The 112,072-nt window shown below is 67.3% G+C and carries 108 protein-coding genes, 9 pseudogenes and 2 other annotated features (2 of these 119 only partly in view); of the genes and pseudogenes, 64 read left to right on the forward strand and 53 right to left on the reverse strand.

From position 1 onward, the window contains the following. Positions 1–158: the beginning of an MFS transporter gene (locus LG388_RS11510; RefSeq protein WP_225782961.1), read on the reverse strand. 1,129 nt of this gene lie to the left of the window's left edge; 158 of the gene's 1,287 nt are visible here — the first part of the coding sequence; its start codon is at positions 156–158; its stop codon lies off the left edge, out of view. 44 nt (positions 159–202) lie between these two features. Beyond that, the gene (locus LG388_RS11515; protein WP_225782962.1) at positions 203–1,219 is read right to left on the reverse strand and encodes a porin; all 1,017 of its coding nucleotides are present in this window, start codon (positions 1,217–1,219) and stop codon (positions 203–205) included. A gap of 150 nt (positions 1,220–1,369) precedes the next feature. Between LG388_RS11515 and LG388_RS11520 the strand changes: the two genes are divergently transcribed. After that, a complete protein-coding gene (locus LG388_RS11520; protein ID WP_225782963.1) occupies positions 1,370–2,404 on the forward strand; it encodes an IS630 family transposase in 1,035 nt (344 codons plus the stop codon). 21 nt (positions 2,405–2,425) lie between these two features. On the opposite strand, the gene LG388_RS11525 is transcribed toward LG388_RS11520, so the two are convergent. The 15 genes from LG388_RS11525 to LG388_RS11595 all read right to left on the reverse strand — a co-directional run bounded on the left by LG388_RS11525 (position 2,426) and on the right by LG388_RS11595 (position 17,361). Then, positions 2,426–3,397, reverse strand: a complete 972-nt coding sequence (locus LG388_RS11525; protein WP_225782964.1) for a PDR/VanB family oxidoreductase — start codon at positions 3,395–3,397, stop codon at positions 2,426–2,428. A gap of 126 nt (positions 3,398–3,523) precedes the next feature. Next, entirely contained in the window at positions 3,524–4,552 is a 1,029-nt protein-coding gene (locus tag LG388_RS11530) for an aromatic ring-hydroxylating dioxygenase subunit alpha (protein WP_225782965.1), read from the reverse strand. Between the two features lie 25 nt (positions 4,553–4,577). Continuing rightward, positions 4,578–4,859, reverse strand: a complete 282-nt coding sequence (locus tag LG388_RS11535) for a recombinase-like helix-turn-helix domain-containing protein (RefSeq protein WP_370630146.1) — start codon at positions 4,857–4,859, stop codon at positions 4,578–4,580. Between the two features lie 39 nt (positions 4,860–4,898). Continuing rightward, entirely contained in the window at positions 4,899–5,894 is a 996-nt protein-coding gene (locus LG388_RS11540) for a Bug family tripartite tricarboxylate transporter substrate binding protein (RefSeq protein ID WP_370630173.1), read from the reverse strand. Between the two features lie 5 nt (positions 5,895–5,899). Next, entirely contained in the window at positions 5,900–6,874 is a 975-nt protein-coding gene (locus tag LG388_RS11545; protein ID WP_225782967.1) for a VOC family protein, read from the reverse strand. Between the two features lie 23 nt (positions 6,875–6,897). Beyond that, positions 6,898–8,379, reverse strand: a complete 1,482-nt coding sequence (locus LG388_RS11550) for an aldehyde dehydrogenase (RefSeq protein WP_225782968.1) — start codon at positions 8,377–8,379, stop codon at positions 6,898–6,900. Between the two features lie 21 nt (positions 8,380–8,400). Then, the gene (locus tag LG388_RS11555) at positions 8,401–9,198 is read right to left on the reverse strand and encodes an aspartate dehydrogenase (protein WP_225782969.1); all 798 of its coding nucleotides are present in this window, start codon (positions 9,196–9,198) and stop codon (positions 8,401–8,403) included. A gap of 13 nt (positions 9,199–9,211) precedes the next feature. After that, positions 9,212–10,906, reverse strand: a complete 1,695-nt coding sequence (locus LG388_RS11560; RefSeq protein WP_225782970.1) for a thiamine pyrophosphate-binding protein — start codon at positions 10,904–10,906, stop codon at positions 9,212–9,214. A gap of 37 nt (positions 10,907–10,943) precedes the next feature. Then, a complete protein-coding gene (locus LG388_RS11565; RefSeq protein WP_225783583.1) occupies positions 10,944–11,771 on the reverse strand; it encodes an SDR family oxidoreductase in 828 nt (275 codons plus the stop codon). Positions 11,772–11,782: 11 nt separating this feature from the next. Next, entirely contained in the window at positions 11,783–12,649 is an 867-nt protein-coding gene (locus LG388_RS11570; protein ID WP_370630174.1) for an IclR family transcriptional regulator, read from the reverse strand. Between the two features lie 63 nt (positions 12,650–12,712). Beyond that, the gene (locus tag LG388_RS11575) at positions 12,713–13,615 is read right to left on the reverse strand and encodes an alpha/beta fold hydrolase (protein ID WP_225782972.1); all 903 of its coding nucleotides are present in this window, start codon (positions 13,613–13,615) and stop codon (positions 12,713–12,715) included. Positions 13,616–13,643: 28 nt separating this feature from the next. Next, on the reverse strand, positions 13,644–14,201 hold the full coding sequence (locus LG388_RS11580) for a cupin domain-containing protein (protein ID WP_225782973.1): 558 nt from the start codon (positions 14,199–14,201) through the stop codon (positions 13,644–13,646). Positions 14,202–14,245: 44 nt separating this feature from the next. Next, positions 14,246–14,992, reverse strand: coding sequence for an SDR family oxidoreductase (locus LG388_RS11585; protein ID WP_225783584.1), 747 nt, complete (start codon positions 14,990–14,992; stop codon positions 14,246–14,248). 103 nt (positions 14,993–15,095) lie between these two features. Next, a complete protein-coding gene (locus LG388_RS11590; RefSeq protein ID WP_225782974.1) occupies positions 15,096–16,085 on the reverse strand; it encodes a tripartite tricarboxylate transporter substrate binding protein in 990 nt (329 codons plus the stop codon). A 352-nt stretch (positions 16,086–16,437) separates the two neighbouring features. Beyond that, the gene (locus LG388_RS11595; RefSeq protein WP_225782975.1) at positions 16,438–17,361 is read right to left on the reverse strand and encodes a LysR family transcriptional regulator; all 924 of its coding nucleotides are present in this window, start codon (positions 17,359–17,361) and stop codon (positions 16,438–16,440) included. A gap of 156 nt (positions 17,362–17,517) precedes the next feature. Between LG388_RS11595 and LG388_RS11600 the strand changes: the two genes are divergently transcribed. Beyond that, positions 17,518–17,928, forward strand: a complete 411-nt coding sequence (locus LG388_RS11600) for a RidA family protein (protein ID WP_225782976.1) — start codon at positions 17,518–17,520, stop codon at positions 17,926–17,928. A 12-nt stretch (positions 17,929–17,940) separates the two neighbouring features. Here LG388_RS11600 and LG388_RS11605 read toward each other — a convergent pair whose 3' ends face one another. The 10 genes from LG388_RS11605 to alaS all read right to left on the reverse strand — a co-directional run bounded on the left by LG388_RS11605 (position 17,941) and on the right by alaS (position 29,067). Beyond that, complete coding sequence (locus tag LG388_RS11605) at positions 17,941–18,519, reverse strand: trans-aconitate 2-methyltransferase (protein WP_225782977.1); 579 nt, start codon at positions 18,517–18,519, stop codon at positions 17,941–17,943. A gap of 137 nt (positions 18,520–18,656) precedes the next feature. Beyond that, positions 18,657–19,100, reverse strand: coding sequence for a cyanase (gene cynS / locus LG388_RS11610; RefSeq protein WP_225782978.1), 444 nt, complete (start codon positions 19,098–19,100; stop codon positions 18,657–18,659). Between the two features lie 74 nt (positions 19,101–19,174). Further along, entirely contained in the window at positions 19,175–20,023 is an 849-nt protein-coding gene (locus tag LG388_RS11615; RefSeq protein ID WP_225782979.1) for an ABC transporter ATP-binding protein, read from the reverse strand. Between the two features lie 7 nt (positions 20,024–20,030). Beyond that, the gene (gene ntrB / locus LG388_RS11620; protein ID WP_225783585.1) at positions 20,031–20,903 is read right to left on the reverse strand and encodes a nitrate ABC transporter permease; all 873 of its coding nucleotides are present in this window, start codon (positions 20,901–20,903) and stop codon (positions 20,031–20,033) included. A gap of 13 nt (positions 20,904–20,916) precedes the next feature. Further along, positions 20,917–22,290, reverse strand: coding sequence for a CmpA/NrtA family ABC transporter substrate-binding protein (locus LG388_RS11625; protein WP_225782980.1), 1,374 nt, complete (start codon positions 22,288–22,290; stop codon positions 20,917–20,919). Positions 22,291–22,438: 148 nt separating this feature from the next. Then, positions 22,439–23,107, reverse strand: a complete 669-nt coding sequence (locus tag LG388_RS11630) for a response regulator transcription factor (protein WP_225782981.1) — start codon at positions 23,105–23,107, stop codon at positions 22,439–22,441. Between the two features lies 1 nt (position 23,108). Continuing rightward, the gene (locus tag LG388_RS11635; protein WP_225782982.1) at positions 23,109–24,338 is read right to left on the reverse strand and encodes a PAS domain-containing sensor histidine kinase; all 1,230 of its coding nucleotides are present in this window, start codon (positions 24,336–24,338) and stop codon (positions 23,109–23,111) included. Between the two features lie 129 nt (positions 24,339–24,467). Continuing rightward, on the reverse strand, positions 24,468–25,502 hold the full coding sequence (locus LG388_RS11640) for a 2-dehydropantoate 2-reductase (protein WP_370630149.1): 1,035 nt from the start codon (positions 25,500–25,502) through the stop codon (positions 24,468–24,470). Next, positions 25,489–26,193, reverse strand: coding sequence for a histidine phosphatase family protein (locus LG388_RS11645; RefSeq protein ID WP_225782983.1), 705 nt, complete (start codon positions 26,191–26,193; stop codon positions 25,489–25,491). The genes LG388_RS11640 and LG388_RS11645 overlap by 14 nt, the downstream gene beginning before the upstream one ends. A 249-nt stretch (positions 26,194–26,442) precedes the next feature. Next, positions 26,443–29,067 carry an alanine--tRNA ligase gene (alaS, locus tag LG388_RS11650; protein WP_225782984.1) on the reverse strand — a complete coding sequence of 875 codons (2,625 nt, stop codon included), beginning with the start codon at positions 29,065–29,067 and terminating at the stop codon, positions 26,443–26,445. A 214-nt stretch (positions 29,068–29,281) separates the two neighbouring features. Between alaS and LG388_RS11655 the strand changes: the two genes are divergently transcribed. Then, entirely contained in the window at positions 29,282–30,601 is a 1,320-nt protein-coding gene (locus LG388_RS11655; RefSeq protein WP_225782985.1) for an Hsp70 family protein, read from the forward strand. 93 nt (positions 30,602–30,694) lie between these two features. Here the strand turns inward: LG388_RS11655 and LG388_RS11660 are convergent, their stop codons facing one another. Further along, positions 30,695–31,552 carry a dienelactone hydrolase family protein gene (locus tag LG388_RS11660; RefSeq protein ID WP_225782986.1) on the reverse strand — a complete coding sequence of 286 codons (858 nt, stop codon included), beginning with the start codon at positions 31,550–31,552 and terminating at the stop codon, positions 30,695–30,697. Between the two features lie 117 nt (positions 31,553–31,669). Between LG388_RS11660 and LG388_RS11665 the strand changes: the two genes are divergently transcribed. From LG388_RS11665 to LG388_RS11675, 3 genes are all read left to right on the forward strand, one after another. Continuing rightward, positions 31,670–32,596: a GlxA family transcriptional regulator gene (locus LG388_RS11665; RefSeq protein WP_225782987.1), complete on the forward strand. Its 927-nt coding sequence runs from the start codon at positions 31,670–31,672 to the stop codon at positions 32,594–32,596. Between the two features lie 178 nt (positions 32,597–32,774). Next, complete coding sequence (locus LG388_RS11670; protein ID WP_225782988.1) at positions 32,775–33,383, forward strand: ATP-dependent Clp protease proteolytic subunit; 609 nt, start codon at positions 32,775–32,777, stop codon at positions 33,381–33,383. A 223-nt stretch (positions 33,384–33,606) separates the two neighbouring features. Next, positions 33,607–34,215 (forward strand): LysE family translocator, encoded by a 609-nt coding sequence (locus LG388_RS11675; RefSeq protein ID WP_225782989.1) that lies wholly within the window; start codon positions 33,607–33,609, stop codon positions 34,213–34,215. A 184-nt stretch (positions 34,216–34,399) separates the two neighbouring features. Here the strand turns inward: LG388_RS11675 and LG388_RS11680 are convergent, their stop codons facing one another. The 4 genes from LG388_RS11680 to LG388_RS11695 are packed head-to-tail and all read right to left on the reverse strand — an operon-like array spanning position 34,400 to position 40,447. Further along, entirely contained in the window at positions 34,400–35,836 is a 1,437-nt protein-coding gene (locus LG388_RS11680; protein WP_304956845.1) for an efflux transporter outer membrane subunit, read from the reverse strand. After that, positions 35,833–38,928, reverse strand: a complete 3,096-nt coding sequence (locus LG388_RS11685; RefSeq protein WP_225782990.1) for a MexW/MexI family multidrug efflux RND transporter permease subunit — start codon at positions 38,926–38,928, stop codon at positions 35,833–35,835. Before LG388_RS11685 ends, LG388_RS11680 begins: the two co-directional genes overlap by 4 nt. After that, positions 38,925–40,031, reverse strand: coding sequence for an efflux RND transporter periplasmic adaptor subunit (locus tag LG388_RS11690; RefSeq protein ID WP_304956846.1), 1,107 nt, complete (start codon positions 40,029–40,031; stop codon positions 38,925–38,927). Before LG388_RS11690 ends, LG388_RS11685 begins: the two co-directional genes overlap by 4 nt. Further along, complete coding sequence (locus tag LG388_RS11695; protein WP_225782991.1) at positions 40,028–40,447, reverse strand: DoxX family protein; 420 nt, start codon at positions 40,445–40,447, stop codon at positions 40,028–40,030. Before LG388_RS11695 ends, LG388_RS11690 begins: the two co-directional genes overlap by 4 nt. Positions 40,448–40,713: 266 nt before the next feature. Between LG388_RS11695 and LG388_RS11700 the strand changes: the two genes are divergently transcribed. The 4 genes from LG388_RS11700 to LG388_RS11715 all read left to right on the forward strand — a co-directional run bounded on the left by LG388_RS11700 (position 40,714) and on the right by LG388_RS11715 (position 43,568). Further along, the gene (locus LG388_RS11700; RefSeq protein ID WP_225782992.1) at positions 40,714–42,090 is read left to right on the forward strand and encodes a CoA transferase; all 1,377 of its coding nucleotides are present in this window, start codon (positions 40,714–40,716) and stop codon (positions 42,088–42,090) included. Next, positions 42,087–42,629: an AAA family ATPase gene (locus LG388_RS11705; RefSeq protein ID WP_225782993.1), complete on the forward strand. Its 543-nt coding sequence runs from the start codon at positions 42,087–42,089 to the stop codon at positions 42,627–42,629. Before LG388_RS11700 ends, LG388_RS11705 begins: the two co-directional genes overlap by 4 nt. Before the next feature lie 112 nt (positions 42,630–42,741). Beyond that, positions 42,742–43,038 (forward strand): hypothetical protein, encoded by a 297-nt coding sequence (locus tag LG388_RS11710; RefSeq protein WP_225783616.1) that lies wholly within the window; start codon positions 42,742–42,744, stop codon positions 43,036–43,038. Then, complete coding sequence (locus tag LG388_RS11715; RefSeq protein WP_255632176.1) at positions 43,035–43,568, forward strand: DUF4377 domain-containing protein; 534 nt, start codon at positions 43,035–43,037, stop codon at positions 43,566–43,568. The genes LG388_RS11710 and LG388_RS11715 overlap by 4 nt, the downstream gene beginning before the upstream one ends. An 83-nt stretch (positions 43,569–43,651) precedes the next feature. On the opposite strand, the gene LG388_RS11720 is transcribed toward LG388_RS11715, so the two are convergent. Then, positions 43,652–43,990: a diacylglycerol kinase gene (locus LG388_RS11720; RefSeq protein WP_370630175.1), complete on the reverse strand. Its 339-nt coding sequence runs from the start codon at positions 43,988–43,990 to the stop codon at positions 43,652–43,654. Next, positions 43,971–44,444, reverse strand: a pseudogene (locus tag LG388_RS11725) (IS5 family transposase); the annotation flags it as partial. The gene LG388_RS11720 and the pseudogene LG388_RS11725, both read right to left, overlap by 20 nt. Here LG388_RS11725 and LG388_RS11730 point away from each other — a divergent pair. The 5 genes from LG388_RS11730 to LG388_RS11750 all read left to right on the forward strand — a co-directional run bounded on the left by LG388_RS11730 (position 44,430) and on the right by LG388_RS11750 (position 51,837). Then, entirely contained in the window at positions 44,430–44,984 is a 555-nt protein-coding gene (locus LG388_RS11730) for a type IV toxin-antitoxin system AbiEi family antitoxin domain-containing protein (protein ID WP_370630150.1), read from the forward strand. The pseudogene LG388_RS11725 and the gene LG388_RS11730 overlap by 15 nt on opposite strands. Positions 44,985–45,079: 95 nt before the next feature. After that, positions 45,080–46,555 (forward strand): DUF3375 domain-containing protein, encoded by a 1,476-nt coding sequence (locus tag LG388_RS11735; protein WP_225782996.1) that lies wholly within the window; start codon positions 45,080–45,082, stop codon positions 46,553–46,555. Positions 46,556–46,586: 31 nt separating this feature from the next. Next, positions 46,587–47,261: a DUF4194 domain-containing protein gene (locus tag LG388_RS11740; RefSeq protein WP_225782997.1), complete on the forward strand. Its 675-nt coding sequence runs from the start codon at positions 46,587–46,589 to the stop codon at positions 47,259–47,261. After that, a complete protein-coding gene (locus tag LG388_RS11745) occupies positions 47,258–50,635 on the forward strand; it encodes an ATP-binding protein (protein WP_225782998.1) in 3,378 nt (1,125 codons plus the stop codon). The genes LG388_RS11740 and LG388_RS11745 overlap by 4 nt, the downstream gene beginning before the upstream one ends. After that, the gene (locus LG388_RS11750; protein ID WP_048939784.1) at positions 50,632–51,837 is read left to right on the forward strand and encodes a DUF3322 domain-containing protein; all 1,206 of its coding nucleotides are present in this window, start codon (positions 50,632–50,634) and stop codon (positions 51,835–51,837) included. Before LG388_RS11745 ends, LG388_RS11750 begins: the two co-directional genes overlap by 4 nt. Before the next feature lie 21 nt (positions 51,838–51,858). Here the strand turns inward: LG388_RS11750 and LG388_RS11755 are convergent, their stop codons facing one another. Together LG388_RS11755 and LG388_RS11760 are read right to left on the reverse strand one after the other, a co-directional pair. Further along, a complete protein-coding gene (locus LG388_RS11755; protein ID WP_225782999.1) occupies positions 51,859–53,103 on the reverse strand; it encodes a type II toxin-antitoxin system HipA family toxin in 1,245 nt (414 codons plus the stop codon). After that, entirely contained in the window at positions 53,103–53,510 is a 408-nt protein-coding gene (locus LG388_RS11760; protein WP_225783000.1) for a helix-turn-helix transcriptional regulator, read from the reverse strand. The genes LG388_RS11755 and LG388_RS11760 overlap by 1 nt, the downstream gene beginning before the upstream one ends. A gap of 705 nt (positions 53,511–54,215) precedes the next feature. Here LG388_RS11760 and LG388_RS11765 point away from each other — a divergent pair. The 13 genes and pseudogenes from LG388_RS11765 to LG388_RS11825 form a co-directional block, all read left to right on the forward strand. Continuing rightward, positions 54,216–54,977 carry a hypothetical protein gene (locus tag LG388_RS11765; protein ID WP_225783001.1) on the forward strand — a complete coding sequence of 254 codons (762 nt, stop codon included), beginning with the start codon at positions 54,216–54,218 and terminating at the stop codon, positions 54,975–54,977. Between the two features lie 110 nt (positions 54,978–55,087). Further along, entirely contained in the window at positions 55,088–55,306 is a 219-nt protein-coding gene (locus tag LG388_RS11770; RefSeq protein WP_225783002.1) for an AlpA family transcriptional regulator, read from the forward strand. 40 nt (positions 55,307–55,346) lie between these two features. Further along, positions 55,347–56,213 (forward strand): ParA family protein, encoded by an 867-nt coding sequence (locus LG388_RS11775; protein ID WP_225783003.1) that lies wholly within the window; start codon positions 55,347–55,349, stop codon positions 56,211–56,213. Next, a complete protein-coding gene (locus tag LG388_RS11780) occupies positions 56,197–56,445 on the forward strand; it encodes a hypothetical protein (RefSeq protein ID WP_009618214.1) in 249 nt (82 codons plus the stop codon). The genes LG388_RS11775 and LG388_RS11780 overlap by 17 nt, the downstream gene beginning before the upstream one ends. Beyond that, positions 56,438–58,096, forward strand: coding sequence for a ParB family protein (locus tag LG388_RS11785; RefSeq protein WP_225783004.1), 1,659 nt, complete (start codon positions 56,438–56,440; stop codon positions 58,094–58,096). Before LG388_RS11780 ends, LG388_RS11785 begins: the two co-directional genes overlap by 8 nt. 17 nt (positions 58,097–58,113) lie before the next feature. Beyond that, a complete protein-coding gene (locus LG388_RS11790) occupies positions 58,114–58,674 on the forward strand; it encodes a DUF2857 domain-containing protein (protein ID WP_225783005.1) in 561 nt (186 codons plus the stop codon). Positions 58,675–58,676: 2 nt separating this feature from the next. Further along, complete coding sequence (locus LG388_RS11795) at positions 58,677–59,870, forward strand: STY4528 family pathogenicity island replication protein (RefSeq protein ID WP_225783006.1); 1,194 nt, start codon at positions 58,677–58,679, stop codon at positions 59,868–59,870. A 127-nt stretch (positions 59,871–59,997) separates the two neighbouring features. Then, positions 59,998–60,297 carry a type II toxin-antitoxin system RelB/DinJ family antitoxin gene (locus LG388_RS11800; RefSeq protein WP_009618210.1) on the forward strand — a complete coding sequence of 100 codons (300 nt, stop codon included), beginning with the start codon at positions 59,998–60,000 and terminating at the stop codon, positions 60,295–60,297. Further along, positions 60,284–60,571 (forward strand): type II toxin-antitoxin system RelE/ParE family toxin, encoded by a 288-nt coding sequence (locus LG388_RS11805; protein WP_009618209.1) that lies wholly within the window; start codon positions 60,284–60,286, stop codon positions 60,569–60,571. Before LG388_RS11800 ends, LG388_RS11805 begins: the two co-directional genes overlap by 14 nt. Before the next feature lie 28 nt (positions 60,572–60,599). Beyond that, entirely contained in the window at positions 60,600–60,791 is a 192-nt protein-coding gene (locus LG388_RS11810) for a hypothetical protein (RefSeq protein WP_009618207.1), read from the forward strand. Positions 60,792–60,914: 123 nt separating this feature from the next. Beyond that, positions 60,915–61,292: pseudogene (locus LG388_RS11815) on the forward strand (PFL_4669 family integrating conjugative element protein); the annotation flags it as partial. A gap of 62 nt (positions 61,293–61,354) precedes the next feature. After that, positions 61,355–62,538, forward strand: a protein-coding gene (locus LG388_RS11820; RefSeq protein ID WP_225783007.1) for an IS3 family transposase whose coding sequence is annotated in 2 segments (ribosomal slippage) — positions 61,355–61,646 and positions 61,646–62,538 — 1,185 coding nt in all. Because the reading frame shifts where the segments join, the coding sequence is not laid out codon by codon here. Positions 62,539–62,566: 28 nt separating this feature from the next. Further along, positions 62,567–62,928: pseudogene (locus LG388_RS11825) on the forward strand (IS3 family transposase); the annotation flags it as partial. Between the two features lie 84 nt (positions 62,929–63,012). Here the strand turns inward: LG388_RS11825 and LG388_RS11830 are convergent. The 4 genes and pseudogenes from LG388_RS11830 to LG388_RS11845 form a co-directional block, all read right to left on the reverse strand. Next, positions 63,013–64,238 (reverse strand): IS3 family transposase gene (locus tag LG388_RS11830; RefSeq protein WP_225781283.1). Its coding sequence is split into 2 segments (ribosomal slippage): positions 63,013–63,950 and positions 63,950–64,238, totalling 1,227 coding nucleotides; the frame shifts between segments, so codons are not numbered across the junction. After that, positions 63,844–63,960 (reverse strand) — a sequence feature (AL1L pseudoknot). (Overlaps the previous gene by 117 nt.) Positions 64,239–64,805: 567 nt before the next feature. After that, positions 64,806–65,714 (reverse strand): LysR family transcriptional regulator, encoded by a 909-nt coding sequence (locus tag LG388_RS11835; RefSeq protein ID WP_003141085.1) that lies wholly within the window; start codon positions 65,712–65,714, stop codon positions 64,806–64,808. A 232-nt stretch (positions 65,715–65,946) separates the two neighbouring features. Then, on the reverse strand, positions 65,947–67,101 hold the full coding sequence (locus LG388_RS11840; protein ID WP_094868207.1) for a S1C family serine protease: 1,155 nt from the start codon (positions 67,099–67,101) through the stop codon (positions 65,947–65,949). Between the two features lie 23 nt (positions 67,102–67,124). Beyond that, positions 67,125–67,502: pseudogene (locus tag LG388_RS11845) on the reverse strand (M48 family metalloprotease); the annotation flags it as partial. Between the two features lie 55 nt (positions 67,503–67,557). Between LG388_RS11845 and LG388_RS11850 the strand changes: the two are divergent. Then, positions 67,558–68,592, forward strand: coding sequence for an IS630 family transposase (locus tag LG388_RS11850; protein ID WP_225783008.1), 1,035 nt, complete (start codon positions 67,558–67,560; stop codon positions 68,590–68,592). A 2-nt stretch (positions 68,593–68,594) separates the two neighbouring features. On the opposite strand, the pseudogene LG388_RS11855 reads toward LG388_RS11850, so the two are convergent. From LG388_RS11855 to LG388_RS11890, 8 genes and pseudogenes are all read right to left on the reverse strand, one after another. Further along, a pseudogene (locus LG388_RS11855) lies at positions 68,595–69,206 on the reverse strand (M48 family metalloprotease); the annotation flags it as partial. A gap of 7 nt (positions 69,207–69,213) precedes the next feature. Further along, positions 69,214–69,684, reverse strand: coding sequence for a phosphate-starvation-inducible PsiE family protein (locus LG388_RS11860; RefSeq protein ID WP_225783009.1), 471 nt, complete (start codon positions 69,682–69,684; stop codon positions 69,214–69,216). Positions 69,685–69,759: 75 nt separating this feature from the next. After that, positions 69,760–70,200 carry a thioredoxin TrxC gene (trxC, locus tag LG388_RS11865; protein WP_009238721.1) on the reverse strand — a complete coding sequence of 147 codons (441 nt, stop codon included), beginning with the start codon at positions 70,198–70,200 and terminating at the stop codon, positions 69,760–69,762. Next, positions 70,197–72,080 carry an ATP-dependent zinc metalloprotease FtsH gene (gene ftsH, locus LG388_RS11870; protein WP_225783010.1) on the reverse strand — a complete coding sequence of 628 codons (1,884 nt, stop codon included), beginning with the start codon at positions 72,078–72,080 and terminating at the stop codon, positions 70,197–70,199. Before ftsH ends, trxC begins: the two co-directional genes overlap by 4 nt. A gap of 27 nt (positions 72,081–72,107) precedes the next feature. Further along, on the reverse strand, positions 72,108–73,538 hold the full coding sequence (cls, locus tag LG388_RS11875; RefSeq protein ID WP_225783011.1) for a cardiolipin synthase: 1,431 nt from the start codon (positions 73,536–73,538) through the stop codon (positions 72,108–72,110). 17 nt (positions 73,539–73,555) lie between these two features. Continuing rightward, positions 73,556–76,405: a heat shock survival AAA family ATPase ClpK gene (gene clpK / locus LG388_RS11880; RefSeq protein ID WP_225783012.1), complete on the reverse strand. Its 2,850-nt coding sequence runs from the start codon at positions 76,403–76,405 to the stop codon at positions 73,556–73,558. 93 nt (positions 76,406–76,498) lie between these two features. After that, a complete protein-coding gene (locus LG388_RS11885; protein WP_024973321.1) occupies positions 76,499–77,068 on the reverse strand; it encodes an Hsp20/alpha crystallin family protein in 570 nt (189 codons plus the stop codon). 35 nt (positions 77,069–77,103) lie between these two features. Continuing rightward, on the reverse strand, positions 77,104–77,385 hold the full coding sequence (locus tag LG388_RS11890; RefSeq protein WP_012761384.1) for a helix-turn-helix domain-containing protein: 282 nt from the start codon (positions 77,383–77,385) through the stop codon (positions 77,104–77,106). Between the two features lie 284 nt (positions 77,386–77,669). Between LG388_RS11890 and LG388_RS11895 the strand changes: the two are divergent. Further along, positions 77,670–77,963: pseudogene (locus tag LG388_RS11895) on the forward strand (IS110 family transposase); the annotation flags it as partial. A gap of 121 nt (positions 77,964–78,084) precedes the next feature. Here LG388_RS11895 and LG388_RS11900 read toward each other — a convergent pair. Continuing rightward, positions 78,085–78,514 (reverse strand): annotated as a pseudogene (locus LG388_RS11900) (IS66 family transposase); the annotation flags it as partial. Positions 78,515–78,653: 139 nt separating this feature from the next. Between LG388_RS11900 and LG388_RS11905 the strand changes: the two are divergent. Continuing rightward, positions 78,654–78,941 (forward strand): annotated as a pseudogene (locus LG388_RS11905) (LysR family transcriptional regulator); the annotation flags it as partial. 25 nt (positions 78,942–78,966) lie between these two features. Here the strand turns inward: LG388_RS11905 and LG388_RS11910 are convergent. Continuing rightward, positions 78,967–80,001: an IS630 family transposase gene (locus LG388_RS11910; RefSeq protein ID WP_225783013.1), complete on the reverse strand. Its 1,035-nt coding sequence runs from the start codon at positions 79,999–80,001 to the stop codon at positions 78,967–78,969. Positions 80,002–80,069: 68 nt separating this feature from the next. On the opposite strand from LG388_RS11910, the pseudogene LG388_RS11915 reads away from it, so the two are divergent. The 32 genes and pseudogenes from LG388_RS11915 to LG388_RS12070 all read left to right on the forward strand — a co-directional run. Beyond that, positions 80,070–80,678, forward strand: a pseudogene (locus tag LG388_RS11915) (LysR family substrate-binding domain-containing protein); the annotation flags it as partial. Between the two features lie 539 nt (positions 80,679–81,217). Beyond that, positions 81,218–81,976, forward strand: a complete 759-nt coding sequence (locus LG388_RS11920) for a hypothetical protein (protein WP_023123931.1) — start codon at positions 81,218–81,220, stop codon at positions 81,974–81,976. Between the two features lie 141 nt (positions 81,977–82,117). Then, complete coding sequence (locus tag LG388_RS11925; RefSeq protein WP_003141069.1) at positions 82,118–82,336, forward strand: AlpA family transcriptional regulator; 219 nt, start codon at positions 82,118–82,120, stop codon at positions 82,334–82,336. Between the two features lie 40 nt (positions 82,337–82,376). Further along, complete coding sequence (locus tag LG388_RS11930; protein ID WP_033980500.1) at positions 82,377–83,243, forward strand: ParA family protein; 867 nt, start codon at positions 82,377–82,379, stop codon at positions 83,241–83,243. After that, the gene (locus tag LG388_RS11935; RefSeq protein ID WP_033980481.1) at positions 83,227–83,463 is read left to right on the forward strand and encodes a hypothetical protein; all 237 of its coding nucleotides are present in this window, start codon (positions 83,227–83,229) and stop codon (positions 83,461–83,463) included. The genes LG388_RS11930 and LG388_RS11935 overlap by 17 nt, the downstream gene beginning before the upstream one ends. Next, entirely contained in the window at positions 83,456–85,114 is a 1,659-nt protein-coding gene (locus LG388_RS11940; RefSeq protein ID WP_003141065.1) for a ParB family protein, read from the forward strand. Before LG388_RS11935 ends, LG388_RS11940 begins: the two co-directional genes overlap by 8 nt. A gap of 17 nt (positions 85,115–85,131) precedes the next feature. Continuing rightward, entirely contained in the window at positions 85,132–85,692 is a 561-nt protein-coding gene (locus tag LG388_RS11945) for a DUF2857 domain-containing protein (RefSeq protein ID WP_003141063.1), read from the forward strand. Positions 85,693–85,695: 3 nt separating this feature from the next. Beyond that, positions 85,696–86,880: an STY4528 family pathogenicity island replication protein gene (locus LG388_RS11950; RefSeq protein WP_003141061.1), complete on the forward strand. Its 1,185-nt coding sequence runs from the start codon at positions 85,696–85,698 to the stop codon at positions 86,878–86,880. A 238-nt stretch (positions 86,881–87,118) separates the two neighbouring features. Next, positions 87,119–87,871, forward strand: a complete 753-nt coding sequence (locus tag LG388_RS11955) for an OST-HTH/LOTUS domain-containing protein (protein WP_033980480.1) — start codon at positions 87,119–87,121, stop codon at positions 87,869–87,871. Between the two features lie 188 nt (positions 87,872–88,059). Then, complete coding sequence (locus LG388_RS11960) at positions 88,060–88,848, forward strand: PFL_4669 family integrating conjugative element protein (protein WP_033980479.1); 789 nt, start codon at positions 88,060–88,062, stop codon at positions 88,846–88,848. Further along, positions 88,845–89,393: a DUF3158 family protein gene (locus LG388_RS11965; RefSeq protein ID WP_009521552.1), complete on the forward strand. Its 549-nt coding sequence runs from the start codon at positions 88,845–88,847 to the stop codon at positions 89,391–89,393. The genes LG388_RS11960 and LG388_RS11965 overlap by 4 nt, the downstream gene beginning before the upstream one ends. Then, a complete protein-coding gene (locus LG388_RS11970) occupies positions 89,390–89,773 on the forward strand; it encodes a single-stranded DNA-binding protein (protein ID WP_003141056.1) in 384 nt (127 codons plus the stop codon). Before LG388_RS11965 ends, LG388_RS11970 begins: the two co-directional genes overlap by 4 nt. 294 nt (positions 89,774–90,067) lie before the next feature. Then, a complete protein-coding gene (locus LG388_RS11975; protein WP_126649751.1) occupies positions 90,068–92,083 on the forward strand; it encodes a DNA topoisomerase III in 2,016 nt (671 codons plus the stop codon). A 778-nt stretch (positions 92,084–92,861) separates the two neighbouring features. Further along, positions 92,862–93,098 (forward strand): hypothetical protein, encoded by a 237-nt coding sequence (locus LG388_RS11980; protein ID WP_013982118.1) that lies wholly within the window; start codon positions 92,862–92,864, stop codon positions 93,096–93,098. Between the two features lie 25 nt (positions 93,099–93,123). Then, positions 93,124–93,516, forward strand: a complete 393-nt coding sequence (locus tag LG388_RS11985) for a hypothetical protein (RefSeq protein ID WP_003141051.1) — start codon at positions 93,124–93,126, stop codon at positions 93,514–93,516. 250 nt (positions 93,517–93,766) lie between these two features. Then, the gene (locus tag LG388_RS11990) at positions 93,767–94,483 is read left to right on the forward strand and encodes an ABC transporter substrate-binding protein (protein ID WP_225783015.1); all 717 of its coding nucleotides are present in this window, start codon (positions 93,767–93,769) and stop codon (positions 94,481–94,483) included. A gap of 290 nt (positions 94,484–94,773) precedes the next feature. Next, a complete protein-coding gene (locus LG388_RS11995; RefSeq protein ID WP_013982120.1) occupies positions 94,774–95,571 on the forward strand; it encodes a hypothetical protein in 798 nt (265 codons plus the stop codon). Positions 95,572–95,636: 65 nt separating this feature from the next. Beyond that, positions 95,637–96,002: a DUF3085 domain-containing protein gene (locus LG388_RS12000; RefSeq protein ID WP_029578154.1), complete on the forward strand. Its 366-nt coding sequence runs from the start codon at positions 95,637–95,639 to the stop codon at positions 96,000–96,002. Between the two features lie 343 nt (positions 96,003–96,345). Further along, positions 96,346–96,897 (forward strand): STY4534 family ICE replication protein, encoded by a 552-nt coding sequence (locus tag LG388_RS12005; RefSeq protein ID WP_225783016.1) that lies wholly within the window; start codon positions 96,346–96,348, stop codon positions 96,895–96,897. 55 nt (positions 96,898–96,952) lie between these two features. After that, complete coding sequence (locus LG388_RS12010) at positions 96,953–97,564, forward strand: DUF3275 family protein (protein ID WP_225783017.1); 612 nt, start codon at positions 96,953–96,955, stop codon at positions 97,562–97,564. Positions 97,565–97,653: 89 nt separating this feature from the next. Continuing rightward, positions 97,654–98,019, forward strand: a complete 366-nt coding sequence (locus tag LG388_RS12015) for a hypothetical protein (protein ID WP_029133595.1) — start codon at positions 97,654–97,656, stop codon at positions 98,017–98,019. 84 nt (positions 98,020–98,103) lie between these two features. Continuing rightward, complete coding sequence (locus LG388_RS12020; protein ID WP_225783018.1) at positions 98,104–98,754, forward strand: hypothetical protein; 651 nt, start codon at positions 98,104–98,106, stop codon at positions 98,752–98,754. A 65-nt stretch (positions 98,755–98,819) separates the two neighbouring features. After that, the gene (locus LG388_RS12025) at positions 98,820–99,929 is read left to right on the forward strand and encodes a DUF6094 domain-containing protein (protein ID WP_023123933.1); all 1,110 of its coding nucleotides are present in this window, start codon (positions 98,820–98,822) and stop codon (positions 99,927–99,929) included. Between the two features lie 115 nt (positions 99,930–100,044). After that, positions 100,045–100,347, forward strand: coding sequence for a hypothetical protein (locus tag LG388_RS12030; protein ID WP_023123934.1), 303 nt, complete (start codon positions 100,045–100,047; stop codon positions 100,345–100,347). 89 nt (positions 100,348–100,436) lie between these two features. Continuing rightward, on the forward strand, positions 100,437–102,710 hold the full coding sequence (locus tag LG388_RS12035; protein ID WP_023123935.1) for a helicase-related protein: 2,274 nt from the start codon (positions 100,437–100,439) through the stop codon (positions 102,708–102,710). Positions 102,711–102,907: 197 nt separating this feature from the next. After that, positions 102,908–103,486 (forward strand): PilL N-terminal domain-containing protein, encoded by a 579-nt coding sequence (locus LG388_RS12040; protein WP_023123936.1) that lies wholly within the window; start codon positions 102,908–102,910, stop codon positions 103,484–103,486. Continuing rightward, positions 103,483–104,130, forward strand: coding sequence for a hypothetical protein (locus LG388_RS12045; RefSeq protein WP_029133599.1), 648 nt, complete (start codon positions 103,483–103,485; stop codon positions 104,128–104,130). The genes LG388_RS12040 and LG388_RS12045 overlap by 4 nt, the downstream gene beginning before the upstream one ends. A 9-nt stretch (positions 104,131–104,139) precedes the next feature. After that, positions 104,140–104,859, forward strand: coding sequence for a TIGR03759 family integrating conjugative element protein (locus tag LG388_RS12050; RefSeq protein ID WP_003141019.1), 720 nt, complete (start codon positions 104,140–104,142; stop codon positions 104,857–104,859). Continuing rightward, entirely contained in the window at positions 104,844–105,464 is a 621-nt protein-coding gene (locus LG388_RS12055) for a lytic transglycosylase (RefSeq protein WP_029133601.1), read from the forward strand. The genes LG388_RS12050 and LG388_RS12055 overlap by 16 nt, the downstream gene beginning before the upstream one ends. Further along, positions 105,461–105,982 carry an integrating conjugative element protein gene (locus tag LG388_RS12060; protein WP_029133602.1) on the forward strand — a complete coding sequence of 174 codons (522 nt, stop codon included), beginning with the start codon at positions 105,461–105,463 and terminating at the stop codon, positions 105,980–105,982. The genes LG388_RS12055 and LG388_RS12060 overlap by 4 nt, the downstream gene beginning before the upstream one ends. Before the next feature lie 8 nt (positions 105,983–105,990). Continuing rightward, positions 105,991–108,147, forward strand: coding sequence for a type IV conjugative transfer system coupling protein TraD (traD, locus tag LG388_RS12065; RefSeq protein ID WP_225783019.1), 2,157 nt, complete (start codon positions 105,991–105,993; stop codon positions 108,145–108,147). After that, the gene (locus LG388_RS12070) at positions 108,144–108,893 is read left to right on the forward strand and encodes a TIGR03747 family integrating conjugative element membrane protein (RefSeq protein WP_065086183.1); all 750 of its coding nucleotides are present in this window, start codon (positions 108,144–108,146) and stop codon (positions 108,891–108,893) included. The genes traD and LG388_RS12070 overlap by 4 nt, the downstream gene beginning before the upstream one ends. 91 nt (positions 108,894–108,984) lie before the next feature. Here LG388_RS12070 and LG388_RS12075 read toward each other — a convergent pair whose 3' ends face one another. Beyond that, the gene (locus LG388_RS12075; protein ID WP_225783020.1) at positions 108,985–109,887 is read right to left on the reverse strand and encodes an AAA family ATPase; all 903 of its coding nucleotides are present in this window, start codon (positions 109,885–109,887) and stop codon (positions 108,985–108,987) included. 140 nt (positions 109,888–110,027) lie between these two features. Between LG388_RS12075 and LG388_RS12080 the strand changes: the two genes are divergently transcribed. Next, entirely contained in the window at positions 110,028–110,354 is a 327-nt protein-coding gene (locus tag LG388_RS12080) for a hypothetical protein (protein ID WP_225783021.1), read from the forward strand. Position 110,355: 1 nt separating this feature from the next. Here LG388_RS12080 and LG388_RS12085 read toward each other — a convergent pair. Together LG388_RS12085 and LG388_RS12090 are read right to left on the reverse strand one after the other, a co-directional pair. Continuing rightward, a protein-coding gene (locus LG388_RS12085) for an IS3 family transposase (RefSeq protein WP_225783022.1) occupies positions 110,356–111,581 on the reverse strand; the annotation gives its coding sequence in 2 pieces (ribosomal slippage) (positions 110,356–111,293 and positions 111,293–111,581; 1,227 coding nt in all). After that, positions 111,187–111,303: a sequence feature (AL1L pseudoknot), on the reverse strand. Its footprint overlaps the gene before it by 117 nt. Before the next feature lie 114 nt (positions 111,582–111,695). Continuing rightward, positions 111,696–112,072, reverse strand: partial view of an MOSC domain-containing protein gene (locus LG388_RS12090; RefSeq protein WP_054257786.1) — the 3' portion only. Its footprint extends 160 nt past the window's final position; only the last 377 of its 537 coding nucleotides appear in the window; the start codon falls outside the window, past its right edge; it ends in the stop codon at positions 111,696–111,698.

The following is a 112,072-nucleotide window of genomic DNA, read 5'->3' on the forward strand; positions in this document are numbered from 1 at the left end:
CCCTGGCGCGTGCGGTCCTCGGGCGTCAGGCCGATGTGCGCCAGGAAGCCCGGGTCCGTGATCAGGATCGAGATGTTGATCCGGTCCACATAGGAGATGGCCACGATCACGAACAAGGTGATCACGCCCATCCAGCGCATCGTCCGCGCGTCCTTCATGCCTGCCCTTTCTTCGCTTGCTTCCCTGTGATCGCCTGGCCGGTTCAGAAGAAGTGGCGCATGCCCACTTCATAGCCGGTGGACTTGCCGCCGGGCACGTTGCTCGGCGCCGCCAGGCCCTGCACGCCGATGGCCTTGAGCGCGCCGTCGGAATTGCTGATGCGCGCCACGGTGGCATACAGCTGGGTGCGGCGCGACAGGTTGTGGCCGTAGCCCAGCGAGACCTTGCGCCAGTCGGCATCGCTGCCGCGCGTGTCGTAACGCGCCACCGAGGCGCGGATCTCGCCCGCGCCCACCGGCACCTTCACGCCCAGCTGCAGGCCACGCACGTCGACGTCGCCGCGCTTGTGGCTGGCCCACAGCAGCATGGGCTGCGCCACGCCGAAGTCGTAGGACAGGCCGATGTTGCGAAAGCGCTGGTCCTGCTCCTGCGTGAGGCCCTGCAGCTTGGCCGCCGAGGCCGAGGCGTGGAAGGCGCCGCCGCGCCAGCCGAAGCGCACGCCGTTGTATTCGCCGCCCACCGTGGGCTCGAAGTTGGCCCGCTCGCTGAAGGCGTGCTGCACCTGGCCGTAGAAGCCGCCCAGGTTGGGCGGCAGGAAGTAGCTCACCGCGTTGCTGATCTGGATGGTCGGCGCGCCGTTCATCACGAAGGTGTTCGTGCCGCCCACGCCGTTGGTCAGGAAGGGGTCGAAGATCAGCGTGTTCAGGAAGGTGGCCGAGTCGTCGCGGCCCAGGCGCAGCTCGCCCCAGCGGCCCGACAGGCTCACGGTGGCGCGGCGGTTGAAGCCGGTGCTGGTCTCGCCCGTGTCGGGCGAGAAGCCGGCCTCCAGCCAGAAGCTGGCGTTGAGGCCGCCGCCCAGGTCTTCCACGCCGCGAAAGCCGAAGCGGCTGATGTTGGCGCCGCTGTGCGACAGGCCGGTGCGCGAGCCGGTGTCGGTGCGCACGTGGCTCAGGCCCACGTCGACGGTGCCGAACACGGTGACGGAGGATTGGGCCTGCGCGGCGCAGGCGCCCAGGCCGAGTGCGGCCGCGGCGAGGGAAGACAGGGCGACGGATTTCATGGGGAGGAGGAAGGAAGGAGCCATGCAGCGGCCCGGCCTGCCGTGGCGGCAGGCCCACAGGCCAGGTTTCTTGGGAGGGAGGGGCCGGGCTTCCTATTGATTCGGCCCTTGTGCACTTGAATTTATCTGCACCGCCCCCAACTCGGATTCATGCAAGCAACTGACATGAGATCGTTGAGCCACGAAGCGCGGCATGAGCGCCGGGTTCAGGTCATCCGGCTACGCAAGGCCGGCAACACCTACGACAAGATCGCCGCGCTCACCGGCCTGAGTCGCACAGGCGTCTTCAACATCTGCAAACGCCATGAGGCGCTCGGTGCCAAGGCGCTGCACGACGCCATTGGCGGGCGCAAGCTCGGCGAAAACCGCTTGCTCGACCCCGCCCAGGAGGCCCTGGTGCGCAAGCTCATCGCCGACAAGACGCCCGATCAGCTCAAGATGCCCTACGCGCTGTGGACCCGCGCCGCTGTGGCCCAACTCATCGAACAGCGCTTTGGGCTGCGACTGCAAGTGCGCACCATGGGCAAGTACCGGGCGCGCTGGGGCTTCACGCCGCAAAAGCCGATGAAGAAGGCCTACGAGCAGTCACCGGCGGCGGTCAAGAAGTGGCTCGACGGGGACTACCCCGCCATTGCCGCGCGGGCCAAGGCCGAGGGAGCCGAAATTCACTGGGGCGACGAGAGTGGACTGCGCAGCGACGATGTACGCGGCCGTGGTTTTGCGCCCAAGGGCCAGACGCCGGTGGTGCGGGTCAACAACAAGCGCCACAACCTGTCGGTCATCTCCACCGTGACCAACAAAGGGCAGATGCGCTGGCGCATCTTTGACGGGGCGCTCAACACCACAATCCTGATCGACTTCCTGCGCCGGCTGATCAAGGGACAGACCAAGAAGGTGTTCCTGATCCTGGACAACCTGCGGGTGCATCATGCCAAACCGGTCAAGGCCTGGCTGGCCGAGCATGCCGATGCCATCGAGGTGTTCTACCTACCGAGCTATAGCCCGGAGTTGAACCCGGATGAGATGGCCAATGCGGATATCAAGCAGGCGGTCACGAAGCTGGCACCGGCGCGAACGAAGCTGCAACTGGCCAAAGCCACAGCCAAGCACCTTCGCAGCGTGCAACGCCAGCCCGAGCGCATCCGCAAGTACTTCGAGCACGCCACGGTACGCTATGCGGCTTGAGTCAAGTTCATTGAGGCCGGATCAATAGATGTCGAGCACCAGCCGCTTGCCGGTGCAGCGCGAGACGCAGATCATCATGGTCTTGCCCGACTGGCGTTCGATCTTGGTCAGGATGCCGTCCTGGTGGTCCAGCTCGCCGTCGAAGTCCAGCACCGCGGTCTCGCACGCGCCGCACACGCCTTCCTTGCAGCTGTGGTCGGGATTGAGGCCCGCGTCGATCAGCGAATCCAGCACCGACTTGCCCGCCGGCACTTCGACGGTCTTGCCGCTCTTCTCGCACACCACTTCGAAGCCGTGGCCGTTGGCGGCCGACTCCACCACCACGGCGGCAAAGCGTTCGATGTGCGCATTCGGGTAGCCCAGCTGCTCGCAGCTCTTCTCGAAAGCGTCGAGCATGGGCGTGGGGCCGCAGCAGTAGTAATGGCTGTCGGCGCCGCGGCCGCCCAGCAGCTTCACCAGGTCGGGCGGCCCGCCGGCTTCGTCGTCGAAATGCCAGGTGATGCCGGCCTTGTCGGCCAGGCCTTCGATGGCCTCGACGAAGGCCGCTTCCCGGCGGTTGCGCGCGCAGTACACCACCTCCACCGGCCGGCCCAGGGCCGCCAGGCGCTGCAGCATGCAGAAGATGGGCGTGACGCCGATGCCGCCCGAGACCAGCACCGACTTGGGCGCGTCCTCGTGCAGCTCGAAGTTGTTGCGCGGCGCCGAGATGTCGATCACCTGCCCCACGCGCAGTTGCTGGTGCACGTAGCGCGAGCCGCCGCGGCTTTTCCGGTCGTTGAGCACGCCCACCACGTAGCGGCCGCGGTCGCTGGCCGGGTTGCACAGCGAATAGCTGCGCACCAGGCCGTTGGGCAGGTGCAGGTCGATGTGCGAGCCGGCCGCAAAGGGAGGGAACTCCACCGCGGCGCTGGCCGGGCGGAACTCGACGCTGACGATGCCATCGGCCTCGTAGCGCAGGGTGTGCACCAGGGCCTTGAGCGTGGAAGCGGACATGGGGGTCTTTCGGGTCGGGGGGTCAAGGGCGCGCCGCGGGGCGCGGGCCGAAGTGCGGCGCTGGACGCAGCGCCGGGCGCGGGCCCGGCATGCCGCTGCACGCGCCGCGGTCGGCGCCGCGTCTCCTCAGGCGGTTTCGGCCTGCTTCTCGAGCTGGGCCTGCGCCTGGGCACGCAGGTAGCGGCGCAGGCGCACGATGCCCAGATCGTGCTGGTACAGATTCTCGTGCTGGTTGGCGTCGGCGGGCATCTGCTCGAGCACCACGCGGTCCTGCTCCAGCACGTGCCAGTGGCGCGCCTCCAGCCGGTTGCGGTACAGGAAGCGCCAGGTGTCGCGCTGCCAGCCGGCGGGCAGCTTGCGCACGCGCCAGAAGAACACGGCCGACAGCTGCGGCGTGATGGGCGTGCACATGCCCACGATGATGAAGTTGCCGCCCGGGCCGCCGGTCTTCGGGTACGGGATCTCCAGGCGCATCCAGTGCGCGCCCGTGTCGCCGAACTCGGTCCAGTCGAAGTTGACGTTGCGCTGGCCTTCCTTCTCGAACACGAAGCCCGTGTCGGTGGGGCGCACGGCGAACTTGGCCGTGTTGTCGCCCTCCGACATGGAGTGCGACTGCTTGTGCAGGAAGGTGCCGTGCATGGGATCCATGACGTTGTCCAGCGCATAGCGGTAGTCGCACTTCCATTCCGTGTAGCACAGGAAGTTCGAGTAGTCGTCGTCCTGCGTCAGCTCGTCGGGCAGCACCAGCGGCGGCGGCTCGTCCACCGGCTCGCTGGCGTTGTAGACGAAGACGGCGCCGGCCACCTCGCGCACATGGAAGCTGCGCGTGGCCTTCTGGCCCTCGAGCTTGCAGCCGGGGCTGCCCGGCACGCTGATGACCACGCCGTCATGGCGCACTTCCACGCCGTGGTAGGGGCAGGACAGGCGGTCGCCCAGCGTCACGCCCTGCGACAGCGGCGCGCCGCGGTGCGGGCAGCGGTCTTCCAGCGCGCGCACCTGGCCCTGGGCGTCACGCCAGAGGGCGAGCTTGTGGCCGAAGCGCTGCAGCGAAACCGGGCGCTCCTTGATGAAGTGCGAGGGGCACACCGCGTACCAGAGGTCCTTCAGGCCGACTTCGAGGCGCTGGTCCACCGGATCGATTCGTGGGTTGCTCATGATCTTTCTCCTTCAGGCGTGCGGTTCAGCGGCTCAGGGCGGCGATCTCGGGCCCGTAGTTCTCTTCGGTCCAGCGCTCGCCGGCGCGCGTGGTCATGCCCTGGCGGTTGAGGCTTTCGACCAGGCCGGCCAGGTCGTGCACGCCGGCGGCGAAGGTGCGCTCGATGGCATCGCCCAGCAGGTCTTCGTAATTCGTGGGCGGGCGGTACTGCGCCTGCCGGGGCTGCAGGTAGCGGTCGGGTTCCTGGCTGGGGGCGGGCAGCTGGCTGCCGATCACCTGGACGAGTTGCATGATTCGTTCGGCCATTGAAATCTCCTGGTTGCCGGGGTCAACGGATGCGGGGCTTCATTCCGCCTTGATCTGGCGGGCCTGGATGACGCCGGCCCAGGTGGCCGTCTCATCCTTGATGTACTTCGCGAAGGCGGCGGGCGCCATCGTGTTCTGGGTCATGCCCTGGGCCTTGAGGCGCTCCTTCACGTCGGGCTTCGACAGGAAGTCGGCTGCGTCGCGCGCGAGCTGCTCCACCACCACGGCCGGCGTGCCGGCCGGGGCCAGCAGGCCGTACCACGAGGTGACATTCACGCCCTGGATGCCCTGCTCCGCCAGCGTGGGGATGTCGGGCGCCACGGGCGTGCGCTGCGCTTCGGTGATGCCCAGCGCCACCAGCTTGCCGGCCGCCAGGTGCGGCAGCGCGGCCGGCAAGTTGGTGAACATCAGCGGCACCGTGCCGCCCAGCACGTCGTTCATGGCCGGGCCCGTGCCCTTGTAGGCCACGTGCAGCAGGTCGGTGCCCGTGTGCTGCTTGAACAGCTCGCCGGCCAGGTGCAGGCCGCTGCCGATGCCCGGCGAAGCGTACGACAGCGTGCCCGGCTTGGCCTTGGCCTGCGCGACCAGGTCCCTGGCGTTCTTGATGCCGCTGGACGGCGCCGCCACCAGCACGTTGGGTGCCTTGGCCAGCATCGTGACGGCCGCGAAGTCCTTCTCCACCTTGAAGGGGAAGTTGGGCATCAAGGTCGGGTTGATGGTCAGGTTGCCCGCCGGAATCAGCAGCAGCGTGTGGCCATCCGGCTTGGCGCGCTTGACCTTGTCCATGCCGATGTTGCCGGCCGCGCCGGGCGCGTTGTCGACCACGGCGGGCTGGCCGTAGCGCTTGGACAGGCCCTCGGCCATCACGCGCGCCAGCGTGTCCACCGGCCCGCCCGGCGGGAAGGGCGAGATGATCGTGAACTTGTCGTCCGACAGTTGCTTGAACGCCTCGGCGTTCACACCGGCCGGTGCCTGCGCCAGCGCGGGCAGCACCAGGGCGCCCAGCGCGGCGGCGATGAAAGTCTTGCGCAGCATCATCGTCATCCCTTCTTCTCCGTGAGGAACTTGCCGCCGGCCTCGACGCCCTTCTGGCGCCGCGTGTGGCCGTCCAGGCCGCCGTCGACCGCCCATTCGGCGAAAACCGTGGGGCCGGGTTCGAACTCGCGCGGCTGCCATTCGCCGGTCAACTGGTCCTCGTCGGCGTAGTACTCGATCAGGCCGCCGGCCGGATTCTTGAAATACCAGAAATAGGCCGAGGACACCGGGTGCCGGCCCGGGCCGAGCTGGGTTTCCCAGCCGCAGCGCGAGAAATGCAGGCCGCCGCCGAACACCTCGTGGATGTCGCGCACGGTGAAGGCCACGTGGTTGATGCCGCGCTTGCCCGTGGGCAGCTGCAGCAGGAACAGGTCGTGGTGGCCGCCCTCCTGCGCACAGCGCATGAAGGCGCCGCGGCCCGGGTAGCGGTCGGACGACACGAAGCCGAAGCGGCTTTCGTAGAAGGCTTCCACGGCCTTCACGTCGGCCACGAAGAAGACCACGTGGCCCACTTCGATGGGCGTGGCGCGCTCGTAGATGGGCGCCGGCTGGTTCACGCGGGCCTTGCTGCTCCAGGTGTTCATCACGGCCGAGCTGACATCGGTCAGCTCGTTCTTGCGCGTGACCTGCAGGCGCACGGCCAGGCCGTTGGGGTCGGTGCAGCCGATGCGGCGCGCACCTTGAACCTCGCCGTCGACGAAGCCGGGGTCGTTGCGGATCGCGTCGGCGTAGCGGGCCAGGTCGGCCTCGCTTTCCACACCCCACACCACTTCACGCAGCGTCGGGCCGTCCTCGATGCCAGGCGGCAGCCCGGCCTTGTCCATGTGGGCCACCACCACGCGGCAGCCGTTGAGGCATTCGAAGACCAGCTCGTCGGCGCTCTCATTCGCCAGGGTCAGGCCCCAGTCCTGGAAGAAGCGGCGCGCGAGCAGCAGGTCGTCGGTGCCGTAGGTGATCTGATCGATGCCCAGAACGCTCATGTGTTTCTCCTTGTTCCCGGGCCTCAGAGGGCGTTGGCCCAGGGAATGGGCTGTTCGTTGGTGCCCCAGTACATGCTCTTTTGCTCCATGTACTGGAAGATGCCTTCGCGGCCCTTCTCGCGGCCCAGGCCCGAGTCGCGCCAGCCGCCGAAGGGCGTGGACACCGAGAACTGCTTGTAGGTGTTGACCCAGACGGTGCCCGCCTGCACGGCGCGGCCCAGCTTCCAGGCGCGCTTGAAGTCGCGGCTCCAGACGCCGGCCGCCAGGGCGTAGATGGAGTCGTTGGCCTTGGCAATCAACTCCTCTTCCGTGTCGAAAGGCATCGCCACCAGCACCGGGCCGAAGATCTCTTCCTGCGCGATGCGGGCTTCGTTCGTCAGGCCTTCGAGGATGGTGGGCGTGTAGAAGTAGCCCTTGTCGTAGGCCTCGCCCTGCGGGCGCACGCCGCCGGTGCGGATGCGGCCGCCTTCGTCCACGCCGAGTTGAACGTAGCGCTCGATGCCCTCGCGGTGCCGGGCCGTGATCAGCGGCCCCATCTGGGTGCGCTCGCTGGCCGGGTCGCCCACGCGCAGGCTCTTGGCGCCTTCGGCCACGCGGGTCACGAACTCGTCGTAGATGCCGCGCGCCACGAACAGGCGCGAACCGGCGATGCACGATTCGCCCGAGCTGCTGAAGATGCCGTAGAGCACGCCGTTGACGGCATGGTCCAGGTCGGCGTCTTCCAGCACCATGGTCGGCGACTTGCCGCCCAGCTCCAGCGAGACCGGCATCATCTTGTCGGCCGCGATGTGGGCGATGTGCTTGCCGGTGGTGGTGCCGCCCGTGAAGGACACGCGCTTGACCAGCGGATGCTGGGTGATGGCGTCGCCGATCACCGAGCCCTTGCCCGGCAGCACGCTGATCATGCCCTTGGGCACGCCGGCCTCCTCGCAGAGCTTGGCCAGCTCTAGCGCCATCAGCGGCGTGACTTCGGCGGGCTTCACGACCACCGCGCAGCCGGCGGCCAGCGCGGGGGCCAGCTTCTGCGCCTCGCTGGCGATGGGCGAATTCCACGGCGTGATGGCGGCGACCACGCCCATGGGCTCGTGCACGCTCAGCGTCACGTAGGGACCGCGCGAGGGCGTGATCGCCTCTTCCAGCGTCTCGCAGGCGGCGGCGAAGAACTGAAAGGTGCCGGCCGCGCTGGCGACCAGCGCGCGCGTTTCGTTGATCGGCTTGCCGTTGTCCAGCCGCTGCTTGTGCGCCAGTTCTTCAGCATTGGCGCGGATCAGCTGCGCCACGCGGTACAGCACGGCCGCGCGCTCGTGCGGCAGCTTCTGGGCCCAGCCGCTGGTGCGGAAGGCGCGGTCGGCGCCGGCGATGGCCTCTTGCACGTCGGCCAGGCTGGCCGCCCTCAGGCGCGCGATCACCTCGCCGGTGGCGGGGTACAGGCTCTCATACACATCGCCGCCGCCCAGGCGCCATTCGCCGGCCACGTTGATGGGGAGCAGTTCGAGATTCGACATCGTGGGCTCTCTCGGTTTCGATCAGATGACCAATGGCGCCACGCGGCCGCGCAGCGCGCGCACCGCGCTGTACACGGTCAGCGCCGAGGTCTTGGGATTGGCGGCCAGCGCCTGGTTGCGCATGGTCAGCTCGAAGCGGCCGAAGGCGCCGGCGGCCTCCACCTGGTGCACGTTCTCGCTCACGCCGGGGTCGGCGATCAGGCGCACGGTGGTGCGGTCCAGGCCCAGGCCGGCCAGCGAGACGGTGGCCGCCACGTTGGCGTTCTTGGGGAACAGGCGCGCCGCTTCGCGGGCGCTGCCTTCGAAGATCACCGTCTCGGCCGCCAGCGCGGCCAAGTCGCGGCCCTCCTCGGCCGGCGTGCCGGTCCAGGCGTGCGGCGGCTTGCGGCCGGTGTAGCGCACGGTGTCCAGCCCGCCGATGCGGGCGGCGGCCAGCGCGTCGATGGCGCCGATGGCGCCGGCGATCAGCTGCGCCTGCGTGCCGCCTGCGCGGGCCGCAGCTTCCAGCTGCTCGGGCAGGCCGGGCGCGGACAAGGCGCCCACCGAGGCCACGATGGCCGGCACGCCGCGCTGCAGCGCCGGCAGCACATGCTGCTCGATGGCAGCATGGCCCGCGGCCTCGACCACCAGCTCGATGCCCGAAGCCGGCACCGCTCCGAGCACCTGCGCCTGCGGCGCCAGGCGCGCGGCCGTCTGCCGGGCAGCGTCGGCGGCAAAGGCCGGCACCACGATGGCGGCGATCTCGAGGCCGGCGTCGTCCTTCACCAGTTCCAGCAGCGCCGTGCCGATGGCGCCGCAGCCGATCAATGCGATCTTCATGGCGTCGGCGTCCTCAGGCGTTCTTCGGCGCGGCGGGCACCTGGTCCATCTTGTTGACCGGCGGCCCGGCGAACTGGGCCTTGAAGCCGCCGATGGCCTGCATGTCGATTTCGAGCAGGAAGGGGCCCTTCTTCGCCAGCGCCGTGTCGAGCACGCCCGGCAGGTCCTTCAGGTCCTGCACGCGGGCATGCGGCAGCCGGATCGAGGCGCACAGCTGCGCGTAGTCCGGCGTGTGCAGGTCCACGTAGCAGCGGCGGCCGCCGTAGGAGGCGTCCTGGATGTTGCGGATCACGCCGTAGCGCTGGTCGTTCATCAGCACGATCACGGTGTCGCATTCCTCCTGCACCAGCGTGGCCAGCTCGCCCAGGTTCAGGATGAAGCCGCCGTCGCCGGCCAGGCCGATGGTCTTGCGGCCCGAGCCGGTCTCGGCCGCGCCCACGGCGGCGCCGATGGCCATGGGCATGCCCATGCCGATGCCGCCGCCCGTGGCATGCACGCCGGCGTTGGCTTCGAAGAAGCGCAGTTCGCGGTTGCCCCAGATGCTGTTGGACAGCGTGACATCGCGCACCCAGTTGAAGTTGCGGCCCGCCGCCTTCTGCAGCGCCTGCACCAGCGCGGTGTACGGGCCCAGGCCGTCATGCAGCGTGGCCACCACCTCGTCGTGCGTCTTGCGCAGGTCGGCCAGCAGTTCCGGGTCGGCCTTCCAGCCGCGCGCTTCCAGGCGGTCGGCCAGGCCGGCCAGCACCAGAGCCGAATCGCCGCAGATGAAGCCGTCGTCGGCATAGCAGCGGCCGGACTGGGCGGCGTCCACGTCCACGCGGTACAGCGGGCGCGGCAGTTTCAGTTCGTACTTCAGCGTCTCGTTGCTGCGCAGGCGCGTGCCCACGGCCAGCATGGCGTCGCAGCGCTGGTAGAAGGCCTCCACCGGCTTCTGGATGTTGTAGGCGCCCAGCGAGGCCGGATCGTCCTCGGCCACGATGCCGCGGCCCTGCACGGTGCTCACGATGCCGAAGCCCAGGGCCTTCAGGCGCTGCACGGCGGCGCCGGCGTGGCGCGCGCCGCCACCCAGCCACAGCAGCGGGCGGCGGGCCTTGGCCAGGTTGTCGGCCAGCGCGTCCAGCGCGGCTTCGCTCGGCGCGGCGACGGTGATGGGCAGCGGCGACAGGTCGGCCGGCAGGTCGATCACGGCCTGCTGGATGTCGATCGGGATCTCGACGCTGACCGGGCCCGTGGGCGCCGTCAGCGCGCACTGCACGGCGGCCTTGAGCGTGGACAGGCAGGTCTCGGCCGTGCGCACGCGGAAGGCCGCCTTCGAGACCGCCAGCAGCATGTTGAGCTGGTCGGGCGCCTCGTGGATGTAGGCCAGGTTCTGGTCCAGGTACTGCGTCTCGATCTGGCCCGTGATGTGCAAGAGGGGCGTGCCGGCGTTGCGCGCCTCCACCAGGCTGCCCGCGATGTTGCCGGCGGCCGGGCCGGTGCTGGTGATCGCCACGCCCAGGCTGGAGGTGGAACGCGCGTAGGCGTCGGCCATGTTGCCCGCGCCGGCCTCGCCGCGCGCCATCACGAAGCGCGTCTTGCCGCGCTGCGCGAAGGCATCCAGGATCGGCATGTTGTGGATCGAGATCACGCCGAAGGCGGCCTTCACGCCGCACTGTTCGAGGAAGGCGGCGACGACGGTGCCGACGGTCACTTGTTGCTTGGAGGTCATGGGATTCCTGAGGAAGTCTGGTGTTCGGTGGGCGTCGTCAGATGCCTCTTGAATGGCCGCCCGAGATGTCGATGTGGCTGCCGCTGGTGTACGAGGCGAAGGGCGAGACGAGGAAGGCGAGCGCGCGGGCCGCTTCCACGGGCCGCCCCAGGCGGCCCAGCGGGATGTGCTTGTGTTTCGCCAGCTCGCCGCTCCAGGCGGCCCAGTCCTGCGACTTGTCCTCGCGCGCGTCGAAGCGGCGGCGCCACTGGCCGGATTCGACCAGGCCGATCAGGATGCCGTTGACGCGCACGCCCTGCGGCGCGAATTCGGTGGCCAGCGAACGCACCAGGTTCAGGATGCCGGCGCGCGCGGCCGAGGTGGCGACCATGTGCGGTTCGGGCTGGCGCGCGAGCAGCGAATTGGCGCAGGCGATGGCGGCGTCGCCCAGGCGCTGGCGCTCGGCCACCAGCTGCGGCAGGAAGGCGCGCGTGGGATGGATGATGGAGAAGAACTTGAGCTGCAGCTCGTCCATCCAGGCCTGGTCGGTGGTGTCGGCGAAGGTGGAGACGCGGCCCTGGCCGGCGTTGTTGACCAGCATGGCGGCCGGGCCCAGCGCGGCCTGCGAGGCCGCGGCGAAGGCCTTCACCGATTCGGCGTTCAGCACGTCGCAGCTTTGCGCGAACAGCTTCGCTTGCGGAAACTGCGCGCGCAGTTCGCTCACGGCGCCGTCCAGGCGCTCGGCATTGCGGCCGCACAGCGCCACGGCGGCGCCGGCCGACAGCAGCACCTGCACGGTGGCCAGGCCGATGCCGGAAGAACCGCCCGTTACCACGGCCGTGCGGCCGGCCAGGGCGTCGGGGGCCAGGAATGGCGCTTCGCTCATCGTCGTCATGATCAGAAATTCCGGCCGCGCAGCGGCACCACGTTGCGGCCCGCGGCGGGCGCGTAGTTGAGCAGGCCCGACAGTTCGTCGGCCGCGGCGCGCACGCGCTGCACCAGCGCTTCCACGCGCTCGTCGTCCACGTGGGCCGAGGTCACGGTGGCGCCCAGCGCCGCCACCACGCCGCCGCTGTGGTCGCGCACCGGCGCCGCGATGGTGGAGATGTTGCTTTCGAAGAAGCCCTCGCCCAGCACGTAGCCGCGCTGGCGGTCGGCCTGCACCATGTCGAAGAGCTGGTTCACGGTGGTGGGCGTGCTGGCCGAGAAGGACTCCAGGTGGTCTTCCGGGTACAGCACGCGCAGCTGCGGCAGGCTCAGGTCTTCGAGCAGGATGCGGCCCAGCACGGTGGCATGGGCCGGCAGGCGCGTGCCCACGTTCACGGCGCTGACGAAGGGCGACGGCGGCGCGACCTTGGCCACGTAGACGATGGAACGGCCGTCGCGCACCACCAGGTTGCAGGGCAGGCGCAGTTCGTCCGACAGGCGCTGCAGCAGCGGCAGGCCGAGTTCGTTGAGCGGCAGCGAGGCCAGGTACTCGAAGCCCAGGCGCAGCACGGCCAGGCCCAGGCGGTAGCCGCGGCCGCCCTCGTCGCGCTCGATGAAGCCCATGGTTTCCAGCGTGCTGAGCAGGCGGAACACGGTGGAGCGCGGCAGCTTGAAGCGGCGTGCCAGCTCGGGCGCGGTGAGGGTGCGGTTCTCGCGGCTGAATTCGCACAGCACGCGCAGGCCGCGCTCCAGCGCCGGCACGTTGTAGCGGTCGGCGCCCTCTTCCACGGCTTCCACCGCCTCCACCGCTTCCACGGAATCGTTCACGTCCTGCATGGCTTCGTCCTTCATGGCGATCCGGTCGTTGTCGTCGGCTGGAAGTTGTCGCGGGCCGGGCGTTCAGGCGCCCGGCTCGTTCAGGCCATCGAGCACGCGGCCCAGCAGGGCCGCGACGGCGGCCGGCTGTTCCACGTACGAGGCATGGCCCGCCCGCGCGATGGGCGTGAGCGGCACGCCACCGCGCTGCGCCACCAGGGCGCAACCGGCGGGGGGCGTGATCACGTCGAGTTCGCCGCAGGCCACCGTCAGGGGCAGGCCGGCCCGCGATGCGCGCAGCGCGCCCACGGCATCGAGCAACTGGCCGCCGCACAGCAGTTCGATGGCCTGGCGATAGCCGGCGTCGTTCAGGCGCGCCATGTTCCAGCGCACCCAGGCGCGCGCCACCGGCGAGGCGTGCTCCGACACCAGGCGGCCCGAGCGCTTGGCCGCCATGCCGGCGATGCCCAGCTCATCCAGCGTGCCCATGCGCTCGGCATGCACGCGCGCCCGTTCGGCTTCGCGGCCCGGTGCGCCATAGCCCTGGGCGGGGCTGATCAGCACCAGCGCAGCGACGCGCGCGGCGTCCAGGGCCGCGGGCGCCGCCATCAGCGCGCCCAGCGAATGGCCCACCAGCACGCAGCGCTCGATCTGGAGGGCGTCCAGCAGCGCCTGCAGGCGCTGCGCATAGTGCGCGCCCGTGGGCACGGCCTGCGGCAGCGGCGTCGATTCGCCGTAGCCCGGCGCGTCCCAGGCGATGAGGCGCGCGCGCGGCGCGAGCAACTGCGCCGTCTCCAGCCACGAAGCCGCGCCCGAGCCGATGCCGTGCAGGCACACCAGCGGCAGGCCGAAGGGCTCGCCGCATTCGCGCACCGACACCCAGGCGCCCTCGCCCACCGCCACGGCACGCGAGGGGAACAGCGCCTCGAGGCGCTGAACCTCGGCGGCAGGCAGTTCAGGCAAGGTCGGGTCGGACACAGCAGTCATGGGGAGGGTCGGGCCAAGCGAAGGAGGCTTACTTCTTCTCGCGCTTGATCTTGGCGAGCGGGTGGTCTTCTGGATAGGTCGGCGTGATCGGCTTCTTGGCGCCCAGCATCACGCACATCAGCGCATCTTCGTCGCCGATGTTGATCTCTTCGCGGTACACGCCGGGCGGCACCGAAATCAGGTCGCGGTCGGTCATGATGGTCTCGTAGCGCTCGCCTTCGGGCGTGGTGATGACCACCTTCAGCTTGCCGCGCATAAGGAAGAAAACCTCTTCCACGTCGACGTGGATGTGCGGCGGGCCTTCATGGCCGGCCGGGATCACCATGGTCGAGAAGGTGAAGTTCTCCGAAGGCACGGTGTTCACGTCGGCGCTCACGCCGGTGCCGCCCGTGCCCACGTAGCGCATCTGTGCGCGGCGGAACTTGGGGTCGAAGTCGGCCTGGAACTTCAGCGCGTCCCAGTCGTACTTGCGGGTGCTGTAGCGCGCGATGCGCGTGTTCATCCACTGCTCCAGGCTGGCGCCCTCGGGGCGGGTCCAGCTGGGGGTGTCGGCGCTCAGCTGCTGTTGTTGAGACAGGTCGGTCATGGGGAACTCCTTGGGGATGAAGGGAGGGGAATCCGGCTGCGCGGTCAGTGCATCACGAAACCGCCGTTCACGGCCAGCAGCTGGCCGGTGACGAAGCGCGACAGGCCCGACAGGCCGAAGAGCACGGCGCCGCACACGTCGGCCGCCTGCTGCTCGCGCGGCAGCGAGCGGCCTTCGAGGTACTTGTCGTGGCGTGCCTGCGGCACGTATTCGGTGGCTTCCACCAGCGTCAGGCCCGGCGCCACGGCGTTCACGGTGATGTCGTCAGGGCCCCATTCGCGCGACAGCGAGCGGGTCATCGAGATGACGGCGCCCTTGCTCGCCGCATAGGCCAGCAGGTTCGGCGCGCCCCACAGCGCGGTGTCGGAGGCCAGGTTGACGACCGCGCCGCGGCCGCTCGCGGCCAGCGCGGCATGGCAGGCGCGGCTCATGAGCCAGGTGCCGCGCACGTTCACGTCCATCACGCGGTCCCACATGTCGATGGCCAGCGCATGCGCATCCTTGCCGCCGGAATTGGTGATGGCCGCGTTGTTGACCAGGCCGTCCAGGCCACCCAGCCGCTGCACGGCCTGCGCGGCGCAGGCCTCGACGGCAGCCGGGTCGCACAGGTCCACGGCCAGCGCCTGTACATCGAAGCCCTGTTCGCGCAGCGCGGCGGCCTCGGCCTGCGCCAGGTCGGCCAGCACGTCGGCGATCACCACGCGCCCGCCCGCCGTCGCGATGCTGTGCGCAAAGGCCAGGCCCAGGCCGCGCGCGGCGCCGGTCACCAGCACGCGGCGGCCCTGGAGCATGTCGCGGGGCACTTCGGCCAGCAGTTTCTGCAGGCTCTGGGGATCGACGGCGCCGGTGGCTGAGGTCATGGGGTTCGCGGTTCGAAAAAGGGGAAGAAAAGGATCAGTCGGCCTGCACGCCCAGCTCCTTCACCACGCGGGTGAAGCGCTCCAGGTCGGCAAGGGTCGTCTTGGCCAGCACTTCGGGGCCGCCGCCCAGCGGCAGCACGCCCAGCACCTTCATCTTGGCGGCCACGTCGGGCATGCGGATGATCTCGTTGAGGTGCGTGTTCAGCGTCTTGACGATCTCGGGCGGCAGGCCCTTGGGACCGTACAGGCCGTTCCAGGCGCTGACCTCCACTCCCTTGACGCCCAGTTCGGCCAGGGTGGGCACCTGCGGCGCCAGCGGCGAGCGCTCGGCCTGGGCCACGCCCAGCAGGCGCATCCTGCCATCGGCCAGGTAGGGCTCGACCGGGCCGTAGGTCATCCAGGTCAGCGGCACATGGCCGCCGGCGACGTCGGTCAGGGCCGGCGCCACGCCGCGGTACGGCACATGGCGGAAGTCGGCGCCCGACGCCTTGTTGAACATCTCGCCCAGCACATGCATGGGCGAGCCGCTGCCGGGGCTGGCATAGGCGAGGCCGCCCTTCGCCTTGGACGCGTCGATGGCTTCCTTGAGCGTCTTGGCCGGCGTGCCGGGGCCGCTGACCAGGAACAGCGGCTGCGTGCCCGCCTGGATGATGGGCGTGAAGCTGCGCACGTCGTAGCCGGCGGCGGGGCTGGTCTTGAGCACCAGCTGCGCCATGGTGAAGGTGCTGGGCGCCATGAGCAGCGTGTAGCCGTCGGGCGCGGCCTTGCCGACGAAGGCGCTGCCGATCACGCCGCTGGCGCCGGGCCGGTTGTCGACCACCACGGGCTGGCCCAGCCGGGGCGCGAGCTTCTCGGCGAACACGCGGGCGATGGCGTCGGTGTCGCCGCCCGCGGGGTACGCCACCACGATGGTGATGGGCTTGGCCGGCCAGGCCTGGGCCGAGGCGGCCAGCGGCGCCAGCGCCAGAAAGCCGGCGCCCAGCGCCAGCGTGCAGGAAGCAGTGATAACCCGTCGGCGGTTCATCGTGGAGGTCATTTTTGTCTTACCAATGAAACATGGATCAATTAATGAGACAACGATGCGAGCGTAAGCCAGCATTGCGCCACAAATATCAGTAGTAACCCTTATTTCTGGGGTTCTGGATGCACCACCCAAGAAACATCGATTCCTCAATGGCACATCCATGCATCATCCGTGCCACGCGGATGGCGCGCATCCGGAAAGGCCCGCGCCCCGGGGATTGGGCGCAGCCCTGGCGCGCGCACCCAAAGAAAGCAGGCGGTGTCACCGCCGTACCCGGCCGCGCTCACGCCGGCCTGTGTGCCGAAAAGAAAGCGCCGCCCCGACAGCGCGAACCGGTTGCCCGGAGAGGCGGTCAGCGCCGCGGCGGCTGCACCGGCGCATGCCGCGCCATGAGCCCGGCGACCCAGTCGATGAACACGCGCAGCTTGGCACTGACATGCCGGTTCGGCGGGTAGGCCACGTGCAGGGGCATGGGGTCGAACTGCCAGTCCTCGAACAGCGGCACGAGTTCACCGTTCGCCAGGTGCGGCGCCGCCATGTAGTGAGGCAGCCAGAGCACGCCCAGCCCGGCCACGCCGGCCGCCAGGTAGGCATTGCCATCGTCCACCGCGAAGGCAGGGCGCCCCTGCACCTCGGCCCGCTCGCCGCCACGATGCAGGCCGTAGGGGAAGGGCTTGCCGCTGCGCGCGCCCAGGAAAGCCACGATGCGGTGCGGCTCGGCCTGCAGATCGCGCGGGTGCCGCGGCATGCCGGCGCGGGCCAGGTAGGCGGGCGCGGCGAAGGCGCCGGCCTGCAGATCCCCCACGCGGCGCGCGACCAGGGACAGGTCGGCCAGCTCGCCGCCGCGCACCACGCAGTCCACGTGCTCCCCGATCAGGTCGACCATGCGGTCGCTCACGCCCATGTGCAGCTGCAGGTCGGGGTAGCGGGCCTGGAAATCCGGCAGCGCCGGCACCAGCACCAGCCGCGCCAGCGGGCTGGGCACGTCCACGCGCAGGCGGCCGCGCGGGGCGGTGGAAGCGTCGGACAGGCTGGTTTCCGCGTCTTCCATGTCGGCCAGCAGGCGCTGCACGCGCTCGTAATAGGCCATGCCGTCGGCCGTGGGCGCCACCTTGCGCGTGGTCCGGTTGAGCAGCCGCACCCGCAGCCGCGCCTCCAGTTGCTGCACCAGCTGCGTCACGGTGGTCTTGCTCATGTGCAGCGTGCGGGCCGCCTGGGTGAAGCTGCCGGTTTCCACCACCCGGGCAAAGGCCTGCATCGCATCGAAACGGTCCATCGGTGCTCCCCGGGCGACGATTGATTGTTTGGAGTTTACGAACAGTGATGGACAGGGCTGCCCGTTGATCGATGCCCCGGCCCCCCCCTAGATTCCAGGCCTTCCTTCGTCAACCCCGGGCGGCCCCTGCGGCGCCGCCCTACCCAGGAGCACCGCATGAATCCCGCACGCGACACCGTCTTCCCGCCCGGCCGCCAGGCCCTGTACGAACGCAACCGCTACTCGCCCGCCATCCGTTCCAACGGCTTCCTGTTCGTCTCAGGCCAGGTCGGCAGCCGGGAAGACGGCTCGCCCGAGCCTGACCTGCGCGCGCAGGTGCGCCGCGCCTTTGCCAACCTGAACAGCATCCTGCAGGCCGCCGGCTGCAGCTTCGACGACGTGGTGGACGTGACCGTCTTCATCGTCGATCCGGCATCGCGTTTCGACACGATCTGGCCGGTGGTGATGGAGCACTGGGGCGAGGCGCCCCACCCCACCTTGACCGGCGTGGGCGTGACTTGGCTCTACGGCTTCGACTTCGAGATCAAGGTGATCGCCAAGCTGCCGCAAGCCCGCGCCGCAGCCTGAGGGCGCTGCCGATCAATCCACGCGCTCGAGCACCACCTCCCACAGCGCCTTGCGCCGCACGTACTTGCGGGTGGTCTTGTGCTGCCGCGACAGCTCGCGCCAGCCCGTGGCGAACAGGCGCTGCACGGCGGGTTCGTCGAAGAAGCGCTTGTGCTGGCCGTCGAGTTCGAAGAAGTTCTCTTCGAGTTCAGCGCCCTGCCCCGCGCCGAAGTTCCCGTCCTGCGTGGAATTGAGCCGGCACAGCAGCACGCCGCCCGGGCGCAGCACCTCGCGCACGCGCTGCACGATCCGCACCGTCTCGGCCCAGGGGAAGTAGTGCAGCGAGAGGCTGGCCACCACCACGCCCAGGCCGCGGGCCTCGGCCGGGAAGGGGTCGCGGATGTCCCGGCACTCGATGCGGGCCGAGGGCACGCGCAGGCGCGCCGCGGCGACCGAGGCGCGGGAGAGGTCGAAGGCGATCACGGCCAGTCCCTGGGCCGCCAGGGTCGCCGTGTCGTCGCCATGGCCGCAGCCGATTTCCAGCACGGGCGAGGCCGCGGCGCGCGACTGAATCAAGGGGAGCCAGCGGCTGAGCCAGGGGTCGTTGCGCATCGGAGCGGCCAAGAAAGCGAAGCCGCCGATTGTGGACGCTTTGCAGCGCGCGCCCACCTCGCGCCACGCGTTGGAATTCCCCGAGAGCCGCCGACCGGAGGGTCAGGCGCCCGGCCTGCGCGCTGCCCGACGCGCGTTCAGTAGGTCTTGTACGGCAGGAACTTGCCCGACAGCACCACGTTCACGCGGTCGCCCTTGGGGTCGGGCTGGCGCACGATGTCCATGCTGAAGTCGATGGCGCTCATGATGCCGTCGCCGAACTCCTCATGGATCAGCTCCTTGATGGTCGTGCCGTAGACATTGACGATCTCGTACCAGCGGTAGATCAGCGGATCGGTGGGCACGGCCGTGGGCAGCGAGCCCTTGTACGGCACCACCTGCAGCCACTTCTGCTCTTCGTCCGTGAGGCCGAAGACTTCGCCCAGCACCTTGGCCTGCTCGGGCGAAGCCGTCATCTGGCCCAGGCACAGGGCCGTGGTCCATTCCTTGGACTGGCCCACGGCCTCGGCCACACTGGCCCAGCTGATGCCCTTGGACACCTTGGTGGTGATGATCTTTTCAGTGACTTCGATGCGGTTCATGGTGATGGCTCCTGGAAATAGGAATCGCGGAAGAAGGGAATGAATGAGGAAAGGAAGACCGGGGTCACGGGACCTCAGACGGCGTGCGCGCGCGTGACGAGGAAGTCGACGACGTGGTTGCGCAGTTCGTAGTAGCCCGGCGTGTGGTGCAAGGTGCTTCGCGCGCGGCTGCGCGGCAGTCCCACGCGCACCGATTCGGCAATGCCGCCCGGCCGCCAGCGGCCGTCGGGCAGCTCGATGCCGTTGCGCATCAGCAGGATGCGGTCGGCCAGCAGGATGGCCTCGTCCACGTCGTGCGTGATCATGAAGACGGTCTGCTGCGTGCGCTGCACGATGGCCATCAGCTCGTCCTGGATGGTGCCGCGCGTGAGCGCGTCCAGCGCACCGAAGGGCTCGTCCAGCAGCAGCATCTTGGGCTCGATGGCGAAGGCGCGTGCGATGCCCACGCGCTGCTTCATGCCGCCCGACAGTTCCGAGGGCTTTTTGTCGATGGCCCCTGAGAGACCCACCATCGCGACATACTTCTCGACCTGGGCCTGCACCTGCGCGCGGCGCCAGTCGGGCCAGCGCGACTCGACCGCGAAGGCGATGTTCTGCCGCACCGTGAGCCAGGGCATCAGCGCGTGGCCCTGAAAGACCACGCCGCGCTCCAGGCTGGGCCCGGCGAGCTCGCGGCCGTCCATGAACACATGGCCGGTGCTTGCCCGGTCCAGGCCGGCCAGCACGTTGAGGATGGTAGTCTTGCCGCAGCCCGAGTGGCCGATGATGCAGACGAACTCGCCGCGTGCCACGCCGAAGCTCACGCCGCCGAAGACCGGCCGCTGCGGGTTGAAGGCGCGGCCCAGGCCCTCGACGCGCAGGAAGTCCTGCGCGGGGCTCGCCGGAGCCTTCTGGGCCGCAGCGGTCGGCATCGCGGTGTTCATGGCGCGTTCACTCCACATAGGTCACCTTCTTCTGCAGGGCGGCAAAGGCCAGGTCCAGCAGCATGCCCACCACGCCGATCACCAGGATGGCGAAGATCACGTGCGTGAGCGACAGGTTGTTCCACTCGTTCCACAGGAAGTAGCCGATGCCGGTGCCGCCCACCAGCATCTCGGCCGCCACGATCACCAGCCAGGCGATGCCCATGCTGATGCGCATGCCCGTCAGGATGGTCGGCGCCGCCGCCGGCAGGATGACGCGCAGGGCCCGGCGCACCGGCCGCACTTCCAGCGTGGCCGCCACGTGGAGCCAGTCGCGCCTGACCGAGGCCACGCCGAAGGCGGTGTTGATCAGCATGGGCCAGACCGAGCAGATGAAGATCACGAACACGCCCGAGACCGACGAGTCCTTGATCGTGTAGAGCGCCAGCGGCATCCACGCCAGCGGCGAGATGGGCTTGAGCACCTGGATGAAGGGGTCGAAGGCACGCTGCATCAGCGGTGACATGCCGATCAGAAAGCCCAGTGGAACAGCCACCACGCAGGCGAGCAGGAAGCCCAGCCCCACGCGCAGCAGCGACCAGCCGAGCTGGATGCCGATGCCCTTGTCGTTGGGCCCGTTGTCGTAGAAGGGGTTGGCCAGCTGCTCCACGAAGGTGCGGCCCACCTGCGCCGGCGTGGGAAAGCCGTCGCTTTTGGCCGTGGCCGCGCCCGGGTCCTTGCCCATGAGCTTCATGTATTCGACCTGCTCGGGCGTCAGGCCCGAGAGGTCGGCCCCGCCGCCCGACGGTTGCGTGGCCAGCTGCCAGATGCCCAGCAGCAGCGCCAGCATCAGCAGCGACACGAGTGCCGCGCGTGCGCTCAGACTGCCCAGGTTGCGCATCATCGTCGCCCCCTCAGCCCGCCATCTTGCTGATGGCGAAGCTGTTGGCGTACTCCTCGGGCTTGGCCGGGTCGAACTCCTTGCCCATCACCTTGAACTTGCGGTACGCACCTTCGGGCGGACGCCAGCCGGCCATCTGCATCTGCTTCTTGGCATCGGTCAGCATGAACACCTTCTCGGCGATCTGGCGGTAGTCCACGTCGCCCTTGACGTAGCCCCAGCGCTTCATCTGCGTGAGCATCCACACGGCCATGCTCTGCCACGGCACGGGGTCGAAGTTGGCGCGGTCGGGCACGTTCTTGATGCTGCCCAGCCCGTCGGCGAACTTGCCGGTCAGCACCTGCGCCACCACGGTCTCGGGCTGGTTCAGGTACTGCGTGGGCGAGATCACCTTGGCGATCAGCTCGCGGTCCTTGGGCAGGCTGGCCATGAAGGACGCGTTGATCACCGAGCGGTACAGGGCCGCGAAGGTGTTCGGGTTCTGCTGGATGAAGGCCTCGCTGACGCCGAAGGCGCAGCAGGGGTGGCCATCCCAGATTTCCTTGGACAGGATGTGAATGAAGCCCACCTCGTCATACACCGCGCGCTGGTTGAAGGGGTCCGGGCCCAGGAAGCCGTCGATGTTGCCGGCGCGCAGGTTGGCCACCATTTCGGGCGGCGGCGTCACGCGGATCTGCACGTCGGTGTCGGGGTTCACGCCATGCTCGGCCAGGTAGTAGCGCAGCAGGAAGTTGTGCATGCTGTACTCAAAGGGCACGGCGAACTTCATGCCCTTCCACTGCTTCGGATCGCGCTTGTCCTTGTGCCTGACGTGCAGCGTGATCGCCTGGCCGTTGGTGTTCTGGATGGTGGCCACGTTCATCGGCGTCTGGGTGGAGCCCAGCCCCATGCTGATGGCCAGCGGCATGGGCGACAGGAAGTGGCTCGCGTCATGCTCCTTGTTGAGCATCTTGTCGCGGATCAGCGCCCAGCCCGCCGTCTTGTTGAGCTGCACGTTCAGGCCTTCCTTCTTGTAGAAGCCCAGGGGGTCGGCCATGATCAGCGGCGTGGCGCAGGTGATGGCGATGAAGCCGATCTTCAGGTCCTTCTTCTCCAGCGGCCCGCGCTCCTGCGCCATGGCCTGCAGCGAGGCGACCGGCAGCAGCGATGCGATGGCCGCGCGCGCCGTGTTCGCGCCCACGGCCTTCAGGAAGCGGCGGCGCACGGCGTCCTGCGGGAACAGGGCCTTGACCAGCGTCGCCTCGACGAAGTTGCGCGACGCCTCTTCCACCGAAGTGGCGGCCGACACGGCATGGTCCTGCCCGCAGCCGCAGCGCAGCATCAGCGGGCGGTCGGCGTCATAGGGATCGGACGCGGCCGAAGAAGCGGTGGAAGGCAGACGGGACATGGGCACTCCTCGTTGGATTCGAATGCCCTGCTCTTGCAATGCACGGGCCTGAACGGGCCTGTGCCGGCCCTTTGCTGCGATTCGCGCCGCCTTTGTCGAAGCCTTGTAGGGCTGGCACTACAGGCCTACCCCAGGCTCCCCCACAAACTCAGCCCTGCAGGCCGTCGCGCGCGTGCCGCTCGGCATACAGCGCCAGTTCCACGTCGTTCTTGGTGCCGGTCTTTTCGAGGATGCGCGCGCGGTAGGTGCTGACGGTGTTGGGCGCCAGGCTCAGCGCCGCACCAATTTCGCTCACCGTGTGCCCCAAAGTGAGCAGGCGGAACACCTGGTGCTCGCGGTGCGACAGGCTTTCGGTGGCCGGCCCGCCGCGACCCACGGCGCTGGCCAGCGCCTCAGCCGTCGACGGCGTCAGGTACATCCCGCCACTGGCGGCCTTGCGCACCGCCGCCACCATCTCGTCGGCATCAGCACCCTTGTTCAGGTAGCCGGCCGCGCCTAGGCGGATGCAGCGCACCGCGTACTGGCGCTCGGGGTAGGTCGAAATCATCAGCACCGGCAGCGTGGGCCACTGCGCGCGCAACGCCCGCAGCACCTCCAGACCGTCCCGGCCCGGCAGCGCGATGTCGAGCAGCACCACGTCCAGGCCCAGCGGCCCCTTCAGTTCGGCCACGCGCTCCAGCACCTCGGGGCCGGTGGGCGCCTCGGCCGCCACCACGATCTCGGGCTCGCCATTGCTGCTGTCGCCCAGCACCTGCTTGAGCCCCTCGCGCACGATGCGGTGGTCGTCGCCGATCAGGACACGCAGGACGCGGGGCATGTCAGCCCGCCGCCGTCGCGGTCGATTGCAGCGGCAGGCGCAGCTGCACGCAACTGCCCTGCCCCGGCTGGCTCTGCACCTCCAGGCTGCCGCCGAAGTGCAGTGCCCGCTCGCGCATGCCGCGCACGCCGAAGGAGCCCGGCGCCTGGAAAGCCTGCGGCACGGCACCCACCCCGTCGTCCTGCACACGCAGGCTCAGCACGCCCTGCGCCACGCCGATGGCGATGTCCACGCGGCCGGCCTGTGCATGGCGGCCGATGTTGCTGAGCATCTCCTGGAAGATGCGGAAGACCGCCATCGCGGCGGGCTCGGGCAGTTCCAGCGATTCATCGACCGCCAGTGTCCAGCCTAAATCCAGCTCGGCCGCCTGCGCGAACTCGTGCGCCTGCCATTCCAGCGCCGCCCACAGGCCCTGGTGGTCCAGAATGCTGGGCCGCAGGTCCGTGATGATGCGCCCGACGTTGTCCACCGCACGCTCGATCAGCGCGCTCATGTTGGCGCACTTGCCGCGCATCTGCTCGCGCATGGCCTGCGCCGCCTCGGGCGCGCGGTCCTGCTGCTCGCCCAGGCGCTTGCCGATCCAGTTCACGTCCATCTTCAGCGCCACCAGCAGGCTGCCCAGCTCGTCGTGCACCTCGCGCGCGATGCGGGTGCGCTCGTCCTCGCGCACCGAGTCCATCCAGGCCGACAGGTCGCGCACCTGGTGCAAGGCCGCACTCAGTTCAGCCGTGCGCTCGGCCACACGCCGCTCCAGTTCGTCGCGCGACTGCTGCAAGGCTTCGGCCGCGCGCTTGCGTTCGGTGATGTCGACGAAGGTGATGACGGCGCCGCGCACGGCATCGCCATCGACGATGGGATAGCTCGAATACTCGACCGGAAAGGCCGAGCCGTCGCGGCGCCAGAACACCTCGGTGTCGATGCGGCAGGGCAAGGCGCGCCGGAAGGCGTTGAAGATGGGGCAGTCGGTGTCGGCGTAGGCCGTGCCGTCGGCATGCGAATGGTGCGTCAGCTCGTGCATGTTGCGGCCCAGCACCTCGGCCGCCTCGTGGCCGAGCAGCTCGGCGCCCGCGCGGTTGATGAAGACGCAATGGCCGTCCAGGTCGATGCCGAAGATGCCTTCGCCGGTGGATTCGAGCAGCAGGCCCAGGCGGCGGTGCCAGGGCGCGTCGGCGGCCAGGTCGGCGGAGGATGGGCGGCCCGGCGGCGGCAGGCCCTGCGGATGCACGTGCATGCGCCGCTCGCATGCAACCGGCGTGCCCGGCGACGCGCAGCAGCGCGGGGCCGCCGGGGGTGCGCTGCTCGGCGCGCAGGGGGCGCGGCGCCCAGGCAGGCGGCGGCGCTCCCCCGCCTGGCGAGCGGCTCAGAGCCCGAGCGCCCGCCGCAGCGCGGCCGCATCCAGGCGCCGGGGCGCCGCCGGCCAGCCGCCGTCCAGCAGTTCGACCATCTTCGCGTTGCGCGGCGCCTGCAGCCCATGGGCCCGGGCCAGGCGCACCACTTCGCCGCTGAGCGCATCGATCTCGGTGCGGCGCCCGAGCGCCAGGTCATCGGCCATGCTCGAGCGCGCCTTGGCGTCGACGCGCAGCATGGGCGCCGCCACGCGGCGGAACAGCCAGTCCGGCAGGCGCAGCAGCCGCGGCAGGTGCTGCGGCGCCACGGCGGTCATCTGCGCGGGGCGGATGCCCGCGGCCCGCAGCACGGCAAGCGCTTCGTCAATCAGCGCGGCGAAGCAGCGCCGGTAGCCGCGGTCCATCAGCTGGGCGCGCAGGGGCAGCCCCGACAGCGCATTGACCGGGTTGTTCAGGTTGAGCAGCAGCTTGCCCCACTGGATGGCCCGCAGGTCGGCGTGCAGGTCCAGCGGCACGCCGGCCGCCTCGAACACCGGCGCCCAGGCGCGCAGGGCGGCATGCGCCACGCCGGCCAACCGGCCGGCCGTGCCGCGGTGGTAGACGCCGGGCCCCAGCTCGGCCACGTTGTAGGGCACCATGCCGGGCAGCGCCACCAAGGCCGGCGAGGCGCGCTGCAGGACCTCGGCGTTGGCGATGCCGTTCTGCAGCGACAGCACGGGCGTGCCGGGCGGCAGCACCGCAGCCAGCTCGGCCGCCGCCGCGGCCGTGGCGCCGCTCTTCACGGTGAGCAGCACCAGCGCCGGCCGCGCATCGGCGGGCACCGCCGCCTGCAGATCGAGCCGGTCGGCCGGCACCTGCCGGTGCACGCCGTCCCGGTCGGTGAGCGTCAGGCCGTGCTGCGCCAGCGCGTCGCGCACGCGCGGGCGCCCCACGAAGGTGACGGGCACACCGGCGGCCGCCAGACAGCCGCCCACATAGCAGCCCACGGCGCCGGCGCCCATCACCAGCAGCGCGCCGGGCGCCTGGACGCGCGTGTCACTTGCGGGCAAGGCGGGCTCCCGCATGACCCCGTTCCCCGCGCACCGTGGGCGTGTCGATGGCCACCGGCAGCTCGGGCGCGGCCGGCGGCTCCTCGGCCGCCACGCGCCACAGCCCCCGGGCATGGCTCAGCACCAGCTTCTGGCAGTTGAGCACCGGCGAATGCTGCTCGAAGGGCCAGAACTGGGCCATCTTGTCTTCATCGCGCTCTCCGGCCAGCGCCACGGTCTGGCGCACGGCCTGCATGAACTGGCCGTGGCTGAACAGGAACACTTCGGCGCCGTCGGGCAGCGCCGCCAGGCGCGCCAGCGCGGCCTCGGCGCGGCGCAGCACCTGCGAAAAACTCTCCGCGCCCTCGCCATCGACATAGGCCGGATCGCCGCGCTGCCAGTAGGCCTCCACGGTGGGCCGGCGCTGCGCCCGGGTCGTGTTGGCCCAGTTCGCCGGGCACAGGTAGGTGAACTCGTGGATGGGCCAGATCGCCAGCGGCACGCCCGGAAAGCGCACGCAGGTGGGCTCGGCTGTCTGGCGCGCACGCAGGAAGGGCGAACTGACGAGGTGCGTCGGCGCGCGCTGCCAGCTACAGGCCACCGCGCGCGCCTGCGAGGCGCCCAGCGCCGTCAGCGGCATCTCCACCAGGTCGGGCGTGGGCAGGCCGGCGTTGCCGGTGCTCTGGCCGTGGCGGACGAAGGTGGCCTTCATTCGACCCTCGTGGCGACCATCCGGCCCCCCCACAACGGCCCATCCACGCTGCCGCGGACAGCGCCGGGAGCACATGCGGCCCACCGCGCCGCCAGCTTTCCACGGCGAAACAGCGCTGTACAGATCGCCCCCAGGACGCACCCTGCCGCAACCCGCACCAAGGACAACGTCGCGGTGAAGGCGCTGCTCTCGCTCATTTCCGGCCGATCTTCTGCCGCGGCTTCCGAGTCAGCGAGTCACGTCACGGCTTCACAGCCGCTCGGCCACCCAGCCCTGCACCGACGCCAGTGCCTTCGGCAGGCCGGCCGCGTCGGTCCCGCCGGCCATCGCCATGTCGGGCTTGCCGCCGCCCTTGCCGCCCACCTGCTGGGCGACGAAGTTGACCAGCTCGCCGGCCTTCATCTTCGCCATCGCGTCGGGTGTGACGCCGGCTGCGATCTGCACCTTGGCGCCGTCGACGGCGGCCAGCACGATGGCGGCGCTCTTGAGCTTGTTCTTGAGCTGGTCCATGGTGTCGCGCAGCTGCTTGGCATCGGCGCCTTGCAGCTGTGCCGCGAGCACCTTGAGGCCCTTGACGTCGACCGCCTGATTCACCAGTTCGTCGCCCTGGCTGGAGGCCAGCTTGCCCTTGAGCGTGCCGACTTCCTTTTCCAGCGCACGCACCTGCTCCAGCACCTGCGCCAGGCGCGGCTGCACCTCGGCCGTGGGCGCCTTCAGCGTGGCGGCCACGCTGTGCACGGTTGATTCGAGCCCCTGCACATAGGCCAGCGCATTCGCGCCGGTGATGGCTTCGACGCGGCGCACGCCGGCGGCCACGCCGCCTTCGCTCACGATCTTGAACAGGCCGATGTCGCCCGTGCGCTGCACGTGCGTGCCGCCGCACAGTTCGCGGCTCGTGCCGATGTCGAGCACGCGCACGGTCTCGCCATACTTCTCGCCGAAAAGCATCATCGCGCCGGTCTTCTGCGCGTCTTCCATGCCCATCACGCGCGCCTGCGTGGACGTGTTGGCCAGGATCTCGGCGTTGACGAGGCGCTCGATCTCCACGATCTGGTCGTGCGTGACGGCTGCGTTGTGCGCGAAGTCGAAGCGCGTCTTGTCGGCATCGACCAGCGAGCCCTTCTGCTGCACGTGCGTGCCCAGCACCTCGCGCAGGGCCTTGTGCATCAGGTGGGTGACGGAGTGGTTGCGCATGGTGGCGGCGCGGCGTTCACCGTCGACCGCGGCTTTCACCGCGTCGCCGACCTTGAGCGTGCCCTGGGTCTGCACGCCGTGGTGGCCATACACGTCGGCCTTGATCTTCTGCGTGTCCTCGACGCCGAAGGCGACGCCCTCGGCACTGATCGTGCCCTGGTCGCCGACCTGGCCACCGCTCTCGCTGTAGAAGGGCGTGGTGTCGAGCACGACGATGCCGGCCTGGCCTTCCTTCAGCTCGGGCACCGACGCGCCCTCGTGGTACAGCGCGACGACCTTGGCCTGCTCTTCCAGGTGCTCGTAGCCGGTGAAGACGTTGGCGGCGCCGCCGTATTCCACGGCGCGTTCCATCTTGAACTTGCCTGCGGCGCGGCCGGCGGCCTTCTGCTTTTCCATCGCGGCGGCGAAGCCCGCCTCGTCCACCGTCACGTTGCGCTCGCGCGCCACGTCCTGCGTCAGGTCGAGCGGGAAGCCGTAGGTGTCGTGCAGCTTGAAGGCGACGTCGCCGGGCAGCGTGGTCTTGCCGCCCTCGAGCGCGCTGTCCAGGATCTCCATGCCGTTGGCCAGCGTCTCGTAGAAGCGCTCTTCCTCGGCCTTGAGCGTGTCGGTGATGTGCTTTTCCTGCGCCGCGAGGCGCGGGTACGCGGCACCCATCAGCGCGACCAGGTCCTTCACCAGCTTGTGGAAGAAGGGCTTCTTCTGGCCCAGCTTGTAGCCGTGGCGGATCGCGCGGCGGATGATGCGGCGCTGCACGTAGCCGCGGCCCTCGTTGCTGGGGATGACGCCGTCGCTGACCAGGAAGGAGGTCGCGCGCACGTGGTCGGCGATCACCTTGAGCGAGGGGTTGGCGAGGTCTGTGGTGCCGGTCTCGCGTGCCGCGGCGTGGATCAGCGCCTCGAAGATGTCGATCTCGTAGTTGCTGTGCACGTGCTGCAGGATGGCCGCCAGGCGCTCCAGGCCCATGCCGGTGTCGACGCAGGGCGCCGGCAGCTTGACCACGCTGCCGTCGGGCTGCATGTCGAACTGCATGAACACGTGGTTCCAGATCTCGATGAAGCGGTCGCCGTCTTCATCGGGGCTGCCGGGCGGGCCGCCGGGGATGTGCGGGCCGTGGTCGTAGAAAATTTCCGAGCAGGGGCCGCAGGGGCCGGTGTCGGCCATCATCCAGAAGTTGTCGGACTTGTACTTGCCGCCCTTGTTGTCGCCGATGCGGATCACGCGCTCGGGCGGCAGGCCGATATCCTTCGTCCAGATGTCGTAGGCCTCGTCGTCCTCGTGGTAGACGGTGGCCAGCAGCTTGTCGGCCGGCAGCTTGTAGACCTTCGTCAGCAGCTCCCAGCCCCAGGTGATCGACTCGCGCTTGAAGTAGTCGCCGAAGCTCCAGTTGCCCAACATCTCGAAGAAGGTGTGGTGGCGCGCGGTGTAGCCCACGTTCTCCAGGTCGTTGTGCTTGCCGCCGGCGCGCAGGCAGGCCTGCACCGAGGCCGCGCGCACGTAGGGGCGCTTGTCGGTGCCCAGGAACACGTCCTTGAACTGCACCATGCCCGAGTTGGTGAACATCAGCGTCGGATCGTTGCCCGGCACCAGCGGGCTCGACGCCACGACCGTGTGGCCCTTGGATTCGAAGAAATCGAGGAAGCTCTTGCGGATGTCCGCGACCGTGAATGTGGGCTGGCTCATGAGTCTGGAAAGTGGGGCATCGGGCGGGCGCCGGATCGGCGAAACCGACGGTGGCGAAGCGCCTGCTAAGTGCTTGATAACTGCTTGATGCGATTGAACATTCGATTATAGGTTTTGGGGGTGCGGGCCGATCGCCCCGCCGATAGAATCCGCGCCCCTCCCCGCCTCCCTGGATTCCCGGCCGCCTGCGTTGCGCACGCGGCCCGCCTGCGCCATGCCCTCTTTCGCCGCCCCGCTCGCCTCGCGCACGCCCGCTTTCTGCGCCATCGACTTCGGCACTTCGAACTCGGCCATCGCCATCCCGGTGGCCGAAGGCATGGCACTGGTCGAGCTGGAGCCCGGCCGCCGCACCATGCCCACCGCGGTCTTCTACCAGGTCGAAGGCCTGGCGGCGCACGAGGAAGCGCAGCGCCTGTACGGCCGCGAAGCGCTGGCCGCCTACGTGCAGGGGTACGAGGGGCGGCTGATGCGCTCGATGAAGAGCATCCTGGGCTCGGCGCTGGCCGAGCAGAGCACCGACGTGGGCGCAGGCCGTTCGGTGCGCTACCTGGACGTGGTGGGCGGCTACCTGCAGCGGCTCAAGACCCTGGCCGAACGGGCGGCGGGCCAGCCCCTGGAGCGCGCCGTGCTGGGGCGGCCCGTGTACTTCGTCGACGACGACCCGGCGCGCGACGCCCAGGCGCAGCAGGCGCTGGAAAGCGCCGCGCGCGCGGTCGGCCTGCGCGAACTGAGCTTCCAGTACGAGCCCATCGCCGCCGCGCTGGACCATGAACAGCGCGTGGCCCGCGAGGAGCTGGTGCTGGTGGCCGACATCGGCGGCGGCACCTCGGACTTTTCGCTGGTGCGCGTGGGCCCCGAACGCCGCCGGCGGCTGGAGCGCAAGGACGACATCCTGGCCAGCCACGGCGTGCACGTCGCGGGCACCGACTTCGACCGCCATGTGGAGCTGGCCGCCATCCTGCCCGCCTGCGGCCACCGCGGACTGGGACCGAACCGCCCCGGCAGCACGCCGCGCGAAGTGCCCAGCCGCGTGTACTTCGACCTGGCGACCTGGCACCTGATCAACACCGTGTACGCCCCGCAGCGCGTGGCCGAGCTGCGCCGCATGCGCGAGTTCTACGCCGACCCGGCGCAGCACCGCCGCCTGATGACCGTGGTGGAAGCGCAATTGGGCCACGCCCTCCTGGGCCAGGCCGAGGCGGCGAAGATCGCCGTGGCCGAAGGCGGCGCCACCGTCATCGACCTGGGCCGGCTGGAACGCGGCCTGCAGTCTTCGCTTCATGAGGCCGAGGCCGTGCGGGTGCTGGACGGCGACATGCAGCGCATCGTGGATGCCGCCCTGGAAACCCTGCGCCGGGCCGGCGTCGCGACGGACGCCGTGGATGCTGTGTACTTCACGGGCGGCTCCACGGGTTTTCGCCCGCTCACCGAACGCATCGCCGCCGCGCTGCCCGCCGCCCGCGCCCTGCACGGCGACCGCGACGCGAGCGTGGCGCAGGGGCTGGGGCTGCATGCCCAGCGCCTGTTTGGATGACGCCCGCGTCGCGCAGGGCCCGGCCCCTCGGGCGCGCAGCCTGACGCAGCGGCCTGCGCCGCCGCTGCGCATGCGGGTGCGCGCGCAGCCGGCCTACTGCGCCGGCGCCCCGAGGATGGCCGCCGCCTCGCTGCCCGGTTTCAGCCGGCCGCGAAAGAAAGCAATGATCTCGTCACGCGCCGCGAGGGTCGGCTGGCCGGCCTCGTCGATCAGGTGCGCGGTGAGCACGCTGTGCGGCGTGGGCACATGCTGCGCAAAAAAAGGCGCCACGTCGTCATGGGCCGCGCTGTCCGGCAGCACCCGCGCGACGAAGCGCTCGCCCAGCGCCTGCCGGTAGGCGGCAAAGCGCTGCGCGCGGCAGAAGCGGTCACCCTCGAAACGGTAGGCCATCACCGTCAGGTCTTCGCGCTCCAGGCGCTCGCGCACCTGGCGCACTTCATCAGGGGCGCTCTCGATGGCCTCCGGCGCGTCCAGCGGCAGCGAAGGCTGCGCCAGCACGGGGGCCAGCACGGCCGGCTCCAGCATCAGGGTCAGCGCGAAATTGCCGGTGAAGCACATGCCGATCGCGCCTACCCCTGGGCCGCCGCACTCTTCGTGGGCCTGACGGGCCAGCAGCCGCAGCCAGTGCGTCACAGGACTCGACGCATGGCCTGCGAAGGCGCGGAACTCGGCGCTGACGCAGGCGCGCTGGAACACCGCGGCGCCCTCCCCGGCCTGCGGCACGGCGCCGTCCCGGCCGAAGAGCGATGGCATGTAGACCGTGAAGCCGGCGTCGCGCACCCAGCGCGCGAAGCGCACCACCTGCGGGCTGATGCCCGGCATCTCGGTCATCACGAGCACGGCCGGCCCGGCCCCCGCCACGTAGACGCGCTTGCAAACGCCTTCGAGCGTCACGCTGCGCGGCGTGAAGTCCTCCAGGGGGTCGTCCTGCTTCATGGATCGGTGCAGCATGGGGAAACGGTCTCCTTCAAAAATGGCGCGGCGCACGTCGCAGCCCCTGCCGGATCATGGCCGCGGCCAGGTCAGGAGACGAGTGTCTAGAATGACAATAAAAAGGCATTTTTTGACATGACGTCCGTGGCCATCCTGGAGATCGGAGGGTGCCTGGCCTCAAGCGCGGCCCTCAGCCATGACATGCTGGCGACCGCGAACCGGCTGGCCCCCAGCGGTCGGGCGCCCTTCCAGGTGCGCGCGGTGCAGTGCGGGCCGCGCCGCGCGTCCGGCGACCTGCATGGCGCGGACCTGGTCATCGTTCCCGGGCTCGGCATGCCGGCGGTCGACGACCTGGCCGGCACGCTCGCCGGTGCCGCGTGCCGGCGCGCCGGCGGCATGCTGGTCGATGCGCACTCGCGCGGCGCCGCGCTCGCGGCTTCCTGCGCCAGCACCTTCGTGCTGGCGCAGGCCGGCCTGCTCGACGGCCGTCGCGCCACGACGAGCTGGTGGCTGGCCCCGCAGTTCCGCCAGCGCTACCCCCAGGTGGAACTGGTGCCCGAGCAGGTCGTGGTGGCCGACTGGCCCATCGCCACGGGCGGTGCAGCCCTGGCGCACATGGACCTCATGCTGGCCGTCGTCGCGCGCTTCGCCAGCCCGGCCGTGGCGAAGACCTGCGCCCGCTTCCTGCTGCTCGACGAACGCCGCTCGCAGGCGCCGTTCATGGCCGTGACCTACCTGGCCGGCCAGGACCCGGCCCTGGCCAAGGCCGAGACCTGGGTGCGCCAGCACATCGCACGCGACTTCGCGATGGAGGAACTCGCCGCCGCCGTGGCCCTGGGCCCGCGCACCTTCGCCCGGCGCCTGGCGGCGACCTGCGGGCTCTCGCCCATCCAGTTCGTGCAGCGGATCCGGCTGGAGACCGCGCAGCATCTGCTGGCCACCACGCGCCTGCCACTGGAGCAGATCGCGCAGTCGGTCGGCTATGCAGACGCCTCGACACTGCGGCGCCTGATCCGGCGCGACACCCAGCGCACGCCAGCGCACTTCCGCAGCGCGCGGTGAACATCCTCGGCAACGATGCGTCAAGCCGCCACACAACAACGTGGCGGATGGCCCACAGCGCCGTGCAGGCAACACCTTTCGCTTGACCCCAGCTTAACTTGAGGTTTTATCCTGCCCGCGCCCAGGCTCCCCAGCGATGCGCTCGGCACGGTCCTGTAACCCTCTTGAGTTCTCCTCCATGCTCGCCAACGACACCGAATCACCCGAATCGCCCCCCCTCGCCCAGCCGGGAGGCGCCAGTACTTTTCTCGAAGAGAAGGCTTTTCGCGCACGCTCGGTGCTCGTGTTCGGCACCGTGACGGACGCACTGGCCGCGGAAACCGTGCGCAAGCTGCTGGCGCTGGACGCCGAATCCAGTGCGCCGATCACCGTCTTCGTCTGCTCGCCCGGGGGCCATCTCGAATCGGGCGATGCCATCCATGACGTCGTGCGCTTCGTTTCCTCGCCGGTCCACATGGTGGGCACCGGATGGGTCGGCAGCGCGGCCACCCACCTCTTCCTCGGCGCGCCGCGCGAGCGCCGCTTCTGCCTGCCGCAGACCCGCTTCCTGATCCACCAGCCGAGTGGAGGCACCGGCGGTCCCGCCAGCGACATCGCGATCCAGGCCAGGGAAATCATCAAGGCCCGCGAGCGCATTGCGCAGGTCATCGCCCGCGAGACCGGCCAGCCGCTCGAACGCGTGCACAAGGACATCGAACGCGACCTGTGGATGCCGGCCGAGGAAGCGATGGCCTACGGGCTCGTGTCGCGCATCATCCAGCGCCGCACGGAGCTGCCAGCGGCGTGAAGCCAGCGCTTCGCGTGCCTCGGCCCAGCCCATCGAGACCAGGGTCTCGGCCCCTGAAGCGGCGCCTGTCCGAGGTCCACGCAAGCGTAGCGGCGCTGGCTGCCGCCGCGTCCAGGGATGCGGCGCAGGCATCACGCCCGGCATCGGCGTGCCGTGAGCACCAGCGCAACGGCTGCCTCTCCCCGCCCTCCTGCCGGCCTCCCCCTACCGCCACCCATCCCCCATGCGCCCCGACCTGCTCCTCGCCTTCATGGCCTATGCGTTCGTGACTTCGATCACACCCGGGCCCAACAACACGATGCTGCTCGCGTCGGGCCTCAACCATGGCTTCGCGCGCAGCGTGCCGCACATCCTCGGCATCAGCGTCGGCTTTGCGCTCATGGTGCTGGGCGTGGGCGCCGGGCTCGGGCAGCTCTTTGCCACCTATCCTTCGCTGTACACCAGCCTGCGCGTGGTCGGTGCGGTCTACCTTCTCTGGCTGGCCTGGCAGATCGCCACGGCCCAGCCGATGCAGGAGGCGGCCGCCCCTGGCCAGCCCTTCGGCTTCTGGAAGGCCGCCGCCTTCCAGTGGGTCAATCCCAAGGCGTGGATCATGGCCATCGGCGCCATTGCCACCTATGCCCCGGCCGAGGGCGGATTGCTCGCGGTGACCGTCATCGCGGCCCTCTTTGCCGCCGTCAATGCGCCCAGTGTCGCCCTCTGGGCGGCCTTCGGCACGACGCTTCGCCGCTGGCTCACGGACCGGCGCCACCTGCGCCTCTTCAACCTCGCGATGGCCCTGCTGCTCGTGCTGTCCCTGTATCCCTTGCTGTCGGGGCACACGCAGGCTTGATCCACCGCCCCGGTCCCGTTGTCGCCCCAAGCCCAAATCTGGTCGATGTGGGGCCGGACGACGAGCCGGTGGATCTCGAACAGGCAGGGCGCATCACCCGGCACAGGAGGCCGAAGACCCATGCAGGCCTCATGCTTTGCCATGCCGGGGGACGTCTCCAGCGGGCCGGCCAGGTCCAGGCCGGTCATGAGACTGTCTCGGGGGGCGACGATGGCACCGGCAGGCCCAGGGCCTTGCACAGTGCCACGACCTGCATCTGCGCCGTCGCGTCCTGGCGCGCGACCTGCTGGCGCAGCTGGAACAGGGTGCGCTGGTTCTCCAGCACCGCCGCGTAGCTCCCGGCGCCGGCTCGGTAGCGCTTGTCGGCCATGTCGAACGCCGCCTGGGCGTGCGCTGCGGCGCGCAGCAGCGCAGCCAACTGGCGCTGCTGTTCGGCCAGCTGCGTCACGGCGTTCTCGACTTCTTCCTGCGCCGTGAGCAAGACCTGTTCATAGCGCGCCAGCGCGCCCTCCGACAGGGCCTCGGCCCCGCGCAGGCGGGCGCGGGCATTGCCCAGGCGCAGGGCGGGCCAGGACACGGTGGGCGCGATCTGGAAGGCCCGCGAGGCGGCGCTGCCCAGGTCCCCGTCGCGCAGGGCGAAGAAGCCCAGGAAGCCGCCCAGGTCGATGCGCGGATACAGCTCGGCGGTGGCCGCGCCGACCTCCTCGGCATGGGCCGCCAGAAGCCGCTCGGCCTGCACCACGTCGGGCCGCGCCAGAATCAGCCGGTTCACGTCACCCAGCGGCAGTTGCGCCGCCAGCGGCGCGCCTTGGGCAGCCGCCGGATCGGGCAGGCCGCCCTGGCCAGGTCGCTGGCCGGCCAGCACATCGAGCCGATGGCGGGCCCGCTGCAAGGAGGCCACCAGGGGCGCAATGGCCGCCTCGCTGCGCAACAGCTGGGCCTGGGCGTTCTCCAGGTCCTCGGGCAGGCCGGCGCCAGCGCGCAGGCGAGCCTGGGCCAGCCTCACGGTTTCGCGCCAGTTGTCGGCTTCCTGCCGCGCCACCGCCAGTTGCCGCTGGTCGCCCTGCGCCTCGAACCAGGTGCGCGCCACTTCGGCGGCGATGCTCAGGCGGGTCATGTCCAGTTCGGCCTGGCCGGCCTCGGCCCGCGCCTGCGCCGCCTGCTGCAGCCGGTCCAGGCGGCCGAACAGGTCGATCTCCCACTGCACGTCGAAGCCGGCCTGCCAGGATTCGGACAGGGTGCGCGCACCGCCGTTGCTGGCCTGCTGCTGGATGCCACGGCTGTAGCCGGCGCCGCTGGTCACGCCCGGCAGGCGGTCGAGCCGGCGCTCGTCGACGATGGCGCGCGCGGCCAGCAGGCGGGATCGGGCCTGGCGGATGTCATGGTTGTGCGCCAGCGCCGCCTCGATCCAGCGGCTGAGGCCCTCGTCCTCGAAGATGCGCCACCAGGCGGCGGGCATCGCCCGGGACCCGCGCGCGGCGACTTCCGCTGCCTGCGGGCTGGCCAGCACGAGAGCCGGCCCCTGCGGCCGGGCGTACTGCGGCCCGACCGCGCAGCCGGCCAGCGCCGCCGCCAGCGCTGCGGCCGCGCCCGCGCGGACACTCATCTTGCTTCGCTTCATGCGGCCACTCCTTCGGCCTGGTCGATTTCGGCCAGTTGCCGGCTGCGCGCCCCCTGCACGCGGTGGTCGCGCGCGAGCCAGGTGTAAATCGTCGGCAGCACGAACAGCGTGAACAGCGTGCCCACCAGCATGCCGCAGACGATCACCGCCCCGAGGCCGAAGCGGCTGTTGGCACCGGCCCCGCTGGCGAACAGCAGCGGCACCACGCCGAAGGCCATCGCCCCGGTGGTCATCAGCACCGGCCGCAGGCGGATCTGCGCGGCGCGGACGATGGCGGCGCGGCGGTCCAGCCGTTCACGGACCTGCAGCTCGTTGGCGAACTCCACCATCAGGATGCCGTGCTTGCTGATCAGGCCGATCAGCGTCACCAGCCCGATCTGGGTGTAGATGTTCAGCGTAGCCCAGCCCAGTGCCAGCGGCAGCAAGGCGCCGCAGATCGACAGCGGCACGGTGATCAGGATGATCAGCGGATCGACCAGGCTCTCGTACTGCGCGGCCAGCACGAGGTAGATCACGACCAGGGCGGCCAGGAAGGCGAACACCAGCGCGTGGCCCTCCTGCACGTACTGGCGCGACTCGGACTGCCAGTCGTGGCTGAAGCCCGGCGGCAGCTCGGCCACGGCCTGCTCCAGGAAGCCCACGGCCTGGCCCAGCGAGACGCCGGGGGCAGGAATGGCCTGCAGGGTGGCCGCGTTCTGCTGGTTGAACTGGTTCAACCGATTGGGCGCCACGCCCATGTCCAGCCGCACCACGGTGGACAGCGGCACCAGGCTGCCGTCCCCGGTGCGCACGTACTGCCGCGCCAGCGCCTGCGGGGTCAGGCGCTGCTCGCCCACGCTCTGCGGAATCACGTCGTAGGAGCGGCCGAACAGCGCGAAGCGGTTGACGTAGTTCTCGCCGACCAGCACGCCCAGCGAATCACCGATGTCCTGCAGCGCGATGCCCAGGCTCGCGGCCTTGGCGCGCTCGATCGTCACCTGCACCAGCGGGCTGTCGTATTCGAGGTCGCTGTCCACCACCACGAACAGGCCGCTGTCGCGGGCGCGTTGCTTGATGCCCTCCATGGCCTCGTACAGCACCGGATAGTCCTGCGCGCTGCGCAGCACCAGTTGCACCGGCAGGCCGCCGCTGCCGCCCGGCAGCGGCGCGACCTGGAACACGAAGATGTCGCTGCCGGCGATCTCGCCGACGGCGCCTTGCAGCTCAGCCACGATCTCAGGCTCCTTGCGCGTGCGCGCTTTCCACTCCGACAGGTTGACGCCTCCGAAGCTGGCCGCGGGCCCGTCGGTGCCGTTGATGATCCAGGTGCCCACGCTTTCAGGAATGCGCGACATCACCGCATGCAGTTCGTCGGCAAAGCGTTCCGCGTAATCGAGGCTGGCATGCTGCGGCGACTTCACCGCCGCCAGCACCGCCGCCTGGTCTTCCGGCGGCGCCAGTTCGCGCTGCGGCAACTGGTAGAGGAAGGGCAGGCTGAGGCAGACCCCGATGGCGAAGCCTCCGCTGAGCCAGCGATGCCGAAGTGATCCGCCCAGCAGGCGCCCGTAGCGATCCGCCAGGCCGCCGAAGACCCGCTCGGCCAGGCGGGCCATGCGCCCCGGTCCGTTGCCTTGATGGCTGGACTTCAGCAGCAGCGAACTCATCACCGGCGAGAGCGTCAGCGCCACCACGCCGGAGACGACCACGGCGCCGGCCAGGGTGAGCGCGAACTCGCGGAACAGCGCACCGGTCAGCCCGCCCATCAGGCCGATGGGCGCATACACGGCGGCCAGGGTCAGCGTCATGGCAACCACCGGCCCCGCGATCTCGCGCGCGCCGACCAGCGCCGCCGCCACGGGCGACTTGCCTTCCTCGATGTGGCGGTGCACGTTCTCGACCACCACGATGGCGTCGTCCACCACCAGCCCGATGGCCAGCACCATCGCCAGCAGGGTCAGCAGGTTGATGCTGAAGCCGAAGGCCAGCATCAGCGCCGCCGCGCCCAGCATGGACAGCGGGATGGCGACCACCGGGATCACCACGCTGCGCAGTGAGCCCAGGCACAGCCAGATCACCAGAACGACGATCAGCACCGCCTCCACCAGGGTCTTCACCACCTCCTGGATCGAGGCGTCGATGAAGCGCGCGCGCTCGTAGACCATCGCGGCCTTCACGCCCGGCGGCAGCGTCTTCTCGATCTCCGGCATCAGCCGGCGGATGCCGTCCACGATGACCAGCGGGTTGCCCTTGGGCGTGGGGAACAGCGACAGGTAGACGGCCGGCTCGCCATTCATCTGGCCGCTGGTCTGCGTCGAGGCCGCGCCCAGCTCCACCGTGCCCACGTCGCGCAGGCGCACCAGGCCGTTGCCGTCATGGCGGATGACCAGGTCGCGGAACTCCTCCACGCTCGTCAAGTCGGAATTGACCCGCACGTTGGCGATCACGTACTGCCCACGCACCTGTCCCGGCGCGGCCTGGTAGTTGTTGCGGCGGATCGCGTCGGCCACGTCCGTGGCGGTCAGCCCGCGCCCGGCCAGCCGTTCGGCGTCCAGCCACAGGCGCATCGCCAGCTTCTGGCCGCCGTCCACCTGAACCTTCGCCACGCCGTCGATGCCGGACAGCAGCGGCTCGACCACCCGCGAGAGGTAGTCGGTCAGCTCCGGCGTCGACAGGCTGCCGGTGGAAAAGCCCACATAGGCCACCGCCGTCGAATCGCCGGCCGACAGCTCGATCACCGGGTCATAGGCGCGCTCGGGCAGGCGAAAGCGGACCTGGTTGACCTTGGCCATGGCCTCGGTCAGCGCCTGGTTCGAATCCCGGTTGAGCTCCATGCGCAACGTGACCAGGCTTCGGCCTTGCGTCGACGAGGAGGACAGGTAGTCGATGCCCTCGACCGAGGACACGGCCTGCGCGATCGGCTGCGTCACGAAGCCCTGCATCAGCTCGGCCGAGGCGCCCGGGTACTCGGTACTGACCGTGATGGTGGACGTTTCCAGCGTGGGGTACTGGCGGATCGGCAGCTTGCCGAACGCGAACAGGCCCAGCAGCACGAGCAGGCTGCTGACCACCAGCGCCAGCACCGGGCGGCGAACGAAGACGTCGGTGAAGCTCATGATGCCTGCCCCCGGCTCGCCGCTGCCCGCGGGGAGCCCGCCTCCTCGCGCAACGCGTCGCGCGCGACCTCCTCGACCGCCATGCCATCGCTGAGCTTGAGCTGGCCCGACACCACCACGCGGTCGCCCGCCTTCAGGCCGGAGACGATCTCCACCCGTCCGTCCCAGCGTTCACCCGTCTTGACCGCGACGCGGCGCACCTTCAGGGCCTGCTGTTCGCCGGGTTCGACGACGAACACCGTCTGGCCGTAGGCCGTGTAGGTCACCGCGGTTTCGGGCACGGCCAATACCGGCGTCGGCGCGTGGCGCAGCACGCGCACATGCGCGAACATGCCGGCCTGCAGCACGGCGTCGGCGTTGGGAACGCGGGCCTGCACCTGCAGCGTGCGCGCCTTGCCGATCAACGGGTCGATCGCGGCCACCTGCGCCTCGAAGCGGCGTTGCGGCCAGGCATCGACGCGGAGCTCCACCGGCTGGCCCGGCCGCAGATGGGGGAAGGCCTGTTCTTCGAGCGCGAAGTTGACGCGGAGGGTGGCGGCATCGACCAGGCTGGCGATGGCGTCGCCGGCCTGGAGGTACTGCCCCTCATGCACGCGGCGGATGCCGACCATGCCGGCGAACGGCGCACGGATCGCCTTCTGCGCGATCACCGCCTCGCTCCTGCGCAACTCGCCCTGCGCCATGTCGTGTGCGGCCTGGGCCTGGTCGAGCTGCTCCTGCGTGGCCACCTGATCGGCCATCAACTGGCGGGTGCGTGCCAGCACGGTCTCGGCATTGCGCAGTTGCGCGCGCAGCCGCAAGCGCTCGGCCTGCTCGGGCGCGTCGTTGACCTGCACCAGCAATTCACCCTGCTTCACGCGCTGCCCGGATGTGAACGCGATGCGCGTGATGCGCCCGGCGGTTTCCGCAGCCAGTTCCACCTGCCGCGCGGCCTCCAGTTCACCGACCCCGTGGAAGGCGCGCGGCGCCTGGGCATGCTCGACCGGCGCCAAGGCCACCTTGGTGGCCGGCCAGGCGCCGGCGCCGTCCGCGCTGGCGGTGCATCCCGCCAGACCGATCGCGCTGGCCATCGCCAGACCCAGAAAGGCGATGCGGGCATTCATGCCCGTGCCTCCGGGCGGCGGTGCAGGCGGCTGGCGATCGCCGCCGCGACCAATCCGCCGATCAGGCTGATGTGCTCCAGCGCCCAGAACAGAGCCGCCTGGGCCTGCGGCTGGGGCAGCGCCCAGAAGCGGTGCACGACGAGGATGGTCAGCAGCAGAAACACGGCCAGCGCGCCGGCTCCCAGCCACAGCGCACGATCGAGCAGGAGCAGGGCCGAGCCGCCGAGCAGCACACCGATGGTGGCGATGTTGAACAGCCAGTCCGGTTCGAGCCCGGCGGCCCGCATCTCGGCCAGCCCGCCCTGGAAATCGATCAGCTTGGCCAGGCCCGACGAAAGAAATACCACCGCCAGCAGGATGCGGGCGACGAGCCATAGCCAGCGGCTGTCCAGCGTCTTTCCAATGAGGTCTTGCATGCGTGCGCGCTCTCTCGAAGAAACGGCCGCGCGGCATGGGGCGTGCGGCCGGAGGGTTGCAGGAAGGCTGGCCGCGGTGAAGATGGCCTGCCAGGATCGACGCGGCGGACTGTAGAACCTCAACCAAAGATGAGGTCAAGCCATGAGCGCAAGGAAGCCGATTCGTGAGTCGGCCCCCAGGGCTTTCGGACAGCCTCGCCGGGCCGCCGCTGGCGACATGATGAAATTCCGCTTGAATGGGCGATGCCCTGCGAGGAATCCCTCCGATGAATCCATTTGATGCGCTGAATGCACTTTGGGCACTGGCCGGGCTGCCTTCCCAGGCGCTGGCCGAAATCGACCTGACCGGGCAGGACCCGGTTTTTCCCTCGTCCTTCGCCGTCGGAACGGCCGCGCAGGCGAGCGTCGCGGCGGCGGCACTGGCCGCCTGCGAACTGGCCCATGCGCGGGGCGTGCCGCGCCAGCGCGTCGCGGTGGACATGGCCCACGCCGCCGCCGAATGCACCGGCGGGTTCACCCTCGATGGCCAGGCGCCCGAGTTGTGGGACCCGTTCGCGGGCCTGTACCCCTGCGCCGATGGCCACGTGCGCATCCACACCAACTTTCAGCATCACCGCGACGGGGCGCTGCGCCTGCTGGGCCTGGGCCCGGCCACCGCCACGCGCGCGGATGCGCAGCAGGCCCTGCGGGGCTGGAAGGCGCTGGACTTCGAGCAGGCCGCGGCCGAACGGAAGCTGGTCGCCACCGCGCTGCGCAGCTTCGCCGAGTGGGATGCCACGCCCCAGGGCCAGGCAGTGGCCGCGCAACCGCCGCTGACGATCACCCGCATCGGCGAGGCGCCGCCGCGCGCCCTGCCGCCCTTGGCGGCCGACGCCCGGCCGCTCGACGGTCTGCGCGTGCTCGACCTCACGCGCATCCTGGCCGGCCCCGTCGGCGGGCGGGCGCTGGCGTCGTTCGGCGCGGACGTGATGCTGGTCAATTCACCCCAGCTGCCCAACATCGCCGCCATCGCCGAAACCAGCCGCGGCAAGCGCTCGGCGCATGTCGACCTGCGCACCGAGGTCGGTCGCGAATTGCTTTGGCGCCTGGTCGATGGCGCCCACGTGTTCTCGCAGGGCTACCGCCCCGGCGGCCTGGCCGCGCTCGGTTTTTCGCCCGAGGCCCTCGCCGCACGCCGGCCCGGCATCGTCGCCGTGTCGCTGAGCGCCTACGGCACCCACGGGCCGTGGGCCGATCGGCGCGGCTTCGACTCGCTGGTGCAGACCGCGATGGGCTTCAACCATGCCGAGGGCGAGGCGGCGGGCGATGGCCAGCCGCGTGCGCTGCCGATGCAGATCCTGGACCAGGCCAGCGGTTTCTTCATGGCCTTTGGCGCGGCCGCCGCGCTGTGGCGCCAACAGCGCGAAGGCGGCAGCTGGCACGTGCAGGTGTCGCTGGCGCAGACGGGCCACTGGCTGCGCGGGCTGGGACGCGTGGCGCATGGCCTGCGCGCCGGCAAGCCGGACCTCACGCCCTGGCTCGCCGACGAAAGCTCCGGCTTCGGCCGGCTGCGCGCCGTGCGGCCCAGCGCCCAGCTGTCGCGGACGCCGGCCGGCTATGCGCGGACGTCGGTGCCGCCGGGCACGGATGAGCCGAACTGGTGACGCCCATCCCAGCTCAGGTGGTCATCTCGGGCTGCTCCGGCGGCGGCAAGTCCACTTTGCTCGCGGAGCTGCAGCGGCGCGGCCATGTCACCGTGGCCGAGCCCGGCCGAAGGATCATCGCCGAGCAGATGCGACAAAGCGGCGATGCCTTGCCATGGGGCGACATGGCCGCCTTTTTGCGTGAGGCGCTGCGTGTCGCTGCCACCGACCTCGAAGAAGCGGCGCGGGTCACCGGACCGGTCTTCTTCGACCGCGGGCTGATCGATGCGGCCGCTGCACTTCAGCGGCTCTGCCAGGTGCCGCTGTCGCAGAGCCTGGGCGAAGCCCGTCCCTACGGGCGGCTCGTCTTCCTCGCGCCGCCCTGGCCGGAAATCTATCGCGCCGACGAGGAGCGGCGACATGGCTTTCAAGAGGCAGCGGCCGAGCATGCCCACCTGGACGCCACCTACCGGGCCTTGGGCTACGACGTCCGGCTGCTTCCGCGCGCCGGAGTGGCCGAGCGGGCCGATTTCGTTCTCGAGGCGATTCATCGCGGCTGAAGGCGGGATCCCGCAGCGGCGGGCGGTGCCGAGCTTGGCGCGGCCCGGTCCCACCTGGCAGCCACTGCAACTGCGCTATGGTGCAGGTCTTCAAGACTTGCCCCCTGACGCCATGCAACGCCTCCTGACCCACGCAACCCTGACCGCCGCGCTGGCCGCCACCCTTGGCGGTTGCGCAGGCACCCCGCCGGCGGCGGCGCCTTCCCCGTCCTCACCGTCCTCCCCCTCCCTGTCGGCGCCGCAGCAGTTGCAGGCCTACCAATGGGATCTTCAGGCCGCGTTCGATGCGCAGGGCCAGCCGTCGCCCGGCTGGCAGCTGCCGGGCCGCCCGGCCGTGCGCCTGGCTTCCAGGCGGACCGGCTTTCGGCGCAGAACCTGTGCAACGTCCTCGGTGCGGGCTATGCGCTGACGGGCACGCAGATGACGGTGGGCCGCCCCGTCGCCACGATGCGCGCCTGCGCCGAACCCGGGCTGATGGCGCTGGAGCGCCGCGTGGCGGAACAGTTGCCGCGCGTTCAGCGCTACGAGTTGCGGCCCGGCGTGTCGCGGCCGGCGCCCGTGCTGGTGCTGCACTTCTCCAACGGCGAACGCTGGGAGCTGGCCGGCACCCCCACGCCCGCCACCCGTTACGGCTCGGCCGGAGAGCGTGTGTTCCTCGAAGTGGCGCCGCAGCGCGTGGCCTGCAACCACCCGCTGATGCCCAACGCGACCTGCCTGCGCGTGCGGGACGTGCAGTTCGATGCGCAAGGCCTGAAGCAGTCCGTCGGCGACTGGCGCATCTTCCAGGGCGAGATCGAGGGCTACACGCACCGGCCCGGCGTGCGCAACGTGCTGCGGCTGCAGCGCTATTCGCTGGTACGCAATGGCCAGGCGCCGGCCGACGGGCCTCGCCACGCCTACGTGCTCGACATGGTCGTGGAGTCGGAACAGGTGCGCTGAAGCCGGGCCGCCTTTGGCGGACGGGCACCGGTCTCGTCGCGCAGCCCAAGGGGGCAACATGCATGCACGGCACGCACCAGGATCTATCCCAGAATGATCGAGCCCCATACTGCGCCCACCATCAGCAATGCCGTGGCTTGCGCAGCGCTGCCCATGTCCTTCGCGTTTTTCGACAGGGGGTGGAAGTCAAGGGAAATGCGATCCACCACCGCCTCAATGGCAGAGTTGAGCAGTTCCACCAGCAGACTGACAAGGCAAGCCGCCCACATCAGCGCACGCTCAACCGGACTGACGTCGAACACCAGGGCCAAAGGGATGAGAACGCCGTGAACCGCCAGCAGTTGACGAAATGCGGCTTCGCCACGCACGACCGCACGAAATCCGTCCCGCGAGTAAGAGCGGCTAACAAAACGGTGGGAGATGGCGAATGCAGATAACGCAGCAGGCCAGCGAGAGCAACGCGACATGAATGTCGATGCGGCGCTCGAAACGAGTACGCAGCTTGCCGAAGGCGGCCAGCCAGGCGTGCGTGCGCTCGACCACCCAGCGATGACGCCCGAGCCGGTCGTTGCGTTCGATGCCGCGCCGGGCAATACGCGCGGTGATCCCCAGCTTGCGCAGGTGAAAGCGGCAGCGAGCATAGTCATAGCCCTTGTCGGCATGCAGTTTGTGCGGCCAGCGCCTGGGCCGACCGCGACAGCCACGTACCGCTGGCAACGCGTCGACCAGTTGCTCGAAAACCACCGAGTCATGCCGGTTGGCGCCCGTGACGCAGAAGATCAGTGGGATGCCTTGGCGGTCCGTGATGATGTGGCGCTTGCTTCCGAGTTTGCCCCTGTCCGTGGGGTTGGGGCCGGTGTAGTGGCCCCCCGGGGGCTGGCCACACTGGCCGCGCCGCGGGTGGTGCTGACACGTCTGTCCACATCCGGGCAATTGGAGCGTGTCGGGCGCGGCCTCTACCGTTTGCCGGGCAACCCCATGTCCGCGCACGAGGACCTCGCCACGATTGCAGTCAAGGTTCCCAAGGCCGTGTTCTGCTTGCTGACGGCACTCCAGTTCCACGAACTGACCACGCAACGGCCTCGCCAGGTCTGGATTGCCATGCCTCGTGGCAGCCACACCCCGCGTATCGAGCACCCGCTGATCAAGATGGTGCAGATGGCGGGTGATGCCTATGCCTCGGGCATCGATGAGCACGAACGCGATGGCGCCAGACTGCGGGTCTACAGTGCCGCAAAAACCGTGGCGGACTGCTTCAAGCACCGCAACCGGATCGGCCTGGACGTGGCCATCGAGGCGCTGAAGGCTGCCTGGAAGACACGCAAGGCTTCAGCCGATGACCTATGGCGCCATGCCAAGGTCTGTCGGGTCGCAAATGTCATGCGCCCTTACCTGGAGGCGGTTTCGCATGAGTGACCACGCCGCCTTGATTCGCGCTTTCTGGGCGAGCCGATCCGTACATTTGGATCGAGACGTCGTTGTCAGCGAACGGCTCGAATAGGCAGCCCATCATGGCACTGGACCACCTCACACTCACGACATACCGCGATCGGCATCCTGCATGGCGATTGCTGGCCTCGCCACATGCGCCATTGGTGGCAAGCTTCCTGTACCGGGTGTTCGTTGCACCGAACGTGCGGCTGACGAGCGAAGCGGATCTGACCGAAATGCTGGAAGATGAGCTGTTTGCCCTGCGCGAACAGCTCGGTGCAGAGGTGTATCCGAAAGCCGCAACCGAATACCTGAATGACTGGTGCGCGCCAGACAAGGGCTGGCTGCGCAAGTTCTACAAGCCCGGCACCGACGAGGCCCAGTTCGACCTTACCCCTGCCACGGAAAAGGCCATCGCCTGGCTGGTGTCGCTGACTGAGCGGCCTTTCGTCGGCACTGAATCTCGCCTGCTGACCTTGTTCGCGCTGCTGGAGCAGATCAGCACCGGAAGCCAGGCCGATCCAGCCAGGCGCCTGGAGGAACTGCGCCGCAAGCGCGACGAGATCGACGCCGAGATCGGCCGCGTCTTGTCCGGCGACGTGCCGCTCATGGATGACACGGCCATCAAGGATCGCTTCCTGCAATTCCAACAGTTGGCGCGCGAACTGCTGAGCGACTTCCGCCAGGTGGAGCACAATTTCCGCCAGCTCGACCGCAGCGTCCGCGAGAAGATCGCGTTGTGGGGCGGCAGCAAGGGAGCGCTGCTCGACGAAGTCATGGGCGAGCGCGATGCCATCGGAGATTCCGACCAGGGGCGCAGCTTCCGTGCGTTCTGGGATTTCCTGATGTCCAGCCGTCGCCAGGAAGAACTGTCCGCACGGCTCGACCAAGTCCTCGGCCTGCCTGCCGTGGCCGCGCTCAAGCCGGAGCCGCGCACCCGCCGGGTTCACCACGATTGGCTGGAAGCGGGCGAACATACCCAACGCACGGTGGCGCAGTTGTCGCAGCAACTGCGCCGCTTCCTGGATGACCGGGCCTTCCAGGAAAACCGTCGCATCCTCGAACTGTTGCGCAGCATCGAGATCAAGGCGCTTGCATTGCGCGACACGCCACCGGCCGGCGAAGTGATGCTCCTCGACGAGATGGGCGCGGAAATCGCCTTGCCGCAGGAACGCCCCCTGTTTGCGCTCCATGCCAAGCCACGCCTGGCGGAACTGATACTTGAATCCGGCGAGGACGACGACATCGACACCGCACGCCTGTTCGACCAGCACGTCGTGGACAAGGCCCGCTTGCGTGAGGCCCTGCGGCAGGCATTGCGGCAACAGTCGCAGATCAGCTTGCGCGCGTTGCTGGAGACTCAGCCGCTGCAACAGGGATTGGCCGAACTGGTCACCTGGCTGGAACTGGCCCACGCGGGAAACCGCGGGCTGGATGGCCTCAGGGCCACGGTGGATGACGATGCGCAGGAGATCGTCGAATGGGCCATGCAGGACAGCGATGGCTCGACGGTACGACGGCGGGCGCGAATGCCGCGCGTGATCTTTACGCGCTGAATGCAAGCTGCGACGGACAGAGCAAAGACCCATGAACGATATGCATCAGGATGATCCAGAAGGCAGTGCCGAATCGCGCCCGCCCGTGGTAGCGGAACTCTCGCAACTGATGGTGCATTTGCTCAAAGGCGTGTTGTACCGCCAGGACGACGAGCGCCTATGGGCCAGTCTGCTGAACCTGCAGGCGCGTGTACGGGAGCAGGCGGCGGTGTTGTTGCTGGATCTGGTGCTGGACGAAGCCGAGGGCTACGCCTTCCTCAAAAGCCAGCCGGAGCCGGAGCATGCGGACGCCACACCTCGCCTGCCACGCCTGATCGCACGACGGCCGCTGCCCTATCCGGTCAGCCTGATGCTGGCCTTGCTGCGCAAGCGCCTGGCCGAATCCGACGCCGGCGGCGGCGATACCCGGCTGGTGCTGTCGCGCGAGGAGATCGCCGAACTGATGCGCGTGTTCCTGCCGGACGGCACCAACGAGGCGCGCCTCATCGACCAGGTCGATTCGACCATCACCAAGGTGGTGGAACTGGGCTATCTGCGCAAGCTCAAGCCCGCTGCCGGTGCAAGTCAGCAGGCACCCCGCTACGAGGTGCGGCGCATCCTCAAGGCGTTCGTCGATGCGCAGTGGCTGGCCGACTTCGATGCGCGCCTGGAGGGTTATCGCACCGCGTTGTCAGGTGGCGATCGCGACAAGGAAGCCGGCCGATGAACGATTTTTCGCCACAGCAGCTCGATGTCGTGGCCGACGACAGCCGCGTCGGCTTTCGCCTGCAGCGGCTGGAAGTCCTGAACTGGGGCACATTCGACCGGCGCGTCTGGCGCTATGAACTCGATGGGCGCAACGGCCTGCTCACTGGCGACATCGGTTCGGGCAAATCCACCCTGGTCGATGCCGTCACCACGCTGCTGGTGCCAGCGCACCGCATCGCCTACAACAAGGCCGCGGGCGCCGAAACGCGTGAGCGATCATTGCGATCCTACGTGCTGGGCCACTACAAGAGCGAACGCAACGAAGCCACCGGCAGCGCTCGCCCGGTGGCGCTGCGCGACACCACCAGCTACAGCGTGATCCTGGGTGTCTTCCGCAACGAAGGCTACGGCCAGGCGGTCACGTTGGCGCAAGTCTTCTGGTTTCGCGAACCACAGGGCCAGCCCGCGCGCTTGTTCGTGACTGTAGAGCGGGAACTGTCCATCACCGAGCACTTTTCCGGATTCGGCAGCGACATCAACGGCCTGCGCAAGAAGTTGCGCGCGATGGGCTGCGAACTGAACGACAGCTTCCCGCCCTACGGCGCCTGGTTCCGCCGCCGCTTCGGCATCGAGCACGAGCAGGCGCTGGAACTGTTCCATCAGACGGTTTCCATGAAATCGGTTGGCAACCTGACCGACTTCGTGCGCAGCCACATGCTCGAACCGTTCGACGTGGGCAGCCGAGTCGAGGCACTGCTCGGCCATTTCGATGACCTCGATCGCGCCCACCAGTCGGTACTCAAGGCCAAGCGCCAGATCGAGCTGTTGACGCCGCTGGTGGAGGATGGCCGTCGCCACGGGCAGATAGCTGCCGAGATCCAGGCGCTGCGCGAAGGACGCGATGCACTGCGCCCATACTTCGCCGGCTTGAAGGCAGCATTGCTGGAGAGGCGCCTGGAATTGTTGACTCAGGATGCGATGCGCTGGGATGCCCGCATCAAGCAACTGGGAGAGCAACGAGACAACGCCCGAATCGAGCAGGGGAAGCTCGAAGGCGCACTGCGCGAGAACGGCGGCGACCGACTGCAACAACTCGCTGCCGCCATTCAGCAGCAGGAGGCAGAGAAACAGCAACGGCAGGAGAAAGCGGACGCCTACACCACGCTATTGACGCGCATTGGAGAAGCAGCGCCGGGAGACGAAGCTGCTTTCATGACACAAAGATCCACCATCGGAGAACACGCCGAAGCGCTGCGCACAAGCATTGCGGACCACGATACGCAGATCAATGAAGACGGATATGCGCTGCGACGGGGTCAGGAAGAACACAAAGCGCTCAGCGACGAGATCGACAGCCTTGCGCGTCGCAAAAGCAATATCGATGCGGCGCAGGTGCGCATCCGCGAAGCCCTGTGCGCCGCTTTGTCCATCGCCGAGGAAGACCTGCCCTTTGCCGGTGAACTGATCCAGGTGCGCGAGGACGAGCGCGACTGGGAGGGCGCGGCCGAACGCCTGCTGCATGGCTTCGGCCTGTCCCTGCTGGTGCCGGATGCGCACTACAAGGACGTGGCCGATTGGGTGGAGCGCCAGCACCTTGGCACGCGACTGGTGTACTTCCACGTGCGTGCACGCAAGTCCACGCAGGCCGTCAGCCTGCACCCCCAGTCGCTGGTGCGCAAGCTGCTCATCAAGCCCGACACGCCGCACTACGACTGGCTGGAACGCGAACTGCACCATCGCTTCGACCTGGCCTGCTGCGACAGCACCGAGCAGTTTCGCCGCGAGACCCGCGCCATCACCCGCGCCGGACAGATCAAGGACCCGAGCGGGCGCCACGAAAAGGACGACCGCCGCCGCATCGACGATCGAAGTCGCTACGTGCTGGGCTGGAGCAACGCCGACAAGTTGCGCACCTTGCGTGACGAACGCGAGGGCCTGGAACAGCGAATGGGCGATATCGGTCTGCGCATTGCCGACGCGCAGCGATTGCGCGGGCAATGCCAGGCGCAACTGGAAGCCTTGGCCAAGCTCGAAGTCTTCACCCGCTACAGCGAGATCGACTGGCAGGCGCCGGCGCGCGAGATGGCCCGCCTGACCGAGGAACGCGACCGCCTCAAGGCGGCCTCCGATACCCTGCGGGAACTGGAAAGCCAACTGGCGCAGGTCGTCGAACGCCTGAAGGAGATCGAAGGCGATCTTGGCGAGGCCCAAGGCAAGCGCGGAGAAATCCGCAGCAAGCACGAAACTGCCTTGGCACAGCACGCACAGGCTCTCGAAATCCAGGCGCAAGCCGCACTTGACGACAAGTTGCTGCAAACCCTTGAGGGCTGGCGCGCCGAAGTCCTGGGCGACCACCAGCTCACGGTGGAATCCTGCGACAACCGCGAACAGGACGTGCGCAACGGCTTGCAGGCGCGCATCGATGCCGAAGACAAGCGTCTGACACGCCTGACCGAACGCATCATCAACGCCATGCGCGGTTTCAAGGAGACCTTCAAGGCAGAGACCGCCGAGATCGACATCAGCCTGGCCGCGCTGCCCGAGTTCGAGCGCCTGATGAACGAGTTGCAGCGCGACGACCTGCCGCGCTTCGAGGCGCGTTTCAAGGAGCTGCTCAACGTCAATACCATCAACGAGATCGCCAACTTCAACGCCCAGCTCGCGCGCGAGCGGGAAACGATCAAGGAGCGGGTCGATGCCATCAACCAATCCTTGCAGGTGATCGACTACAACCCCGGACGCTACATCCGGTTGCTGGCGCAACCCAGCCCCGATGCGGAGATCCGCGACTTCCTGCAGGATCTGCGTGCCTGCACCGAAGGCGCGCTGAGCGGCTCGGAAGACGAGCAGTATTCCGAGGCCAAGTTCCTGCAGGTCAAGGCCATCATCGACCGCTTCCGCGGCCGCGAGGGGCTGGCCGAGGTCGACCGGCGCTGGATGCAGAAGGTGACCGACGTGCGCAACGGCTTCCTGTTTTCCGCCAGCGAGCGCTGGCGCGAGGACGATGCCGAACACGAACACTATTCCGACTCCGGCGGCAAATCCGGCGGGCAGAAGGAGAAGCTGGCCTATACCGTGCTGGCCGCCAGCCTGGCCTACCAGTTCGGCCTGGAATGGGGGGCGGTGCGCTCGCGCTCGTTCCGTTTCGTCGTGATCGACGAAGCCTTCGGGCGCGGCTCGGATGAGTCGGCCCAGTATGGGCTGGAACTGTTCCGCCAGCTCAACCTGCAACTGCTGATCATCACGCCACTGCAGAAGATCCACATCATCGAGCCCTACGTGTCCGGCGTCGGCTTCGTGCACAACGAAAGCGGCCGCGAGTCGCGGCTGCGCAGCCTGAGCATCGAGGAATACCGGGCACAGAAGGCTGCCGCCACGGGAGGCGCTGCATGACATGGAGCCGGCCCGCCGACCTTCGCGCGCAAATCGAACGGCTGTGGCAGCGCGGCGAGTTGCTGCGTGCCGTGGTCGGTGACGGCGCGCTGGGCTGGCCGTTGCGGCTGTCGCTCAAGTCGCCTTCCGCTGCCGATCTCAGCAACCGTTTCGATGCCGTGCGCGGCTGGGTGCGCGATATCAGCGCCATGCCACGCGTGCGCATCGAGTGGCGCGAGTGGACGCACCGGGTACAGGGCCGGCAACGCCTGCCGGACACGCTCTGGATCGATACGCTGGAAGACGCTCTGGCGATGATCGGCAAGACCGGAGATGGCCGCCGGTTCCAGGCACTCTGGCAGCAAACTGCCGAAGCGCAACCCGCACTGCTGCCATGGCTGCACAGATCACCGTTGCAGACCCTGGCACTGGCCGAACACTGGCCGCGCCTGCTGGCCGTGGTAGCCTGGGTGCAGGCCCATCCGCGCCCAGGCGTCTATCTTCGGCAGGTCGACGCGCCGGGCGTGGACAGCAAGTTCATCGAAGCGCATCGCGGCATACTGGGCCAATGGCTGGACCTGGCCTTGCCGACTGAAGCCATCGAGCCTGCTGCAACCGGGATGGCCGGGTTTGCCCGTCGCTACGGCTTTCTGGAGAAGCCCGTTCGCATCCGCCTGCGCTTGCTCGATCCGCAGCTGCTCCAGCTTCCCGGCTGCACGGGACTGACCGACATCACCCTGGATGAGGACAGCTTCGCCACGCTCGCCCTGCCTGCGCAGCGTGTTTTCATCACCGAAAACGAGGTGAACTTCCTGGCGTTCCCACCGGTCTCCGGTGCCATCGTCGTGTTCGGTGCCGGCTATGGCTGGGGAGCGCTTGCCCGAGCCAACTGGCTGCATCGCGCCTCTCTGCACTATTGGGGAGACATCGATACCCATGGCTTTGCCATTCTGGACAGCCTGCGCAAGTATTTCCCGCTAGCCGCTTCGTTCCTCATGGACCGCTCTACCCTGATGGCCCACGCACTCCAATGGGGTGAGGAGCCCCTCGACAAACGCCATATGTTGCCCTTGCCCCGACTGGTCGATGAGGAGGCAGCTCTCTACGACGACTTGCGTAATGACCGAATCCGGCCACAGCTGCGGCTGGAACAGGAACGCATCGGCTATCGCTGGCTATGCGCGGCGTTGGCGACAACAGCCCAGGACGATTCTCGGCCGTAGCGGTATGTCCTGCCGATGTCGTCAGGGCGTGGTCGATTCGACGAACGCCGGCTCGAAATCCAGCAGGTCGGTACCGCGCATGCCCAATCCCCGGGCCACTGCGCGCCAGCCCGCCACGGCCTGGGCCACTTCACTCCAGATCGCCTGCGCTTGCACAGCATCCAGCCTGAAGTACGACGCGGCGGCCATCAGCATGTCCCGGCTATCGATGACGCCAGTGTCCTCGGTCAGCCAGGTCTTGCTCTCGCGACGGTCGCCCGGCATCGGGTTCAGGTCGAAGGCCGGCGACAGACGCCAGCCGCGCTGGCGTGCGTCGTACAGGAAGCCGGTGTTGCGCAGGTGATCGTCGGTGTTGCAGATCAGGAAGTTGAAGACCAGCCGGCGCCACAACTCATGGATGTCAGCGATCGGATCGGCGCCCGACTGAAGCAGCACATCCACCAGTTCGGTGTAGGCATGCGTCGCATCGCGGCCATCGGACTGGAGCATCGTCGCGGCCGACACGTAGGGGATGCGAGCGCCGTCGTCGGTGCGGTCGAAACGCCGGATGACGGCGACCGCCGTGCTGCCGATCACTTCCACGCGCGCCGGCGCCACCCGGATGCCGGCCTTGGCCGCCAGTTGCATGGCCAACACTTCGCCCCGGATCACGTCGCGCCGATCCGCCTGGCTGGGAAACTTGCCGACCGCCAGGCGTCCATCGATGTCCCGCACCGTGGACTTCGGCCTGGCACCACCCAGCGACGTGCCTTGCCCCAGCAGGTAGCGCAGATCCTGCGCGCTTTCCGTTCCGTCCTCCAGGGCGCGGGCCGCGTGCAGCACCTTGTCCAGTTCCACCAGTGGCGGTACGTGCCGGTTCGCTCCGCCGGCGCGCAGGTAGGCGCGAGATTGCGGATCGAACAGGCGCAGCGCGCCGACGCGCGCCTCGTCGTCCACCCACATCACGAAGTCCACCGGGTCCAGTGCAGGCGTGTCGCGGTCTTCCTGCCGCAGCTTCGCATGGGCGCGCCGGATCACACACTCGCCCCAGGCGTCGGGCGCGGTGTCCTCCAGCGCGAGGAAGAACACCTGACGGGGATGCTGCACGCCGGCCACCGGCTGGAGATCGGGCGACAGCGTGAAGAACCGGACATCCTGCAGCCAGCCTTCGTCGTAACTGAACGCGCTGCGCCGGCCGCTGCCCAAGTGCAGGCGCCCCACGACTAAGCCACTTGCCCCCAAGTGGACTTCGAGGTCCGGACGTCGCGCAGGCCGATGCGTTGCCATCAGAAGCCCTCCAGGTCATCGGCAGGCGCGGGCGCATCGCCTTTGTCAACGGGTGCTGCCTGCCGCTTCCTGCCGGCAGAGGTGCGTACCCGCTGCGGCAACTGCTCCCGCACCAGTTCCATGCCGAGCGCATCGTTCTCCAGGGTCATCGCCTGGGCCAGGTCATCGAGCCGGCCCAGCACGTGCAGCGCGCGCAGGAAGGTGTGCAGCGCGGTGCCGGGATAACCATCCTCCATGCGCCTGACGGTGCTCAGGGACGTGCCGATGCGCTGCGCCAGGTCTTCCTGGCTCAGGCGGCGCATGCGCCGCGCCACCGAGATGTCCTGCCCCAGGCGGCGCAGCGCACGCGCGACGGGCTGCGGCATCGCCACCTGCGCACCAGAGCGCTTTTGCTCGGAAGAAGACATCTTTTAGAACCTCAAATATGAGCTTATTTTTTAAATAATAGTTCATATTTGAACGCAAAAATGGGGGTCAGTCAACCCAGTCCATGCCTGCCCTTGCAGTTCTGGTAACCGCGCTACTCCATTGCGAGCGGCCCTGTTCGCAGGAGGTATCGCCGGGCTACCAGGACCGGATGAAATCCGACAGGTGATCTCACCTCGTCACCGCTCGATTGTTCGCAGGAGCCACCAAACGGTTCCTACGCACGAGTGGGAGAAACGGGGCGTCATGCTTTGTCGATCTGGGGGCAGACCTCCCGCGTCTTGCCCAAAACCTCGCCGCACTCCGTCGAGGCGGCATCGCCACACCTGTTTCCGCCCGCACTGCGTCTGCTGATAGACCGTCGCTGTCTTGCACACCGGTAACGCCCAGACTCGAACGCAAGAAGACCGAATCCGTCTTTCGCCGCGATGGCGTCTGTAGCAAAACCTCGTTATCGAGCCATCCCGCCATGGGCAGTCAACCCATTGAAGCATACCGCCACGCAGAGGCTCGGTGCTGGTGGACAAGCGCCATATCGACAGGCGGCTGCTCTGGTGAACATCCGTCATTCCGGCCTTTCTCACAAGCCAAGCCGCCACCGTCTCGCGCCGTGAAGGCGCGTCCCGGCAGCGATTCCAATCAACGAGGGAAGCAGATGTCCTGAATCCGGTTACCAGGGAGCAGTCATGCGAAAGTCATTTTCTTCCGGCGCCCACGCCAAGGTCTTCTACGGCCCAATCGAGGCGGCCATCCCGTGGGCAGGGCTGTCGCGTTTCGAGCGTCGCATCCTCGATGTCGCCAATGGGATGAACCGCTTGCCGGAGCACCCCGAACTGGCGCGCTGGCCACAGCTTCGCCTGAACGCGGAACGGATCTACGACGCACTGGTGCATCTCGACCTTCCCTACGGCAAGGACGGCATCACGAGCAACGACCCCGCCTTGCTCGATGACCTCAGCCTCACGATCCGACATGTCGATCTGAAGGCCTGGATGATCCGCTTCTATCTCGACCAGCGACCGGCCTTCCTGTTCGATGCCTTCGAGCGTCACCTGCATCCGGCCGTCAGCGTCGATGCTGTGCAGGCACTGGTCATGGATCGCGAGGCATTGAAGCTCCAGCTTGCCGACAGGGTGCAAGCCTGGGATGCGCTCTATGCCCAGTTCCAGACGCTCAGCCAGGAGCACCAGGCACGTACGGAGCGCGAGAAGCGTTCCGGGGTGCCGGGCGCCCGCAGTGAGTCCACCTACCTGAACATCGTTGGCGGTCTTTTGACCCTGCTGCTGGGCAAGTCGCCCAATGGCGTTCCCTATTCTTCCTTCGAGACGCTGGAATCGGTCATCAGTGCGCTGGTTGCCCATTACGGCGACAAGTCCGGGATCAGCGAGCGAACGCTGTGGGCGAAGTTTTCGGCAGCCAGGCGTCATCTCGCCACCCAGGACCGCTGACTGCAAGTGCAGACGCCGAGCCTGCACTTGCGGTGACTGCGCGGGAACCGCGCTATTGAATACGGGGCACGTCCATCACCGCCGCTACACAGCGCCAAGGAGTGCCCCTCGTGACTGCCCAGACCATCGCCACCGCGGCGCCGAACGAACATCGCATCCTGCGTCGCGCGGAAGTCGAGGCCAAGACCGGCTTCAAGCGCGCCCACATCTACAACCTGATCAAGGAGGGCAAGTTTCCCAAGCCCCTGCGCCTCGGGGTACGCGCCATCGGCTGGGACTCGGTGGAGATCGAACAGTGGATCGCCGATCGCCTCAAAGAACGCGCCTGACGCTTCTTCTCGGTTCATGCCATTCGAGGAGGAGAAGCTCATGCAGGTGGTGTCCATCATTTCGACCAAGGGCGGCGTGGGCAAGACCACGACGGCGGCCAACCTGGGCGGCTTCATCGCCGATGCCGGGCTGCGCGTGCTGCTGCTGGATCTGGACGTGCAGCCCACGCTGTCGAGCTACTTCACGCTGGACGTGCGCGCGCCCGGCGGCATCTACGAGATGCTGGCCTTCAACGAACGGCGCATCGAGCAACTGGTGTCGCGCACCGCGATCGCGGGCCTGGACCTGGTGCTCTCCAACGACGACCGCGGCGAACTGAACACGCTGCTGCTGCACGCTCCGGATGGGCGCCTGCGACTGCGCCATTTGCTGCCCGTCTTCCGCACGCACTACGACCTGCTGCTGATCGATACCCAGGGAGCGCGCAGTGTGCTGCTGGAGATGGCGGTACTGGCCTCCAGCCTGGCGCTGTCGCCGGTGACACCGGAAATCCTGGCGGCGCGTGAGCTGAGGCGCGGCACGCTGCAACTGATCGAGGATATCGCTCCGTATCGGCACCTCGGCATCGAGCCGCCACCGCTGCGCTTGCTCATCAACCGTGTGCATCCGGTTTCGTCGAACGCCCGACTGATCCAGCAGGCCCTGCGACAAGTGTTCCAGGCGCACGCTGGCATACAGGTCCTGAACACCGACGTCCCGGCCATCGAAGCCTACCCACGTGCCGCAACACGGGGGCTGCCAGTGCATCGCGTCGAGTACCGGCAACCAATGGGCCGTACTGCGCCTGCGGCGTTGGAGACGATGCGTGCGCTGGCTGGCGAGCTGTTCCCGGCATGGCGGGAGCGCTTCGCGTGCGTTACCGGCAGGGGCCGCGCAGGGGGAGCCAGTCATGGCGAACGCGCATGAACTGGCCCGCGGCCATGCGCGGCTGCGCGCGCTGATCGAGTTCGCGCTGGGCGAAGGTTGGCACGTGAAACGCACGCGCGGCGGGCACCTGATGTTCACCAAGCCCGGCTGCGCCGCGATCTACACCAGTTCGACCGCGAGCGATCATCGCGCCAGCCGCAACGCTCGCGCGCAGCTTCGCCGCGCCGATCGACAGGCACTGACGGCATCTCGGGAGAGCAGCGATGGCTGAGCCGACGCCGCAGGACATGGCCGCCAAGCTGCTGGCCACCGGCTTCGAGCGCAGCGGCCCTTCGGCCGCGACCTTGAGCGACCCCATCGCCGACACGCCGATGGTGGTGACGCTGGACCAGTTGCGGCCCTACGACCACGACCCGCGCGTGACGCGCAACCCGGCCTATGCGGAGATCAAGGCGTCCATCCGCGAACGTGGGCTGGACGCGCCCCCCGCGATCACGCGCAGGCCGGGCGAGGCGCACTACATCATTCGCAACGGCGGCAACACGCGGCTGGCGATCCTGCGCGAGTTGTGGAGCGAGACCAAGGAGGAACGCTTCTTCCGGATTGCGTGCCTGTTCCGCCCGTGGCCGGCGCGCGGCGAGATCGTGGCGCTGACCGGGCATCTGGCCGAGAACGAGCTGCGCGGCGGCCTGACCTTCATCGAGCGGGCGTTGGGCATCGAGAAGGCGCGCGAGTTCTACGAGCAGGAAAGCGGCCAGGCGCTGTCGCAGAGCGAACTCGCGCGGCGGCTGACTGCCGACGGTTATCCGGTGCCGCAGTCACACATCAGCCGCATGAACGATGCGGTGCGCTATCTGCTGCCGGCGATCCCGACGCTGTTGTACGGCGGATTGGGCCGGCATCAGGTGGACCGGCTCGCGGTGCTGCGCAAGGCGTGCGAGCGCACCTGGGAGCGGCGTGCGCTGGGCCGCACCGTGGCCGTGGACTTCGCCACGCTGTTTCAGGACGTGCTGACGCAGTTCGACACACAGCCGGACGACTTCTCGCCGCAGCGGGTGCAGGACGAACTGGTGGGCCAGATGGCCGAACTGCTGGAGGCGGACTACGACACGCTGGCGCTGGAGATCAACGACAGCGAAAGCCGCCAGCGTGCGCTGAGCAGCGAACCGGCGGCGCCGACACCACCGGCAGCGCCCGTCGCGCCTGCTGGTCCTCCTCCGCCGGTCTCCGCGCCTCAGCAGCCACCCGCCTCGTCCGTGCCGCGCGACACCACGCCGGTCGCGCCTCCGGCGCCAGCAGCGACACCGCCTGCATCGCCTGAAGCGCCGGAGGACCAGCACGGGGTACGCGAAGAGCGCCTGCAAGGGCACATCGTGACACCGGCACCGACCACCGAGCGCCTGCAGTCCATCCAGCGGATGGTTGCGGACCAGCTCGGCGACAAGCTGCCCGACTTCGAGACCGACGCGCTGCGTGCGATCCCCGTGCAGGTCGGCGGGCTCTATCCCATCTCGGACGTCTGGTACGTCGAGCCGGCGCTGGACGTGCCGGATCGCCTGCGCGTGCACATCGCGCAGTTCGCGCGCGAGATCGGCGAGGAAGCGGCGGTCGGCGACCACATCGAGGCCAGCGTCGGCGGCATCGGCTTTGTCTGCGTGGCGCCGGCCGTGGGCCAGGCAAAGGCGCTGCCTGCGTTCGCGCGGGCGGTGCTGACCCTGCTGGAGGCGCTGAGTTCGGCGCCACCCGCCGCGAACGGCTTGGACCGTGCACTGCTGGCCGACGAGTTGGCGGCGCTGCTCCATGGCCACGGCGGCTCGGCTACACGCCTGAGCGATGCTGCGCTGGTGAAGCTGTTCCGTCTGCTGCGCCTGGCGCGCCGGCTGCTGGATCTGGAAGCCGGCGTAGCGAGCCAGGATTACTGAGCGCAGGAGGCTTCCGCATGTCGGCACCGCACCCACTCAACCAAGCCGTGATCGCCCAGGCCCTGCATGACTTGCGCAACGGCCAGTTGCGCCGCTGCAAGGCCATGGGCTTCGGCGAGGAAGAGCTGGATGCGCTGAAGCACCCCGAACTCGTGAGCATGCTGGTGAATGCCACGGTGTCGTGGTGTTCGGTGTCGGTGAACCGCGAAGTGTTGAAGCGGCTGCTGAGCCAGGTGCACGACGTAGAGCGGGAGATCGCCACGGTGGACCGCATGCTCCGCCTGGGGGCGAGCACGGAGATGGTCAGCAAGTTCTACGGCCTCACGCATCAGGAAGTGGCGCTGCGCCGCGACATCCTCGGGCTGCCCAAGCGCAAGGGCCGGCATCCGGTGCTCGACGAGACGCAGGACGTGGCCTTGTGGGAGCGCTGGAAGGCCGGCGTCGCCGAGCGCCATATTGCCCTGACCGACGACATGGCGCTGCTGGCGCTGACCATGGACCTGGCCGAGGCGATGAGCCTGCCGATGTCGGTGATCTGGTCGGCGATACGGAACTGGATCGACCAGGGGCTGGTGTAGCCATGACCACGGGCAGCGCACCACGGCGCGATGGCCCGGTTGCGCTGTCGGCGTTGTTCGACGAGGCGCTGCGGCACCTTGAGCCGAAGGAACTGGCGCAGGGCACGGCGCCGAACCAGGACGGTTTCCTCTACAGCGGCAACCGCCATGAGAGCGTGCCGCGCCGACTGTTCCTCGACCGGCGCCTGACCCCGCTGGAGCGCAACGCCTGGCAGGTGTTCCGCCTGCAGCTCAGCGACGACGGCGTGACCGCCTTTCCCACCTACGACCAATTGCGCCCCTACCTGGCCTCGATGCCCTGCGCGGCGCAAGCATCGCATGAGACCGTGGCGCGCGCCCTGACGCTGTTGCGGCTGACGCGCTGGCTGAGCCTGGTGCGACGACGGCGCGACCCGAAGACCGGCCGCATCCAGGGGAACCTCTACGTGCTGCACGACGAACCGCTGTCGCCCTTCGAGGCGATGCAGCTCGATGCCGACTACCTCGGCCTGGTCAGCCAGGCGCTGACCCATGCCGCCAAGGCGGTGCAGATCGTGGGCATGAACACGCTCAAGGAGATTGCCGAAGACCCGCTGCTCGGCGGCCGCACATTGCCGACCCGCCTGCAGGTGCTCGCGCAGCGCATGGTGCGGTATGGCTGGACGACGCCAGGTTATCCACAGGAGGGTGCGGACCACGAATCCGAAGAAGGCCAGGAAGCCCTTCTTCGGAATGGCGTGCGCCCGTCTTCGGAATCCGAAGCGGGGCTGGAACCCGCGCAGGATGGCCATCTTCGGATTCCGAAGGAGGACCGTACAGTACGTAATGATCGTATAAATGAAGTACGTACAGTACCGCGCGCGAGGGCCTTGCAGAACCTGCGACTGCCCGAGCGCTTCCTGCGCCTGAAGGACGAGCAGCAGGGCGGCGCGCTGGTGGCCCTGCAGCAGGTGGACGAGGCCCAGCGGCAGGCCGTGCTCGACGAATGGGAGGCACGCTGCCGCAACAGCGCTGTGCGCAACCCGGCCGGCTATCTGTTCGGCATCGTGCAGAAGGCGATCCGTGGGGAGTTCAAGGCCTGGGCGGGCGACAGCGACACGGTGCCGCCTGCTTCCCGTCCACCCGAGCCCGCACCGGCGCCATCGGCACCGCCGGTATCCCCCGAAGTGGCGCGCGCCCACCTGGCGCGGCTGCGGGCGGCCCTGCGCGACCCGTGACCGGCCGAGCTATCCCCAGGGGATAGCCGAGACAGGGAGGCTTCCGGCGGGGCAATCCGGCCACACCATTGCCAAGGTCTCAATTGAGATACAAAATAGGGGCTAATGCATAACAGGAGAAGCAACGATGGCCGCACAGACTTCGATGCTGCACATCCGTGTGGACGATAAGCTCAAGGCCGATGCCGCCGAGAAGCTCGCCGGGGTCGGCCTCACCGTTTCGGACGCCGTGCGCATCCTGCTGACCCGTGTGGTCAAGGAAGGCGCGCTGCCGGCTGGCCTCACGGCCGACCCGGAGGCCTACGATGCCTGGTTCCGGGCGAAGGTCCAGGAGGCGCTGGCCGACACACGGCCGCCGGTGCCGCACCAGCAGGTCATGGACGAGGCGCAGGCCCTGATCGACAGGAAGCGGCGTGCGCGTACTTGAGTGGCGGGAAGCTGCCCGCGCCGACCTGCTGGCGATTGTTGACTACATCTCGGACGACAACCCCGATGCCGCGCAGCGGTTGAAGGACGACATCGAGGCCAAGGCCGCGAAGCTGCCGGAGCGCCCGAAGCTCTACCGGCCTGGCCGCGTGGCCGGCACGCGGGAGATGGTCGTGCGTGCGAACTACGTGGTGGTCTACATGGAGGACACCCGCGCGGTGTCCATCCTGCGCGTGTTGCACGCCGCGCAGCAGTGGCCGCCGGCACGGGAGTGAAGGCGGTTTTCCTCACTGGAGATTCACCATGAATGCCAAGGAGCCTGAAGCAGCCAAACTCAAGGCGCTGCAGGAAGCAGCTTGCATGGGCTGGGCCGACATCACCGCCGGCCGCCATGCCGATGTCGCCGACGGCCAACTCGAAGGTTTCATTGCACAGTTGGGACAGCAGGCGGCGCTTGCCGTCGCTACCCGCCGCGAGGCTATCCCCAGGGGATAGCTGGGACAGCCAGCCTTCCCGGCACGGACAAACCAGGCGCACGCCGATTGCGGTTTGTTGACTGACGGCCTTCCGGTCGGTGCCGATGCTGGCGACTCGTTCCGTTAATGCGAGTCGTCACCCATGGCCAATGAACCCCTGCAACTGAATCTCGGCTCGCTGCGCAGCGCGATGTCGCTGACGCTGCACACTCATCACGCTTCGCGCATCTGGCACGGCCGGGCGCCGACCGAGGGACGCGCCGGCATTATCGGTCTCAACGGCTTCATCAGCGCCATGAACAAGATGAAGCGCGGCGCCGAGCAGGACGATCCGTACTCCGATTTCTGGATGCTGCGTATCGAAGACAAGCTGGAGCAGACCAAGAGCACGCTGCAGGCGCTGCGCGAGCAGGTGGACCAGGCGCTGGCCGGTGTACCCCCGGCGCTGTCGCTGGGCGAGAACATGAACGTGCAGCCGGTGAAGCTGCCGCTGTTCGTGAATGCCCAACTCGGCTTCATTGACCTTGCCTCGATTTCACGTACAGCAAGAAGTTGGAAACTTCAAAGGTACGGAGAATCGAGATGAAAGAAGGCAGGCTGCCCAAGAGGCAGTACACACAGGAATTCAAGGCCGAGGCTATCAGGCTTGCGGCGTCGGTCGGCGGGCACGAGGCCGCGCGACGTCTTGGGGTGCCGGTGGCGACGTTGGGCAATTGGTCCAGAAAGGGCATTGCAGCGGCCGGCTCTGGCGGCGCGGCTGTGCCGCCCAGTGAGGGGCCCACTCGGCGCCCGGTGAGCGAACTGGAGGCAGAGAACAGCCGCCTGCGCAGAGAGTTGGCCGACGCGAAGCTGGACGTGGAAGTCCTTCGAAAAGCGACGGCGTACTTCGCCAGGGGGTCGCGATGAAGTACGCCTGGATCGATGAGCATCGCGACCAGTACACCGTCAGCCGGCTGTGCCGCGTGCTGCAGGTGTCCCGCAGCGGCTACTGCCAATGGCGCGTGCGCCCGCCCAGTGCCGGCACACTCGCGAACCAAGCTTTGGACGCAAAGGTGGCGGCCATCCACGATGCAAGCCGCCGAAGCTATGGCCGCCCTCGGATCGTCCACAAGCTGCGCCAGCAGGGCGAAGTCGTCAGCGCCGAGCGAGTGCGCAAGAGCCTGCGGCGCCAGGGCCTGCGCCCGGTGTACAGAAGGCCGTTCGTGGTGACCACCGACTCAGCACATTGCCTGCCGGTGGCGGCGAATCTGCTGGATCGGCGCTTCGACGGCTGGCAGTCTGATCAGGCGTGGGTGGCAGACATAACGTATGTGGCCACCGGCGAGGGCTGGCTGTATCTGGCGGCGGTGATGGACCTGGCTGGCCGGCGGATCGTGGGCTGGTCGATGTCCGAGACCATCGACGCCACGCTGGTGTGTACTGCCTTGAAGTCGTCCTGGTGGCAGCGCAAGCCGCCCAAGGGCCTGCTGGTACATAGCGACCGTGGGGCGCAATATGCGAGCGGACGCTACCGGGCGCTGGTCGCCGAGTTGGGCATCACGATGTCCATGAGCAGGAAGGCCAACGCTTGGGACAACGCGCCGATGGAAAGCTTCTTCAAGACGCTGAAGGTCGAGCGCATCTACCAGGTACGCTACGACACGCGGGCGCAGGCCAGGCTGGACATCGTCGACTGGATCGAGGGCTGGTACAACCGCCAGCGCTTGCACTCGGCTAACGGCTTCCTGCCCCCGGTGATCTGGGAGAGCACCAGCTTGGCTGCATGACTTGATGTACGTGAAAACGAGGCAAGGTCAGGCCAGCGAGGCCACGCGGCTGCGCGAGATCGAGTCGGAGAACGCCAAGCTCAAGAAGCTGCTGGCCGAGGCACACCTGCACATCGAAGCGCTGAAGGTGGGCTTCGGGGTAAAGCGCTGACCCCGCAGGCCAGGCGCGAAGCGGTCGCCAGGATGGTCGAGCAACTGGCCATCAGCGAACGCCGCGCCTGTCGCTATGCGGGGTTGTCACGAACAAGCTACCGGCAGCCGCCCAGGATGATTGCCGCCACGGCCGAGTTGAGCACGCGCATCGTCGAGCTGGCCCATGAGCGCCGACGCTTCGGCTACAGGCGCATTCACGATCTGCTGGCCCTGGAGGGGCGGCAAGTGAACCATAAGAGCTACTAACAAAACCATGTCATCATCGAGCGCTTGATTGGTGTTTGAACCGCCCCGGTTTTCGCGGAGGCTGGTTGGCTTGAGTCAGGCCGAGCTGGCCTGCTGCTCAAGATTGGGATAGTAGTTGGCCTCGAACTCGGCCGGCGGCACGTAGCCCAGCGGGGCCATCAGCCGATGGTTGTTGAACCATGACACCCACTCCAAGGTCGCTAACTCCACCGCCTCTCTGGTCTTCCAGGGCGCCCGGCGATGGATCAACTCGGCCTTGTACAACCCGTTGATCGTCTCGGCCAGAGCGTTGTCGTAGGAGTCACCCTTGCTGCCCACCGAGGGCTCGATGCCGGCCTCGGTCAACCGCTCGGTGTAGCGAATACTGACGTATTGCGACCCGCGGTCGCTGTGACACACGAGCGAGCCCTCCTGGCCGGGCTGGCGGGCGTACAGGGCCTGCTCCAGCGCGTCGAGCACGAAGTCCGTGCGCATGCTCGTGCTCACCCGCCAGCCCACGATGCGCCGCGAGAACACGTCGATCACGAAGGCCACGTACAGCCAGCCCTGCCAGGTGGACACGTACGTGAAGTCGCTCACCCACAGCTGATTGGGGCGCTGTGCACTGAACTGTCGGTTGACCAGGTCCTGCGGGCATGGCGCACGTGCATCGCCGATCGTGGTGCGCACCACCTTGCCGCGCACGACCCCACGCAGCCCCATGCGGCGCATCAGGCGCTCGACGGTGCAGCGCGCCACCGTGTGGCCTTCGCGTTGCAGTTGCCGCCAGACCTTGTCAGCGCCGTAGACCCGCAGGTTGGCCTGCCACACCCGTTCGATGTGGGCCATCAGTTCCTGGTCTCGCTGGGCTCGGCCGCTGAGCAAGGCCGCATCGCGCTGCCGGGCAGCGTGCCGTCGGTAGGCCGATGGGGCGATCTGCAGCAGCCTGCAGATCGGCTCGACCCCATGCCGCTGGCGGTGCCGGTCCACGAAGGCGTACATCACTTCAGCCGGCGGTCGAGCTCCGCCTGGGCGAAAAACGCGCTGGCCAGCTTGAGGATCTCGTTGGCGCGGCGAAGCTCGCGCACTTCGCGCTCCAGTTCCTTGACGCGCTTGGCCTCGGCCGTGGTCACGCCTTCGCGTTGACCCGTGTCACGCTCGTGCTGACGCACCCAGTTCAGCAGCGTCTGCGGCGTGCTGCCGATCTTGCCGGCGATCGATACAACCGCCGCCCATTGCGATTCGTGCTCCTCTCGGTGCTCGAACACCATGCGCACCGCACGCTCGCGAACCTCCGGCGAAAACTTCACTGACTTCCTCATGATGGCTCCATCTTCTCAAACGAGGGAGCCTCCGCGAAAACCGGGGCGGTTCAGAAACGTAGAGATAGAGGCCGTCGAAGTCGGCCAGTGCGTATGGCTTGCCGGTGGACTTGGCCTGCCGGGCCATGAGGTCTGAAAGCATGATCCCAACTCCATGAAAGCGAGTTGAGTGCCATGTTTCCCATCGGACCTCGGCTCCTCCAGCAACAATGCGGCAGGGGAAGTTCGCGCATTGTTTGGGCCACTTTTTGTACCAGTTTGGGCCGGCCGTCAGTGGATTTCGCTGGACGTCACTGGAACGGCTTTTCTAGAAAAGCCGAACCGTGACAATGACTTGCAACACTCCATGGACGTCCTTGGAACACCATGGAAAGCTGAAGTGGAGCGGGTGAAGGGAACATCATCGTGTTCCCAACTCGTTGATTGATAACGAGTTTTCCGCACTCGGCGAACCGAGATGGACATAATTATGGACTGAAAAACCACGCTTGGTCAACGCGCGCTCCGAGCAAGTCCAGTGCGAGCCATGGACAGCCAGCAGTAGCCAATGTACCCGAGCGCTCAACGTCACGAGGCCGGTTCATCTCCCTTTGGCAGGAACTCCTCGCGGGCGCGCTGCAGAAACCGCTTCATGGGCTCAGAGGGTTCGGCGCTGCGGCGCAGCAGGTAGGTGGACAGCATGGGCGGCGTGCCGGCCAAGGGGCGAACGGTTATGTCGGGGCGGTTCAGGGTCTGCACCTGCGAGGCAATGGCGAAACCTAGGCCATAACCGGCACCGACCAGAGTCAGCATCACGCCTAGGCTCGTCACCTGATCTACCAGCTTGAGCGGCTTGGACGCACCTTGAAGCACCGCCTGGATCTGGTGGTGGCAGCCCGATCCCGCGTCCGGATGGCACAGTACCAACGGAAACTTCAAGGCTTCATCCAATGGCACTTCCGCGTGCGCCAACAAGGGGTGGCGCACGGGCACGATCACCGACAGAGGATCGGTCCACACGGGCTCGGCGACAAGGCCTTCGCTCACCGCGTCCGACAGCGCAAAGCCGATGTCCAGCAGATCGTTGTGCAGGCCCTTGAGCTGCTGCGCGAAAGGCAGCTCGAAGACGCGAATCTCCAGTTCGGGCTCTTCCTCGCGGCTGCGCGCCAGCAAGGTGGCAATGTGGGGCTGCGCCAAGCTGTCGCAGATGGCGATGCGCAGATAACCCTGATAGCCCTGCGCCGCCGCCTTTGCGGCACTCACCGCCTGCTCCACGGTGGCCAGCACACGCCGGCACTCACCGAGGAACACTTGACCGGCCCAGGTCAGTCGCGTCTGGTGCGCGCTGCGGTCGAACAACTGCACGCCGAGCGTGGCTTCGAGATTGCGCATTGCGCGCGACACAGGCGATTGTTCTACGCCAAGGCGCTCGGCCGCTCGCGCGAAATGCAGTTCTTCCGCGACCGCAACGAAATAGCGCAGTAGTCTGAGTTCCAATGCGGCCTCCTGTTTGCCTCGTTCCTGGCCTGCGTCCACCTCAAGCGGATTGCGCCTCGCTTTCTCCTTCGATGATTGGCAAGAGGTTCCGGCGTTGCATGCTTGCCTATTCGGATAGGCAGATCGCATCCGAAAATTACGGAGGTTGAGGCGGAACGCTACCTGGCCGAAGACCTGAGAACCTCAATCACCGCGACGCTGCACTACCGCCTGATCCACAGGTTCAGTTCAATCAATTCCCGGGTTGCAGCTCCACACGCACCTCGCGCGATTTGCCGGCCCGTTCCACTGACAAGACCACCACATCGCCGACCTTCCTGTCGTCTAGCCGCGCGAGCAGCTTGGCCACATCGTCCGTCGCCTTGCCATCAACATCGATGATGCGGTCGCCCGGCACGATGCCTTGCGGCGTGACTTCGACACCCGCGAGGCCGGCCTTGTGCGCTGCCGAACCAGGGGTAACACGCAACACGAACACGCCCTTGCTTCCGGTCAGTGCAAGCAGGTGCTGATTGAGCTGTTCGTCCACCTCAATGCCCAGCGCCGGACGGATGTACTTACCGGTCTTGATGAGTTGCGGGACTACGCGCATGACGGTGTCCACCGGCACGGCGAAGCCGATCCCAGCCGATGCACCGGAAGGGCTGTAGATCGCTGTGTTGATGCCGATCAGGCGGCCGGCCGAATCGAGCAACGGCCCACCCGAGTTGCCGGGGTTGATAGCGGCATCGGTTTGAATCAGGTGTTCGATGGTCACTCCGCCAGATTCCCCGGGCAGCGATCGATCGAGCGCGGACACGATGCCGTTGGTGAGTGTCCAATCCAGGCCGAAGGGGTTGCCGATGGCGAACACCTTTTGTCCCACCTTGAGGTCTGCGCTGGTGCCGACCGGAACGGCGGGCGGGCGCTGGAAACCGACGCCGATTTTGAGCACCGCGATATCGTGGGCCGGACTCACGCCGACCAGCGCGGCTTGGTAATCGCGGCCGTCGGCCAGTTTGACAGTGGCCTCCGACGCCCCCTGAATCACATGAAAGTTGGTAACGACATGACCGGCGTCATCCCAGATGAAACCCGAACCCGTCCCGCGCGGCACGGAAAAGACGTTGCGCGTCCAGACATCTCGTACCAGTTGGGACGTCGTGATGTAGACCACCGATGCCCGGGATTTCTCGAACAGTTCGATGGTGGCCTTTTCATCAGCGGCCAGATCGCCACGCGGCGTGACGGTGCGCTCAGCGGCTTGGCGCGGGCTGAACCAGGCCTCGATGGCGGGCAGGAACTGCCAGAACAGCATGAGTGCGGCAACGCACGCAGTGATGAAGAGCCACCGCCGGACGAAATGATCCGGAGCTGGGCGTTGTGGGTAAGGATCGTGGTAAGCCATGGCGGGGGTTCCTTTCGAGTGATTTAGCGCCAAAGGCCGCTCAGGCCCCGGCGTGGCGGGCGCATCGGGGCGAACGACCTTGGCGCGAGATATTCCGTTTGGAACGGCAGGGCCTGCGATGGCTGAGGCGCCAACGCCATCAGGCGCGCGATACGATCCTCTGTCGCCGGATGCGTGCGCAACCAGGACGGTTCGGGATTCCCCCAGCCGGGCAACAACCAGGCTCGCCACGAGCGGCTCACCCGCTCGATCTTCGCCAGCGCCGAGGCGAGCCCGTGCGGATCTCCCGTCAGCTCTACTGCCATCCGGTCGGCATCGAACTCTCGCACACGTGACAGACCCAACTGTGCGAGCAGTGCCAGTTGCGGCGAAGCGGCCAACAACAGTAAGCCAATCCAGTTATTGATTCGGCCCTTGTGCACTTGAATTTATCTGCACCGCCCCCAACTCGGATTCATGCAAGCAACTGACATGAGATCGTTGAGCCACGAAGCGCGGCATGAGCGCCGGGTTCAGGTCATCCGGCTACGCAAGGCCGGCAACACCTACGACAAGATCGCCGCGCTCACCGGCCTGAGTCGCACAGGCGTCTTCAACATCTGCAAACGCCATGAGGCGCTCGGTGCCAAGGCGCTGCACGACGCCATTGGCGGGCGCAAGCTCGGCGAAAACCGCTTGCTCGACCCCGCCCAGGAGGCCCTGGTGCGCAAGCTCATCGCCGACAAGACGCCCGATCAGCTCAAGATGCCCTACGCGCTGTGGACCCGCGCCGCTGTGGCCCAACTCATCGAACAGCGCTTTGGGCTGCGACTGCAAGTGCGCACCATGGGCAAGTACCTGGCGCGCTGGGGCTTCACGCCGAAAAAGCCGATGAAGAAGGCCTACGAGCAGTCACCGGCGGCGGTCAAGAAGTGGCTCGACGAGGACTACCCCGCCATTGCCGCGCGGGCCAAGGCCGAGGGAGCCGAAATTCACTGGGGCGACGAGAGTGGACTGCGCAGCGACGATGTACGCGGCCGTGGTTTTGCGCCCAAGGGCCAGACGCCGGTGGTGCGGGTCAACAACAAGCGCCACAACCTGTCGGTCATCTCCACCGTGACCAACAAAGGGCAGATGCGCTGGCGCATCTTTGACGGGGCGCTCAACACCACAATCCTGATCGACTTCCTGCGCCGGCTGATCAAGGGACAGACCAAGAAGGTGTTCCTGATCCTGGACAACCTGCGGGTGCATCATGCCAAACCGGTCAAGGCCTGGCTGGCCGAGCATGCCGATGCCATCGAGGTGTTCTACCTACCGAGCTATAGCCCGGAGTTGAACCCGGATGAGATGGCCAATGCGGATATCAAGCAGGCGGTCACGAAGCTGGCACCGGCGCGAACGAAGCTGCAACTGGCCAAAGCCACAGCCAAGCACCTTCGCAGCGTGCAACGCCAGCCCGAGCGCATCCGCAAGTACTTCGAGCACGCCACGGTACGCTATGCGGCTTGAGTCAAGTTCATTGAGGCCGGATCAATAATTTCTGCTGCACCGACCAGCAAGGCTGGCATGCTGATCAGGAGCGCGACCTGACCCAACAACGCCAGCAGGTTCGTGAGCCGGCTGATCGAATCGGCCAAGCCCATGACACGAAGATCTTCTTGAGCGATGTGCGCGACTTCATGCGCCAGCACGGCTTGCAGTTCGCGCATACTCAGGCTGCGGAACAGGCCATCGGTGAGGGCAATGGAGGCAAGGCGCCTGGAGCCGGTGGCAAAGGCATTGACGATGTCGCTGGGCACATAGTACGGAACCGGCGTGTTCGGCAATCCTGCGCGAGCTGCGAGCGCTCGCAGCAACGACCAGATTGCGGGGGCTTCATCAGGGCGCAAGGGACGGGCGCCATACAGACGCAAGGTCATCGCGGAGGCGGCGACAGGTTCGATCAGCAGGGTCAATGCGCATGTTGCCAGTGCCAGCCAAAGGCCAATCTCGCCGAACAGCAGACTGCCAGCGGCAGCTGCGATCCCCACCAGGGTCAAAACCAGCAGCGCGGTTTGAAAGCGATTGAGCCAGCGGTGCCTCGACCTGGCATCGTGTCGGCCGACTAGACCATAGGGGGTCATGCCTCCATTACTCGCTCTTGCGGTCATCGCGTTCACGCATGAGCCAATAGGTCAGACCCAAGGCCAGTACCGTCCCCGCCAGCGCGGCCACTTTGGCAGGATCAACGTCGGGTTCTAGGATGATGAACTTGCGGGCCAGTGCCAGGATCGCGATCAGAATGACGGTCTTGACCTGGATGATGCTTTCCTTGCGCAGAGCCACTTTGACGATCGAATGCTTGAATTCCATGGCGATCAGCAGCGTCATGGTGGCACCGAACACCAGCTGGAAAACCTTATGATCCAGTGGATTCAGCGCATCCATGACGAGCAGTGTGAACACCAGCCGAATCAACTGAATCAGCGAAATCACAATTACCAACGCGATGACGCCCGAAAGCGTGATGGCAACGACCTGCTCGAAGCGCTCGTAAACCGTCATCAACCGCCACTGGGAGCGTATCTCGTCAAGGGCCGTGTGGCCAGATTCTTTATTCATAAGCGTTGCGCTCTCTCTTTCAATGAAACGTTAATGGAACGGAGAGTCCGAGAAGACGACTCGATCACACCTGAATCACCGGGGCAATTGCGAAGCCACCCAGCGCATAATGTCCTGCGCGCCCATGGCGCCCGCCTGACGTGCAACCTCATGTCCCCCTCGGAACAAAATCAGGGTTGGAATGCTGCGAATACCGAACTGGGCGGCCAGGTGAGGCTCGGCCTCGGTATTTACCTTGGCCAACCTCACCTTGGGTTCAAGCAGGGAGGCCGCCTGCTCGAACTGCGGCGCCATCATCTTGCACGGTCCGCACCACGGCGCCCAAAAGTCAACCAGCAGCGGCAGGTCACTGCGCTCCAGATGACGGGCGAAGGTCGCTGTGGTCAGATCAATGGGTTCTCCGGTGAACAGCGGGTGCTGGCACCGCCCGCAATTGGGCTTCTCTGCCAACTTGTTGGCTGGCACGCGATTGATGGATTGGCAGTGTGGGCAGACGATATGAATGCTGTCACTCATGAGGTGGCTCCTTGGGACACAGAGGAAGTAATGGCTCCAGCAGTTGGGCCGCCGTGACATGGGGATTCGAGCTGTAGCCCTTGCGTCAGTTGCCGGATGCTGTATTCATCCAGCGTTTCCCGTGCGAGCAGTTCGCGCGCGCATCGCTCCAGCACATCTCGGTTAATTTCGAGAATTCGGTATGCACGATCAAACACACCCATCACAATGTCACGGATGGCTTGGTCGATGCGTGTCTGAGTCGATTCGGCTACTCGGCAGCCACCCTGTGCCAGTTCAGGCGCATCAAGAAAACGCGGCCTCTGTGCCTCAAAAGCAACGTACCCCAAACCCTCATCCATGCCGAAGCGCGTAATCATGTCACGGGCGATGTCGGTGGCCCGCGCGAGATCGTCTGAAGCCCCTGTGGACAGCTCGCCAAACACGAGCTTCTCAGCCGCACGCCCTCCCAGGAGCACGGCGATCTTGTGCTCCAGGTCGGCACGTGTCATCAGAAATCGGTCTTCGGTGGGCCGCTGCAGGGTGTAGCCGAGTGCACCGATGCCACGCGGAACGATTGAAACCTTGTGTACTGGGTCGGTGCCTGGCAGCGCCAGCGCCACCAGCGCATGCCCCATCTCGTGATAGGCCACGGTTTCCCGCTCCTTGGGATTGAGCACTCGGTTCTTCTTCTCCAGGCCCGCCACGATGCGCTCGATGGCGGAGGTGAAATCCTGCAACTCCACGGCGGACGCTTTGCGCCGGGTCGCGGCCAGCGCGGCCTCGTTGACCAGGTTCGCGAGGTCTGCACCCGAAAAGCCCGTGGTCAGCGCAGCCACCTGTTCGAGATCGATATCCTGAGCCAGCGTCACCTTCTTGACGTGGACTTTCAGGATGTCCAGCCGTCCCTTCTTGTCGGGCCGGTCCACCAGCACCTGACGGTCGAAGCGACCGGCGCGCAGCAGCGCCTGGTCGAGGATTTCGGGGCGGTTGGTGGCGGCGAGGATGATCAGCCCGACCGAGCTGTCGAAGCCGTCCATCTCCGTGAGCAGCTGGTTGAGGGTCTGCTCGCGCTCGTCGTGGCCGCCGATGGGGCCGCCGACGCCGCGCGCGCGGCCCAGCGCATCGAGCTCGTCGATGAAGATGATGGCCGGCGCCTGCCCGCGGGCCTGCTCGAACAGGTCGCGCACGCGCGCTGCACCCACGCCGACGAACATCTCGACGAACTCCGAGCCTGAGATGGAAAAGAACGGTACCCCGGCCTCGCCCGCCACGGCCTTGGCCAGCAGGGTCTTGCCCGTGCCGGGCGGGCCAACCAGCAACACACCTTTCGGGATGCGCGCCCCGAGCCGTCCATACTCCTGCGGATTCTTGAGGAAATCGACGATCTCAACCAACTCCGCCTTGGCTTCATCGACGCCAGCGACATCGGCAAAGGTCACGCCAGTGTTCTTCTCCATGAATACCTTGGCACGGCTCTTGCCGATGCTCAGGAAGCCACCCATGCCCTGCTTCTCGGCGAAGCGGCGGAACAGGAAGAACCAGACGCCGAAGAAGGCCACCGCCGGCAGAATCCAGGAGAGCACATCACGTAGCCAGGTGCTTTCCACCACCCGCGCATAGGGCACGTCGTACTTGGACAGCCGCTCGGCCAGGTCGGGTTCGACACGGGTGGCCACGATGGTGGTCTTGCCCCGGCTGTCCGGCGATTTCAGGCGCCCGGTGACCGTGCGGTCCGACACCAGCACTTCGGCGACGCGCCCCTCGGCCAGCGCCTTCTCGAATTCGCTGTAGGGCACGGGCTCGACGGTCTTGGCCGCCTGCCAGTAGTTCTGCAGCGTCAGCAGCAACAGGCCGGCGACGATCCAGTAGCCAATGTTCCATTGATCTTTCTTTTCCATGGGCAATGTTCCTCGCAAGTCGTGTCGCTAGAGAATGGGGGTGAACAGACGGGCCACCCCGTCGCGCAAGCGGATGGCCAGCGGGCGGGCGCGCAACGCCTTCGCCGATATCTCGCCCGACGCATCACGAGCGGCATCAAAAAGGGATTCCAGCCGCGTAGACAGCGCGGTGTCGTACACCTCCACATTGAACTCGAAGTTGAGGCGCAGGCTGCGCGCATCCCAATTGGCAGAACCCAGGCAGCACCACTGGCCGTCTATCAGCATCAGCTTGCTGTGGTCGAACGGGCCAGGCCGTTCGAAGATGCGTACACCGTGCTCCAGCACCTGCCAGTAGTGGGCGCGCGCGGCCCATTGCACCGTGGGATGGTCGCCGTTTGCGGGCGTCAGCACCTCGACGCGCACGCCGCGCAACGCGGCCGTGCTCAGCGCCGCCATCATCGTCTGATCGGGCACGAAGTAAGGTGTCCAGATGCGCACCGAATGCTTCGCCGCGCTCAAAGCGCCCATGAAGGTCCAGCGCATCCTGTCCAGGGCCTCATCGGGACCGGCCTCGATGCCGCGCGCCCAAGAGGTTCCTTGCTCATCAGCCGTCGCGGGCGGTTCGCCCCAGAAACCCTTGCTGAGCCGCTCGCCCGTGGTATCGCACCAATCATCGGTGAAGCACCGCATCAGATGCGCAACCACCGGCCCGCGCAGACGAAAGTGCAAATCGTGACAGGCCTGCTCCGGCGCATCGGGCCGCCAATACGGGCTGAAGATGTTCATGCCGCCGGTGAAACCCGTCTCGCCATCGATCACCAGCAGCTTGCGGTGATTGCGCAGATGCGCGGCATGCAGGCGCGCGGGAATCAACGTCGGGTTGAACGTCGCCGCCGGAACGCCGGCGCGTTGCAAGGCGCGGTAGGCGCTGCGGGGCCTCCAGCGGGCATAGACGTCGTCGATCAGCACCCGCACTTGCACGCCGCGCTCATGAGCCCGGCGCAGCGCATCGACGAACTGCGCCCCGATGCCTTGGCTGTCGAAGATGTACGAAGCCAGCGCGACGCTGTGCCGCGCCGACTCGATGGCAGCGAGCATGGCCGGGTAGGCCTGCTCGCCATCGACGAGCGGCTCGATGCGGTTGCCGCTGGTCAGCGACTGGCCGGTGGCACGTCCCACCAGGTGCGCCAGGCCGGCAAACGGCGCCGATACGGCCTGGGGCATCGTAGGCGCGAGGTCCTGCCGAACAGCAGGATCTGCCCCCGGAAACAGCCGCCGCGCCCGCCGCTGGTAACGGTTGATGCCGAACAGCCCATACAGCAGCGAACCGCCCAGCGGCAACAGCGCGATCAGCAGCACCCACAGCGTGGCCGATCGAGGGTCACGCTTGTAGATGACCGCGTGCCCCGCTGTGGGGATAGCGACCGCCAGCGACACGAGGGTGGCTGCCCATGTCAGCCCGTTGGGGTCGGACACGACAGCCTCCCCATGACTCAAGATTCGCCGCCCGCTGACTTCTTCTTGCGCGCAGGCTTGCTCGCGTCGCTCGGCGGCGTCTCGGCCACGTTCGCGGCATCGGGCTTCTCAGGCTCGGCCGGCTTCGCGGGTGGCTCCTGGCGCTCGAAGACCACCCGTTCGGCCTTGTCGTCCCAGCGGGCGCTGGCGTGATCGGCCTTGCCGATACCGCCACCCAGCATCTCGCGCGCCAGAGCAGTTTCCAGCTCGCTGCGGATCAGCCGCTTGAGCTCACGCGCGCCGAACTCGGGCTTGTAGCCTTCCTCCGCGAAGTGGTCGATCAAGGTCTGATCGAAGGTCAGCGTCACGCCCTGGCTGGCGGCGTTGCGGGCCACACGATCGAGTTGCAGGCCGACGATATGGCGGATCTCCTCCTTGCCCAGCGCATGGAAGACGATGATCTCGTCGATGCGGTTGAGGAACTCGGGGCGGAAGTGTCCGCGCAGCACGTCCATCACCTCGGACTTGGTCTTCTCGTATTCCTCGCCGGCGGCGCCACGGGCCTTCAGCCGACGCTGGATGATGTCCGAGCCCAAGTTCGAGGTGGCGATGATGATGGTATTGGTGAAATCCACCACCCGGCCCTTGCCGTCGGTGAGCCGCCCGTCGTCGAACACCTGCAGCAGGATGTTGTAGACGTCGGGGTGAGCCTTCTCGATCTCGTCCAGCAGCAACACGCTGTAGGGTTTGCGCCGCACCTTCTCGGTGAGCTGGCCACCCTCGTCGTAGCCGACGTAACCCGGAGGCGCCCCCACCAGGCGTGCCACGGTATGGCGTTCCCCGTACTCGGACATGTCGATGCGCAGCAGCGCACCTTCATCGCCATAGATGGACTCGGCCAGCGCCTTGGCGAGCTCGGTCTTGCCCACGCCGGTCGGCCCGAGGAACAGAAAAGTCGCCACCGGCTTGCTGCCTTCGCGCAGGCCCGCGCGCGACAACCGCACGGCATCGGCCACCGCGCGCACTGCTTCGTCCTGGCCCACCAGGCGCTCGTGCAGCCGCTGCTCCAGATGCAGCAGCTTCTCGCGTTCTTCCACCGTCAGCTCGTTGACCGGAATGCCGGTCAGGCGCGAGACGATCTGCGCGACATGCTCGGCCTTGACTTCGGCGCTGCCCGAGGCGCGCTCGCGTTCCCATTCCTCGACGAGCTTCTTGAGTTCAGTCTCCTTGGCCTCGATGCGCTTGCCCAGCTCGGCGGCCTTGTCGTACTGCTTGCGCGAGGCCACATAGTCCTGCTCACGCCGCAGCTGGTGCAGTTCGGACTCCAGCTCTTGCACCGCCACCGGGCGGGCCGTGGCCGACAGCTTCACGCGTGCGGCCGCCTGGTCGAGCAGGTCGATGGCCTTGTCAGGCAAAAAGCGCGCGGTGATGTAGCGGTCCGACAACTCGGCGGCGGCGATGATCGCATCCTCGGTGATGCTGACCTTGTGGTGCGCCTCGAAGGTGTCGCGCAGGCCGCGCAGGATCATCATGGTCTGCGCTATCGTCGGCTCGGGCACCATCACCGGCTGGAAGCGACGCTCCAGCGCGGCGTCCTTCTCGATGTACTTCTGATACTCGTTGAGCGTGGTAGCGCCGATCAGGTTCAGTTCGCCGCGCGCCATCATCGGCTTGAACACGTTGGCCACGTCCAGCCCGCCTTCGCCGCCACCCTGGCCTGCACCGACGATGGTGTGCACCTCGTCGATGAAGAGAATCAGCTCGCCCTGGTGCTCGGTCACTTCCTTGAGCACCTTCTGCACGCGCTCCTCGAACTCGCCGCGGTACTTGGCGCCTGCCACCATGGCGTTGATGTTGAGTTCGACCAGACGCTTGTCGCGCAGCGTCTCGGGCACTTCGCCGGCGACCATGCGCTGCGCCAGCCCTTCGACGATGGCGGTCTTGCCGACGCCGGGCTCGCCGATCAGCACCGGGTTGTTCTTCTTGCGCCGGGCCAGCACTTCGATGGTCGTCTCGATCTCCTGCGCGCGGCCGATGACCGGATCGAGCTTGCCCTCGCGCGCCATCTTGGTGAGGTCGCGCGAATACTTGTCGAGTTCCGGCGTGTTGGTCGGCGTCTCGGCGCGGCCATCCTCGGCCCCTTTGCCGACCACCTTGCTTACCTGCTGGCGCAGCGCTTGCGGCGTGAGGCCGTAACGGCGCAGCAGGTTGGCCGCCAAACCTTCGCCTTCCTCGGCGAGCCCGATCAGGAAATGCTCCGGCCCGACATAAGAGTGGCCGAGTTCGTTGGAGGCCACGAAAGCACGGCTGAGCGCGTCCTTGACCCGGGGCGACACGCCGATCTCGCCCTCGAACGGCTTATCGCCGCGCTTGGCTTCGGATTCGATCTGGCGCTTGAGGTCATCGACCTTGATCTTGAACTGCCCCAGGATGGTCTTGACCACGTCGCTGTCGGATAGCGCCAGCAGCAGGTGTTCGGTATCGACTTCGGCGCGCCCGAACTCTGCAGCGTGTCGGGCGGCCTCCTGCAATAGGGCCTCGGACTGTTCGCTGATACGGCTGGCGAGCCCACTGCCGCGACGGCGCGCGGTGCCCGTACCGGCCGGGGCGGGTTCGCCGAACGAGGCATCGACGACCTCGTCGGTATCGGCCGCCATGGACGGTGCGTCGTCACCGATGCGGAAGAAGTCGCTGCCAAGGAAGTCTTCGAACAGCCCGCTGCGCGAGCCGAACAAGGCTTCCAGCGGTGAGACGGTGCGCTTTTGCTGGCGCACCAGTTGGCGATAGTGATCGTCACACAACAGCATGGTGCTGTGGCGACCATTGAGATTGGCTTCCACCCGCACCGTGGCGGGCTGGCCGCAGACTTGGCATTGTTTTCTGGCCATGCTGATGCTCCTGTAAAGATTGATCTGACGAGGCACCGCCGATCACGGTGCCTCATCTCTTTGTGGTTTTTGAGAAAAACGCGCTGCCCCGCGTCAGCCGTTGATCGGGATCGAGCGCCCCTGCTTGGGCGTACTGGCCTCGCGCTTTTCCATCGTGATCGTGAGCACGCCGTTCTTGAAAGCGGCCTTGATCGTGTCCTGGTTGGCATCGGCCGGCAGGTTCAGAGCGCGCTGAAAGCTGCCGTAGGAGCGCTCCACCCGGTGGAAACCGCCGTCTTTCGTTTCCTGCTCCTGACGCTTTTCACCGCGCACCAGCAGCACGTCGTTGTCGAGCGTGATCTGGATGTCTTTTTCCTCGACGCCGGGTACTTCCAGGGCGATCTTGTACTGCTTGTCGGTCTCCTGGATGTCCAGCGCCGGCTTCAGCATGCCCGGCCAGTCCGACGGCCAGCGTGGCATGGCCAGCGTCGGGAAACCGAAGCCTCGAAACGCGTCGTCGAACAGGCGGTCGATCTCGCGATGCAATTGCAGGATGGGACTGACGGGCCCACCCGCCACCGGCAGGTCATTGCGCTGCACCGGCAGCGAGGCAGTGCTCTGTTGTTCTTCCTGCTCCTTCTTGAACCAGTTCCAGGGAGCCAATTTCTTGAAATCAATGTCCATGTCACACCTCCAGAAGAAAAATTGAAGACTCTCGCTCACTCCGTTTGCCTGCGGCGACGGACAGCGCGCCCAGACGACACGGAGTGTTCCGCTGACTTTGGCTGCTCATCTGTGCGTATCACCTCCTTCTTTCTGCCTGCTTGGATCTGATCATTGATCCATCGATCGATTTCACTTTGACGAAACCGCCACGTCCCGCCGACCTTGAAGGCCGGAATCTCCCCGTGCGAGGCGAGCCGGTAAAGCGTCCGCTTGCCGACTTTCAAGTAGGCAGCCAACTCGTCGAGTGTGAAGATCGCCTGCTGGCGCGCTGTCATACCACCCCCACAAGTTCCGTCGTCACGCGGCCTCGCCTGAGGAAATTCTTGCAAGACTTTGCAAGATATTGCGCCTAACATGCCGAAAGTTAAGAGTCAACATCCAGCGATCTGCTGGCCGATTGATGTGACTCAATCGTAAGCAGCCAGGAAACAAATGTTGGCTGCCACCGCGATGGTGCTCCCCAAGTCATCAATCTGCAGCCATGTGAAAGGGGAAGTCCATGAACGAGATTGCCCGAGTCGGGGTGGATCTGGCCAAGCGGGTTATCTAGGTGCATGCGGTGGATGCGCGCGTGGCGGTTGCCAAGGCGCTGGCCGCTGACAAGTTTGCGGCCTGGTGCGCGGAGCTGCCTCCCGGCTGCCTGGTGGCCCTGGAGGCCTGCGGCGGTGCGCATCACTGGGCACGCAAGCTGCGCGGCTATGGGCTGGATGCGCGGCTGATTGCAGGCCACTTCGTCACGCCCTACCGCATGGCCGGCAAGGGACGCAAGAACGGTGCGGCCGATGCCGCAGCGATCTGCGAGGCGGCAACCCGCCCGCACATGCGCTTCGTGCCGGTGAAGCCGCCGGCGCAGACGCTGCTGGCCAGCCATCAGCTACGCAAACCTCCCGATTCACTCACGCAGCTTATTCCTGCTTGCCTAGGGACGACCATGTAAGCGGCAGATGGTCGGAGTCCTTTGCGACCAGCACCTACGCGAGCAGCCCGGAGGTGGGGATGCCCTTGGCGATGATCTCCGCCGGGACCGGCGCCTGGGTCAGCGTTCGGCACCTATGCGCAGGTCCACTTGCTGCGGATGTGGCACTCGACCGTGAACACGCCCGGCGTGTAGTCCAGCTTCTCGCTGATGCGCTTGAGCGCACAGCCGCACGCGCAGCGGGTGTTCTCGGGCTCGTGGTGGCAGTCCACGCGCGGCAGGTCCGCCGGCAAGGCGGTGCGCTTAGGCATCGCGCCAGGCTTAGCCGGCGGCTTCTTCTTGCCCAGCAGTTCCTGGAGCTGCGCCTCAGCCGCGGCAAGGTCGGCGTCCAGAGCCTCGTCGAACAGCGCGCGTTGTTCGGCATCGAGCTGCTCGCTCTTCTTGCCGAACTTCAGGCGTCGCAGCTGGGCGATCTCGAACGAGAGCTTCGCCGTAGGCGCTGACATGGGCGAAAAGCATCCGAGCATCACCCCCCAGGATGGCTCTCATCTCGATACAGAGGTGAATCCTCCGCACTATTCGGCTCCCTACGATGATATGGACTGATCACATCGGTAGGGAGAAAGCATGAACTTACGCCATCTTCGCTGCTTCATCGCCGTAGCCGAGGAACTGCACTTCGGCCGGGCTGCTCGACGGCTGCACATCGAACAGTCTCCACTGTCGCGCACGATCCGCCAGATGGAGGCGGATTTAGGGGTGCCGCTGCTCAACCGCTTGCCACGCAGTGTTCGTCTCACACCGGCGGGACAGGTCTTCCTCGAAGAAGCCCGGCGCGTACTGCTGGCCTTCGAGCAAGCGCAGACCAAGGCACGCGCCGCAGCGAACCAGCGGAACACGCTGCGCATCGCACTATTGATCCGGCCTCAATGAACTTGACTCAAGCCGCATAGCGTACCGTGGCGTGCTCGAAGTACTTGCGGATGCGCTCGGGCTGGCGTTGCACGCTGCGAAGGTGCTTGGCTGTGGCTTTGGCCAGTTGCAGCTTCGTTCGCGCCGGTGCCAGCTTCGTGACCGCCTGCTTGATATCCGCATTGGCCATCTCATCCGGGTTCAACTCCGGGCTATAGCTCGGTAGGTAGAACACCTCGATGGCATCGGCATGCTCGGCCAGCCAGGCCTTGACCGGTTTGGCATGATGCACCCGCAGGTTGTCCAGGATCAGGAACACCTTCTTGGTCTGTCCCTTGATCAGCCGGCGCAGGAAGTCGATCAGGATTGTGGTGTTGAGCGCCCCGTCAAAGATGCGCCAGCGCATCTGCCCTTTGTTGGTCACGGTGGAGATGACCGACAGGTTGTGGCGCTTGTTGTTGACCCGCACCACCGGCGTCTGGCCCTTGGGCGCAAAACCACGGCCGCGTACATCGTCGCTGCGCAGTCCACTCTCGTCGCCCCAGTGAATTTCGGCTCCCTCGGCCTTGGCCCGCGCGGCAATGGCGGGGCAGTCCTCGTCGAGCCACGTCTTGACCGCCGCCGGTGACTGCTCGTAGGCCTTCTTCATCGGCTTTTGCGGCGTGAAGCCCCAGCGCGCCAGGTACTTGCCCATGGTGCGCACTTGCAGTCGCAGCCCAAAGCGCTGTTCGATGAGTTGGGCCACAGCGGCGCGGGTCCACAGCGCGTAGGGCATCTTGAGCTGATCGGGCGTCTTGTCGGCGATGAGCTTGCGCACCAGGGCCTCCTGGGCGGGGTCGAGCAAGCGGTTTTCGCCGAGCTTGCGCCCGCCAATGGCGTCGTGCAGCGCCTTGGCACCGAGCGCCTCATGGCGTTTGCAGATGTTGAAGACGCCTGTGCGACTCAGGCCGGTGAGCGCGGCGATCTTGTCGTAGGTGTTGCCGGCCTTGCGTAGCCGGATGACCTGAACCCGGCGCTCATGCCGCGCTTCGTGGCTCAACGATCTCATGTCAGTTGCTTGCATGAATCCGAGTTGGGGGCGGTGCAGATAAATTCAAGTGCACAAGGGCCGAATCAATATCTGGTGACATGGGGCAGGCCCGCTTGTCGGCGTTGCTTGCGCTTTGCCGCGAGGAGGCACCACAGGTCGGCATTCGGATATTTGAAACGCCACTGGCGCAGTTGGTGACTGGACTGCGCAACGACTTGTATGACGCAGGTTTTGCATTGGCTGGTGAAATGGACGCCGGCATCGTCGCCATGCCGGTGTGGCGAGACCCGCTGGTGGTGGCTTTGCCCGCCAGGCATCCGCTGCTGGCTTTCAAGGAAGTGCCGCTGGAGGAAGTGGCGAGCTATCCGCTGGTGCTGTGCGATCCCCAGGTCTGCGAAGGTTGCAGCCGGCAGCGCGAACGGCTGCTCCGCACGGTGGATGCGCCGCCGACGGTAGCCGAGTACGTCAAGACCCATTCCCTGATGCTGGCCCTCGTGGCCGCCGGCTACGGCGTGGGCTTTTCGAGCGCGGCGCATCTGGCGGGTTGCCATCAGGCCGATGTCGTCGTGCGGCCGCTGGCCGACGAGACCGCTTCGCTGACGACCTATCTACTGCGACCCGAAGGCGAAATCATGGAGCCGCTGCGGCAGTTCATCGACCGCGTGGAGCGTGTCGGACGCCCGCAAGGCACCGATCAACGCCCGATGTGACGCGGGGATTTTGGACGGTACGATTCCCTTTCGGTCTGGACCTTGACCCGCATTGCATCGGCGGCCGACCTTTTGCGTCACGGGCATGGATGGCGAATCGGGCCTATCCACCCGGCATCAAGCAAGGCACCTTCAAGCTGTCGAGGTCACAGCAGTGACGCAGAACGCATGAGCCCTTGCTGGATGCAAACCGGCTCAGCCGGAAGTCGCATTGGCGCTTTACCCCGCCCGTATTCCTACGAAAACTTTGCCCTGGTTTTCCGGTAAAGCGCAGCATCCCTTCCTGATCGAACTTGGATGCGCGGCTTTTCAGACCGTTGCGCCGGTAACAAGATTTTTCGCAGGTGCATTATGGTTGAGGTGTAGCGGGCACCGCAAGGAGGTTTGCCCCCTGCGTAACGCTCGGCGACATCGCCGCACCCAACGTCCACCACGATGCCGACCGGCTCGCGCTTCATCGGGTTCTTTGGGCAATCGCTGCGCCCATGTGGGCCGCGCGCGCTTGCCATGTGTCGATCCGACGATGGGAAGAGCGCGATATGCCGAAATCGAGCAGCCACGCCTTTGGCGCAAAGACGTACTACCGACCGATCGAGGCGGCCGTCCGCTGGTGCGGTCTCCTGCGCTTCGAGCAGCGTATTCTGGAAGCGCTGGAGCAGCGTGCCATGCCGGAGCCCGGCGAATTCCCGCGCTGGCCGCTGCTGCGCCTGTATGCCGAGCGCATCTTCGACGCGCTGACGCATGGCGAATTGCTCGGTGGCAAGGCCGGCATCGTGCTGGACTCGCAGCGGCCGGCGCTCGACGACCCCGAGTTGACCGTGCGCCACGTGGACTTGAAAGCGTGGATGTCGCAGTTCTACCCCGGCGATCGGCCGGGGTTTTTGTTTGACGGCATCGAACGCGCGGTGCATCCGGCGGTGAGCGTGGACACGCTCAACATTCTGCTGGCCGATCGCGAAGCAGCGAAGTCGCAACTTGCCGAACTTGCCCTGGTGCATGAAACGCTGCGCACCGCGCACGAAGCACTGGCGAAGGAACATGCCACGCGCGCGGCCAACGACGAACAGGCGCGCGAGCCTGGCCTGCGCAGCGAGACGACTTACCTCAACATCATCGGCGGACTGCTGACGCTGCTGCTGGGCAATTCGCCGTCAGGCGCGGCCTATTCGTCGTTCCGCAGCATGGATGCCGTGGTCAGCGCGCTGATCGCACACCATGAGGGGCGGCCGGGTCTCAGCGAGCGGACGCTGTGGAGCAAGCTCGCGCAGGCGCGGCGCCACCTGGAGGCGTCGCGCTGACGACGCGGCCAGCATGATGCCGATGCGGCGCACTGCAATTGCAGTCGCTGCTTCTGCAATTGCAGTGATTTCGGCGACCGCGGTGTATTGAATACGAGGCACTTTCCGAACAGCGCCAGTGAGCGTCAAGGAGTGTCTCTCATGTCTTCGCAGACCACCGCGCCGGCAGTGCCGGCCGAGCACCGCATCCTGCGCCGCGCCGAGGTCGAAGCCAAGACCGGCTTCAAGCGCGCGCACATCTACAGCCTGATGAAGGAAGGCAAGTTCCCCAAGGCGCTGCGCCTGGGCGTGCGCGCGGTGGGCTGGGACTCGGTGGAGATCGAACAGTGGATCGCCGATCGCCTCAAAGAACGCGCCTGACGCTTCTTCTCGGTTCATGCCATTCGAGGAGGAGAAGCTCATGCAGGTGGTGTCCATCATTTCGACCAAGGGCGGCGTGGGCAAGACCACGACGGCGGCCAACCTGGGCGGCTTCATCGCCGATGCCGGGCTGCGCGTGCTGCTGCTGGATCTGGACGTGCAGCCCACGCTGTCGAGCTACTTCACGCTGGACGTGCGCGCGCCCGGCGGCATCTACGAGATGCTGGCCTTCAACGAACGGCGCATCGAGCAACTGGTGTCGCGCACCGCGATCGCGGGCCTGGACCTGGTGCTCTCCAACGACGACCGCGGCGAACTGAACACGCTGCTGCTGCACGCTCCGGATGGGCGCCTGCGACTGCGCCATTTGCTGCCCGTCTTCCGCACGCACTATGACCTGCTGTTGATCGACACCCAGGGCGCGCGCAGCGTGCTGCTGGAGATGGCTGTGCTGGCGTCCGACCTGGCGCTGTCACCGGTGACGCCGGAGATTCTGGCCGCGCGCGAACTGCGCCGCGGCACACTGCAACTGATCGAGGACATCGCGCCGTATCGCCACCTGGGCATCGAGCCGCCGCCGCTGCGCCTGCTCATCAACCGTGTGCATCCGGTGTCGTCGAACGCGCGGCTGGTCCAGCAGGCGCTGCGACAGGTGTTCCAGGAACAGGCCGGCGTGCAGGTGCTGGACACCGACGTGCCGGCCATCGAAGCCTATCCGCGCGCTGCGACACGAGGATTGCCGGTGCATCGGGTGGAGTACCGGCGGCCAGCTGGGCGCACGGCGCCCGCGGCGCTGGACACCATGCGCACGCTGGCCGGCGAGCTGTTCCCCGCGTGGCGGGAGTGCTTCGCGCTGGTCACCGGCCGGGCCGATGCGGGAGGGGCCGGCCATGGCGAGCGCGCATGAACTGGCGCGCGGCCGCGAACGGCTGCGCGCGCTGATCGAGTTCGCGCTGGGCGAAGGCTGGCGCGTGGTGCGCACGTCCGGCGGGCACCTGAAATTCACGAAGCAAGGCTGCGCGTCGATCTACACCAGCTCGACGGCGAGCGACCACCGTGCTGACCGCAATGCCCGCGCGCAACTTCGCCGCGCCGACCGGCAGGCGCAGGAGAACAGCCGTGGCTGAGCTGACGCCGCAGGACATGGCTGCCAAGCTGCTGGCCACCGGCTTCGAGCGCAGCGGCCCTTCGGCCGCGACCTTGAGCGACCCCATCGCCGACACGCCGATGGTGGTGACGCTGGACCAGTTGCGGCCCTACGACCACGACCCGCGCGTGACGCGCAACCCGGCCTATGCGGAGATCAAGGCGTCCATCCGCGAACGTGGGCTGGACGCGCCCCCCGCGATCACGCGCAGGCCGGGCGAGGCGCACTACATCATTCGCAACGGCGGCAACACGCGGCTGGCGATCCTGCGCGAGTTGTGGAGCGAGACCAAGGAGGAACGCTTCTTCCGGATTGCGTGCCTGTTCCGCCCGTGGCCGGCGCGCGGCGAGATCGTGGCGCTGACCGGGCATCTGGCCGAGAACGAGCTGCGCGGCGGCCTGACCTTCATCGAGCGGGCGTTGGGCATCGAGAAGGCGCGCGAGTTCTACGAGCAGGAAAGCGGCCAGGCGCTGTCGCAGAGCGAACTCGCGCGGCGGCTGACTGCCGACGGTTATCCGGTGCCGCAGTCACACATCAGCCGCATGAACGATGCGGTGCGCTATCTGCTGCCGGCGATCCCGACGCTGTTGTACGGCGGATTGGGCCGGCATCAGGTGGACCGGCTCGCGGTGCTGCGCAAGGCGTGCGAGCGCACCTGGGAGCGGCGTGCGCTGGGCCGCACCGTGGCCATGGACTTCGCCACCTTGTTTCAGGACGTGCTGACGCAGTTCGACACACAGCCGGACGATTTCTCGCCGCAGCGGGTGCAGGACGAGCTGGTGGGCCAGATGGCCGAGCTGCTGGAGGTGGACTACGACACGCTGGCGCTGGAGATCAACGACAGCGAAAGCCGCCAGCGTGCGCTGACCAGCGAACCAGCGGTGCCGACGCCACCGGCAGCGCCTGTCGTGCCTGCTGCTCCTCCCCCGCCGGTCTCCACGCCTCAGCAGCCACCCGCCTCGTCTGTGCCGCGCGACGCCACGCCGGTCGCGCCTCCGGCGCCAGCAGCAACACCGCCTGCACCGACCGGAGCGCCGGAGGAACAGTACGGGCAACGCGACGAGCGTCTGCAAGGGCACATCGTGACACCGGCACCGACCACCGAGCGCCTGCTGTCCATCCAACGGATGGTCGCGGACCAGCTCGGCGACAAGCTGCCCGACTTCGAGGCCGACGCGCTGCGTGCGATCCCCGTGCAGGCTGGCGGGCTCTATCCCATCTCGGACGTCTGGTATATCGAGCCGGGGCTGGACGCGCCGGATCGCCTGCGCGTGCACATCGCGCAGTTCGCGCGCGAGATCGGCGAGGAAGCGGCGGTCGCCGACCACATCGAGGCCAGCGTCGGCGGCATCGGCTTCGTCTGCGTGGCACCGGCCGTGGGCCAGGCGAAGGCGCTGCCGGCGTTCGCGCGGGCGGTGCTGACCCTGCTGCATGTGCTGAGTGCGGCTCCGCCCTCCGCGAACGGATTGGACCGCGCGCGGCTGGCCGACGAGCTGGCGGCGCTGCTGCATGGCCACGGCGGCTCGGCCACACGCCTGAGCGATGCTGCGCTGGTGAAGCTGTTCCGTCTGCTGCGCCTGGCGCGCCGGCTGCTGGATCTGGAAGCCGGCGTAGCGAGCCAGGATTCCTGAGCGCAGGAGGCTCCCGCATGTCGGCACCGCACCCACTCAACCAGGCCGTGATCGCCCAGGCCCTGCATGACCTGCGCAACGGCCAGTTGCGCCGCTGCAAGGCCATGGGCTTCGGCGAGGAGGAGCTGGATGCGCTGAAGCACCCCGAACTCGTGAGCATGCTGGTGAATGCCACGGTGTCGTGGTGTTCGGTGTCGGTGAACCGGGAAGTGTTGAAGCGGCTGCTGAGCCAGGTGCACGACGTGGAGCGGGAGATCGCCACGGTGGACCGCATGCTGCGCCTGGGGGCGAGCACGGAGATGGTCAGCAAGTTCTACGGCCTCACGCATCAGGAAGTGGCGCTGCGCCGCGACATCCTCGGGCTGCCCAAGCGCAAGGGCCGGCATCCGGTGCTCGACGAGGCGCAGGACGTGGCCTTGTGGGAGCGCTGGAAGGCCGGCGTCTCCGAGCGCCATATCGCCCTGACCGACGACATGGCGATGCTGGCGCTGACCATGGATCTGGCCGAGGCGCTGAGCCTGCCGATGTCGGTGGTGTGGGCGGCGATACGCAACTGGATCGACCAGGGGCTGGTGTAGGCCATGACCACGGGTGGCGCACCACGGCGCGAAGGCCCGGTTGCGCTGTCGGCGTTGTTCGACGAGGCGCTGCGGCACCTTGAGCCGAAGGAACCGGCGCAGGGCACGGCGCCGAGCCAGGACGGCTTTCTCTACAGCGGCAACCGCCATGAGAGCGTGCCGCGCCGACTGTTCCTCGACCGGCGCCTGACCCCGCTGGAACGCAACGCCTGGCAGGTGTTCCGCCTGCAGCTCAACGACGACGGCGTGACCGCCTTTCCCACCTACGACCAGCTCCGCCCATATCTGGCGTCCATGCCCTGTGCGGCGCAAGCCTCGCACGAGACCGTGGCGCGCGCCTTGACGCTGCTGCGGCTGACGCGCTGGCTCAGCCTGGTGCGGCGGCGGCGCGATCCCAAGACCGGCCGCATCCAGGGGAACCTCTACGTGCTGCACGACGAACCGCTGTCGCCCTTCGAGGCGATGCAGCTCGACCCCGACTATCTGGGCCTGGTGAGCCAAGCGCTCACGCACGCGGCGAAGGCGGTGCAGGTCGTGGGCATGAACACGCTGCGAGAGATCGCCGAAGACCCGCTGCTCAGCGGGCGCACGCTGCCGACCCGCCTGCAGGTGCTCGCGCAGCGCATGGCACGGCATGGCTGGACGACGCCAGGTTATCCACAGGAGGGTGCGGACCACGAATCCGAAGAAGGCCAGGAAGCCCTGCTTCGGAATGGCGCGCGCCCGTCTTCGGAATCCGAAGCAGGGCCGAAACCCGCGCCGGACGGCTCTCTTCGGATTCCGAAGGAGGACCGTACAGTACGTAATGATCGTATAAATGAAGTACGTACAGTACCGCGCGCGAGGGCCTTGCAGAACCTGCGGCTGCCCGAGCGTTTCCTGCGCTTGAAGGACGAGCAGCAGGCCGGCGCGCTGGTGGCGCTGCAGCAGGTGGACGAGGCGCAGAGGCAGGCCGTTCTCGACGAGTGGGCGGCACGCTGCCACAACAGCGCGGTACGCAACCCGGCCGGCTACCTGTTTGGCATCATCCAGAAGGCGATCCGCGGGGAGTTCAAGGCCTGGGCCGGAGAAAGTGCATCGGCGGCGCCAGCGTCCCCGCCGTCGTCACCACCGGCATCCCGTGCGGCTGACCCCGAGGTGGCACGTGCCTACCTGGCACAGCTCCGAGAAGCCTTGCGTGATCGCTGATGTTGACTATCCCCAGGGGATAGCTGGAACAGACACCTTTCCGCCGCGCTCAATTGTCGTCCGCCGAACGACAGGCGAAACTGTCGCCTGTGAATCAGACGAGGACAGCCACGCACGAGCCCGGCCGATGATGGACATGACGACTTCCCCCGTCACAAACGTACTGCAACCACTGCAGCGAGACGTTCAGCGCTTGCTGGGCAGATGCCTGTTGCGCCTTCAACAATACGAGCGCCTCATGAAAGCCATCGTGGCGCACCACGAGATTTCAGGCCCGGCGCATTCGCTGGAGGCCATTCGCACAGCGCGGATCGAAGATGCCGCGACCAAGACCCTGGGCACGTTGGTCGGACAACTGTTTGGTTCGTATGTGGTCACCGATGGAAATGGTGGCAAGGAACGCGACAACGATCTTCCCGGCGACGTGATTTCCTTTCGCACGCGCGTGCAACTGAGCCTGTCTGCGCAGGACTACGCCAAAACCCAGGCCGACCTCAAAGACCTGGTATCGCTGCGCAACACCCTGGTGCACCACTTCATCGACCAGCACGATCTATGGACCGTGGACGGGTGTCGCGCTGCACAGGACGAACTCGGTTCCGCCTACACGCGCATCGATCAACACTTTGAGCAGCTGCGCGGCTGGGCCGAGCACATGGATCAGGCGCGGCGCCTGGCAGCGGAGTTCGTCCAGTCGGATGTGTTCCACGACCTGGTGGTCAATGGCATCGCGCCGGACGGCACGGTGGACTGGCCGGCCGCCGGCATCGTTCGCGCGCTGCGCGAGGCCGCCGCGCAGTTGGCCGTCGAGGGCTGGACACCCATTGCCGCCGCTGGCCGCTGGATCGCGGACCAGCATCCCGAGCAGCTTCCAGCCAAGTACGGCTGCAGCAGTTGGCGGCAGGTGGTGCACGAGTGCCGCCTGTTCGAGCTTCGCTACCGTGAGGTGGAGGGGCAACGGGCCGCCTGGTACAGACCTCGCGAGGCATAGCCCCGCAACGCGGTCTCACCTCCGCGCGAGCCGCGAACAACTCCGCCGAGCTATCCCCAGGGGATAGCCGGCACACACAGCCTTCCGTGCGGAACAAACCGGGCGCGCATGGGCTGCGGTTTGTTGACTGACAGCCTTCCGGCCGATGCCGATGCTGGCGACTCGCCCCTTCACCGCGAGTCGCTCCAATGGCCAACGAACGCACAGAACCCCTGCAACTGAATCTCGGATCGCTGCGCAGCGCGATGTCGCTGACGCTGCACACGCACCACGCTTCGCGCATCTGGCACGGCCGCGCGCCGACCGAGGGGCGCCCCGGCATCATCGGTCTCAACGGCTTCATCGGCGCCATGAACAAGATGAAGCGCGGCGCCGAGCAGGACGACCCGTACTCGGATTGGTGGATGTTGCGGATCGAGGACAAGCTCGCCGACACCAAGACCCGCCTGCAGACCCTGCGCGAACAGGTCGACCAGGCCCTGGCCGACGTGCCACCGGCGCTGTCGCTGGGCGAGAACATGAATGTGCAGCCGGTGAAGCTGCCGCTGTTCGTGAATGCACAGCTCGGCTTCATGGCGGTGTACCTGCTGGCCGACTACGACGACCTGGCGCGCAAACTCATCCTGGCGCACCACACGGCGCTGATCGACCGCAGCACCTTGGAGCGCTGGCTCAATGATGGCGCGCACGCGCTGCGCAGCCTGTTCTCGCTCGCCCAGCAGTACCGCTACTCGGGCACGACGCGCGACGACTTCGCGGCGAAGAACGCCGCGGCGCGAGCGGCGCTGGAGAAGTTCGGCGAGCTGCCGCAAGACGTGCTGGAAGGCACGCGCCGCTCGCGCTTCGCGCCACCGATCGCGCGGCGGACGACCAAGCCCGGCACGCCGCCTGCTGCGCCCGCCATTGAGCCCGATGCGCCGGCTCACACGGATGGCGCAGCCAATCCAGCGACGGGTAATGAGGGTGCTGACGCATGACGGCATCGCCCCCCATCAGTCACTCCACGCGCTTCGTGACGCTGGAACAGGCGGACTTCCAGCGGCTGGAACACGCAGGCTACCTAAAAGGCCTTTTACAGCCTTTTAAGGGTAAGGGGAGTCTGGAGACCTGGGCCAGCCAGTGCGCAGCGCTGCGCGACGACGTGATTGGCCTGGCGCAGCGGCGTGTGCTGCCCCAGGCACGCGCCTACCCCTTCAGCCTGCTCGACGTGCAACTGGCCCAGCAGGCCACTGGCGCAGGGACGACCTTCCTGCGCTGGCGCAACCTCGACCGTTCCTCCATGGGCGTGGCGTTGTGGGAGGCCCTGCTGGCCAACCCCGCGACGCCGGCCTCGCTGATCGACGAGCTGTACGCGATCGAACTGCAGCGCATCGTGCTGAACATGCAGATCAGCCTGACCCACAGCATCGCTCGCCAAGCCCTGGAATGCGCCAGCAAGGCCGCCCAGGCCGAAGCGGCTTACCTGCGGCGTGTCCACGGGCATACCGCGGCCGTTCCACCCACCACCAAGGAGTCACCATGAGCACGCACTTCGTCGGCGAGGGCAACATCGGTTCTGCGCCGGACTACCGCGAGTTTCCGAACGGCAACGACGAGCCGCGCCGGCTGCTTCGCCTGAACGTCTACTTCGACAACCCGATCCCGAAGAAGGACGGCGAGTACGAAGATCGCGGCGGCTTCTGGGCGCCCGTGGAGCTGTGGCACCGCGACGCCGAGCACTGGAAGACGCTGTACCAGAAAGGTATGCGGGTGCTGGTCGAGGGCCGCACCGTGCGCGACGAATGGGAGGACGCCGACGAGAACGAGCGCGTGACGTTCAAGGTCGAGGCGCGGCGCGTGGGCATCCTGCCGTACCGCATCGAGTCGGTGGCGCTCAGCACCAAGCCGGCCGGCGGACAGTAATTCGCCCATCGCCGTTCCCCCGAGGGCGGCTGTAGCAACCGTCATACGCCCGCGATGCACCAGCGAGCTATCCCCAGGGGATAGCTCCAAGGTCGTCCACGGAGTTCCAGCCGCCCTCCCGAAACGACGCTCTTGCTGTGCCAGCTCCTGCGGTCTATGCACACCGCTGCGGCAACGGGCCGCCTGCCGATCACAAAGCGGTGTCTGCATCAATCGGCTTCCTTGCTGCCGGCATCTCCTGGCCCCGCCAAGCTGACGCCCATCCGATGAACCGCACATTTCCAAGGAGGCTTCATGCGCGTGTTCCTGTGCGAGAAGCCGTCCCAGGGCAAGGACATCGCCCGTGTGCTGGGTGCCGTTCAACGCGGCAACGGCTGCTACAGCGGCGCGGGTGTCGTCGTGACCTGGTGCATCGGTCATCTGGTGGAGGCGGTTCCGCCCGAAGGCTACGGCGAGCAATACAAGCGCTGGGCCATCGAGCAACTGCCCATTCTTCCCGAGCGTTGGCGTGTCGAGCCCAAGGCGGCGACCGCAGCGCAATTCAAGGTCGTGCAGCAGCTCGTCGCCAAGGCGGGCGAGCTGGTGATAGCGACCGACGCCGACCGCGAGGGCGAGATGATCGCCCGCGAGATCATCGACCTGTGCGGCTACCGCGGGCCGATTCAGCGCCTGTGGCTGTCGGCGCTCAACGATGCGTCGATCCGCAAAGCGCTGCGTGCGCTCAAGCCGTCCGCCGAGACGCTGCCGCTGTATTTCTCCGCACTCGCCCGATCGCGCGCCGACTGGCTGATCGGGATGAACTTGAGCCGCTTGTTCACACTGCTGGGGCGTCAGGCCGGCTATACGGGCGTGCTGTCGGTGGGGCGCGTGCAGACGCCGACGCTGAAGTTGGTCGTGGATCGTGATCGCGAGATCGCGCGATTCGTCTCCATGCCGTATTGGGCCGTGGATGTGCTGCTATCCCATGCCGGCCAATCCTTCACCGCGAGCTGGATACCGCCCGAAGGCAGCACGGATGCAGCGGGTCGCTGCCTTCAGCAGCCGGTGGCGCAGCAGGCTGCGGATCGCATTCGCGCGGCACGCGATGCGCAGGTCGTGTCGGTGGACACCGAGCGCGTGCGCGAGGCACCGCCGCTGCCGTTCGACCTGGGCACGCTGCAGGAGGTGTGCTCCAAGCAGTTGGGCCTCGACGTGCAGGAGACGCTGGACATTGCCCAGGCGCTGTACGAGACGCACAAGGCGACAACGTACCCGCGCTCCGATTCGGGCTACCTGCCCGAGAGCATGCTGGCCGAGGTGCCGACCGTACTCGACAGCCTGGTCAAGACCGACCCCAGCCTGTGGCCGCTGATCGAGCGCCTGGATCGCCAACAGCGTTCGCGTGCGTGGAACGACGGCAAGGTGTCGGCTCACCACGGCATCATCCCGACGCTGGAGCCCGCCAACCTGTCGGCCATGAACGAGAAGGAGCTGGCCGTCTACCGGCTGATCCGCGCCCATTACTTCGCGCAGTTCCTCCCGCACCATGAGTTCGACCGGACGGTGGCGCAGTTCTCGTGCGGCAGTCAGTCGCTGGCGGGCGTGGGCAAGCAGATCGCCGTCATCGGCTGGCGTGAGGTGCTGGCGACGCCAGGGCCGGACGATGCCGATGGCGAGGATGCGCAGCGCAGCCAGGTGCTGCCCGCCCTGCATGCGGGCCTGTCCTGCCCGGTCGGAAAGGTGGATCTCAAGGCGCTGAAGACGCTGCCGCCCAAACCCTACACGCAGGGCGAGCTGATCAGGGCCATGAAGACCGTCGCCAAGTTCGTGACCGACCCGCGCCTGAAACAGAAGCTGCGAGATACCACCGGCATCGGCACCGAGGCGACACGCGCCAACATCATCAACGGTCTGATCGGTCGCGGCTACCTGGTCAAGAAAGGCCGTGCCGTCCGCGCTTCCGACGCGGCATTCACGCTTATCGACGCGGTGCCCTCGGCCATCGCCGACCCCGGCACCACGGCAGTGTGGGAGCAGGCGCTCGACATGATCGAGGCCGGCCAGATGGCGCTGGACACCTTCATCGAGAAGCAGTCCGTGTGGCTCGGCCAGCTCGTGCAGCAGTATCGCGGCGCAACGCTCTCGCTCAAGCTGCCGCCGGCGCCGGCCTGCCCGCAGTGCGGCGCACCGATGCAGCAGCGCACGGGCAAGAGCGGCGCGTTCTGGTCCTGCTCGCGCTACCCGGACTGCAAGGGCACGTTGCCGATCGAGTCCCCGACGGGCCGGCGCAGCGCACCGCGCAAGCGGCGCGCTGCCTCCAAGGCGTCCTGATCCTCGCTTCCCCCTGCCGCGCCGGCCACTTCACTGGCGGCGAGGCAAACGTCCCGCACCGCGCGGGACTCCAAAGCGCGCGTCTCCTTCTGCAACGGTGTGCGCGCCCCGTCTGCCCGCCATCGGGCGACAGGGCGAGAAGGTCATTGCTCCACGAATCGCGCCCGCCGCCATTCCCTTGATCGGTGTGCCTTGCCTCGGTCATGAGGGGCTTCCTGACGCCTTGCCGCCGCGCGAGCCGTGAGGAGGCCCCTTGGGCCGAGGGTATTCCGTGCCGGTGCCCGCCGGCGGAACAACGGGCTCCCTTTGTGTGTGGATGCACGCCAGAGGTTTCCGGCCCCAGCCACGAAACGGGCCGGGTGCGATTGCTGACGCAGCGAACGGCTTTGACGACGGCCCGCGCTGACGCAGCCCACAGGTGGTTCTCCTTCCTCTCCAGCCGAAGGCCCGCGTGGCCTTCGGCGCCCTGGTCCTTGCCTTGTCCCGTGACGCGGGCCTGCCCTAAAGCGGGCCGTCCGCGATTCGGTTTTCCCTGCGACGACAGCCATGCTTCGCGCCCATCCTCACGCCATGCGTTGCTGACAGTCGTCAGCGGCATGCCCTGGCAGTCTCGGTCTTCAAGACTGCAACGCGGTTCGCCGCGTTGACCGATCCAGTCCGCTTCGCATCGCCCACCGCGGACGCTCGCCGGCCTGGCGACGATGCACTTTTCTCAACCACCCGAGGGGAACCCATCCCCTGCGGGATGCGTGCTCCCCGACCCACCAAGGAGCACGGCATGTCTGAACCTTCCGCATCTTCCTCTGCAACCGCAGTGCGCAGCGGTGCGCTGGCGCTGGCCTGGACCGGCAAGCGTTTGCCGCTACAGGTGCTGCGCAGCGCGGCCGGCCACTACATCGGCACGCAAGACGACGAAGGCCCGGTATCGCGGGAGTCCGTCGAGTATTTCCCGAACCACCTCGCAGCACAGCGCGCCCTGGATACCCATGCCTGGACACAGCGCGCTCACCCCTGATTCCCACCCTTCAAGGAGTTCTCTCATGAATCTGTCTTTACCCGAAGACGTGCTCGATCAGATGGCGCTGGAACAGGCGCACTTCGACGCTGCACCGCAGGCCTTCTTCGAGGCCTGGAAGCGCGGCGCGCAGATCGCCGGCCACGAGTGGTTCGGCGACGGCACACGCGAAGGTCTGCAGCGTGCCACCACCAAGTGGGACCTGCGGCCCAACATGCTGATGCTCAACGACGCCCTGGGTGTGCTGAGCAGCGGTCAACGCATGTTCCTGTCCGCGATGGTGAGCTTCTACAACTCCCGCGAGGGCGGCGCGATGCTCAAGCGTTGCGGCTTCGAGGGGCTGTCCGACTTCGGCGGCCTCGATCTGGAACGGCGCCAGGTCATCGCCGACCTCACGCTGCACTACAACGGCTGGTGAGCCGCGCCTGGCAACCCACCGTTCTTTCATCCCACCCCACGAGGGACATGCGTCCCCGTTCGGGGCCATGTCCCTCCTTCCTTTCGCAGGAGCGGCCATGTCCCGAATCACCATCTTCCACTGACCTGCACCGCCCGCCACCAGGGCGGCCCGACGCCGCGGCCGGCTGACCGGTTGCCACTTCATCCACTCGCTGGGGTTCAATCCCCGGCAGGGGATTGCCTCGGCCATCCTCTGCTGGAGGAATCCCATGTCTCATTCCAAAAACCCCTTCGTCCGCGGCTACGATGGCCTGTCCGTGCAGCGGCTGCTGGCGATTTCCTACGACGACGACTGCCCGCTGAGCTATCTGCCGCTGCACGTCTCGCAGTCGCATCTGCCGGACAGCCAGGTCGAGCGCCATGCCTGCGTCTTCTGCGACGACTTCGCGCTGATCACCGAGGGCCAGAACGTGCCGCCCGAGCTGCACGCGCAGTGCCCCAGCCACGGTATCGCCCGAAACCTCGTCTACGCCGTCATGGCCGAAGAAGCCGGCCAGCCACTGCACGTCGGCGATACCTACTCCGAGGAAGCCGCGCGCGAGGTGGTCCGCCGCCTGCGCTTCGAGACCGGCTTCTACAGCCGTGCCTGGGAAATCAGCTCGGCGCACATCACCGAGGAGGCCGGCCGCTTCCTCGCCGAACTGGCGGACATCGCCACGCCGAGCGGTTTCTTGTTCGTGGCCTTCCGCATTCCCTACAGCCCGGCGGTCGGCGTGAAGCTGATCGCCACGCCCTGGACGGATGCGAACCTGCAGCATGTCGAGGGCATCACCGCCGAAGAGCTGCGGCAGGAGCACCGGGCCAAGGGCGTGCCGGAGTCCCTGGTGGAAGTGTTGCACCTGGCTGCGCTCGCTGACGTTCGCATGTTGGTGTTCGATGCCGACGCGCCCGTGCTGGACGGGCTGACGCTCTACGACGACGAGTAACCCGCAACCCATTCGAGCCCCCACGTCGGGGCTCTTCTTTTTCGCGGAACGCGGTGCCGGCGCATTGCCGATTCCCAACGGACGGCCGCCGCCATGTGCCGCACGCTGGCCGCATGTTCGCTGGCGTTGCCGGCAGCATGCCCAGGCAGTCGAGACCTTCAAGACTGCGGCGCGGTTCGCCGTGCTGGTTGCTTCGTTCTCCGGGCGCACCCGCGTCCATCCACCTCACCCTCAAGGGACAGACCTCCCTTGCGGGCGGGAGTCCCTTGGTTGCCACAAGGAGTCTCCCCATGGATACCCAAGCCATCCGTGCACAGATGCCAACGCTTGTTGTCGGTCATGTGCCTTCCAACGTCCGTTCGTTCAAGTTCAACATCTTCGACGGCCAGCCCAAGGTTTCGACGCTGGGCTTTCACATCGACCCGAAGCCTTTCGAGGGCAAGGTCATCGCCACCACCGACGAGGCAATCGTCGTCAAGACGGGGCGAGCCGAGTTCGCGGTGCTCGATCGCACGCTCGTGACTGAGGTGCCCGACGAGGGCGCCAAGGTGCAGGTCGAACCCTATGTCAGACGCCGCTTCGACGGTCAGCGAGCGGACACGCCCGAGGAGCAGACCGAGTTCACCGCCGACGGCCAGCCCTACACGGTGAAGCGGTTGGTGCTCGGGTCCGCACCGGCGAAGCTGCCGATTCCCAAGCCTCGCTGCCCCGAGCTGCAGGAACTGGTCAACCAACTGGAGCAGTTGCCCGCTCCCGACGGTTTCCGGCGCGTCACCCACATGCTGGTGGATGCCGGCGCGCGGGACATCACCTGGGTCGATCCGCTGCCCGCCGACATCATCCGCACACCGCCGGCCATCGGCTTCACCGTCGCCACGACGAAGTTCCACGGTCGCGTCACCGTGCTGTATGAGCGTGGCCTCGACCTCTACGCGGTGGAGCTGCGCCGCGACGGCGAGCTGATCGAACGGGTCGATGAGGTGTTCTTCGACACCCTCGGCGAGACGCTGGAACGGCTGATCGACGACGGGAGTTGGCGGCGCATCCGCGTGCAGTGCCTGTCGTGTCGTAAGGCTATCCGGCACTGATCTCACAGCAGCTTCCCGCCCTCGCGGCGGGAAGCCGTTTTTCCTGCCCCCTGGAGATCACACTCATGACTGTTCGATTCAAAGGCACGGAGCTGCGGCCCGTGCTCGCCGAAGCGGTGGCGAATCAATGCCGCGTCATCCTGGTCAAGGATCAGGGCGTGTACTTCCTGGCCGAGTGCGGCGAGCGCCGACCCGATGGTCGCCAGAAGACCATCGCCTATGCCGCCGGTTGCAACCCGGATGTCGATGCCTTCGACGACTGGTGGGAACTGGCGCGTGCCGAGTTCGGTGGCGACGACTTCGGCGAGTTCTTCGATCCGCAGGAGGGCGTGTTTGCGCGCATCCTGCGCAGCGAGGACGACCTCGACGTGTCCGCCACCGCGACACACCTGTCGCTGCAGGCGGTTCCTCCCACGCCCAGCGGTAACTGACCGCCCATCCCTGGTCCCCGCTCCGGGGGCCTCTTTCTTCCCGGCAATGCGGACAGCCGCGAGTGCCGATTGCCGCTCGCCTGCGCGCCGTCCCGGCGCCACGCTTCCGGCCATGTTCCGCTGACGTCCGTCAGCGACATGCCCAGGCAGCCACGATCTTCAAGGCTGCGACGCGGTTCCGACCGCGTTGATCACCCCAGTTCGCACCGGCATCCATGCGCGAACGGCCATCGGTTTTCGATGGCGATGCCACCAAGCTGTTCCATCAACCCGCGCGGGGGTTCCACACCTTCCCCGCCTGGGTCGGGTGTGTCTCCGCCTCATTGTTCTCAGGAGATTCACCATGACCACTTCCACCGAAAAGTCCTACTTCGATCTGCACATCACCGGCCTCGGGTATCTCAATCGCATCCGCGAAGTGAAGCCCAAGAAAGGCGATGCGTTCCTGGCCTGCGACATCGCGGCTCTGAACGGTCCCAGCGATGACGTCTCGTATGTGCGTTTCGACACGCGCGTATCGGGTTCGGAAGCGCAGCACCTGGTGCGCCGCTGCATTCAGGCGGTCGACGCCGAGAAGAAGGTGATGATCGGCTTCCGCATGGGCGACCTGTGGACCGACACCTTCACCTACTCCAAGGGCAAGCGTGCCGGCGAGCAGGGTGTGAGCCTCAAGGCCCGCCTGCTGTTCGTCAGTTGGATCAAGGTCGACGGCAAGCTCGTCTACAAGGCCGAACCCAAGCCGACCGAGACCGACGAGCGCGAGCCGGAAGTCCCTGTGACGTCCGACGCGCCCGCTGCGCAGCAAGCCTCGGCACCGGAGCCTTCCAAGCCCGTCGCCGATGCTGCCGACGACGCTGCCGACGCCCCCGCATTGGCCGTTGCCGAGTCGTTCTGATCCGCAAGGCCCCATCCCCGGGGCCTTGTCTTCTCTTCGTCAGCAGGAGACCTTCATGATCACCATCCCCGGCCAACTGGCCATCAAGACCATCCACGGCCGCAACGGCGATTTCAACGTCGGCCGCCTGGCGACCTCCATCGGCGAGTTCGTCGTGAAGAACGCCGAACTCGATCAGTACCGCGAGGGCAAGTACGACGGTGATTTCGTCATCGTCGAGATTCGCCCCTCCACGTACAACGCCAACGGCCGCATGGTCATCGAGATCCGCGCCCATCTGGGCGGGATGACACTGTCCAACATCGACGCCCTGAGCCGCGACGAAGCCCGCCGGCTGAGTCCGCAGGAAGTCGATCCGATCGACGAGGAGGCGCAGACGCCCGTGCCGGCAACGCGCCCGGTCAAGCCGAAGGCGAAGCCGCGCAGTCCGCGCGATCCCCTGGTCGATACCACGCCGTTCGGCAGCGAACCGGCTCCCGTGTCCGCTGCGGCCTCGGCCGAGGCAGACGACGCGGCGCTGTTCGGTGCCTTGTGGCCCCTGGGCGAGACCGTGAAGCTCGACGCGACCGTGGATCGTCGTGTGCTGCGTCAGCAGCGCGACCGTCTCGACAAGCTGGGCTACGAGTTCGCTCCGTTGTCCCAGGACTGGCACCTCAAAGCTGCCTGATCCATCCGCCGCCTCGCGCGGCATTCCGCCACCCGCCGGGGTCCTCCCCCGACGGGGAGGGCTCCGGCCATTTCTTCAAGGAGACCCTCATGGGCTGGACCTTCGTTCGTCAGACGCGCGATCAGTTGATCCGCGAGCTGCTCGCTCCGCAGGCGTCCGAACGCGCTTGCTGCGAAGTCATCGACCACACACTGGACGGCGACGTTCTGTGGACCGTGGTTCGCGTCACCGCCAGGCAGGCGGGCGTCATGGGCCTCGCGGCCGGTGAGTCCGTCTGCTACATCGGCTGCCATCTGTTGGAAAGCGCGGGCTTTGAGTGGGGCTACAAGTCCCTCGATGAGTCCGTGCATCCGTACTACTACTCGTGCCCGCTGCGCTATCTCGACATGGCGCCGGTGCAAAGCCCCGAGTGGCGCGAGCGGGTTCACCGCTTCCACGCGGGGCGCGCTGCCTAGCGGCACGCATCTTCCTTCACCCAACCGGGGCGAGCACTGCCCCACGGGCTGTGGTTGCTCCTTCATTTCCAAGAGGACATCACCATGCCTGCACCTTCTTCCGCGAAACCGCTGTACCGCATCGACGAATGCCCCGACCTCATGGCCGACGGTTGCGTCGGTGACGAGCAGGGCAATCTCGTCTTTCTCTCGATCTGGGCGCGCGACACCGCCGTTCAGGAGTTCCTCGCTCGCCTGACCCTCGGCCGGGATGAACAGGGACTGGATCAGTTCCACGTCATCACCGAGCAGGGCGCATCCATCCCGGTCTTCGTCGGCAACGTCGAGAACCTGGAAAAGCGCATCACCCGCGCCTATCGGCGAACGCTGTTCGGTTCGCTGACGAATGTGTGGCTGTTCGATCGTCGCTGCGTGAAGCCAGACAAGGCCAACGCCAGCGCGCTGGCGCTTCTGCCCAGGGATTCCGCTTACCGGCTCGACCGGCTGTGGACGCTGGTGCAGGACACCTGCCCGCTGCCACTGCTCGACCACTGGCGCGACACCGTGCTGGAGCTGTTGCAGACACGGCGGATGCTGACCGGTCTTCCCTTGGCCCTCGGGCCGCTGGAAGGCCATCGGCTGGCCCTCGATGTCCCGGCGCTGACGAAGGCGCTGGGCGAGCTGATCCGCAACGGCACCATCGGTGCCACGCAGTACGAACTGGCCGCGAACGCACCGCTTCGGCGTGTGGCGTGAGCCATTCCCACGGGCATGCGCGCCGCGCGTGCCCGCCTTCCCTCATCCATCATCAGGAGAAATCCATGGCACTCATGTTTCCGCGCCTGGCGCGCAATTTCATCCGTAACGGCTACTTCCCCACCGACGAGCCGACGCTGGAGCGCGCCTTGTCCGCACTGGCACCGTCTCCCGGCTCCATGTCCATCCTCGATCCCTGCGCCGGCGAAGGCGTGGCGATTGCTGAAGCCGCCCACGCCCTCGGGCGCGAGCAGGTCCAGGCCTTCGCCGTCGAGTACGACGCCGAGCGTGCCCGCCACGCACGGCACCTGGTCGATCGCTGCATCCACGGTGACCTGATGGACACGCTGATCTCGCGCCAGTCATTCGGGCTGCTGTGGCTGAACCCGCCGTATGGCGATCTGAGCAAGGACGTGAACGGCAACATCGGCTATCAGGGCCAGGGCCGTGCGCGGCTGGAAAAGCTGTTCTATCAGCGCGCGCTGCCGCTGCTGCAGTACGGCGGCGTGCTGATCTTCATCGTGCCGTCCTACGTGCTCGACGCCGAGCTGGTCGGATGGCTGACGCGCCACTTCGCCGACCTGCGCATCTACCGTGCGGTGGAAACGCAGTTCAAGCAGGTGGTGATCTTCGGCCGCCGGGTTCGCCAGCGCGACCAGGCGTCGGAGTCGGCCAAGGCCCTGCGTGGTCTGCTGCTGCAGATCGGTCAGGGCGACGCCGAAGCCGAGGAACTGCCGCTCGAATGGCCGTTCCTGCCGTACACCGTCCCTGCCAGCCCGGCCGAGCCGGAGCACTTCTATCGCGTGACGATGGAGCCCGAGCAGTTCGCCGATGAAGTCGGCCGGCTGCAAGGACTCTGGCCGGCGCTCGATACGCACCTGGGGGGCGCGCAGCAGTCGCTGCGGCCACCGGCGCGGGCCTTGTCGCACTGGCATCTCGCCCTGGCCTTGGCCGCGGGCGCAATCTCGGGCGTCGTGACCTCCAAGAGCGGCAGAACGCTCGTCGTGAAAGGTGACACCCACAAGGAGAAAACGCTCCAGACAGAATACACCGAGCGCGACGACGGGTCTGTCGCCGAGACACGCATCCTCACCGACAAGTTCGTGCCGGTCATCCGCGCCTGGGACATGACGCCGGGCTCCGCCACGCGGGGCGAGGTGCTGACCATTCGCTGATCGTCGTTCCTCGACGGCAAGCCGCCAGTGCTTCGCCGCCTTCTTTGTCCACCCACCGGGGTCATGTCGCCCCGATGGGGCGCCGTGGCCTCTTTTTCCTGAAGGAGAAATCACCATGGCACTCGCTGTTCTCAACCTCGTGTCGCAACCACGGTTCCCATCCGGGCAAGTGGTCATGACCGCCGGTATCAACGATCTGGTCCACCAGGGCCAGTTCAATCCGGTGCCTTATCTGCGTCGCCACCTTCGTGGTGACTGGGGCGATCTCGACGACTGCGACCGGCGTTCCAACGATGCCGCGTTGAAGTCCGGAGATCGTCTGTTCTCGTCCTACCAGGTCACGCCGACCTTGAATCTCTGGATCATCACCGAGTGGGACCGCAGCGTCACCACGCTGTTGCTGCCATCCGAGTACTGATCGTCATCTGACCGTTCTCTTCCCACCCCTGGGGCATGCCATCGCCCCGCAGGGGTCGGTGCATGCCCCATCTTCATTGGAGCATCACCATGTCCCTCGATCTTGAAACTGTTCCCGAAACCGCTGTGCAGGGCGACCTGCTCGAAGCGGCCGCTTCACCCCTCACGCTCAGCCTGCAGGACTTCGTATCGGAGTTCGGCGACGAGCTGCTCGACTCACTCAACCGCGCCAATCCTCCGGTCTACACCGGCCAGGTGCGGGTGCATCGGCAACTGATCCTCGCCACGCTCAAGCGCAAGCTGTTCCCGGCGCAAGCCGATGTGGTCCATGCCGTCACCGAGCTGTTGGTCGATCGTGGCGAACGCGCCGCGATCGTCAATGGCGAGATGGGCTGCGGCAAGACGACGGTGGGTATTGCCACCGCCGCCGTGCTCAATGCCGAAGGCTACCGCCGTACCTTGGTTCTGTCTCCGCCGCACCTAGTCTACAAGTGGCGGCGCGAAATCCAGGAGACGGTGGCCGGTGCCAAGGTCTGGGTGCTCAATGGCCCGGACACGCTGGTCAAGCTGCTGAAACTGCGCGAGCAGTTGGGCGTGCCGGCGCAGGGCCAGGAGTTCTTCGTCCTGGGCCGCGTGCGGATGCGGATGGGGTTCCACTGGAAACCTGTCTTCGTTCGCCGGCGCACGCCTCACGGTGACGTGGGGGCCTGCCCGGATTGCGGGCATGTCATCACCGACCTCGACGGCGAGCCGATCAACCCGGTCGAACTCGAAGCCGAGGAGTCCCGCCGCAAGTGCAGCCACTGCCGTGCACCGCTGTGGTCGTTGATCCGTCCGAGAGGCCTGTCCGCCAGCGACCAGTCCTCGACCGTGCTCAAGGCACTGAAGCGTATTCCAACCATCGGGGAAGTCACCGCGCAGAAGCTGATGCAGAAGTTCGGCGACGCCTTCCTCGCGTCGATGCTCGGGGACAACATCCACGAGTTCATCAACCTGATGGATGGCAACGGCGAGCTGGTCTTCTCGGACCGGCAAGCCCATCGGATGGAACGTGCGATGGCCAACATGGAGTTCGGCTTCGGCGAGGGCGGCTACCAGCCGTCCGAGTTCATCAAGAGGCAGCTTCCCCAAGGCACGTTCGACCTGCTCATCGCCGACGAGGCACACGAGTACAAGAACGGCGGCTCCGCACAGGGCCAGGCCATGGGGGTGTTGGCGGCCAAGGCGCGCAAGACGCTGCTGCTCACCGGCACACTGATGGGCGGCTACGGCGACGACCTGTTCCACCTGCTGTTCCGAGCCCTGCCGGGGCGGATGATCGAAGACGGCTACCGGCCGACGAAGAGCGGCAGCATGACCTCGGCCGCGATGGCGTTCATGCGCGATCACGGCGTGCTCAAGGACATCTATTCCGAGAGCACGGGCACGGCGCACAAGACGGCCAAGGGCACCAAGGTATCGGTGCGCACGGTCAAGGCGCCGGGGTTCGGTCCCAAGGGCGTGCTGCGTTGCGTCCTGCCGTTCACGGTCTTCCTCAAGCTGAAGGACATCGGTGGCAACGTGCTGCCGCCCTACGACGAGGAGTTCCGCGAAGTCGCGATGGACACGGCGCAAGCCGCGGCCTACCGCGATCTGGCGGGTCGGCTGACCCAGGAGCTGAAGCAGGCCCTGGCGAAGCGCGACACGACGCTGCTCGGTGTGGTCCTCAACGTGCTGCTGGCCTGGCCGGACTGCTGCTTCCGGTCGGAAACCGTGGTGCATCCGCGCACGCGCAATACCTTGGCGTTCGTTCCGGCTCAGTTCAACGAGCTGGAGGTGATGCCCAAGGAACGCGAGCTGATCGAGATCTGCAAGCAGGAGAAGGCAGAAGGGCGCAAGACCCTGGTCTATTCGGTCTACACCGGCACGCGCGACACCACGTCGCGTTTGAAGGTGCTGCTGGAGCAGGAAGGCTTCAAGGTGGCGGTACTGCGCGCGAGCGTGGATGCCTCCCGCCGCGAGGACTGGATCGCCGAGCAGTTGGACCGCGGCATCGACGTGCTCATCACCAATCCCGAGCTGGTGAAAACCGGCCTGGACTTGCTGGAGTTCCCGACCATCGTGTTCCTCCAGTCCGGCTACAACGTGTATTCGTTGCAGCAGGCCGCCCGGCGCTCATGGCGCATCGGCCAGAAGCAGCCGGTGCGCGTGATCTACCTCGGCTACGCCAACTCCTCGCAGATGACCTGCCTGGGGTTGATGGCCCGGAAGATCATGGTGTCGCAGAGCACGTCGGGCGACGTGCCCGAGTCCGGACTCGATGTCCTGAACCAGGACGGCGACTCGGTGGAGGTGGCACTGGCACGGCAGCTTGTCACGGTCTGATCCATGTGCTCATGCCGGCGGCCCCTCGGGGTCGCCGGCTACTTTCCACGGCCCTTCGGGGCCGTTTTTCTTGGGCGTATGACAGTCCATGGCGCCGCCCGCCATGTATTCGGGCGGGCGTCAGTGCGTTTTGTTTGCTGCCCGCAGGCCAAGCGGCGGCGATGGTGAGGGCTCCGTGTTCCAGGGAAGCGCCCTCCATGCAACCATCCATCTGCGCTGTTCACCGCCTGGCCCTCGCCGCTGGCTTGCTGGCCGGTAGCCTGTTGGCCGCCGGCTGCGCCACGACCGCCACGACCGCCACGCCGTCTGTGCCAGCGGTGCCGGCCGCATCGCCAACCGCCGTCGCGCCGGAGCCGGGTTTCGTTCCGGTGGCCCGCTATGGCCGCTACACCCTGATCGAGCTGGTGCCGGAACCTGCGCAGCGTGATCTCTTGCAGCAGGCGGTGGAGGTGTCTATTCCGCCCACGCTCGATGCCAGCGTGGGCGATGCCATGCGCCATGTGCTCCTGCGCTCCGGCTACCGGCTTTGCGATGCGGCCGAAGCCGCCACGCTCTACGCGCTGCCGCTGCCTGCCGCACACCTGCGCCTGGGCCCGCTGATGCTGCGCGATGCCTTGCTGACCCTTGCCGGCCCGGCCTGGGAGCTGTCGGTCGATGACTTGAGCCGCCAGGTCTGCTTCAGCCGGCACGGTGCTCCCACCTTCCTTTCCGCCAACCCGCCCGGCGCCGCCCCGCCCGTGCCGGACGCCGACCGGCCCGAGGAGATGCAGCCATGACCTTTCCCCAAGCGCCATCCGAGCGCAATTCCCGCACGCGCTGGCTCAAGATCGCCGCGGCCTTCTGGCTGCTGCTCATCAGTGCCGTGGCACTCATCAACAGCGTCGGCCTGTCGCGGCTCGCCGAGCAGACCCAGAGCAGCGCACAGGATGCGCAGTTCAAGGCGCTGGGCTTGCGCATGGCCGATCTCGAACAACAGGCCGATGCGGACAAGCGGCGGCCGGCGCCGATCAGCCAGGCCGAATTCGCCACCGCGCGGCAGGCGCTGGACGAACGGATGATGCGCCTCGAAGAGGCCGACGAGGCGAGGGCCTTGGCCATCGACCTGCAGACGCTACAGACGCGCGTGAACGGAATCGAGACTCGCCTGGAGAAGACCCGGCAGGTGGCATCCGCCGCTCGCCCGCGCGCGCCGGTTGTGACGAAGCCCAAGGTGCCGGAGCCGCCGTTCCGGGTGCTCGGCGTGGAGCTGCGGGGAGGCGAGCGCTTTCTGTCGATCACCTCCACCGCCGCGCCCTCGCTCGCGGGCGCCCGGCTGCTGCGCGAGGGCGATGCCGAGGGCGGCTGGCAACTGCAGTCGATCGAGGCGCAGGCGGGCGTGTTCCAGGTGAACGGCCAGACGCAGCGCGTCGCGGTGCCGTAGGAGGTCGCCATGAACCTGCGGCCGTTGCTCGCTGCCGTCGTCCTGTTCGCCACTTTCGGCGCATCCGCCCAACCGGCCCCGGTGACGAACTCGCGCATGGTGCCCGCCCAGGTGCAGCCGGGCACTGATGCCGCGCTCGACGAGAGGCAGGCGCGGGAGTGGGGGCTTCAGCCCGAGGAGTGGGCACGTTACCGGCAACTGATGCAGGGGCCGCTCGGGGTCTATTCGCCCCAGCTCGATCCGCTCACGGCGCTGGGCATCGAGGCCCGCAGCGAGGAGGAGCGCAGGCGCTACGCGGAGTTGCAAGTGCAGGCCGAGGCCCGGCGCGTCGGCAAAACGCTGGCTTACCAGCGGGCCTACGACGCGGCGTGGCAGCGCCTGTTTCCCGGCCAGCCGCGCGTGAGCCTGCCCGGTGCCAAGGCGCCGGGTGCCGGCAACACCGGCTCCGGGCGCCTGGCGGTCTTCGTCAAGGCCGACTGCGCACCGTGCGCGCAGCGCGTGCAGCAGTTGCAGGCGGCCGGCACGGCCTTCGATCTCTACATGGTCGGCAGCCGTCAGGACGACGCGCGCATCCGGCAGTGGGCCACCCGGGCGGGCATCGACCCGGCCAGGGTGCGCGCCCGCACCATCACGCTCAACCACGATGCCGGGCGCTGGCTGTCGCTCGGCCTGCCCGGCGATCTGCCGGCCGTGGTGCGCGAGGTGAACGGCCAATGGCAGCGGCAATAGGTGCTCCGGGCCGGGAGCGTCGGCCGTCCCGCGTCGCCATCCGCTGCGCCAGCGCCGTGCTGCTGCTCACCACCGGCGGCTGGGCACTGGCCGCCCTGGCGCGGGAAGTGCCGCCGCCGGCCTATCAACTGGCGGCGCATCGTGCAGACGTGCCGGCGGCGGTGCTGTACGCGGTGGCCTTGCAGGAGAGCGGCGCCATGCTGCGCGGGCGCCTGATCCCCTGGCCGTGGACGCTCAACGTCGCCGGCTCGCCACAGCGCTACGCCACCCGCGCCGAGGCCTGCGCGGGGCTGCACCGTGCGCTCGCCCACACGCCGGCCAATCGCATCGACGCCGGCCTCGGCCAGGTCAATCTCGGCTACCACGCGCATCGCTACACGCAGCCCTGCGAGCTGCTGGACCCGTACCGCAACCTCGCCATCGCCGCGGAAATCCTGCGCGAACAGCACACGCCGGGCGAGGACTGGCTCCTTGCCATCGGCCGCTACCACCGGCCCGCCGGCGGGGCACCCGCGGCGCGCTACCGGCGCAGTGTGCATCGGCACCTGATCCGCGTGCTCGACCCCGGCGTTCCCGTTTCAACCCTTCAGGCCACCACGCCATGAACCACATCGTCCTCATCGCCGCCATCGGGCTGCTGTCCACGACCGCCGTCTTCGCGCAGACCACCTCCGCACCGCTGATCGTCGTCGAAGACCGTGGCGGCGACTCCGCGCCGCCGTACTACCAGTCGCTGAATCCTCAGCTGGATCAGGCCACACCGCCGGCCCCTCGCGTGGGCAACGCGGCCGACGCCGAAGCCGCCATGCTGCCGGTGCGCTCGACGCAACTGTCGCCGGGCGAGGTGCAGCGCCGCGTCATCCGGGCGCCGGGCCTGACGGCGCTGTTCCTGATCGGCGATGACGAGCGGTCGCGTGCCTGGCTGCGGCAGCGGCAGGCGGAGCTGCGAGAGCTGCAGGCCGTGGGCCTGGTGGTCAACGTGGAGTCGATGGCCGCGCTGACGGCGCTGCGCAGGCTGGCTCCCGGTCTGACCCTCTCGCCGGCCTCCGGCGACGACCTGGCCCAGCGCCTGGGCCTGCGCCACTACCCGGTGCTCATCACGTCCACCGGCGTCGAGCAGTAGGTGCGCAAATGGCCCAACCGCACGCGGTCGAGGTTCTGCTGCGGCCAGCGGTGGAGCTTTACACCGTGGCGGTCTGCACCGGCGCCGCGATTCTGTGCCTGGTGGCACCGTGGTCGCTCGCGCTGAACCCGCTGCTCGGCCTGGGCTCGGCGCTGGCTTTCCTGACCTTCGGCGCGATTCGCCTGCGCGATGCCTGGGCGATCCTGCGCTATCGCCGCAACATCCGCCGCCTGCCGCGTTACGTGATGACCAGCCGCGACGTGCCGGTGAGTCAGCAACGGCTGTTCGTCGGCCGGGGCTTCCGCTGGGAGCAGCGACACACGCACCGGCTGATGCAGACCTACCGGCCGGAGTTCCGCCGCTATGTCGAGCCGACGGCGATCTACCGGGCCGCCCGGCGGCTGGAGGAGCGGCTTGAGTTCGCGCCGTTTCCTGTCTCGAAGCTGGCGCGCGCGCTGGCCTGGGACAGCCCGCTCAACCCGGCGCGGCCGCTGCCGCCGGTCGGCGGACTGCCGCGCCTGCATGGCATCGAGCCGCACGAGGTCGACGTCACCCTGCCGCTGGGCGAGCGCGTCGGCCACAGCCTGGTGCTGGGCACCACGCGCGTGGGCAAGACGCGGCTGGCCGAGCTGTTCATCACCCAGGACATCCGCCGCAAGGTTCGCGGCGAGCACGAGGTGGTGATCGTCTTCGACCCCAAGGGCGACGCCGACCTGTTGAAGCGCATGTACGTCGAGGCCAAGCGCGCCGGGCGCGAAGGCGAGTTCTACGTGTTTCATCTGGGCTGGCCGGACATCTCGGCGCGCTACAACGCCGTGGGCCGGTTCGGGCGGATCTCCGAGGTGGCAACGCGCATCGCCGGACAGCTCTCGGGCGAAGGCAACAGCGCCGCGTTCCGCGAATTCGCCTGGCGCTTCGTCAACATCATCGCGCGCGCCCTGGTCGAGCTGGGGCAGCGGCCGGACTACCTGCTGATCCAGCGCCACGTCATCAACATCGACGCGCTGTTCATCGAGTACGCCCAGCACTACTTCGCCAAGAACGAGCCGAAGGTCTGGGAGGTCATCGTCCAGCTCGAAGCGAAGCTGAACGACAAGAACATCCCGCGCAACATGATCGGGCGAGAGAAGCGCGTGGTGGCCCTCGAACAGTACCTGTCCCAGGTGCGCATCTATGACCCGGTGCTCGACGGCCTGCGCAGCGCCGTGCGCTACGACCGGACGTACTTCGACAAGATCGTCGCTTCGCTGCTGCCGCTGCTGGAGAAGCTCACCACCGGCAAGATCGCGCAACTGCTCGCACCGAACTATTCCGACCTGTCCGACCCGCGGCCGATCTTCGACTGGATGCAGGTGATCCGCAAACGCGCGGTGGTCTACGTGGGGCTGGATGCACTGTCCGACGCCGAAGTCGCGGCGGCGGTGGGCAACTCGATGTTCAGCGACCTGGTCTCGGTCGCCGGTCACATCTACAAGTTCGGCATCGACGACGGGCTGCCCGGCGCCGCGGTGGGCGCCAAGATTCCGATCAACGTCCACGCCGACGAATTCAATGAACTCATGGGCGACGAGTTCATTCCGATGGTCAACAAGGGCGGCGGTGCCGGCGTGCAGGTGACGGCCTACACGCAGACCTTGAGCGACATCGAGGCGCGCATCGGCAACCGTGCCAAGGCCGGCCAGGTCGTCGGCAACTTCAACAACCTGTTCATGCTGCGCGTGCGCGAGACCGCCACCGCCGAACTGCTGACGCGACAACTGCCCAAGGTTGAGGTGTATGCCACGGCACTGATGAGCGGCGCCACCGACAGCTCCGACCCGCACGGCAATACCGCGTTCACGTCCAACACCCAGGACCGCATCAGCAGCAACAGCGTGCCGTTGATCGAGCCGGCGCATGTGGTGGCGCTGCCCAAGGGGCAGTGCTTCGCGCTGACCGAGGGCGGCAACCTCTGGAAAGTCCGCATGCCGCTGCCGGCACCCGACCCCGACGAAGCCATGCCGAAGGATCTGCAGGAGCTGGCCGGCTACATGCGACAGCACTACGTCGAGGCGGGAGACTGGTGGGAGAACCAGGGCATCCCCGGCCTGCAGGACAAGGCGCTGCCCGACGACCTGCTGGACGACTTCAAGCAGATGGCCGCCGCTGAAGAGGCCGAAGCATGAGCGATCCGGCCGTCGCGGCACAGCGCCAGCAGCAACGACAGCAGGGGCTGATCGCCGGCCTCATCACGCTGCCGTTCCGCTTCTTCGGCGTGCTGTGCGGCGCGCTGCTGCTGTGCATCCTGATCGAATGCGTCGGCATGCACTTCTTCTGGCCCGATCAGGGCTGGCGCCACGCGCAGGGCATGCTGCACTACGAGCTGGATCAGCTCTCCACGCATTTCACGCGCAGCGCGCTGGTGCAGGAGCCAGGGCGCACCGCGCACCGGCTGGTCGAGCAGGGCTACGACTGTCTGTTCGTGAAGAGCGGTCTGCTGGACTGGATACGCGACGCCTCGACGCAGGCCAGCGCCGGCAGCCATCGCCCGACCAAGGATTTCCGCTACTACATCGGCTTGGTCTACGTGAACGTGGAGAGCTACCTGATCGCGGCGGCCTACACGACGCTGGTCTTCCTCGTGCGGCTGCTGGTGCTGTGCCTGACCCTGCCGCTGTTCCTGATGGCCGCCTTCGTCGGGCTGGTGGACGGCCTGGTGCGCCGGGACATCCGCCGCTTCGGCGCGGGACGCGAATCGGGGTTCATCTATCACCGCGCCAGGGCCAGCCTGATCCCGCTGGCCGTACTGCCGTGGGTGACTTACCTGGCACTGCCGGTCAGCGTGAACCCGCTGCTGATCCTGCTGCCCAGCGCCGCATTGCTCGGCGTGGCGGTGTGCATTGCGGCGGCAACGTTCAAGAAGTACCTGTAGCTGCAGCCCTGCGCCAGGTCAGATAAACGATGCCATAGTTTCGGTGCTCTGCTTCGTCAAGAACGTCAGCATTGGCGCGAACAAACACGTTTCAAGCAATCTTCTTCTGCCTGTCTCGCAGAGACGCGGCCCAGTCCTTCAAAGCCTGGATGTCCTGAAAGAGATCAGTAGGTGGTGGCGGCGCGGCATTCCTACCGCTGGACGGATCGTGTGCGTCAACAATGTCGCAGCACTTCTTGAATCCGGCGGCGAAAGCATCGCAGTCAGCCTCGTTGAGCGCACTGACCTTCTTCAGGTCCTTGGCGTTGATGTAGTCCCTGTGGCGTTGAATAACGCGGACGAAAGCGATGTCCTCCAGGCCGCGCTCCCATGTGGCGCGCAGCGAGTTGTAGAGCTTTGCCACCTCGACCGCGTACTCGTCTTCCTGGTTGTTGTCATGCAGCAGCTTTGCCGCACGCGCCGCCTTCTCCAGCTTGTCGATGCGATCTTCGACGCTCTGGGCCTTCCAGGGCAGGCCGTCGGCCACCATACCGGCTCCTGCGGCGCCACGACTGAGCGTCGTGAGCCGCACGGCCTGCCCGGTCTTCGTCGCGTGGTCATTCAGATCGTTCACGAACACCAGATCATGCGTGAAGACGATGACCTGGCGGTTCTCCGCTTCTTCCACGAGACGCTTGGCCACCTGCCCGCGCCAGCGATGGTCCAATGAGGACACCGGGTCATCGAAGACCAGAGCAGAGCGGTGCATCGCGGTGGCAAGCTCGGTCATGAAGGCGGCCAGCGCCACGCAGGTCTTTTCCCCTTCGCTCAGGATTTCGTGGACCTTGGCATCCGGCTTGGCGAAGAGGCGCACCTGATACTGCGGTGAGCCGTACTTGCCGCCGGAGCGCACGATTTCGACGCGAACCTTCGAGGCCGCAAGCCGGACAATCTCTTCCTGAAATCTGTCGCGCAGCCGAGGCGTAATCACGGTGTCGGCAATGTCATTGCCCATCTTGGTGATGGTGTTCGTCGCTGTGTCGCCCGCACACTCGGTCAGAAACCGGATGGTCTTCAGCCGCTGGATTTCGTCAGTGACGACCGGCAGGCTTGCGCCCAGACATCATCCGTGTGCTGCTGGACAGTGGTCGGGGAATGACCCAAGACGAGGCGGCCCAACTGGCCTGTAAATGGGGGGTCTCTCCGGCGGACTTCGTCGGCCAGCCACTTCGGTCTGCGATGCCGGCACTGTGCGCGACGGGCAAGCTCCAGTTACCGAACAACCCTGAGGCGGTAGACGTGCCGTTTGCCTTTGCGTCCCTGTTTGCGGGCATTGCGGGCTTCATGATGCTGTTGAAAGACCTTGCTGCTGAAGAGGCGCCAAGCGAAGCCTGGACCCAGCACAACTTCAAGTCACCTACGCCATTGCTGTTGAGGCAGAGGCTGAACCGCCCCGGTTTTCGCGGAGGCTGGTTGGCTTGAGTCAGGCCGAGCTGGCCTGCCGCTCAAGATTGCGATAGTAGGTGGTCTCGAACTCGGCGGGCGGCACGTAGCCCAGCGGGGCCATCAGCCGATGGTTGTTGAACCAGGACACCCACTCCAAGGTCGCCAGCTCGACAGCCTCCCGGGTCTTCCAGGGCGCCCGGCGATGGATCAACTCGGCCTTGTACAACCCGTTGATCGTCTCGGCCAGAGCGTTGTCGTAGGAGTCACCCTTGCTGCCCACCGAGGGCTCGATGCCGGCCTCGGTCAACCGCTCGGTGTAGCGAATGCTGACGTATTGCGACCCGCGGTCGCTGTGACACACGAGCGAGCCCTCCTGGCCGGGCTGACGGGCGTACAGGGCCTGCTCCAGCGCGTCGAGCACGAAGTCCGTGCTCATGCTCGTGCTCACCCGCCAGCCCACGATGCGCCGCGAGAACACGTCGATCACGAAGGCCACGTACAGCCAGCCCTGCCAGGTGGACACGTACGTGAAGTCGCTCACCCACAGCTGGTTCGGGCGCTGCGCGCTGAACTGCCGGTTGACCAGGTCCTGCGGGCATGGCGCTCGCGCATCGCCGATCGTTGTGCGCACCACTTTGCCGCGCACGACCCCACGCAGCCCCATGCGGCGCATCAGGCGCTCGACGGTGCAGCGCGCCACCGTGTGGCCTTCGCGTTGCAGTTGCCGCCAGACCTTGTCAGCGCCGTAGACCCGCAGGTTGGCCTGCCACACCCGTTCGATGTGGGCCATCAGTTCCTGGTCTCGCTGGGCTCGGCCGCTGAGCAAGGCCGCATCGCGCTGCCGGGCAGCGTGCCGCCGGTAGGCCGATGGGGCGATCTGCAGCAGCCTGCAGATCGGCTCGACCCCATGCCGCTGGCGGTGCCGGTCCACGAAGGCGTACATCACTTCAGCCGGCGGTCGAGCTCCGCCTGGGCGAAAAACGCGCTGGCCAGCTTGAGGATCTCGTTGGCGCGGCGAAGCTCGCGCACTTCGCGCTCCAGTTCCTTGACGCGCTTGGCCTCGGCCGTGGTCACGCCTTCGCGTTGACCCGTGTCACGCTCGTGCTGACGCACCCAGTTCAGCAGCGTCTGCGGCGTGCTGCCGATCTTGCCGGCGATCGATACAACCGCCGCCCATTGCGATTCGTGCTCCTCTCGGTGCTCGAACACCATGCGCACCGCACGCTCGCGAACCTCCGGCGAAAACTTCACTGACTTCCTCATGATGGCTCCATCTTCTCAAACGAGGGAGCCTCCGCGAAAACCGGGGCGGTTCACCACCGGTCATCTGGAGAAGATGGAGAAACCCAGGCGTACGCTCTGCTTCGATCATGGCTATCAACCCACGGTGGATTCAACCTCAAGGTTAACGGTATCTCCAACCCGTAGCACGCCACCTTCAACGATCCGTGCCGTGGCGCCCCCGTGACCACGCAGCGCGGCGTAACCGCCTTCACCGAGCTCGTCCTCCATGCGTGAACAAGGAGGACATGGCCCCGTGATTTCAATGCGGACCGATCCGCCAATTCGCCAGACAAAGCTTTCTTCCCGGAAAGGTGAATGCATTGCGGCGATGTTGATCCCCGAGATCACGAGGTTGCGCCGCAAACGCTCCGGGGCAACTGGAGCTTGCCCCGTCCAGACCCCGAGCAAGCTGAGGTGCTCAGCCTGGATCAGACTCAGCTCGCGATGGCGTTGCGCATCCGACTGCCGAA

The organism is Xenophilus sp. Marseille-Q4582, assembly GCF_916700565.1.
Taxonomy (GTDB): Bacteria; Pseudomonadota; Gammaproteobacteria; order Burkholderiales; family Burkholderiaceae_C; genus Xenophilus.

Coding starts and splice junctions, on each gene's coding strand:
- LG388_RS11515 (WP_225782962.1), bottom strand. CDS start 1,219: ATGAAATCCGTCGCCCTGTCTTCCCTCGCCGCGGCCGCACTCGGCCTG.
- LG388_RS11520 (WP_225782963.1), top strand. CDS start 1,370: ATGCAAGCAACTGACATGAGATCGTTGAGCCACGAAGCGCGGCATGAG.
- LG388_RS11525 (WP_225782964.1), bottom strand. CDS start 3,397: ATGTCCGCTTCCACGCTCAAGGCCCTGGTGCACACCCTGCGCTACGAG.
- LG388_RS11530 (WP_225782965.1), bottom strand. CDS start 4,552: ATGAGCAACCCACGAATCGATCCGGTGGACCAGCGCCTCGAAGTCGGC.
- LG388_RS11535 (WP_370630146.1), bottom strand. CDS start 4,859: ATGGCCGAACGAATCATGCAACTCGTCCAGGTGATCGGCAGCCAGCTG.
- LG388_RS11540 (WP_370630173.1), bottom strand. CDS start 5,894: ATGCTGCGCAAGACTTTCATCGCCGCCGCGCTGGGCGCCCTGGTGCTG.
- LG388_RS11545 (WP_225782967.1), bottom strand. CDS start 6,874: ATGAGCGTTCTGGGCATCGATCAGATCACCTACGGCACCGACGACCTG.
- LG388_RS11550 (WP_225782968.1), bottom strand. CDS start 8,379: ATGTCGAATCTCGAACTGCTCCCCATCAACGTGGCCGGCGAATGGCGC.
- LG388_RS11555 (WP_225782969.1), bottom strand. CDS start 9,198: ATGAAGATCGCATTGATCGGCTGCGGCGCCATCGGCACGGCGCTGCTG.
- LG388_RS11560 (WP_225782970.1), bottom strand. CDS start 10,906: ATGACCTCCAAGCAACAAGTGACCGTCGGCACCGTCGTCGCCGCCTTC.
- LG388_RS11565 (WP_225783583.1), bottom strand. CDS start 11,771: ATGAGCGAAGCGCCATTCCTGGCCCCCGACGCCCTGGCCGGCCGCACG.
- LG388_RS11570 (WP_370630174.1), bottom strand. CDS start 12,649: ATGCAGGACGTGAACGATTCCGTGGAAGCGGTGGAGGCGGTGGAAGCC.
- LG388_RS11575 (WP_225782972.1), bottom strand. CDS start 13,615: ATGACTGCTGTGTCCGACCCGACCTTGCCTGAACTGCCTGCCGCCGAG.
- LG388_RS11580 (WP_225782973.1), bottom strand. CDS start 14,201: ATGACCGACCTGTCTCAACAACAGCAGCTGAGCGCCGACACCCCCAGC.
- LG388_RS11585 (WP_225783584.1), bottom strand. CDS start 14,992: ATGCTCCAGGGCCGCCGCGTGCTGGTGACCGGCGCCGCGCGCGGCCTG.
- LG388_RS11590 (WP_225782974.1), bottom strand. CDS start 16,085: ATGAACCGCCGACGGGTTATCACTGCTTCCTGCACGCTGGCGCTGGGC.
- LG388_RS11595 (WP_225782975.1), bottom strand. CDS start 17,361: ATGGACCGTTTCGATGCGATGCAGGCCTTTGCCCGGGTGGTGGAAACC.
- LG388_RS11600 (WP_225782976.1), top strand. CDS start 17,518: ATGAATCCCGCACGCGACACCGTCTTCCCGCCCGGCCGCCAGGCCCTG.
- LG388_RS11605 (WP_225782977.1), bottom strand. CDS start 18,519: ATGCGCAACGACCCCTGGCTCAGCCGCTGGCTCCCCTTGATTCAGTCG.
- cynS (WP_225782978.1), bottom strand. CDS start 19,100: ATGAACCGCATCGAAGTCACTGAAAAGATCATCACCACCAAGGTGTCC.
- LG388_RS11615 (WP_225782979.1), bottom strand. CDS start 20,023: ATGAACACCGCGATGCCGACCGCTGCGGCCCAGAAGGCTCCGGCGAGC.
- ntrB (WP_225783585.1), bottom strand. CDS start 20,903: ATGCGCAACCTGGGCAGTCTGAGCGCACGCGCGGCACTCGTGTCGCTG.
- LG388_RS11625 (WP_225782980.1), bottom strand. CDS start 22,290: ATGTCCCGTCTGCCTTCCACCGCTTCTTCGGCCGCGTCCGATCCCTAT.
- LG388_RS11630 (WP_225782981.1), bottom strand. CDS start 23,107: ATGCCCCGCGTCCTGCGTGTCCTGATCGGCGACGACCACCGCATCGTG.
- LG388_RS11635 (WP_225782982.1), bottom strand. CDS start 24,338: ATGCACGTGCATCCGCAGGGCCTGCCGCCGCCGGGCCGCCCATCCTCC.
- LG388_RS11645 (WP_225782983.1), bottom strand. CDS start 26,193: ATGAAGGCCACCTTCGTCCGCCACGGCCAGAGCACCGGCAACGCCGGC.
- alaS (WP_225782984.1), bottom strand. CDS start 29,067: ATGAGCCAGCCCACATTCACGGTCGCGGACATCCGCAAGAGCTTCCTC.
- LG388_RS11655 (WP_225782985.1), top strand. CDS start 29,282: ATGCCCTCTTTCGCCGCCCCGCTCGCCTCGCGCACGCCCGCTTTCTGC.
- LG388_RS11660 (WP_225782986.1), bottom strand. CDS start 31,552: ATGCTGCACCGATCCATGAAGCAGGACGACCCCCTGGAGGACTTCACG.
- LG388_RS11665 (WP_225782987.1), top strand. CDS start 31,670: ATGACGTCCGTGGCCATCCTGGAGATCGGAGGGTGCCTGGCCTCAAGC.
- LG388_RS11670 (WP_225782988.1), top strand. CDS start 32,775: ATGCTCGCCAACGACACCGAATCACCCGAATCGCCCCCCCTCGCCCAG.
- LG388_RS11675 (WP_225782989.1), top strand. CDS start 33,607: ATGCGCCCCGACCTGCTCCTCGCCTTCATGGCCTATGCGTTCGTGACT.
- LG388_RS11680 (WP_304956845.1), bottom strand. CDS start 35,836: ATGAAGCGAAGCAAGATGAGTGTCCGCGCGGGCGCGGCCGCAGCGCTG.
- LG388_RS11685 (WP_225782990.1), bottom strand. CDS start 38,928: ATGAGCTTCACCGACGTCTTCGTTCGCCGCCCGGTGCTGGCGCTGGTG.
- LG388_RS11690 (WP_304956846.1), bottom strand. CDS start 40,031: ATGAATGCCCGCATCGCCTTTCTGGGTCTGGCGATGGCCAGCGCGATC.
- LG388_RS11695 (WP_225782991.1), bottom strand. CDS start 40,447: ATGCAAGACCTCATTGGAAAGACGCTGGACAGCCGCTGGCTATGGCTC.
- LG388_RS11700 (WP_225782992.1), top strand. CDS start 40,714: ATGAATCCATTTGATGCGCTGAATGCACTTTGGGCACTGGCCGGGCTG.
- LG388_RS11710 (WP_225783616.1), top strand. CDS start 42,742: ATGCAACGCCTCCTGACCCACGCAACCCTGACCGCCGCGCTGGCCGCC.
- LG388_RS11735 (WP_225782996.1), top strand. CDS start 45,080: ATGGCACTGGACCACCTCACACTCACGACATACCGCGATCGGCATCCT.
- LG388_RS11740 (WP_225782997.1), top strand. CDS start 46,587: ATGAACGATATGCATCAGGATGATCCAGAAGGCAGTGCCGAATCGCGC.
- LG388_RS11745 (WP_225782998.1), top strand. CDS start 47,258: ATGAACGATTTTTCGCCACAGCAGCTCGATGTCGTGGCCGACGACAGC.
- LG388_RS11750 (WP_048939784.1), top strand. CDS start 50,632: ATGACATGGAGCCGGCCCGCCGACCTTCGCGCGCAAATCGAACGGCTG.
- LG388_RS11755 (WP_225782999.1), bottom strand. CDS start 53,103: ATGGCAACGCATCGGCCTGCGCGACGTCCGGACCTCGAAGTCCACTTG.
- LG388_RS11760 (WP_225783000.1), bottom strand. CDS start 53,510: ATGTCTTCTTCCGAGCAAAAGCGCTCTGGTGCGCAGGTGGCGATGCCG.
- LG388_RS11765 (WP_225783001.1), top strand. CDS start 54,216: ATGCGAAAGTCATTTTCTTCCGGCGCCCACGCCAAGGTCTTCTACGGC.
- LG388_RS11775 (WP_225783003.1), top strand. CDS start 55,347: ATGCAGGTGGTGTCCATCATTTCGACCAAGGGCGGCGTGGGCAAGACC.
- LG388_RS11780 (WP_009618214.1), top strand. CDS start 56,197: ATGGCGAACGCGCATGAACTGGCCCGCGGCCATGCGCGGCTGCGCGCG.
- LG388_RS11785 (WP_225783004.1), top strand. CDS start 56,438: ATGGCTGAGCCGACGCCGCAGGACATGGCCGCCAAGCTGCTGGCCACC.
- LG388_RS11790 (WP_225783005.1), top strand. CDS start 58,114: ATGTCGGCACCGCACCCACTCAACCAAGCCGTGATCGCCCAGGCCCTG.
- LG388_RS11795 (WP_225783006.1), top strand. CDS start 58,677: ATGACCACGGGCAGCGCACCACGGCGCGATGGCCCGGTTGCGCTGTCG.
- LG388_RS11800 (WP_009618210.1), top strand. CDS start 59,998: ATGGCCGCACAGACTTCGATGCTGCACATCCGTGTGGACGATAAGCTC.
- LG388_RS11810 (WP_009618207.1), top strand. CDS start 60,600: ATGAATGCCAAGGAGCCTGAAGCAGCCAAACTCAAGGCGCTGCAGGAA.
- LG388_RS11840 (WP_094868207.1), bottom strand. CDS start 67,101: ATGGCTTACCACGATCCTTACCCACAACGCCCAGCTCCGGATCATTTC.
- LG388_RS11850 (WP_225783008.1), top strand. CDS start 67,558: ATGCAAGCAACTGACATGAGATCGTTGAGCCACGAAGCGCGGCATGAG.
- LG388_RS11860 (WP_225783009.1), bottom strand. CDS start 69,684: ATGAATAAAGAATCTGGCCACACGGCCCTTGACGAGATACGCTCCCAG.
- trxC (WP_009238721.1), bottom strand. CDS start 70,200: ATGAGTGACAGCATTCATATCGTCTGCCCACACTGCCAATCCATCAAT.
- ftsH (WP_225783010.1), bottom strand. CDS start 72,080: ATGGAAAAGAAAGATCAATGGAACATTGGCTACTGGATCGTCGCCGGC.
- clpK (WP_225783012.1), bottom strand. CDS start 76,405: ATGGCCAGAAAACAATGCCAAGTCTGCGGCCAGCCCGCCACGGTGCGG.
- LG388_RS11885 (WP_024973321.1), bottom strand. CDS start 77,068: ATGGACATTGATTTCAAGAAATTGGCTCCCTGGAACTGGTTCAAGAAG.
- LG388_RS11890 (WP_012761384.1), bottom strand. CDS start 77,385: ATGACAGCGCGCCAGCAGGCGATCTTCACACTCGACGAGTTGGCTGCC.
- LG388_RS11910 (WP_225783013.1), bottom strand. CDS start 80,001: ATGCAAGCAACTGACATGAGATCGTTGAGCCACGAAGCGCGGCATGAG.
- LG388_RS11920 (WP_023123931.1), top strand. CDS start 81,218: ATGCCGAAATCGAGCAGCCACGCCTTTGGCGCAAAGACGTACTACCGA.
- LG388_RS11925 (WP_003141069.1), top strand. CDS start 82,118: ATGTCTTCGCAGACCACCGCGCCGGCAGTGCCGGCCGAGCACCGCATC.
- LG388_RS11930 (WP_033980500.1), top strand. CDS start 82,377: ATGCAGGTGGTGTCCATCATTTCGACCAAGGGCGGCGTGGGCAAGACC.
- LG388_RS11935 (WP_033980481.1), top strand. CDS start 83,227: ATGGCGAGCGCGCATGAACTGGCGCGCGGCCGCGAACGGCTGCGCGCG.
- LG388_RS11945 (WP_003141063.1), top strand. CDS start 85,132: ATGTCGGCACCGCACCCACTCAACCAGGCCGTGATCGCCCAGGCCCTG.
- LG388_RS11950 (WP_003141061.1), top strand. CDS start 85,696: ATGACCACGGGTGGCGCACCACGGCGCGAAGGCCCGGTTGCGCTGTCG.
- LG388_RS11955 (WP_033980480.1), top strand. CDS start 87,119: ATGAAAGCCATCGTGGCGCACCACGAGATTTCAGGCCCGGCGCATTCG.
- LG388_RS11960 (WP_033980479.1), top strand. CDS start 88,060: ATGGCCAACGAACGCACAGAACCCCTGCAACTGAATCTCGGATCGCTG.
- LG388_RS11965 (WP_009521552.1), top strand. CDS start 88,845: ATGACGGCATCGCCCCCCATCAGTCACTCCACGCGCTTCGTGACGCTG.
- LG388_RS11970 (WP_003141056.1), top strand. CDS start 89,390: ATGAGCACGCACTTCGTCGGCGAGGGCAACATCGGTTCTGCGCCGGAC.
- LG388_RS11975 (WP_126649751.1), top strand. CDS start 90,068: ATGCGCGTGTTCCTGTGCGAGAAGCCGTCCCAGGGCAAGGACATCGCC.
- LG388_RS11980 (WP_013982118.1), top strand. CDS start 92,862: ATGTCTGAACCTTCCGCATCTTCCTCTGCAACCGCAGTGCGCAGCGGT.
- LG388_RS11985 (WP_003141051.1), top strand. CDS start 93,124: ATGAATCTGTCTTTACCCGAAGACGTGCTCGATCAGATGGCGCTGGAA.
- LG388_RS11990 (WP_225783015.1), top strand. CDS start 93,767: ATGTCTCATTCCAAAAACCCCTTCGTCCGCGGCTACGATGGCCTGTCC.
- LG388_RS11995 (WP_013982120.1), top strand. CDS start 94,774: ATGGATACCCAAGCCATCCGTGCACAGATGCCAACGCTTGTTGTCGGT.
- LG388_RS12000 (WP_029578154.1), top strand. CDS start 95,637: ATGACTGTTCGATTCAAAGGCACGGAGCTGCGGCCCGTGCTCGCCGAA.
- LG388_RS12005 (WP_225783016.1), top strand. CDS start 96,346: ATGACCACTTCCACCGAAAAGTCCTACTTCGATCTGCACATCACCGGC.
- LG388_RS12010 (WP_225783017.1), top strand. CDS start 96,953: ATGATCACCATCCCCGGCCAACTGGCCATCAAGACCATCCACGGCCGC.
- LG388_RS12015 (WP_029133595.1), top strand. CDS start 97,654: ATGGGCTGGACCTTCGTTCGTCAGACGCGCGATCAGTTGATCCGCGAG.
- LG388_RS12020 (WP_225783018.1), top strand. CDS start 98,104: ATGCCTGCACCTTCTTCCGCGAAACCGCTGTACCGCATCGACGAATGC.
- LG388_RS12025 (WP_023123933.1), top strand. CDS start 98,820: ATGGCACTCATGTTTCCGCGCCTGGCGCGCAATTTCATCCGTAACGGC.
- LG388_RS12030 (WP_023123934.1), top strand. CDS start 100,045: ATGGCACTCGCTGTTCTCAACCTCGTGTCGCAACCACGGTTCCCATCC.
- LG388_RS12035 (WP_023123935.1), top strand. CDS start 100,437: ATGTCCCTCGATCTTGAAACTGTTCCCGAAACCGCTGTGCAGGGCGAC.
- LG388_RS12040 (WP_023123936.1), top strand. CDS start 102,908: ATGCAACCATCCATCTGCGCTGTTCACCGCCTGGCCCTCGCCGCTGGC.
- LG388_RS12045 (WP_029133599.1), top strand. CDS start 103,483: ATGACCTTTCCCCAAGCGCCATCCGAGCGCAATTCCCGCACGCGCTGG.
- LG388_RS12050 (WP_003141019.1), top strand. CDS start 104,140: ATGAACCTGCGGCCGTTGCTCGCTGCCGTCGTCCTGTTCGCCACTTTC.
- LG388_RS12055 (WP_029133601.1), top strand. CDS start 104,844: ATGGCAGCGGCAATAGGTGCTCCGGGCCGGGAGCGTCGGCCGTCCCGC.
- LG388_RS12060 (WP_029133602.1), top strand. CDS start 105,461: ATGAACCACATCGTCCTCATCGCCGCCATCGGGCTGCTGTCCACGACC.
- traD (WP_225783019.1), top strand. CDS start 105,991: ATGGCCCAACCGCACGCGGTCGAGGTTCTGCTGCGGCCAGCGGTGGAG.
- LG388_RS12070 (WP_065086183.1), top strand. CDS start 108,144: ATGAGCGATCCGGCCGTCGCGGCACAGCGCCAGCAGCAACGACAGCAG.
- LG388_RS12075 (WP_225783020.1), bottom strand. CDS start 109,887: ATGGGCAATGACATTGCCGACACCGTGATTACGCCTCGGCTGCGCGAC.
- LG388_RS12080 (WP_225783021.1), top strand. CDS start 110,028: ATGACCCAAGACGAGGCGGCCCAACTGGCCTGTAAATGGGGGGTCTCT.